Origin of the sequence: Roseivirga sp. (genome assembly GCF_049099775.1) — a bacterium.
In the GTDB taxonomy this organism is placed as follows: Bacteria; Bacteroidota; Bacteroidia; order Cytophagales; family Cyclobacteriaceae; genus Roseivirga.
Map to the genome: position 1 here is coordinate 1 of NZ_JAGDZM010000013.1, position 115,343 is coordinate 115,343.

The following is a 115,343-nucleotide window of genomic DNA, read 5'->3' on the forward strand; positions in this document are numbered from 1 at the left end:
ATTATCCTTCAGGCTTGTATCTGGTGTTTGTGCGCACTGCAGATGGTAAAGTAGTTCGTAAGAAATTTATCGTTCGTAGGTAGATTAGCCAATCCGAACTAGGCTGACAAAGATTCTTTAGTATTTTAAGTATTTGATATTGAGATGTTTACTCCATTTCAAAGAGCAGGTTCTGGTGAACAGATTTAAGCTCTTGGAAGGTTTTTGTGTTTTTTTGTGTCTCAGCGAGTTCCATTCCGGTTTGATAAACCTCAAGCGCCTCATCTTCCAATTCGAACGATTCTAATAGCTGCCCTGCCTGGTAATAAGTCGGAAGGTAGTCGGGGTGATCTTTTAAAAGGCCTTTGAAGATGTTCAATGATTCTTCGGGCTTAGCCTGTAAGTATTCACAAGCTAACCCATAGTAATTGAATGGATCTTTAGGGTCTTCTGCAATGTACTTTTTAAGTAAGTCTATTCGGACATCATTCATTCGGCTGAGTTCGTTTTTATTTACTTGATTATTGGCTATCTTCGGGCAAATTTAGGCATCAGCGCTGTTAGTTGTAAGTCATTTAGCGGTTTTATCTACACAATTCGAAACCAGTTTGGCCTACACTTAGTTAAAGAGGAAATATTTATCAAAACCAAAAGTAAGCATGAACATATTAGTTTGTATCACACATGTTCCTGATACTACTTCACGAATAGCATTTACCAACGATAACACTGAATTCGATAAGAATGGTGTTCAATTCATCATAGGCCCATATGATGATTATGCATTGGCTAGAGCTGTAGAGTTGAAAGAGCAGAACGGAGGAAAAATTACAGTTTTAAATGTAGGTGAAGCGGATAGTGATCCTACCATAAGAAAGGCATTGGCTATCGGTGCAGATGAAGCGGTTAGGGTAAATGCATTCCCTTCCGATTCGTTTTTTGTTGCCAACCAAATTGCTGCTATAGCGAAACAGGGGGAGTACGACCTAATATTGATGGGGCGTGAGTCTATCGATTTCAATGGAGGTATGGTACATGGTATGGTAGGCGAACTGCTTGGTTTACCATCATTCTCACCTGTAATGCAACTAGAAGTTGAAGGTAACTCAGCAAAAATCACAAGAGAGATTGAAGGAGGTAAGGAGAAATTAGAAGTTTCCCTTCCATTTGTAGCGGGATGTCAAGAACCGATTGCAGAATGGAAAATACCAAATATGAGAGGTATCATGTCTGCTAGAACTAAGCCACTTAATGTAGTTGAGCCTTCTGACAATGCTACACATAGCGAAATAGCCGCCTATGAATTGCCAGCTGCAAAAGGAGCTGTAAAAATGGTTGATGCTGATAATGTTGCAGAACTAGTTGATTTATTAAAGAACGAAGCTAAAGTAATCTAAGGAATATGTCTGTTTTAGTATTTATAGAAACCGAAGAAGGTAAAATCAAAAAATCATCTAGAGAAGCTGTTTCATATGGCGCGGCTTTAGGTGAAGTAACGGCATTGGCACTTGGTTCTGTGAGCGAAGAAGAATTGGCTACAGCAGGTGAAAACGGTGCTACCAAAGTGCTACATGTTTCAGATGAACGCTTAAATGCAGGTTTAATTCAGCCGTACGCTGAAGTACTTGCAGCTGCGGCGAATGCTTCTGGTGCAGAAATTATTGTTACGGCCAAATCATCTTTAGCAGATGCAGTAGTGGGTAGAGTAGCCGTTAAACTTGGAGCATCTCTAGTATCAAACGTTGTGGACTTGCCAGATACAAGCAATGGTTTTCAAGTAAAGAGAAGTATTTATACGGGTAAAGCATTTGCTAACGTAAACCTGACAACTGATAAGAAAGTATTAGCCATTAAGAAGAATGCTGTTGAAGTAAAAACTGACGGATCTGCTGCAAGTGTTGAAGCATTGTCAGTAAGTCTTGACGATGCATTGTTTGGCGCTACGATTACATCTACTGAAAAAGCAGAAGGTGATGTATTGCTTCCAGAAGCTGACATCGTTGTTTCTGGTGGTAGAGGACTTAAAGGCCCAGAGAATTGGGCTGTAATTGAAGATTTAGCCAAAACTTTAGGTGCTGCAACAGGATGTTCTAAACCCGTATCCGATATGGATTGGAGACCTCACCATGAGCACGTAGGTCAAACAGGTGTTAAAGTAAGCCCTACACTATACGTAGCGGTTGGTATCTCAGGTGCAATTCAGCACTTAGCGGGTGTCAATTCTTCTAAGTATATTGTGGTAATTAATAAAGACGAAGAAGCTCCATTCTTTAAAGCCGCAGATTATGGCATAGTTGGAGATGCTTTCGAAGTATTACCAAAATTAAACGAAGCGCTCAAAGCAGCATTGGCTTAGATTTTTTAGCATTGAATAAGGTAAAGATTGAAATCCTTGGGCTTTCCTCGAGCCAATCTCAAACTACTGGCTCTTTTGCATTAGTACTAGGAGAAGAAGAAGGTGAGAGAAGACTCCCGATTATCATCGGAATGTTTGAAGCTCAGGCGATTGCTCTGGAAATTGAAAAGATTACACCCAATAGACCTATGACACATGACTTGTTTAAGTCTTTTGCGCATGGGTTTAATTTTAGTGTAACAGAAATCATTATTTCCGACCTGAAAGAAGGTGTCTTTTTCGCTAAAGTGGTTTGTACTGATGGTTCAAAAACCATTGAAATTGATGCCAGGCCCTCCGATGCTATTGCCATCGGAATTCGTTTCGATGTACCTTTTTATACTTACGAGCAAGTCTTGTCTGAAGCTGGTATAATCCTTACTGACGAAGAAGAACTGTTAGAAGAAGACAGTAGCGATGAGCCAATTAAAGTTTCTAAACCAGGAGATAGACTCCAAGATTTTTCATTAGACAAACTGAATGAGATGCTAGATGCAGCACTGAACGGTGAGGATTATGAAAAAGCAGCGAAGATTAGAGACGAGATAAATAAAAGAAGTTAATTAAATCGAGGCCTTTGTTCATTTTATGGACAAAGGCTTTTTTATGCCCAAAAGACAATGGATATCATCAGAGCAATTATTGGTCTTTTAGTACTTGTAGGGATTGCTTATTTGCTATCAGGCAATAAGAAAGCTATTAGCTGGAGGCTTGTAGGTATTGGCATACTGATGCAAGTAATCATAGCACTATTAATTGCCGAAGTACCATTTGTTAAAAGTGCCTTCGATTTCATTAGCCGTGGCTTTGTATCCTTTTTAAGTTTTGCACTCAATGGTGCAGAGTTCCTTTATGGCGATTTATCTAAGAATAGCGATGCCGTAGAGGGTGTAGGGCATAGCCTTGGCTTTCTCTTTGTTTTTCAAGCATTGCCAACCGTTATTTTCTTTTCTGCGATTACCGCTGGCTTGTATTATTTGGGCATTCTACAAAAAATCGTTTATGTATTTGCTTGGGTTATGGCTAAAACTATGCGCCTTTCTGGTGCAGAGTCTATGTCGGCTGCAGGTAATATATTTTTGGGTCAAACTGAGGCACCGCTCTTGGTAAAGCCATTTATTGGCAAAATGACCAAGTCGGAATTACTCTGTTTAATGACCGGGGGAATGGCCACAATAGCCGGCTCAGTATTAGGTGCCTATGTTTCGTTTTTAGGTGGCGGTGACCCTGAACAACAAGCCAAGTTTGCTACATATTTACTCAGTGCTTCCATTATGAATGCACCTGCAGCCATTTTAATGGCAAAGATTTTCCTTCCTGAAGAGGAAGAAGTAAATGCAGAATTAAAAGTTCCAAAAGATCAGATAGGCGTCAATGTAATCGATGCACTGGCAGGAGGAGCTAGCGATGGTCTTAAGTTAGCCGCTAATATTGGCGCCATGCTGCTCGCATTTATTGCAGTAATCTATTCAGTGAACTGGGTGCTCGTAGATGGACTAGGAGAGTGGACTGGATTAAACGCTTATGTGGTACAAAGTACCGATGGTGTATTCGATGGCTTCAGTCTTCAATACATATTAGGACAAGGTTTTAGAGTTTTTGCCTTCGCGATGGGTGTAGACTGGTCTGAAACTTTGCAGGTGGGTAGCCTTATCGGACAGAAAACGGTAATCAACGAGTTTGTGGCCTATCTTAGTTTGGCTGAAATGAAAGAAGCTGGTGTTTTAAGCAGTAAAGCCATTATCATTTCTACTTACGCACTTTGTGGTTTCGCTAACTTTTCTTCAATCGCTATCCAAATAGGAGGAATTGGTAGTTTAGCACCATCAAGACAAGGTGACCTCTCTAAGCTAGGCATGCGGGCATTAATGGCGGCTACTTTGGCCACTATGATGACTGCAACAATTGCAGGCGCATTATTCGGGTAAACTCCTTATCCATATTGTAGAATACATTAAATTAGGATAACAAGTTTATGCGTCATGAAGAGGTTTTTGCCCTACTTAGTTCTCATATTTACGATTCTTGAAATTTCTCATGCACAGGAAAAGAAAGTTGTTTTTATTCTTTTAGATGGTATCCCTGCCGATGTTATTGAAAGTGTCGAGACGCCGATAATCGATGAAATCGCGAATTTAGGTGGTTATTCTAGGGCTTATGTTGGTGGCGAAAAGGGCGGATATTCTCAAACGCCAACTATTTCTGCACCAGGATATATGAATATGATTACTGGTGTTTGGGCAAATAAGCATAATGTCTGGGGAAATGGGGTGAAGGCACCAAATTATAATTATTTGAACGTCTTTAGAATAATTAAGAATGCTCAACCCGATAAGAAAACAGCCATATTTTCGACTTGGCTTGACAACCGAACGAAGTTGGTTGGGGAGTCGCTACCAGAAACTAACCAATTCAAATTTGACTATTCGTTTGATGGATTTGAGTTAGATACCATTACGTATCCACATGATTCTGAACGTGAGTATATCTATAATATCGATGAGCACGTAACGAAAGAAACTGCAAGATATATCAAATCAGAAGCTCCAGATTTGTCTTGGGTATATTTAGAATTTACCGATGATATGGGTCATAAATATGGAGATAGTCCTCAGATGATTGATGCCGTAAAGAAGGCTGACGCTCAAGTGGGTAGAATTTGGCAAGCGATTAAGTACCGTGAATCCGTTCATGACGAAGATTGGATGATCGTAATAACCACTGATCATGGTAGAACCGCCAAAGATGGTAAAGGACACGGAGGGCAGTCAGAAAGAGAACGCACCACTTGGATTGTGATGAATCAAGAAAACATCAATCCTAAATTTCATAATAACCCAGCCATTATCGATATCATGCCTAGTATACTGACCCATTTTAAAGTTGAACCAACAGATGACATTAAAAAGGAAATTGATGGCGTTTCACTTTTAGATAGAATCGCGGTAAGCGACTTGAATGCAAATTACGCTAACGGAAAATTGAACCTCGGTTGGGTTAATTACGGAGCCAATGAGGTTGAAATATTAATAAGTGACACGAATAACTTTAAAAGCAGGGGTAAGGATGAATACGAATTACTTGGAAGTATAAGATCTTCTCGTCAGTCTTTTTCTAAGGAGGTCAGTCTTCCTACAGGTACGTATAAGATCCTTATAAAAAGTCCCCTAAACTGGATAAATACCTGGCTAGTTATTGAATAGAAGTTTATTTAATGTCATCCGTGAAGTGACCACCATGCTTTCCTTTGGCGAACTTATCTTTGTTGAAGTTTGCCGAGTCACCTTTTGGGATGCTGAGACTACTCCAGTTTTCAGATTGCATTCTGCCCACATAGACGATTTGGCCAATGTGATAAGCATAATGTGCTAGTTGTCTAAGTGAAGCATCCATTATACTATGTGCTTGATTTCTGATGTATACTATGGTATCGAAGTTTTCTTCAGTAACACTATTTAATGCTGTAAAGAGGCATGTCCATCCTTCATTCCACTTTTGGATCAGTTCCTCTCTTGAATTGATCAAAGATTCGAATTCCTGATCACGGTTACGCCATTCTTTTTCGCCATCAGCGGTTAAGAAATCCGTCCATCGCGAGCGCATATTTCCTGATATATGATTGACTATAACGGCAATGGAATTACTTTCTTCATTATACTGGAAGAATAAAGTCTCATCCTTTATTTGCGAGAAGGTTTTTTCGCCAAGAGACTTGTAGTATTCGAATTGTTTTATGATGCTATTGAGGTCTGAAATGGGCATGAGAGGATGAATATTTACAACTTCAATTTAACTATTCTCTTTGGGAAAATTTCTTCAAAATAGCATTGCAAAATTCTTTAAAAACTCAGATTTGGCTTGAAACAACCATAGTTCAATGGGACCTTCTTCCTGAAGGTGAATAAAACAGAAAAGGAAACCTAAAGAGGTTTCCTTTTCTGTTCTTTCAATCATAATGGTCTTACCCCATTGCGATATCTTGCTTTGTGAAAGGGATTTTATAAACCCTTCTTCCGGTAGCCGCTGCTATAGCATTCGCTAATGCACCACCAGCAGGAGGGAGAGAAGGCTCACCTAAACCAGTAGGGTCATTTAAACTGTCAACAAAGTGAACATCTACCGTTGGCGCTTCGGAACTTCTAATCAATCTGAACTTATCAAAATTATCAGCTTGAGGTACACCATCAACGAAAGAGAAATCTCCATACATCGCATGGCCTAAACCATCTACCACACCACCTTGAATTTGATTAATGGCAGCTTCAGGGTTAACAACTATTCCACAATCAACGGCAACGGTCATATTTGTGATTTTAGGCTGACCATTGACGGTTTTTACATCAGCAACTTCCGCTACATAGGTGTTGTGAGAATAATAGCAGCTAAATCCTTTACTTACTCCAGCTTCAGGGTTCGACCATTTGCCTTTTTCAGCCGCTAGTTTAATTACTCCGATCATTTTTTCAGGTTCGTAATCAACCTTACCAACTGGATCGTTTTTAGCACGTTCCAGAACGTCGAGCCTTACTTGAACAGCATCCACATTCATTTCTTTTGCAAGTTCATCAAAGAAGCTTTGTTCAGCGATGGCCAAGAAATTTGTGATCGGTGCGCGCCAAGCGCCAGTCGTAATGTTACTATTTAGGTTATGAGATTCGATGGTATAGTTTTCAATTCCACCAGCTGGAAACCAATCTTGTCGAGTAGAATTTCCCATTTGAATGCCAGAACCCGTTAAATGGTAGCCTGTAATTTTACCATCCTTATATGCTGCTCTGAACTTATATTTCGAAGCTGGGCGATAAGTACCAGCAGTCATATCATCTTCTCGCGAAAACTGAACTTTCACGGGCTTTCTAATTTTATCCGATATGGCTGCAGCTTCTAATGCAAAGTCTCCATAGAGTCTTCTGCCAAATCCACCGCCCATTCTTGTCATTTCTACACTAACAGTTGCAGCTTCTCTTTTAAGTAATCCTGCTACACGATTGTGTGTCCAGTCAGGTGTTTGAACAGGTCCGGCCAACTCAATCTTGTCATCACTTACATTGGCAAAGAAATTCATAGGTTCCAATGTGTTGTGAGGAAGGAAAGGAGCTTCGTAAGTTCTTTCCAGTGTACCATCTGCACTTGCAAAAGCTTTCTTGATATTTCCGTCGGATCGTTTCATAGATTGACTATTCGAAACGTCGAGTAATCTATTCAGCTCTTTGTCGTGCTCATCTGTGTTTTCTAGTGGGGCAGATTTCTCCCAAGTGGCCTTAAGTGCTTTTTTACCTTTAAAAGCAGCCCAAGTATTTTTAGCAATTACAGCTACCTTTTCGCCTCTGACCTTTCTTTGATCATCTCGCTCATTGTCGTCAAATGTGATCACATCAATTACACCATTGACTTTTCTGGCTTCACTGTCATCTAATGATTTCAATTTTGTACCGAAAGCCTGTGGTCTTAAAACAGCGGCGTAAACCATGCCATCCGCTGTGTAGTCAACGCCAAAAAGTGGCTTACCTGTAACTATGTCATCCAAATCTACATTGGACTTACTGTTTCCAATAATTTTGAAATCTTTTGGATCTTTTAAGGCAACCTCTGAAGGAATTTCCTCAGTAACGGCTTTAGATGCCAATTCACCATAAGACATTTTCTTTCTACCGTTATAAACATAACCTGCTTCTGTGGTTAGGCTGGTTGCATCAACTCCCCATTCCTTAGCAGCGGTATTGACCATTAATTGACGTGCTGTAGCACCTGTCATACGAAGACTGGCCCAGCTGGCACGAATGGATTGACTACCTCCAGCGATTTGTCTCGAGAAAGAGGTGTTATTAAGACCTGCTTGTTTCACTATTACATCTTCCCAAGCTATGTCAAGTTCTTCTGCCACAATCATAGGCATTGAAGTTTTTACATTTTGACCAATTTCAGGGTTAGGCGACATTATTGTTACCTGACCATTATCAGCTATAGAAAGAAATGCATTTACCTCGAACCACTCTTTAGGAGGAAGTTTTTCAATGTCCATAGGGTTGCAGCCCCATGCAAACCCGATCATTAACCCGCCACCTGCAAGAGCAGATGTTTTAAGAAATGATCGTCTATCGATTTTTGTTTTTATTACCGTCATCGTATTAAATCATTAAAGGTTAAAGTTGTTCGGCTGCAGTGGCTATGGCAGCTTTAATTTTATTGTATGTTCCACAACGGCATAGATTGCCATTTGTAGCATCTTGAATGTCTTGGTATGAAGGGTTGGAATTCTTGTTTAAGAAAGCTGCCGCATTCATAATCTGTCCCGCTTGGCAATAACCACATTGTGGTACATCATGCTTTTTCCAAGCTTCTTGAAGTGGGTGATCTCCTTTTTCTGAAAGTCCCTCAATCGTTGTGATGTTATTTTCGCCTACGGCTGAAACAGGTATTTGGCAAGAACGAACTGCATTACCATTCAGGTGAACTGTACATGCACCACACTGACCAATGCCACAGCCAAATTTAGTACCCTTCATTTCTAGTTCATCGCGGAGGACCCACAGCATGGGCGTATCCGGATCGGCCTCAACAGATTTTTGCTGACCGTTTACTTTAATGTTATAAGATGCCATAATAGAGTTGATGATTTGAAATTAAGATAGGAGTTAATACGTCAAATTCATAGTTGCATTTTGCGAATGGCGTTGATGGTTAGGTTTCTTAGATGAACTACAAAGTTCGATAGACGAGCGTAAGACTTATTAGAATGAATTAAGCCATAGTAGAATAGCTCAAGAAAAACGTGAAATCATCAATTATTTATATCAGCAAGAATTTTTCAATTCAATTTTTTGAGCAACGCTATCAGAAAAATGCTATGTACACCAGAATGTGTCTAGACCCAAATTCATTTTATAAATTGATCATGATTTCACCTAAATCAGACATTATGAAACAACCTAAACTCCACTCAGGACTATGGGTAACTATACTACTATTAAGCGCTAGCTTATCTGTTAAGGCTCAGGATATTAACGAGTCAACTCTCAGGTCAACTTTAACCGAAATAATGAATGAGGCTGAAAGTTATGAGGAGTATAAAGTCATCAAAACATCAAAGCTTCGGAATTTTAAAACATCTATGATTGATAGTATTAATGCCTATCAACGACAGATAAAAAACTTGGCCTTAACCTCTGTCGAAACGCAAGCCGAACTTAAAATTCTCAAAAATGAGCTTGAATTAATCAAATCCAAACTAATCGAAAGCGAGTCATTAAATGCCGAGATTGGTTTCTTGGGAATGAGCTTTAATAAGCGATTTTATAGTGCGCTTGTTTGGTCCATAATTGCACTCCTGACAACAATTATAGTCGTGATTTACACAAGGATAAAACATGTCTGTCATGTGGTGAAGCGCGTGAAATCAGCCTATTCAAAAATTGTGGATGAATACAGAAATCAGCGTTTTCAGGCCACAGAAAAGCAAATGCTTTTAAAAAGGGAACTTCAAACTGCACTTAATCGATTAGAGTCGCTTGAGGCCGTAGAGAAATAAAGATAATCATTAGTAGTGTCGAAAGATACAATTGGCGTTGTATCAAAAAAGCCTATTCATACGGAATAGGCTTTTTTTTGAATTGATATATAAGTTAGAATTACTTCGGAGTCGGCCTACCTGCAAGTATTTCATCGTTTGCATACTCTTCAAACTTCACAAAGTTCTCATTAAATTTTACAGCCAACTTATTCGCTTCCATATCATAAGCCGCTTTATCTGCCCAAGTATTCTTAGGACTCAATAACTCCGTAGGTACATTAGGGCATTCATTTGGCATAGCCAATCCAAATACTTCATGCGTTGTAAAATTTATTTTGTCTAAATCGCCTTCAAGCGCAGCAGTAATCATTGCTCTTGTGTATTTAAGCTTCATTCTACTACCTGTTCCATAAGCTCCGCCAGACCATCCTGTGTTAATCAACCAAACATTAACGCCCGCTGCCTGCATCTTCTCTCCAAGCATTTCAGCATATTTAGTAGGGTGTAATGGCATAAATGGTGCTCCAAAACATGCCGAGAATGCGGAAACTGGTTCTGTAATTCCGGCTTCAGTTCCTGCTACTTTTGCCGTGTAACCAGAAATGAAGTGAAACATGGCTTGGCCCGGTGTTAGCTTTGAAATAGGAGGTAATACTCCTGAGGCATCACAAGTCAAAAAGAAAATGTTCTTAGGGTTTTCACCAACAGAAGGTTCTTGAATATTATCGATGTGATAAATAGGGTAAGATACACGCGTATTTTCGGTGATCTCTCCACTTTCATAATCAGGTTCGTTAGAATCACCTTTAAAAGTGATGTTTTCCAACAAAGCACCGGGTTTGATGGCTTTCCAGATGTCTGGTTCTTTTTCCTCTGTTAAATCAATCACCTTTGCGTAACATCCACCTTCAAAATTGAAGACAGTGTTTTCACTCGTCCAACCGTGCTCATCGTCTCCAATTAACCTTCTATTAGGGTCAGCCGATAGTGTAGTTTTACCTGTTCCTGATAAACCGAAAAAGATAGCCGTATCACCTTCTTTACCAACATTAGCAGAGCAGTGCATAGCTAAGGTGTCTTTTTGGTGAGGTAGGATAAAGTTGAGTGCAGAGAAAATACCTTTTTTCATTTCTCCAGTATAACCTGTGCCACCTACTAAGGCTATTTTTCTACCAAAGTTTAAGATGGCGAAATTATGTTGGCGTGTTCCATCTCGATCAGGTACAGCCATAAAGCTTGGAGCACATACTACTGTCCACTCTGGATCGAAGTTTTCAATTTCGCTTTCAGTCGGTCTTAAGAACATGTTGTAGCAGAACATATTCGACCAAGGGAATTCAGTAACAACACGAATGTTTGTTCTGTATTTTGGGTCGGCGCAAACATAAGAATCTCGTGCGTAAATTTCTTTTCCAGAAAGGTAATCCGTCACTTTTTCATACAGCGCATCAAATTTAGATGGCTCGAAAGGGATGTTTATGTTTCCCCACCAAACAGCATCTTTGGTAATATCATCTTTAACAATGAATCTATCTTTTGGCGAACGGCCTGTAAATTCACCAGTGTTTACCGTTATGGCTCCTGTACTCGTTTCCTGAACCATTCCCTTTTCTACAGAAATTTTGGTTAATTCAGAAGGAGTCAAATTCCAGTGCACTTTGGCATCTTTAATGCCCATTTCGCTTAGATTTGATTTCTTGGATTCTATTCCAGTTTCTAGCATAATTGTAATTCTTTTTGCTCTTTGTGAAAACGATTGCAAAAGTACAGAGAGGTAATTAAAAAACCGACAGAATCCTGCTGAAAAAGCAATATTTTGACACTTTTTTGACAAGTGGGATTTATACTCCGTAAATCACTTTTTGGTGGTATTTATCCTAATGCATTTGTAAAATGTTTTCACTCATGTTAGATTCAAAGGTTAATCTAAAACGAAAAAACTAAATATGTCGGATTTAACGTCTACAAAAGAGCCTGAATTGTTCGGGCACCCTAAAGGGCTTTTTTACTTGTTCTTTGCTGAACTGTGGGAACGCTTCAGTTTTTATGGAATGCGTGCATTGCTCACGCTATACATGGTGAACGAAATTTTTGAGGCCCTTGTCACACGGGATTTGGCTGCAGCCGCCGTTTATTCATCATATGGCTCTTTAGTCTATGCTTCTACTGTTGTAGGGGGTAGAGTATCTGATAAGCTATTAGGGTTTAGGAAGTCCATTCTTTTGGGCGGGGCTTTAATGGCGCTTGGTCACTTTGTTTTGGCTATAGAGAATGATATAGCTTTCTTTCTTGCATTGGCCTTTATCGTAGTAGGGAATGGTTTCTTTAAACCTAATATTTCAACCTTTGTAGGTGCCTTATATAAAGATGGTGATCAACGTAAAGATTCTGGGTTTACTATCTTCTATATGGGTATTAACATTGGAGGATTTGTTGCGCCATTGCTATGTGGCTGGCTTGGAAGAGAATATGGCTGGCATTATGGTTTTGGCCTAGCGGGTATCGGCATGTTGACCGGTTTGTTGGTATTCTGGAATGGAATGAAAAGCGGTGTTTTCCAAGATAAAGGACTTGCTCCTAAGCTCGAATCTTTGGAGAAGAAGGTTTTAGGAGTTAAGCAAAAAATATTAGTGCCAATCTTGTCTGTTTTGGCTGCACCGATAATAGCTTTAATGCTTTATTCTTATAAGGCTGTAGCAGGAGGAGAGTCCATTTTTGGGGATCAAAATGTAGTAAACATTATTTTTAAGGCTGTTGGTGTGTTCATATTAGGCTATATGGCTTTTATCATGTATAAATGCACGCCTTCAGAAAGAAAGAAACTTGGAGTAGCCCTACTTATTACTCTATTCATGACTGTATTTTGGGGGTTCCATGAACTCTCAGGAAGTGTCATAACCTTGTTTGCTGAGAGAAATGTTAATTTAAAGATCATTGATGCAGCACAGACGAATGCTTTGAATTCAATGTTTATCATTATCCTCTCAATCCCGATTTCTTTATTATGGACTTACCTAGCTAAGAAAAAACGAAACCCAAGAACCCCTTATAAATTTGGCCTTGGATTAGCGCTTGCTGGTATCTGTTTCTATGTTCTTTCTTTAAGTGGAGGTGCTGCTGATGATAATGGTATGGTGCCGTTCTCTTATCTTCTAATAATGTACTTCTTACTGTCTATTGGAGAGTTATTTATGTCTCCAGTTGGACTTTCAAAAATAACTGACCTTTCTCCGCAAAGGATTGTTGCTTTTATGATGGGCGTTTGGTTCTTGTCATCTGCATACGCTTTCCAAGTTGTTGGGTTTATAGGGAAAAAATTAGCGATCGAAAGTGATGACGCTAATGTAGGAGGCCTAGATTCTTTAGATACTTACATTGGTGGATTTGAGTTAATAGCTCAGTATGCATTAGGTGCAGCTGTTATTGTGCTTTTAGTTTCTCCTATTTTGAAGAAATGGATGCAAGAAGTACATTAAGAGTCTAGAATACATAAAAAAAGCCCATCCGATTGTCGGATGGGCTTTTTTTATGCTTTCTATATTGGTTTAAGCTCTTATTAACATGGCACCACTAGAGTAGCCACCACCAAAAACTGTTATGACAGCAGTTTCATCCTTTTTCATTTCTCTAAAGATCTGAGAATAACCTATCGAAGAGCTTGCAGCACCCGTATTTCCAAGTTCCACCATGTTGATCACCACTTTTTCTAATGGGAATTTTAAGGTTTCAGCAATAACATTGATGATTCTAATATTGGCTTGGTGAGGAATCAGATAATCAAGCTCATTAACTTTAAAGTTATTATCGGTGAGTATGTTTTGTGTCTTTTCTGACATGAATGTAATGGCATTGTAGAATACATCACGGCCATCGGGCATTTCAATACCGCCATTTAAAGGTTTTAGTGAAACACCCCCAGGTCCTCTGCCAATATGCGCGTGTCCCTCGGTGTTGATAGATAAAACTTCATGATCAGAAGTCGTTATTCTCTCTTTGGATACAAAAATGGCAGATGCACCATCTCCCCAAAGGTGTGCCGAAACTGGGTCATCTTCATTTACAAAAGCCCAATTATGTTCTGCATTAACCACCAAGGCTCTAGTGGCTTTACCAGTGGCAAAGTAACCTTCTACTATTTCCATGGCATTTAGAAACGAGCTACAGGCAGAAGAAATTGAGAAAACGATCGCTTTATCGATGTTATACTTTTGTTGAACCACATGAGCCAATGTACCTACTGTATCATATGGAGAGTATGTTGCGCCAATAATGAGGTCAACATCCTTAATGTCGTAGGGGAGGTCTTTTATGCCAGCTTCTACGGCATCAAGTGCCATAGTGTTAGTGTTTTCGTCTTTACCCGCTCTGACTCTAGTTTTAATCCCGGATTTACGTAGAATGGTGGCTTCATCCATGCCATTCTTGTCCAAGAAGTAGCTATTGTCTATGATTTCAGAGGGAAGATAATTCGATGCTTGGTTGATGTACATGTAATACTTCTAAGGTCAAAAAGATCTGCAAAAGAATGGCCAAAACTAGTCCGATTTCATTAATTCTCACTCTTAGAACTCGAAATATCTTTATGAAAGCTTCAAAACCCCTCAAATCCATGATTTTTAGGCGCTTTTTCGTTAATTTCATCAATACCAGAAATGCGTTTCGCTGATAGTTGGCGTCGGGCATTGAACTAAAATTATAAATATGAAATATTCATTCAAGAGAGGGCTCATGCTTATACTTGCCCTATTTTTTACAGTTTTTGCCTGTGATCAAGCAGGCGAAAAGTCAGACGAAGAGTTTTCAATTGACTTTGAAAAGTATACGCTCGATAATGGACTTGAGGTAGTGCTGCATAAAGATAGCTCTGACCCAATGGTGGCAGTAAGTGTACTATATCATGTAGGTTCAAATAGAGAGAAACCGGGTAAAACTGGATTTGCTCACTTCTTTGAACACATGCTTTTCCAAAATTCTGAAAATGTAGGTGCAGGGAATTTCATAAAGACTATGAACGACCTTGGTGGTTCGTTTAATGGTGGTACATGGACTGATGGGACGGTTTATTTTGAAACTGTACCTAGCGATGCGTTAGAGAAAGTGCTTTGGATGGAATCAGATAGAATGGGCTTTTTTATTAATACGGTTTCTGAATGGGGATTGGAAAATGAAAAGCAAGTTGTAAAAAATGAAAAACGCCAGGGGGTTGATAACAGACCTTATGGGCATAAAGAGTATGTTCAGTTAACGAACCTTTACCCTGAAGGTCATCCTTATAGTTGGGACGTTATTGGTAGTTTGGAAGATTTAGAAAACGCCACAATTGCTGACGTAAAGGAATTCTACGAAAAATGGTACGGCGTTAATAATGCGACACTTGTGATCGCTGGAGATATCGACGAAGCACAAGCCAAGGCTTATGTTGAAAAGTATTTCGGTGAATTAGAGCCAAGAGCTGAAGTTGAAACAATTAGCGCCATGCCAGCGGTATTGGAATCGAGTAAGCTCCTTTATCATGAAGATAAATTTGCCAACCTGCCAGATCTTCACATGATATGGCCAACTGTCGAGCGATTTCACCCTGATATGTGGGCGCTTGATTTACTAGGTCAAATTCTAACTGACGGTAAAAATTCACCACTCTATAAGGTGGTTGTTGAAGAAAAGAAATTAGCCCCAAGGGTTTCAACCTACAATAGTTCTAATGAAATAGCAGGTACTTTTAACTTATCGGCTCGGGCTTTTGATGGCGTTAATTTAAATGATTTGAAGGCTGCCTTTATGGAGGCATTTGAAAAATTTGAAAACGATGGGGTTTCTGAATCTGATTTGAATAGACTTAAAATAGGTTTAGAAACTAACCTTTATAACGGTGCGTCGAGCGTGTTTAACAAAGCTTTCCAAATGGCCGACTATAACACCTTTATTGGCGATCCTGGTTATTTTAAGGAAGATTTGGCCAATTCAATGAAACTGACAGAGGCTGATATTATGCGTGTTTATAACAAGTATATCAAAGGTCAGAATTTTCTTGCGACTAGCTTTGTGCCTGTAGGTCAAAAAGAACTTGTATTAGAAGGTTCAGAAAAGGCATCAGTAGTAGAAGAGGCTATTGTTCAAGGCGCGGAAAGTAATCTCGATCAATACGAAAAGGATGTTAAATTTGAAAAAACGGCCTCGAAAATTGATAGAAGTGAAGCGCCTCCATTAAATGGGGAATTGAGTTTCACTCCTCCATCAATTGCAAAAGATGAGTTGGCCAATGGCATGCAAGTTTACCACATCTATCAAGATGAATTACCTATGGCACAGTTTAGCATCCGGATAAAAGGAGGCATGTTCCTTGACGATCCAGCTAAGGTTGGCACATCAGCATTGCTAGACAATATGTTAATGGAAGGTACGGCTAATAGAACGCCAAGTGAGCTTGAAGAGGCCATCGGTCAGTTAGGAGCCAATGTGAACGTATTCACATCTAGAGAATACCTGACTATTTCTGGTAACAGTTTAGCTAAGAATTATGAAAAGGTTTTAGCGCTAGTAAAAGAGGTTATTATGGAGCCAAGATGGGATGCAGCGGAATTCGAGAGAATTAAGAGTTCTGCCTTAAATTCTATCCAGCAAAGCGACGCTAATCCGAATGCGATAGCTTCTCGTGTGTTCAATGAAGTACTTTATGGCAAGGATCACATCTTCGCTAATCCAGTTTCTGGTAATGCAGCTTCTGTAGCGAATATCACGCTAGATGATTTAAAAGCTTATTATGAAAGTAATTTCTCGCCTTCAATAGCCTCTTTCCACTTTGTTGGTGCTCTAGATAAAGAAGCTGTTGTTAGTTCTTTAGATATGTTCTCAGACTGGGAGGCTAAATCAGTAGATTTTCCTAAATACGAGATTAAGACTCGTGATGAAGGTTCAAGAATTTATTTTGTAGATTACCCTGAAGCGAAACAATCTGTTTTGAATATTGGGAGAGTGAGCATGGAGGGTGATAACAAAGACTATGCAGCAGCAACTATGGCCAACTATCGTTTAGGTGCTGGTTCAGGTTCAATTCTTTTTAGAAAATTGAGACTGGAGAAAGGCTATACCTATGGTGCTTATTCTAATTACGGTAGGCAATTGAACGGGACTACTTTTACTGCAGCATCTAGCGTTAGGTCTAACGTTACAAAAGAGTCTGTAAAGTTATTCAAAGAGATTCTTGATAATTATGGCAATGAATTCTCGGAAGAGGATATGGAAGCCACTAAAGCATCTATTTTGAGAAGCAATACACAATCTTATGAGACGCTGGGTAGTTTGGTAGGAATTCTTCAAAACATTTCGACTTACAACCTACCATTGGATTATGTTCAGAAAGATGAAGCAACACTGAAGTCAATGGACGTTAATGAAGCAAAGCGACTTATTGGTGAATACATGAATCCGGACGAGTTGATTTATGTTGTTGTGGGTGATGGTAAAACACAACTTAATAGGTTGAATAATTTGGGCCTTGGTAAACCGATTGTGGTGAATAAGGACAAGCAAAAACTTACTATAGATAAGTAATTAATAGTATTTCAATAAAGAGCTCCATTCTTGAGGATGGAGCTTTTTTTGTACAATAAATGAAAGTAAGTCGGCTTATTTAGCCATTACTTTTTTGACTATGCGTTGTAGTTCAGGCACAACTTGTTCTACAAACCAAGGGTTTTTCCGCATCCAGATCCCATTTCTAGGCGAGGGATGCACAAGCGGTAGGAATTCTGGTAAGTAGGTGTCGAACTTAGCAACTGTTTCTGTGAGTGTTTTCTCTTTTTTATCTCCCAAGTAGTATTGCTGAGCATAAAGGCCAATAAGAATTGTAAGTTCAACTCCTTCTAGGTGATCGAAGACCTGCTTGTGCCATTGGGGGGCACATTCTGGGCGAGGAGGAAGATCTCCTGATTTTCCTTTACCAGGATAGCAGAATCCCATCGGTACTATGCCAAAATAATCAGTATTGTAAAATTCCTTATCTGTTACGCCTAGCCAGTTTCTTAAGTTTTTTCCTGATGCATCATCCCATGGAATGCCTGAGTTATGAACTTTGGTGCCCGGTGCTTGACCTATGACTAGAATTTTAGACTTTTCACTTACCGAAACTACGGGATTCGGGGCATGTGCTAGTTTGTCAGCACAAATCTGGCATGCTTTAATTTCTTCTAAGATGGTTTGGAATGGTCTTCCCATGGCGTATAATCGTTATAAGGAATATGATTTCCGAATAGTTCGGTTTCTTCCATTAAACTTTTGCTTTTTTTAACTTAAAAAGCCTGAAGGAGAGCATGAAAATAATGAGCAGTAAGGTTGCTGCTATGTAGAATGTGATATTGCCAACTGCTCCATAGAGCCAGCCTCCCAGAATAAGTCCGAATATACTGGCTAAACTCCCCGCACTATTAGCGACGCCCTGTACAGCTCCTTGTTGTTCACTACCGGCATATTTTGCAACTAATGAAAGAAAAGAGGGCCACATTAGTCCATTTCCGAAGGCAAAGAAGATTAAAGAAAGGTACGTGATGAAAATATTCGTTGAACCTATCAGTAAAAAGTTAATCACTAGTAAAATGCTTCCGATAGAAATCAGCGTTTCTTCAGATGTTTTTTTAGAGACTAAACTGAGTACAGGTCCTTGCACTAAAATCATTAATCCACTCATGATAGAAAAGAAAATCCCCAGTTCGAAAGCTGTCCATTCTAATGTGTTTAAGGCATGCATTGGAAAAGATACATAGAAGAAGCTGAACCCAAGAAAGGTTAGAAAATAAATGACCAGCATAAAAGGGATGTTTTTCACCTTTAAAACAGATTTTAGTCCTTTATCTGGACAGTCATCTACTTCATAGCAATCCTTTTGCTCTGTTGCGAATAGCTTTCTAAGCTTAAATTGTTTCAACGATGGCTTTACCAGGTTCGCTTTCGTTTCTGGAAGCCTAAACCAAATCACATAAAGTGCGACCATTGAAATCAGAATAGCGGCACCAACGGGTAAAACTTCTTCGTATTTAGTAGACCCTAATACGCCAGCAATGGAAGGGCCGAGAATAAAACCCAAACTGGAAGACATGGCCATTTTACCAAAATTCGTTTTCCGGGTTTCTTCTGTAGAAACGTCAGATAAATAGGCATTGGCCACAGATACATTTCCACCTGTAATTCCATCCATTGCTCTTGCAAAAACCAATATCAATAAAGGAATGGTCAGCGTAAAACTACCGAGGGCTGAAGCTTCATATTGGGCTAAAATAGTTTTAGGTGCAAATAGTGCAATCATAAAAATGAACCACGCGATGAGTGTTCCTAATTGACTCAAAAACAGAATCCGTTTTCTACCGTACGTATCAGACCATTTGCCCATCAAGGGAGCGCCAAAAAACTGAAAGGCAGGGTATACCGCACCAACTAGACCATAAATGAATTCATTTCCGCCAAAATCATTAACCAAGAAAACGAGGAAAGGTAGGATGATGCTATAACCCAATGTCCCAATGAAGTTGACCATTAGGACAGGAGTTAAAGTAGGCTGTTTTTGGGTGTTCATTTATTAGGTAAAATTGGTTTTTCGTTTCAAAGCCTAATCAATTTAGGCTTTTATAAATGGGATGTAAGGGTAGATGACTTTTTTACCCTTATTGATCCGGTGCGTATTAAATAAAATCATAACAATATTGCCGATGTTCAATGTGAGATACATAAGAAGAAAGAACCTGAGTCCATCTTTTATTCCACCTGCCACTAAGTTGGGACTCACATTTCCACTGTCTTGAATACTGTCAAAAGCATAAGTCATCATGACTACCTGAGCTATAAAGCATAAAAATAAAAGGAGTGTTAGGGTAAATTGAAAGTTTAAAACACGTCTTCCTAAATCTTTTACTCCTTGTATTTTATCTTTTTTCTGAAACCAGAAGATCATCGGTATCAGTATACCCAAGACTGGAAAAATAAGGCCTGCCAGTGCTGAAATATTGAGACTTATCAGATAGCCATTGTTCTCTTCATAAGTCCAATCCGAAAACTCTTCAGGTGATACATCGAAAGCTAAGGCCAGTTTTCTCAGGGTATCTCCTCTGGGAATGGTTTCTCCTTTTTCAATACGTTGAATAGTTCGAAGGTTTAATCCAGAATTCTCCGCGAGTAACTCTTGAGAATATCCTTTCCGTTTTCTGAGTTCCGTAATTTTTTGCATTAATGAATCTTTACTCATGTCTGTTTAGTTTAATCTAATTCTTGGAATAAAGTTCAGTGACCAACGCTTTATTGGTTGCGGCATACTTATGACTTTGTTACGACATTTATGTCAAAATGGCTTTAGGGTGTCTTAAAGCCTGTTTTTACTATTGTTTTCTTTTGTTCGTTATAGCATTTTAAATTGTAGTAATCGAATGACACAGATATGTCTTTCAATTTCGTCCAAAATATTACCTTCGCAATTCGATGAGTGAATTGAACTTAATATATGGTGTCGATCTTGCAGGAACATTTGTGTTTGCTGTAAGTGGGTGGTTATTGGCTTCTAAGAAAAATTTAGATTTTTTTGGCGCTTCTGTTATCGCATTGGTCACAGCAATCGGTGGTGGTACAATCAGAGACTTACTCATCGGAAGCCGACCAGTTGGTTGGCTTCAAGATGTTAATTACTTAATTGTAATTGGCGCAGGTATACTAGCGGGGATGTTCTTCAAGAAAGGCTTTGAACGATTGCGCAAGACAATGTTTCTATTCGATTCTATTGGAATAGGGTTGTTTACCATACTCGGTATTCAGAAAACACTGGCAGTGGGTCTTTCACCAGTAGTGGCGCTCATTATGGGTACCATATCCGCTGTTTTCGGTGGTGTATTGCGAGATACTTTGGTAAATGAAATACCACTAATTTTCAGAAAAGAGATATATGCTACCGTCTGCCTGGCAGGAGGCGGGCTTTATCTACTGTTAGATACTATGGGCTTATCACCAGAACTACAGATGATTATCACGATCGCCTTCATCATTACTGTCAGGATTTTTGTTGTAGTCAAAAACCTGTCACTACCCTCAATCAAATAGAGAATTTACTCTCGGAATACAGCTTCCTTAGCATCAAACCATTCCGCATACATACTAGTATGGATTGCTTCAACTCTGTTTCTTTTCACCTTCAATGTTGGTGTTAATAAACCGTTATCGACCGACCAGTCTTCTTTCATAATCACACTCTTTGCTATTCTTTCATATTTTTCGAGTGATGGATTGAGACCTTCAATGGTTTCAGAGATAGATTTTTTTAATTCTTCGTCTGATTTAGCTTTTCCTAACTCTGATAATACAACTAAAGCTATTGGTTGAGGAATGCCGGTTCCAACAACGCAAATTTGATCTATATCCGTGTTCTTAAGTATTTCTAACTCAATTGGTGCAGGGCTAATGTATTTTCCTTTATCCGTTTTAAACTGATCTTTAATTCTTCCGGTAATGGAGAGGAAACCATCGTGATCAAATTCACCGATGTCACCGGTACGTAAAAAGCCATCATCCGAGAACATCTCAGCGGTTTTCTCTTTTTCCTTATAATAACCTTTCATCAGGCAATTACTATGAATTAGGATTTCACCTTCTTCGGATAATTTAGAAGTTACACCTGGAAGTGGTCTGCCTACGGTGCCGAACTTATTGGCGTTGGGTAGGTTGAAATGTGAGAGAATACAATCTTCTGTCATACCATAGGCCTGACATATTTCAATGTCGAGTTTCTGAAACCACTTTTGGAGGCTAATAGCGATAGGAGCGGCGCCTGAAAAGTTGGCAACTGAAGCCGATAGACCTAATTTTTGACGGATTTTCTTTTTTACTATGCCACCAATAATCGGTAAGCCAATAAGCCTGTCTAGCTTTTTCTGAGGCATTTTTTCTAGGAGCTTCTCTTGAAATTTCTGCCAAATTCTAGGAACGCCAAAGAAGGTATCGGGTTGTACTGAAGCCAAGTCTTCTCCGAAGGTATCCAGCGACTCTGGGAAACTTACGCTAGCACCACGGTAAATAGCTGACATTTCAATGCCAGCTCTCTCTGCGATGTGCGTCATCGGCAGATAAGAGAAGTATTTAGGTTGGTCGCGCATTGGAATAGCTTCAACCGCGGTATTGATCAACTGATTAAAAGCGCCAACGCTATGCATAACTCCTTTAGGATTACCTGTAGTACCAGAAGTATACATTATGGTCATGAGCTCTTCATGGTTTTGCGTAGGGCTTCCTTCCATAGGAGGGTTGCTTTTTACTAAATCTTCCCAGCTAAATCGCTCGTGAACATCATAGAGAGCTACGCCGATGATAGGTATATCTGGAATACCCGCTTTTTGTTGGTCGTAGTCATCGAGTTTACCAACAATGATTGCTTTCGACTCACTGTGCACCAGAATCTCATGGATTGATTCTGCACCTATTGAAGGGTAAATTGGGACTGATATGCATTCAGCCATCATAATGGCCAGATCAGACATAATCCAATGGGCACAATTTTTAGATAATAAGGCAATGTGATCACCTTTTTTAAAGCCCATGTCTTTTAGTGCATTGGCAACAATGCGTATTTCCTCGTCGGCTTGCTTGAATGTATATTCCTTAAAAACTCTGTTTAGCGGCTGTCTTAAGAATGTTTTATTGGGCGTGGTATTTACCCAATGGGCAAATGCCTCCAGTGGAGTATTAAATTTTGGCATTACTAGAATTGAATTTGGCTAGTAGAAAGATAAGGAAAAAGTTAATATGCTCCGTACCGCTAACTAAAGAATGTAACCAATAACGATGTTCGCTTATAACCGAGCGGCTTTGAAAGCCTTAAAATTAGTGTTGCAAAATGAAAGGCTTAGATGATTTGTCTAAGCCTGTCTTGGTAAGCATTTTCATTGAATATCTTCGTTCTCTATTTGGTATTCGTATTTAAAAAACCTTTTGCGTGGTTCACTCGAAATCCAATCATCGATTTTGTAAAAGTTTTTTCCAGCGTCTTCTGCTTTGAAAACCCTGAGTATATCTTCTGCCTGATTTTTAATGACGACAGAATCGTACTCATCGATTGATGGCTCTAGGTACGTGCTACCAATATCGGAACCCTCTTGAAAGAGTTTTATTTCATTTGGGGCTAACTGTAAAGTTTTATTCAAAAAACTGTTGTCGGAAGACACGAAGTCTATGGTAAGCGTTTCAGAAGTCAAATTTTCAATATTGGCTTCTATATCGGAAATTGGGTCACAACTTGTGAAAATTAGGACTAGTAATGCGAAGGGTAATAGATTTTTCATGGACGTATCATTTTAATTAAATAATAGCTAGGTTAAAAAACCCAACCTATTTTGAAATTCATGTCAAAATTAAATGTGAGGCCAGAGCTAGGACGATTTAAGGAATTGGAAGAACCAAACCATAGCCAACTATCATCTACAATACGCAAATTTGGGTCGAGATTGGGTACTGTAATATCTCTATAGCGAACTCCAATGCCGAAAAAAGCGTCCAAGACAAGTCTTTTAGAAAGATAGTGCTCGAACCCAATGCGAGGGGTAAGTGAAATAAACCTTTTTTCTACTTCAAGTTGTTGCGTAAAGAAATTTTCATCGAAAGAGTTATTGTCATCTGTATCTACTTCAACATCAAAAATTACTTCATGGTTTTTCCTTAAGTAAGAGAGGTTAATACTAGAGTAAAATCGCGTTTTTTGTTGATTTCGGAAGTATTGTTTGCCTTCGAGTTGAAGTCTGAAGCCTTCCGGTGACCGTGAGAATTCATTGTCCTTATCTATAAATTTATTGATCAATACCTGAACAGCGAATTTATCCTTTATCAGTCTTTGGTAACTTAATTCTATGCCCGGATTTACTCCGCCGATCAAGGTTAGCGGTGATATTGATATAATATTTGTCCTTTCTAACAATTCGGGCTCAATAGGGAAGTAGGCTTGATAAGTATTATTAGGGTTCGTAAAGTCTACATAAACTTTATTTGGGTAAGTGAATTGCTTTTTTACTATTTCGTCAACTATAAAACCTGCACCATAAGAAAGTATGTTTGCCCAGTAGTAGGCTGGTTTGAAAGATGAAATAGTAAGGTCCTTTTCATCATCCAGACTAGTAACTTTTACTTTTAATGGTTCTCTACCATTTTTAACAGGAACTAAAATGGCGTCGTTCGCACCTGCCTCAATGGTGTCGCCCTGAACTATGTATCTGGCTGATTCATTGCTTTTGAATTCGACACTACTATTCCGCGAGTTAAAAAGGGCGGTACAGGATGACGAGAATAGGAGGATTATGAGTAATCCAAATACTTGTTTCATAGTTGAATGTTTATGCAACAACATTGCAATTTATATAAGGAAACATATTAAACTACTTTTTAGTATCGAGTTAACAATAACTTAACCTTAAAAACGGTTGAGAATGATCAGAGAAATTGTGTATTTAAGATCTTCATCTGTATGCTACACCTAGCTTTTAACATTGACATTTGCTCTAATAATATTCTAAATTAGACCCGTCTTAAAACTGTCGGGTTACTGTCGTGTGCTAGGCGATAGATTTTAAACACTCTGATATTAATTTTAACCCAGTACAATTAACGTTTATGATATGGGAAGAAACACTTGGGATTTAAAACAACTTAAAAATTTGAGGTTAGCTCGTCACTGGTCTCAGGAAGAGCTAGCGGAGTCGAGTGGCTTAAGTACAAGAACTATACAAAGAATCGAGAGAGGGCATAAGGTAGATATTGGTTCGATTAAACTTTTAGCTAAATCGTTTAATGTAGAGGTGAATGATTTATTGGGTGGTGACACAGACGTATCTTTAGGGTCTTCTAATACGGGATTGAATTTCGTTAGCGCCCCAAAGAAAGTAGCCAGTTTTTATTTTGCACTTCTTTTTGCATTAATCACTATAACCTTAAAACTGTATAAGGTCAACCTTCAATTGAATGTGAACAGCAGCTTAAACTTTGCGATTTGGATAAAATTTATGATTTCTTTTGTTGCCGTAATCCTGCTTTTAGGATTTGTAGGAGAAAAGAGTTTGGGGCCTGGTGTAAGCCGAAGGTTTATTAATAAGGTTTTTAGGGGTCAATACTTATCGGAGACGCCACTTTTTTTGACTACATCTAGAAAATCAAGGGAAATCATAGATATAGCTATTATACTATTTCTTTCAGCAGTGATTATGTTCCTTTGAGAAGTTCAGCGTATCAAAAAAAAGGCCTGAATGTAAATTCAGGCCTTTTTTATTATTTCCACTTTAGGTTTTGTACCTAAACGATTCTTACATCATGCCTGGCATTCCACCACCGCCCATTGGAGGCATTGGCATTCCAGCACCACCTTCTTCAGCCTCTTCAGCTACAACACATTCAGTTGTTAATAGGAGAGATGCAATAGAAGCAGCGTTTTCTAGTGCTAAACGAGTCACTTTAGTTGGGTCAATAACACCAGCAGTGATCATGTTTTCGTACTTGTCTTCTCTAGCGTTGTATCCGTAATCGGCTTTTCCACCTTTTACTTCATTTACAACTACAGAACCTTCGCCACCGGCATTGCCTACGATTGTTCTTAGTGGAGCTTCTACAGCGATTCTAATGATGTTTACACCAGTAGCTTCGTCTTCGTTAGAAACTTCAACATTGTCTAGCGCAGCACTTGCTCTAATTAAAGCAACACCTCCACCTGCAACAACACCTTCTTGAACAGCAGCTCTAGTAGCGTGCAATGCATCGTCTACCCTGTCTTTCTTCTCTTTCATTTCTACTTCAGTTGCAGCACCTATGTAAAGGATAGCAACACCACCAGAAAGCTTAGCTAAACGCTCTTGAAGTTTTTCTTTATCGTAATCAGAAGTAGTGTTCTCGATTTGAGTTTGGATTTCCTTAACTCTTGCTTCGATGTTTGCAGCATCTCCGGCACCGTTCACTACAGTTGTATTGTCTTTGTCGATGTTCACTTTATCAGCAGTACCTAGGTACTCGATAGTAGCGTTTTCTAGTTTGTAACCTCTTTCTTCAGAAATTACAGTTCCACCAGTTAATACAGCGATATCTTCAAGCATTGCTTTTCTTCTGTCTCCGAAACCTGGAGCTTTTACAGCAGCAATTTTTAAAGAACCTCTGATTTTGTTTACCACTAGCGTAGCGAGTGCTTCGCCATCAACGTCTTCAGCAATAATTACTAATCCTTTACCACTCTGTGCCACTGGCTCAAGTACAGGAAGTAATTCTTTCATTGAAGAGATTTTCTTGTCGTAGATAAGGATGTAAGGGTTTTCCATTTCTACTTCCATTTTCTCTGTGTTTGTCACAAAGTACGGAGAAAGGTAACCTCTGTCGAACTGCATACCTTCTACAGTTTTTACTTCAGTTTCAGTACCTCTAGCTTCTTCAACAGTAATCACACCATCTTTACCTACTTTATCCATAGCATCAGAAATCATTTTACCGATTTCAGCGTCATTGTTAGCAGAGATAGTTCCTACTTGCTCTATTTCTTTAGAGTCTTTGATTGGTTTTGATTGGCCTTTAAGGTCATTGACAACAGCAGTTACAGCTTTGTCAATTCCTCTTTTAAGATCCATTGGGTTAGCACCAGCTGCTACGTTTTTGATTCCAGCACCATAGATAGCTTGCGCTAAAACAGTTGCAGTAGTAGTACCATCACCAGCATCGTCAGCAGTTTTAGAAGCTACTTCTTTTACTAGTTGTGCACCCATATTTTCGATTGGCTCAGAAAGCTCAATTTCTTTTGCTACAGAAACACCATCTTTAGTTACGGTAGGGGCACCGAATTTTTTGTCGATGATTACGTTTCTACCCTTAGGGCCTAGGGTTACTTTTACAGCATCAGCTAATGTATCAACGCCTTTTTTCAGTTGATCTCTGGCGTCATTGTTAAAGAATAATTCTTTAGCCATTTCTTTATCGTTTTAAATTTTGATTAAAAATTAAGAATTGATGATTGCGAAAAGGTCAGACTCTTTCATGATTAAGTAGTCACTTCCTTCTACAGATAGTTCAGTACCAGCGTACTTACCGTATAATACAGTATCGCCAACTTTAACGGTCATCGGTTCGTCTTTTTTGCCGTTTCCAGCAGCTACAATAATTCCTCTTTGAGGCTTTTCTTTTGCAGTGTCAGGAATGATAATACCAGAGGCAGTTTTTTCTTCAGCAGCTGCAGGTTCTACTAAAACTCTGTCAGCTAATGGAGTAATGTTTACTTTTGACATTTTTACTTATGATTTAAGGTTTTGATTTATCAAAATATAATTGACAAGCTTACAGTTTACGTGCCAATCGGAATTCAGGAATTTTTGTCAGTAATTCTATATGTCTGTCTGTCAGTTTGTGTCTTTTCTTCAGAAAAGAACCGTAAAACTGTCAGCAAAAGGCAATAAAAAAGCCTTCTGTTAATTCAGAAGGCTTTCCACTAAAGCTTTTTATTACTACTTATTTCGTAGTATCTGCCGGTAAAGGTGCAATACTTGTTTGGGTAGTGTCTGCTATGGCAGGAACCGGAGTTGGTAAAGACTGTTGTGCGGCGTCAATGTTTGGATTAGACTGTGCTTTGTTTCCATCTTTTAAAGCCATGCTAGACGCAAGACTTAAAACAATTAGAACAATTACGAATACCCAAGTAGTTTTTTCGAGTAAATCACCGGTTTTCTTAACGCCTATGATTTGCTGAGCGCCACCACCGCCGAATTGGCTTGATAAACCTCCACCTTTGGAATTTTGCATTAAAACGACCAAAACTAGTAGAACTGCTACTATGATCGCGAGTATTATGAATAACTGAAACATTCTATTTAGACTTTATCTCCTCAATTTGGGCTGCAAAGTAAGCGCTTTTTTCAGGAAACTTCAAACGAAGGTTTTCATAAATATTAATCGCTCTTTTAGACTTCCCTTGCTTAATCATCAATTTGGCCAAAGTTTCGGTCTCAAAATGATCTACACCTTTGATTACTTTGCTGGCTAAATCCTCTTGACTCTTGAAGCTTTCATTGTCTCTAATCTTCTGTCTGTCCAGTTGAGGCTCGTTTTTTATGAATTTTTCAATGATCTCGACTTGATTTGCAGTTGCCTTAGAAATAGTGACGGGCTTATGTTCTTGAGGTTTTTCTTCTTCGAAAGGTACACCTGATAATAAGGCTTCAATTCTTCTTTTTGTCGCTCTTATTTCATCAAGGTCACTATCACTTTCTTTGCTTTCTGGTGCTGAAACTAGCTTTTCCCCCTCAATTTCTGGCTTTACGTTAGCAAGCTCTTCTTTTTTCTCTTCTACTTTTGGCCTTGTGTCTGTTTTTTTCAACTTCTCAATCGGTTTTTCTTCTTTAACCGAATCTTCAACGACGGGAACTTCAGGTTCTTGTCTTTTTTCAGGAAAGACATATTCACCTTCTATGATTGTTTTTAAATGAGAGCGATTTGCGGAATAGATCGCTGCCTTTTTTATGAATGCATCTGTTTTTGGGTGCTCACGGTCTTTTAGCGCCTTGGCGATGACTACGTACAAGCTTTGAAAATAGGGGTACTTCTTACGGTATTCATTTAGCGCCCTTATGTCATTATCGGTGACTTGGGATGGGTCTAATAATAAGGTGCTAAAGCGTTCTCGATCCACTATTTAAAATTAAGTGCGACTAAATTATGAGTTAAATTACCACTGGGCAACAGAGGCTTGAAAAATATCGAAGTATAATTGCTCAAAAATTTCTTCTACAAGATCATCTTCAACTGCATTTAAGGTAGTCGAAGAGGGATCATAATCTGCAAAGAAAGCGAATGATTGCTGTAAGTTCGCGTTTTCGTCTTTTGTATTAGTAAAAAGTAACTGTACACTGATGGTCAAACGCATTAAACCGGTACCATCTGCCTGTGTGCTACTTCCTGAAGAGCTAATTGCCTGTGGCCTTACCGTATAATTGGCAATTTCACCTTCAAATTGCAAGTCTCCTTGTCGCTGAACGAGCTCTAATTTAGTCCTTCTTTGAAAATAGTCTTTTAAGCCTTCAGTAAACGTATTGCTTAAGTTTGGTGGTCCGCCTCCAGATTCATTAATAAAGTTTGAGATGGAGAGTGTCTTCGTTTGCGTGTAATCAATTGAAGCTCCATCAAGCGAATAAATGCCACAACTGGTGACAAGTAAAAGTAAGGCAAGAAGGCTGTTCAGCTTAGTCGATTTCATACTGCTTAATCTTTCTATAAAGTGTACGTTCCGATATCCCCAAATCTTGTGCCGCGTATTTCCTTTTATTGTTATTTTTTCTTAATGCCTTAATAATCAGTTCTTTTTCTTTCTCTTCTATTGAAAGGGATTCGTCTTCTTCGTGCACAATATCATGTACATTGTCGTAATTGTAATCATCCGCTTCAGTGGCTGCTGGTTGAATATAAATGGGTTCACTGAAGTCTCCTGCAGGTGTTTCTTTACTTAATAATTGCTCATCATCAAGGTTTCTGAATAGGTTAGGGTTATCACTAATCGCGCTTTTATCGATAGACCCTGTTTCTGCCATATCATGAACTAATTTTTTCAAATCATTCATGTCTTTCTTCATATCGAAAAGGACTTTATACAACAAGTCTCTTTCACTTAAGTTCTCAGAATTTTCAGACTGACCTCCTTTGTAAAGGGCTGGAAGGCTAGTGTTGTTCTGTGGTAAATATTTTGTAAGTGTATCAGCACTAATTATTCTGTCCATTTCCAAGGCAGAAATCTGCTCTACGAGGTTTTTTAGTTGCCTAATATTTCCTGGAAAACGATAACGTAGCAAAATCTCTTTAGCTGGATCATCTAGTTTAATGCTCTCTACTCTATACTTTTCAGCAAAATCTGAAGAAAATTTCCTAAACAATAAATCAATGTCTTGACCTCTTTCTCTAAGTGGTGGAACGAAAATAGGTACGGTGCTTAGTCTGTAATAAAGGTCTTCCCTAAATTTACCACGCTCTACGGCTTCTGATAGATTTACATTTGTAGCCGCAACTACTCGCACATCTGTTTTGAGCACTTTTGAGGAGCCTACTTTTATGAATTCCCCATTTTCTAAGACCCTGAGAAGGCGTGCCTGTGTTTGCACGGGCATTTCACCGATTTCATCCAGGAAAATTGTACCGCCGTTCGTACCTTCGAAATAACCCTTTCGTGCTTCATAGGCACCTGTAAACGATCCTTTTTCATGGCCAAACAATTCAGAGTCGATAGTACCTTCTGGTATAGCGCCACAGTTTATGGCGATGAATTTCCCATGTTTTCTTGGACTCAACTGGTGAATGATTTTGGAAAAAGATTCCTTACCACTACCACTTTCTCCTGTAATAAGTACAGTCATGTCAGTAGGGGCAACTTGAGCCGCTACTTGAATGGCATGGTTTAATTTTTGACTTGTGCCAATTATTCCAAAGCGTTGTTTTATACTGAGTAATTCGTTGTTATTCAAATCGTTGTCTTTTAAGATACTGCGCTACCAAATAGCGTTGCTGTGGTGCAATCTTCAATCAGCACGTTTACATAATCACCTTTTTTGTGTTCGCCTTTTGGAAAAATAACGACTTTATTGGCTGAGTTTCTTCCTTGTAGTTGATCTTCTGATCGCTTAGAAGTACCTTCTATTAGTACCTTCTGAATTTGACCTAAATCCAGTTTGTTTCGTTCTAAAGAAGTGGCTTGTTGTTTATTGATGACTTCTTGCAGTCTTCGTTTCTTTACTTCAAGAGGAATATCATCTTCATATTTCTTGGCTGCTAATGTGCCTGGTCTTTCTGAATAGAAAAACATGTATGAGAAGTCATACTTTACATAATCCATCAGCGTTAAAGTGTCCTGATGCTCTTCTTCAGTTTCTGAACAAAAGCCCGTAATCATGTCTGATGAAATACCACAGGTTTCACCGAGAATTTCTCTAATGGCATCAACTCTATTGATATACCATTCACGGGTGTAGGTTCTATTCATCAGGTCTAGCACCCTTGAATTTCCACTTTGAGCTGGTAAATGGATGTATTTGCAGATGTTCTCATACTTTTTCATGGTATAGAGCACCTCATTAGTAATGTCTTTCGGATGGGAAGTGGAGAATCGAACTCTTAAATCAGGAGATACTTGTGCCACCATTTCTAATAGGTTTGCAAAATTGATTACCTGAACTTCTTCACCTTGTTTTTCTTTCTTTTCGAGCCAAGCTTTATTGTTTTCGTCTGATGACCACTTATAGGAATCAACGTTTTGACCTAGTAAAGTGACTTCACGATAACCTTTGTCGAAAAGGTCTTGTGCCTCGTTTACGATGGAGTGTGGGTCTCTGCTTCTTTCTCTACCTCTTGTAAAAGGCACTACACAGAAAGAACACATGTTGTCGCAACCGCGCATAATGGACACGAATGCTGAAACACCATTTGAATTTAGCCTTACCGGAGCGATATCGGCGTAGGTTTCTTCCCTAGAAAGGAATGTGTTTACTGCTTTCAAACCATCTTCAGCAGATTCTACCAGTTTTGGTAAGTCTCTATAAGCATCTGGCCCAACTACAACATCGACTATTTTCTCTTCATCAAGAAGCTTTTCTTTGAGCCTTTCCGCCATGCAACCAAGTACCCCAATCGTCATTTCAGGCTTCTTTTTCTTGACTTTATTGAATTGACTTAGGCGTCTTCGCACCGTTTGCTCTGCTTTTTCGCGTATTGAGCACGTATTTAGAAAAACCACATCGGCACTTTCAAAATCTGCAGTTGTATCGTAGCCATTGTCTTTCATAATAGAAGAGACAATCTCACTGTCGGCAAAATTCATTTGACAACCATAGCTTTCGATATATAGCTTTTTGGTTTTGCCAGTATTCTCGTTAGCCGTAGTTTTTACCGTTTCGGAAGCGTCTTCGCTATTTCTATCAACAATGTCTATATCCTGAATGATATTCTCCATGAACCTATCTTCTCAAAAATCGAGGGGCAAATATAGTGCATTTACTGCTAAAACGTGACAGATTGGCAGTCTTTCAGTAAGCTATTTTTGAATTTCTTGAACCAAGTTTATTCGAAAACGGGCCTCATGAAGTTCCGCTCATAGCTAATGATGCATTTGGTTTTAAGGGCATAAGCGTAAGCGTCTTGGCAAGCTTCATCGTTCATGCTATCAGTCCTATATTTTTCATAGGCCGCTAAAGAAGGAAATGTAAAAAGCGCCAATGCAACATTATTCGCTCCTTCTGAGGGTAAGAAGTATCCGTTATGGTTACCTCCAAATTTGTTTACTAATGGAATCCATTGTTTCGCGTATTCCTCGAACTCATCGGTTTTATAAGGATCGATAATGTATCTAACGTAGCAGGTAATCATATTTCATTTAATTCGTTAAGTGTTCAATTAAGGCAAATCAAGTATAAAGATTCTTACCTCGTTTGCAGAAAATTAGATTTGGCTTTATGTTCAGGCATCAATTTATGAAGCTCAAGGAAAACCAAAAACAACACTTGATTCTAGTGCTACTTATTTTAGCGGCCATGTTTATGTGGAATACACCTTTGGTTTATCCCATTAAGTTATTTGTGGTAATGCTTCATGAAATGAGTCATGGAATCATGGCGGAGGTTTTTGGTGGAGATATAGTCAATATTCAAATTGATTATCGGATTGGAGGATATTGTAAATACACCGTACCAAGCTCGTTTTTTGCGCAAATAATGATCGCCAGCGCCGGCTATTTAGGCAGTCTCTTTTGGGGACTCATGATTATTTTAGCCGCAGTTCGAACTAAGAAAGACAAATACATCTCGCTCACTATCGGTTTGGTACTGCTAGTCTTAAGCTGGTTTGTAATCAAAACAGGAGAAACGTTCGGTATAATTGTTACCATAGGTTTTTCACTTTTTATGCTGCTTTCGTTCAGGTTTCTTTCCAATAAATTTCACGACTACTTTCTCAAGTTTATTGGTCTGATCAGTTGCTTATATGTAGTCTTAGATATAAAGAATGACCTTATTGATAGAAGGGGTGTTGGGAGTGATGCTGATGCTATTTCTGAAATGATAGGAGTGCCGGCTGTTGCGATCGGGGTGTTTTGGTTGGTCTTGGCTTTAGTAGCAATTTTCTACACATTGAAATACGCCTATAGGAAGGCCAATAGCTAATTAGTAAGGTCTAATTCTTTGATTATCTTTGACCAACAATTCATTCATCAGACTATGTTTAAAAAAGCAGTTAACACATTGTTCGCTTGTCTCATTATTGCAGGCTTATCCTTTACAAATTCTTGTGATTCCATGGGTTCTTCTAGCTCATCTTCAGATACTACTTTTCTTGAAAGCGGTGTAAAGTACGTTTATTTGGAACGTGGAGACGGACCTGAAGTAGATTCTCTGAAAAGAGTTACCACTCACATTAATCTTATGGTAGGCACGGATACCGTTTGGTCGACTCGTGAACCAGGAGGAGATGTTTTTAAATTCTTCGCGAAGAAAACATCTTTAATCGACGGTTTCGACGAAGCTGTAATGTACGCGAAACAAGGTGATCGCCTTTCTATAATCGTTCCACCGGAGCTTGGTTATAAAGATCAGCCTAATGGACCTATTCCAGCTAATTCAACACTTCATTTCGATATAGCTTTCTTGGAAGTGGAAGACCCTAAAATTTTCCTTTCGGAAGAATTATTACCTGTTTATCAAGATAGTGGTATTGAAGGTATGTTAGCCCACTATAAAACTTTGAATGCCGATTCCTCGAAGTTTTACTTAGAAATGGAAGAGTGGTATAAGGTGAGCAATACGATATACAGAACTGGAGAGTTCAACGATGGTATCGCACTTTGGGATTATGTACTCGAAGAAGTAGGAGATTTGAGAGGCTACTACCTTAAGGCACAAGCCCACCAGAATTTAGGTGATATCAATGATGCTATTACTTGCCTTGAAGAAGGAATAGAGGTAGCCAGTGATACTACTGGAATGGGATTTGTCCAGTCTTACCTAGCGCAACTGAACAACTTAAAATAAACAGGCTTAGTTTATTGAAAGATTTTAAACCCATGGTGTAGTCATCATGGGTTTTTTATTGGTTAGTAGATGTTAATGAGTGATTTCGGAGGTTGAAACATTCATAGTTTCTAGTAATTGCATAATTGCCGATGCCTTAATCATGCACTCCTCATATTCTTTTTCAGGAATAGAATCATAAGTGATTGCACCTCCCACTTGAAAGGAGTAAAGCATGTTTTTTAAGTCTAAAAACAAGCTTCTAATAATCACGTTGAAATCGAAATCGCCAGAGGGACTAATAAAACCTGCGGCACCTGAAAACATCCCACGACGTACATTTTCATACTTGTCTATCAACTCCATGACTTTGATTTTTGGTGCTCCTGTCATGCTGCCCATTGGAAACGCATTTTGTATCACTTCCATCCAGGTTTTATCGGGGTGCTTTTGTGAAGAAATCGTTGAGATCATCTGATGGACTTGCTCAAAACTATAGATCCCAAAAATCTCTTCCACTTTAACCGATCCTATGGTTGAGGTTCTCGAAAGGTCGTTTCGCACAAGGTCCACGATCATCATGTTTTCGGCCAATTCCTTTTCGTCATTTCGCAATTGATGCTTTAGTTGCTGATCTTCTTGAGCTGTCTTCCCTCGTTTTATAGTTCCTTTTATAGGTTGAGAAACAATGGTGTTATAACTCTTTTTTATGAAACGTTCGGGAGAAGCACAGAGTAGGTATTGATTAGCATACTTCTGAAATGCTGAAAATGGTTTGGGTGAAATGCTATTAAGCTTTAAATAAGCTTCAACCGGGTCTGCGCTGAGGATTTCGCCGTAATGCTCTTGGCAGTAATTGATTTCATAAATATCACCCACCTCAATATGGTTTCGCAACTTCTCAACTGTATCCAAATATTCTTGCTTGCTTGTAGAGGCAATGGACTGTCCGAAATGGCTTTCCTTTTTAATGGCCATTCGGTTCAGAATAGATTCAAATACAGACTTTGGATGATCTGATACAATTTCGACCTTATCACTATGGAAGTATATTAGGTGTAAGGGTTCAAAAAAGCATGCTTCGGGAAACGAGATTCGCGCCGGCTTTATGCTTGAAAGTTGTTCAAGCTCATTTTTTAAATCGTATCCTAAAAAACCAAAGAGCCATGAAGGATTTGCTTTGTGAAATTCAAAAAGCTCGTCGAATGTGTTGGTTTTTCTTGAAGTGAAAATTCTTTTAGCGCCTATGGCCAATACGGTAGGAAAGCCACCATGCGGATAAGCGATGTTGTTGCCATTTAAAAAACTGAAATACTCGTATTCATTAGCCCAATGCAAAGCATTTTCGAGCTTGAGTTCAGTTTTGTCAATGATTAAATTCGCTTCCATTAAGTGTGCAAATATATCTTATTCAAGACGGCATAAAAAAAGGAACCGATAGGTTCCTTTTAATGCTTTGTGTTCGAATATGTTATTCCATGCTCGAGCTAGTCGAGGCCTCAATATCGAAGCCGATAGTCACTGTATTGTATACGAACCTGTCTTTTGCTTTATCAGCAACTGAAGACTCATCTTGGTATTTAATTCCCCAAAGAGATCTGTCGATATTGAATTTTGCTTGAGCTTTTAATCCATTATCAGACAATTCTACGTGGGCAGGAATTGTAATGTTTAAGCTCGTTCCTCTAATAATCAAGTTACCGGAAATGAAATGCGTAGGGTTTTCAACTAATATTTCGCTGAGTTTCGCCGGTGTATTATCAGACTGATATTCATCTTTGTCAGCATCTAAAGATGCCGCACTAAAAGCACTAACAGCAGTTACTTCAAATTTTGCTTCTGGGAAATTTTCAGCGTCAAAAAACTCAGGTGATTTTAAGTGACCTTCGAGTTTAGCAGCACCGCCTTTACCAGCCATATCTAGGTTTACAATAGAATTGATATCAATTACGATCGATCCAGCTACTAATTCATCGCCTTTTACACTGATCTCACCAGAAGAGATGCCAATTGTACCATTATGTCTACCACCTGTTTTACTTCCAATCCATGTTACTTGAGAATTTTCAGTGTTTACAGCTAAAGTAACTGCACTTTCAGATGAAGCAACTTCTTGAGCTTCAGAAGTTTCTACTGTGCCTCCTTTAGGGCCACATGCCCATGCGGTGCTTAATAAAACAGCAAGTGCGAATGTTAATTTGTAATTTTTCATTTTAGTCAATTATTTGATTTTTTGTCGTTTCTTTAGTTGTGCAATCACAGAACGTTTGAACGTATCTTTTGTTTGGTTGCAGCATAGAAACTATACCAACGGTAAAAAAGTTCATGTATGTACATATAAATTTAAAATGGCGATAATTAAAAAAGTAAAAGGCATCGAGCCTCAAATTGATAGTACCTGTTGGTTAGCTGAAAATTCTACGGTGATTGGTGATGTTAAAATGGCTGAAAATTGTAGTCTATGGTACAATGCGGTAGTTCGAGGCGATGTGTGCTCCATAGAAATGGGCGAAAATTGCAACATTCAAGATGGGGCAGTTATTCATGGAACCCTTAATATGTCGAAAACCGTCTTAGGCAATAATGTATCAATTGGCCATAATGCCATAGTTCACGGTGCGATTATCGAAGATAATGTACTTGTTGGCATGGGAGCCATTGTGCTAGATAATGTTACCATTAAAAAAGGCTCTCTAATTGCCGCCGGTTCAGTTGTATTGGCCAATACCGTAGTAGAGGAGAATTCTCTGTATGCGGGCACTCCAGCAAAAAGAATTAAGACAATTGACGAAAAACTGAAACAAGTGATCGACAAGACACCTGAGCATTATAAAATGTATGCCACTTGGATAACTGACTAACTCATTTTCGGTCAAATTTCATAACTTAATCAGATGATCAGTAAACCTAATTCCAACGAGTATAATCCATTCTATCAGCCTTACATTGATCGACTAACTTCCGACGAAATAGTGCCTATTCTAAAAGAGGAACTGAGATCAACGGAAGCATTTTTTAATGGTCTATCAGAGGAACAGGGCGACTATCGATATGCAGCAGGCAAATGGTCGGTTAAAGAGGTTTTGAATCATATTAATGATATAGAGAGAATTTTCACCTACCGAGCAATGTGTATTGCGAGAGGTGAAACTCAATCTCTTCCAGGAATGGATCAAGATGTTTATCAAGAAAATAGTGGCGCTACTTCCAGAACTTTAGCTTCGTTAGTCGAAGAGTTTGTGGCATTAAGAAAAGCATCAATTCTATTATTCGATCATATGACCGAAGCCGATGGTTTGAAAATAGGAGAGGCCAGTGGTTCAAAAGTATCAGTACGTGCCTTAGCGGCCCTTACGGCGGGTCATTCAGCACATCATGTAAAGGTAATTCAAGAAAAATATTTATAATGTTTATCGTAGATCCGCATAGAGAATACGCCAAAGAGACAGAATCTAGAGTCGTCATCAGGTTTCAAGACTGCGACCCTTTAAAGCACTTGAACAATGCTAAATACTTCGACTATTTTTTCAATGCAAGAGAAGACCAAGTTCCGGGCTTGTATGGTGTTGAAATTTCAGATTTAATTAGGTCGCAAGAAGCTTATTGGGTGGTTTATAATCACCACATTGCTTACTTAAAACCAGCTAACCTTGGTGAGTGGGTAAAAATTGTAACTCGACTGATTTGGTTTGATGAAAATACTATAGTAGTAGAATACCTAATGCTGGATGAGTATAAGAGTCATTTGAAAACAGTGATGTGGAGTACTTTGAAATATGTCGGTATGAATACCAGTAGAACAACAAGTCATTCTGACGAGGTGAAGGCCTATTTGAATGCTATGCTTTACACGGGTGCGGACTACGATCCAACCTTATTTAATGAAAGAGTTGATAGATTGAAAAAAGAAGTTCAAATTAACGTTTAAACTGAACAGCTTAACACGAGTATTATGGAAACAAATAGTGGATTTGACCCGGCCGAGATTCAGAAAATGAAAGCCGAAATAGGATCAGATCAGTCTTATGTAGTTATAGAATCAGAAGATAATTCAGACGATTTCATGAATTTTTACTTCATTGGCAAACACGAGGGAAAAGAAGTGATTTACGATGCAGCACTCTACACGCTGAGACTACAACACAGTAGTGAGATTCACGAAATGGCCGAGCACAAAGTGGCTCAAAAATTCCCTGAATTTAAGAAGATTTCTTACGAAGAAGACGAAAACGGAGACATCGAGCCGCTTGATGATTTAGAGGAAGAAATTGGCTTATACCTAACCGAAGTAATGGATGAACTTGAAGAAGAAGACGCCATTAAGGTTAGCGAGCATATTGACGTTGATGAGCATATCGACTTTGGTATTGGCTTAGATGTAGGCTTGAACCTTGAAAAGGTAACACAAGAAAGTATTGAGAAATTCATCAAAGACTTTAACGCAGGTACAGTCAAACTTGACGAGACCCTTTATTCATTTCAGTTTGACCACGACGAGGACTGAAAAGCTTAATTGCCTAATTAATGAATTAAAAAGCCGTGCTAATGCCTTAGCATGGCTTTTTGTATTAGGCCCTCAGTAAAGAAGCCATCATGCTCCTGCTGACCATTCTCTTTACTATTATTTTCGGCGCTTATGTACAGAAAACATCAGCTATACTATTGGCTGACCTTACTAATCGGTAAATGTACAGGATATGCCTAATAACCACCGCAGCTGCCAAATTATATGAACAAAGAGATTGCAAAATGAAAACAACTTGATCAGTTTTGGCTTTTAGTATAAAAGCCGCTATGCTCAAGATTGCTTGGTCTGAAATTTATGCACACTCATTGCCCGACAAACATCGGTTCCCAATGGAAAAATACAACCTGCTTCCCGAGCAGCTGCTTTATGAAGGCACCATATCATCCGATAATTTTTTTGAACCAACACCACTCCCGGAATCCGAAATTATACGAACTCATGATCAGGGGTATTGGACTAAACTAAAGCAGCAAAGACTCACACGACAAGAGGAGAGGAAAACGGGATTTCCCTTGTCTGAAGCGCTTGTAAATAGGGAAATCATTATCATGAATGGCACAGTTCAATCTGCCAAATTTGCGCTTGATCACGAGGTTAGTTTCAATATTGCCGGCGGTACACATCATGCTTTTACAGATCGGGGAGAAGGGTTTTGCCTTTTAAATGATATTGCCATTGCAGCAAACCACCTTCTAGATAATGGACTGGCGCAAAAAGTATTGGTAGTTGATTTGGATGTTCATCAAGGAAACGGAACTGCTGAAATATTTTCTAAGGAAAACCGTGTTTTTACGTTTAGTATGCACGGTGCCTCGAATTATCCTATGCATAAAGAAACCTCTGATTTAGACATCGGCCTTGCCGATGGTACTGATGACAATACCTATCTAAATTTACTTGATAAACATTTGAAGGGAGTATTTGCTCATGTTGAACCGGACTTTATCTTTTTTCAATCTGGTGTAGATGTATTGGCAACAGATAAACTAGGGAGGTTAGGGATGACAATTGAAGGTTGCAAGGCACGTGATCGGAAAGTACTTGAATTGTGTAAGCAAAACGATGTCCCAGTGGCCGTTAGTATGGGAGGTGGGTATTCAGAGCGAATTGCTCATATCGTTGAGTCACATGCAAATACTTATCGTTTAGCCCAAGAAATCTTCTTTTGATAACGTCACTTCGATTTTATCACTCAGCTTAGTCAATCATTTTAATTATCTTGCACGGTATTTTTTCAAATCATGGTGTTAAGCCTTGAAAGCGATATTACTAGTGAACAAAAGTAACCTGATGAAATTTCAAATTATTAGAATGGTACTGTCTATCAGTACTTTCTTATTGCTCTCCATATCAACGACATTTGCCCAAGAAACATCTCACGTGGTACTGGATAGCCTTAATTCTTCTTATGACGAGCATTCTCCAATGCTTAGTCCTGATGGACAGAGACTCTATTTTACGCGTGCAGGGCACCCAGCAAATATTGGCGGAGTTTTGGATCAAGGAGACATCTGGTATGCTGAAAAGTCTGGCAATGGATGGTCTAGACCAATTCATGCGGGGTCTGTATTAAATCATCCTGGTTTGAACGGTGTTGTTGGTTTTAGTGCCGATGGTAATAGGATGTATACATTGAATTATTTCGATAGTGAAGCTAGAGCGGGTAGTAAATTGAAGAATGGAATTTCAGTTGCTCAAATGAGTGGAGGCGATTGGCTGAAGCCTGAATTGTTACCTATAAAGTTTTTCTCAAACACTTCATCTCACATCAGCGCCACTATATCAAGGGATGAGAAAGTGTTGATTATGTCGATTATTTCATACAATACTGAAGGGAATGAGGATCTGTACTATTCCTTAAAAGGTGAGAATAATGACTGGAGTCAGCCAAAGACTTTAGGGACGTCTATTAATACTTTTGCTGAGGAATGGACCCCGTATTTAGGCTCGGATAATAAGACCTTATATTTTACTTCGAACGGTCATGAGGGCTTCGGTAGCAGAGATATTTTTGTAAGCGAAAAACAGGGTAATTCTTGGGAGTCATGGTCGACGCCTAAGAATTTGGGAAATGCTATCAATACTAAAGGAGTGGAGCAAGGTTATAGCATTCCTTTCAGTGGAACTATGGCTTATTTTTCTTCAACTCAAAATAGTGAGGGCTTTGGTGACTTATTTGGTTTTCCTATTGACAAGGAAGAGCCAACCATTATAGAAGTGCCTGTAGTGGATGAGCCTACTCCACAACCTGAACCAGCCACATTGATTGATACGGTTCGCGTACCAGTCCCGAATATTGATATAGTATTTATGGTCATGGATCAACGCAGCTTAAATGATATTGATGGCGAAGTGACATTGGCATATGGTGGAGCGACTCGAAGAGTAGCAGCTGATGAATATACTGCTGTCGGGCAGAAAAGAGTACTCAAAGTAAGCTTTAAACCGGGTACTGAAGTAAATATAACTGTGCAAGCACCTGGTTTCTTGAATTTTGAAAGACAGTTCACTGTAAATAAAGGTACTGCTGGTATTCAAGAGCTCTTTCTTGTTGCTGAAGAAGTAGGTACAAAGGTGAAAATTGAGAATGTGCTTTTTAGACGAGCAAGCGCCGAATTTGCAGATGAAGAAACCGCACAAAAACAGATTGATGAGCTAATAGGTCTAATGAATGCAAACCCTGGTATGGCCATACGCTTGGAAGGTCATACAGATAACCGCGGTGATGCTAAACTATCGAAAGATCTCTCTGAAGAAAGGGTGAAAACGGTAAGAGATTATATGATCTCAAAGGGAATTTCAGGTAGTCGAATTGAGTTCATAGGCTATGGTGGAGAGAGACCTTTAAATAATACGAATTCAGTGGCTGCTAGGGAGGTCAATCGACGCGTTGAGTTTGTAATTATTAAGTAATTACTCAATCCGGATTTTCATAGTGATCGAGCATGCTTGCGGTGATTCTTGCCGGGCGAAACGACTTCGCATCTAGCATGCACCACCACGTACTCGCTTGAACGACTAGTTCATTAGTATCTTCATTCGTAATCCTTACAAAACGATTAGATTTTGGTCCCTTAAACTCATTAACGTGAGTTTGTATCAATAACTTATCGCCCAGTAAAGCTGGTTTCTTATACTCTATAAAGTGGTTTAAAACCACCCAAACAAAATCTACTAACCATTCCTTTTTGGCGGCTTTTTCCCAATGACCTTTAGCTATATCTTGAACCCACTGTAAATATTGAACATTGTTCACATGGTTTAGATCGTCTAAATGTTCTTGTAAAACGACAAGTCTTTGTTCAAAAATCTGGGGTTCGGCCATAAGTGTTTTATTGAATTTGATTCAGGCTAGTATATAATCGTACGTTCTTCTTTTTTGATTACTAGTCCATTTGAATAAGTAGTTTTCTTAATCCAGTTACCAATTTCATCATATTCATAATAGGTTTTGAATCGATCGACATAGGTGCCGCTTGAAGTTCTTTTTTCATATTCTACTAGGTCGTTATATAAAAAGACTTCTTTGAACCTAGAGCGCACTTTGGTAGTGTCTCCATTAAAGAAAAAGCCTCTAACAACCAATTTCAATGAGTCATGCTCAATGGTTACATGTTGCTCATTAGATAGTCCATTTAGATTGAAGAAAGTCTCTTTTTGAACAGTAGAATCAGGAAAATAGGAGAAGGTAGTTTCTGATGCCAAATGGTTTTCATGATACTTTAGCGTCTTGGTTTTTCTGTTTTGAAAATCATAGGAATGTTTGAAATAAGTGGAATCTAGGGGTGTATACTTGTTACTGCCTTCTTTTCTCGATTGACCCGCTGCATCGTAATATCGATCGGAAATCAGGTCATAAGAATCATTGTATTTATACAGCCAAAACTTGGTCAGTTGATCTTTACCACGATATTCTTCTTTGGAGGTGACTTGAAACTTGTCGTTGTACTTAATCACAATTTGGGAGTGAATGCGATCGCCAAGACGGTATACAGTTTCTATGGCTAGTTTCTGTTCATCATCGTAAGTGTAGTCCAGTTTTTTGATTTTTTCTTTGTACTCGAAACGCTCTTGACGCACAATTCGTCCATATTTATCATAGCGGTTTGATTTCAGAATATCTTTATTTTTGATAAAATCTATATGATCAAGTACGTCGTCTTTAAAGAAATAATGTAATACGACATTATCTGCTACCAATGTGCCTGAGGATTTATCGTATTCGTATTTCTGTACAAAGTATTCAGAAGGGGAGTTCTGCAATAGGGTATCTATTTCTAATGTCTCAATCAGTTCGGAATGAAAACTAGGTAACCTACTTTGGGCATTAAGAAGGTTTAAAGATGAAAGTAGTATGATGCCGATGAGACAGCGCATGCTCTAAAATAAGCAAAATCATGCGCTATCTGTGAGTTCATTATTAATCTTCTGATTAGAAATAAAAGGAATGTTGATTAATAACCCATAGCGGTATCATCACCTCGAGGGTCAGCGCCACCTTCTAATTGGCCGTTGGCTAGTACTAATACGGCATCAACTCGGCCAATAGTGCCTACTTTTCTCAGCTGATGGCCCATGTTCATAAGAGACTGCATTTTAATACTATCAAGGGCTTTAGCTTCTAATTGAATTACATCGGGTAGCCACTGATGATGGAATCTTGGTGATTCGACCGCTTGCTGCATGGTCATGTCAAAATCAATCACATTAATTATCGTCTGAAAGACAGATGTAATAATAGTTGAACCACCCGGAGTGCCTACAACCATAAATAACTCACCGTCTTTTGTGACGATTGTCGGAGTCATTGAGCTTAACATTCTTTTTCCTGGTAAAATGGCATTTGCTTCTCCTCCTACAAGACCATAACTATTCGGTACGCCAGGCTTTACACTAAAGTCATCCATTTCATTATTTAAAAGGAAACCAGCACCGCCAACAAAGACTTTACTTCCCATTCCACCGTTCAGTGTTGTTGTAACGGAAACGGCGTTTCCCCATTGGTCCACTACGGATAGGTGAGTCGTTTCTTTACTTTCATTGGGGGCTGGAGCACCTGCGCTTACTTCGCTACTTAGTGTGGCCTTTTCGCTATTGAAATTGCCCATTCTATCATTTGAGTATGATTTTTCAATCAAACCTTGTTGAGGTACATCCACAAAATCAGGGTCGCCGAGGTGTTGAGCACGGTCTGCGTATGCTCGTCTTTCCGCTTCCACAATCAAGTGGATCGCCTCCTGACTATGAAAACCCATTTCAGATAGCTTGAATGGTTCAACCGCATTGAAAAGTTGTGCTAAAGCGATACCGCCACTAGAGGGTGGGGGCATAGAAATAAATTCATACCCTCTGTATTCACCCGTTACGGGAGTTCTCCAAACAGCTTCGTATTGAGCTAAGTCTTCGGAAGAAATCATGCCATTGCCGCGTTCCATTTCTTCTACAATGAGCCTCGCGGTTTCTCCTTTATAGAAGCCATCACGTCCTTTTTCTTTAATTAGGGTTAAAGTAGCTGCTAGCTCAGTTATGCTTACCGTATCACCCGCTTTCCAATTTCCATTTTCAGACAGAAAAAAGTATGGCCTTACTGTATTGTATTCTAAAAACGCCCTACGGTTGGCATTTAATCCTCTGGCTTCCCTTTCCGTCAGAGCCCAGCCATTAGCGGCTAGGTCAATAGCAGGCTGTACCAAGGCAGCCCAGTCTAGTTTGCCGTATTTTTTGTGAGCAGCTTCTAATCCTGCAACAGTTCCGGGAACTCCAGCAGCAAGATGTCCTCTGGTGCTGGCTCTTGGAATTACCTCTCCGTTTTCATCGAGATACATATCTCTGCCACCAGCCATTGGCGCTCTTTCTCTGTAATCTAGCGCATCAATGTCGCCATTGGCCATACGACTTATCATAAAGCCGCCGCCGCCAATATTTCCGGCGCCAGGGTAAACAACTGCCAATGCGAATTGTGTGGCAATCGCCGCATCAATGGCGTTACCGCCTTGTTCCATTATTTGCTTGCCTACCTCTGAAGCAAGCGGATGAGCAGATACCACCATGGCTTTATCTGTAATTAAACCTCTGTTTTCTAAAGAGATTTCTACTGGTTGCTCACAAGCGAAAAGTGAGATGGTAATCAACAAAGTGAATAACTTTTTCATGGGGGTATCTGCTTTAATTATAGCTTATTTCTGTCCGATGGTAGTTTCGAATAGTTTGTAAATCCTTTTGTATTCGTCTGTCCAACTGGAAGGTGTTGTAAAACCATGGTTTTCTACGGGATAAAGCGCCATTTCCCAATTGTCTTTGCCGAGCTCGATTAATTTTTGCGCTAGACGAACTACGTCCTGGAAATGAACATTTGTATCGACCATACCGTGTGCAATTAATAGGTTACCTTCTAGGCCTTCGGCAAAGTAAATAGGGGAGCTTCGTTTATAAGCGATTGGGTCTTCTACCGGCGTATTTAGAATGTTAGAAGTATAGCCATGGTTATAATGCGCCCAATCCGTTACCGACCTTAATGCAGCTCCTGAATTGATGATGTCTGGGTGTTGGAACATGGCAAAGAGCGTGATAAATCCGCCATAAGAACCTCCATACATACCAATTCGTCCTGCCTCCACATTATGCTCTTTCATAAGGTATCTAGCACCATCAATTTGATCGGAAAGGTCTTTTCCACCCATGTGTCTGTATATACCTGTTCTCCAATCTCGGCCATAGCCTGCGCTCGCACGATAGTCAATGTCGAGTACGGTATAGCCTTGAGCCATTAACATGTTATTGAACATATATTCTCTCTGATAACTACTCCACCAGTAATGAACATTTTGTAGGTAACCTGCACCGTGTACAAAGATGACACCTGCACCATTCGGATTCTTTGGTTTATAAAGCCTAGCATGAACATTAGCTCCATCCTCAGCCTTGAAGGTCACTATTTCTGCTTCATGCCAATCGTATTGTTTAAAACCATCTTGCTGACTCTCGGTAATTTGTACACGATCTGCACCTGCTTTATTGGGTTGTACGAAGAGTTCGTAAGGCTTATCGATGTAAGAGTATCTTATGGCAAGTGTTTTTTCATCTGGCGAAAGCGTTACACTATTGTCACCATCTACACTTGTGATTTGAGTCATTTTACCACCCTTTATCGGCATACTATAGAAGTGTTTTATGCCAGGGTGTTTTTTATTTGCCGTAAAATACCATTTAGAGCCGTCGTTGGATATGAAAGGACTGTAAACTTCGAAGTTACCTTCAGTTATTTGTTTTTTAGAACCCGTTTTGAAGTCATAAAGGTATAGATGGGCATATCCCGAGCTTTCTGATTGGAAGTATAAAGTTTCGCTTTTTGGTAAAAAACCAAGCACTTGTCCTCCTAAGCGCCCAATCCATGCTTCGTCACGCTGTCTATCAACAGTTTCTAAATCACCAGATTCTGGTAGAAGTCTCATAACCCAGCGATCCTTATGATCGTGAGAAGAAAAAGTCACTACAGCATATTTGCCATCTTCAGACCAAACTACTCTACGGCCTGCGCTTACTTTTCGTGGTTTCTTCTCAAACTCTCTATCAGGGTAATCTTTAACGTAATCCGGTAAGTCCGTGATACCTGGTAACTGCTCAGAATCAAGCATGTATAAAGAATCGCCCGACACATTATAGATGCCTATTTCATTATAACTCTGTTCTCCACCAACTTTACTTCGTGCTCTAATATCTGTAGTGTAACCAGATTGTGTTACATAGTTGGGAACAATCGTGTTTTTAGCCGGTTTTTTAGCCGTATGAAAAACGTTAAATGTTACATAGTTTCCGTCAGGAGATAATTGAATGTTTTGTATGTTTTTAAGTTTAATACTACTTCTTCTATCCCCAGCGGCTTGCACTTGACTGCTGAAACTTGCTCCTCTAAATCTATTTCGATTTCTAGGTCTTGTGCGTTGATCTTTTAAAATAGATGAAGTTTCTATCTGATCGTCACGAAGCCAAGCGTCTTGTTCTTTATTGCCCGAAGAATTATTGCCTGAAAAACGAGGGCGCGCTTCATTGTTATTATTGCTTTCAATGGAAAAGTTTGTGAGCTGCTTCATCAAACCTGTTTTCAGGTTGATAGAAAAGAGATTATTATCTGAAATGAAGGTGATCACATCATCACTATGAAAGTTGGGGCTAGATTCACGGGCATTGGTTCCTGTAATCTGAGTTTCTTTTTTGTTTTTCACCTCCATCATGTAGATGTCGCCGCCTTTTGCATAGATGATCTTTGATTTGGTCTTGTTATAAGCATAACGTGAAGGCCAGCCTTCGCTTCGGTCGTCATCTTTAGAGAAAGTACCTCCAGATTTACCTACTTTGAAAGTGCTAGAAGATTCCTCATCCTTATTTCTCCATGTAAAGAAGATGTTTTTACTGTCTTTAGACCAACTTATATTTGATGGCGAGGTACCTACAAATTTTGCTTGATCTTGCATTATTTCTTCGACCGTCAGATCTGTCAAAGGTTTTGTTTGGGCGTAAGAAAATGTTACCCAAATAATGGCTGAAATTGATAAGAGAATTTTGCGCATAATTTTCTAAATGGTTTATTCAAACATAACTAAAAATGAAAGGAGTTAAACAGCAATTGGTATGGATGGTTTTTTCTCCATTTGGGAATTTCTTCTGGGCTTTGGGACTTAAGCCAAACAAAACAATCATACCTATCCTTCTTTAAGTGCATAAAAGGCACTTTCCAACTTTAGATCAGGTTTGGTATACTTTAAGCAGTGTATCAGAAAATGATCAGGGGTTTCCGATATAGCTTATTAATTGTTGAAGATGAATTGACTACGCGAAGGTTGCTCACCTATTTGCTTGAACCGTATTACCATGTGCACTGTGCAGGAAATGGTAAGGAGGCAAAAAAGTGGTTAAACGCTGGAAATAAAGCTGATTTGATTATTACCGATATTGAAATGCCGATAATGAATGGTCTGGAATTTATTAAGCTGATGGAATCTAAACCTCGTTATCGAAAAATTCCAGTTATGGTAATGTCTAGCCTGAGTACAAGTTCCAAAGAATTTAAATTGATTGCTGACAGGGTGAAGGTGTTTCTGAAGAAGCCTATTGAACCCAAGATATTATTTTGGCGTATAGAACAGCTGCTTGCCGAAAAAGTCACTTTATAACTCTTCTTCCATCTCTTTTATATATCTGTAAATACTAGACTTTCCGATGTCGAGTTTATCGGCAACTTTCAAGACATTGTTATCATACTTACTTAAGAAGTGTCTTATAATTTTGAACGTATAATCTCTCAAAGTCATTTCTTCGAATAGAAATTGCCCTTCTTTTTGTAATGAATTAAAGGTAATGTCTTCATCTAGGATGGTATTATCATCGCACATAACGGCTGCCAATTCTACCACTGATTTTAATTCCCGCACATTACCTGGGAAAGAGTATTTCAATAATTTGTTCTGTGCCTCTTTGCTGAGCTTAACCTTGCTCATTTTATTCTCCTTAGAAAAGCTTGATAGGAAATGCTCAGCAATCAAAAGCGTGTCTTTATCTCTTTCTCTAAGGGGAGGTAGTTCAACGGGAATCCCAAGGAGTCTATAATAGAGATCTTCTCTAAAATTACCGGCTTTTACCTCTTCTGCAAGGTTTCTATGTGTTGCAACAATTACTCGTGTTTCGAATTTCACCACTTCATTACCACCAATTCTGGTGATTTCCCGCTCTTGTAAAGCCCTGAGTAGTTTTGCTTGTAAATTGATATCCATTTCACCAATCTCGTCTAGGAAGATGGTGCCACCATCAGCTTCTTCAAACTTACCTTTTCTACGTGCTACGGCACCTGTAAATGCTCCTTTTTCATGACCGAAAAGCTCGCTTTCAATTAAGTTTTCAGGAATTGCAGCAATGTTCACTGCAACGAAAGGTTTTTTCTTCCTATCCGAATTATAGTGAATCGATTTAGCAACCACCTCTTTTCCGGTACCTGTTTCACCAGTAATAGAAACGGTGATGTTAGTTTTTACCGCCTTAGTGAGAAGTTTGAAAATTCGCTGGATCGCAGCACTTTCACCAATTATACTATTATCGAATTCATATTTCTGACCAATCTCTTCTTTCAATACAGATATTTCTTCCTTTAAAGAATCCTGTTTTTTAGCATTATTAAGTGTATTGAGGAGCCGGTCTTTGGTTTCGTTGTCTTTAGTGATATAATCGTATGCACCGTATTTTAGTAATTCTACGGCTGTATTGATGCTTTCTTGAGAAGAAACGACAATTACATGAATGTCAGGATTATACGCTTTAATCTTTTTTAAAATCTGCTCACCTGTTGTATCTGGGAGAGAATAATCGAGGGTAATTATTGACGGGTTTTCATGGAGGTGATCAATGCAATCTTTACCATTGGTGAAAGTCTTTACAACATGATCTGGGTTTAATTCAGCTACATACTGTACCAGTTTTAAATAAACGGGGTCATCTTCTACGACAAATATTTTTACCGGATCAGGTATATATTCCATGTATCACAATTGATTAAGTAGGGTGAAGATATTAATTATTAAATCGTAATAAAAGCAGTTCTAGAGAAGCCTCAAAAGCATTTTTCTTAATTTCATCTCAACAGAATAACTATGTCTTTGAAAAGTCTCACTTCTAAGGATTTAATACAGTTCGTAAATACACGAAAGGGCGAACAAAAGCTAGGTGAAAATATCCATACGCTGGCATATGGCGATCTTAACGAATTGGATACGCTGAAGGAAAATGGTGCTCGATTTTGTCTGCTAGGAATTCCAGAGTCTATCGGAGTTAGAGGTAATTTAGGAAACCAAGGCACTGAATTAGCTTGGCCGGCATTCTTGACTTCTTTTTTAAATGTTCAAGGCAACCGATTTTTATCTGGCGATTCATTTGTCGTTTTGGGTCAGGTTGATGTAGAAGATCTACGAGATGAGTTGACACTTTTCAATTCAACGCCTGCAGAAGTCGCTCAAAAAGCACGTAAGCTATGCGAAGCTGTTGATGAGCGCGTTACACCGATAATTTCAAGTGTGATCAAGGCAGGATTGATTCCGATCGTTATCGGGGGAGGGCATAATAATGCTTATCCACTTTTAAAGGGTGTGGCCAAGGCCTTAAATACAACAGCAGGAATTAATGCCATTAATTTAGATGCCCATGCGGACTTTAGAAGCTTAGAGGGTAGGCATAGTGGGAATGGGTTCTCTTATGCCAAGAATGAAGGGTTCTTAAATCGATACTTTGCTTTTGGCCTTCACCAATCTTACAATAGCGAAAACATCCTGTCTGCTATGGATCAAGATAGAGATGTCGCTTATTCATTTTTTGAGGATATTTCCAACTTTGATGTGGCTTTAAAAGAGGCATTAGCCTTTGTAGATGATAAAGAGACTCCTGTAGGTATTGAACTTGATATGGACGCGATAAAATCAATGCCAAGCAGTGCCATTTCTCCATCAGGTGTCACATTAGAACAAGCAAGGGCTTATGTCAGAGAATGTGCTTCACAATTGAATGTTGCTTACTTACACTTGCCAGAAGCGGCCCCATCCAATTCAGCTGAAAATGGATTTGTAGGTAAGGCATTAAGTTATTTGGTGACGGACTTCGCTAAATCTAGCTTATAAAAGAAAAGGTCAGACACATAGTGACTGACCTTTAATGCTTACTTCTTTTTCGATTAATCTTCGTTGATTACGATCTTTTCAATCTTATCACCTTGTCTGATATCATCGACAATATCAACACCGTCGACTACTTTACCAAAACAAGTGTGGTTTCTGTCTAAGTGCGCAGTGTTATTACGGCTATGACAAATAAAGAACTGAGACCCGCCAGTATTTCTACCTGCATGTGCCATAGAAAGCACGCCTCTGTCGTGAAATTGGTTGTCGCCATCTAGTTCACAGTCGATTGAGTAACCAGGACCACCACTACCGATACCATCAGGGCAGCCACCTTGAATTACAAAGTCAGGAAGAACTCTGTGAAAGTTCAAACCATCGTAAAAGCCTTTTTTAGAAAGGTCGACAAAATTTTTAACCGTGTTTGGAGCGTCGTTTTCGTAAAACTCCACTTTCATCACGCCTTTTTCAGTATGGATTTCTGCTGTCATTATATTTTTCTGTTATTTGACGCAAAAGTAAACTTTTCCACTAGATGTTCAGACTTTCTAAGCGACAGAAGATTAAACTAATGAACTTTTATCCGCCTTACGTGGGTGCAGGCATTCGTGTAAAACATATCAGCGACGACTTTTTGCGTGCTGAAATAGAAATGAAACTGAGGTGGTGGAATAAGAATTTAGTAGGCACTCATTTTGGTGGATCACTTATGTCTATGTCCGATCCTTTCTATATGCTGCTATTACTTCAAAAGCTCGGCAGGGAATATATCGTTTGGGATAAGGCCAGTTCGATAAAGTTTAAAAGGGCAGAGAAGGGTAAAGTGACTTGTGTATTTGAAATTACGGAAGATCTCGTCGCCAATATAAAGTCAGAGGTAGAAACAGTTGGTAAAAAAGACTACGTTCTTCCACTTCAGATTACTAATGAGGAGGGTAAAGTCGTTTGTGAACTAGAGAAAACGATCTACGTGCGTAAAAAGTAATTACTTTTTGAAGTGGTAAAGGAAGATGAATTCTCCGGTAAATGCCGGCTTCGGATTGTCCTTGATTTCAAGCTTCACGTTAAGCTGGCATTTTGTGATACCTCTAAGATCAGCTAAAGAGCTTAGTTTAACCCTTAATCTTACTTCTTGGTTTACCTTAACTGGCTGATTGAATTTTAACTTCTCAATGCCATAGTTGATCATCATTTTAATATTGTTGATCTCGGCAATTTGTTCCCATAAATAAGGCAGTAAAGACAGGGTGAGATAACCGTGCGCTATGGTGCTGCCAAAGCCACCTTCTTTGGTTGCTCTTTCAGAATCAATATGTATCCATTGATGATCAATTGTTGCATCAGCGAAAGCACCAATGCGTTCTTGGTCAATTTTCAAGTATTCTGAAACGCCGAGTTCTTGACCAATATACTGCTCAAATTCAGCATGACTATGGATAATTACTTTTGCCATTCTTACAACAATTACTGTTCAACAGTCTTCTAAGATAATTTTTAATCAAGAAAATGGCTAAAAATTAATGGTCAATTGATGACCTTTCTTAATCACGCTCAAATCCTTGTCTCCAAAATTAGAACAAGTAATCCCTAATAACCTAACCCCTGATGGAAATAGATTCCAATCAATTTGCTCTAATAATCCAAAAGTGATTTCTATCAGTTGGTCAAATGTTCTAATTTCTTCCGTAACTGATTGGCTTCTTGTGATTTGACTAAAGTCTTTGAATTTAACTTTTAGGGTAAGCGTTTTTCCAAATTTTTTTGATTTTTCTAAGCGTGTCAGTACCGTTTTAGCGATAGGTTCAAGCGCCAGCTTCATATCGACCACTTCAATCAAGTCGTAATCGAAAGTGTTTTCAGCCCCCAATGATTTACGAATCCTATTTGGGTTTACTGGTCTGTTGTCGTTGCCTCTTACTATTTCGTAATAAAAGCCTCCTGATTTGCCAAAATGAGTAATTAAAGTCTCTTTATCCCACTTTTTTAAGTCTGCACCAGTATTTATACCAAGCGCTTTCATTTTTTCAGCAGTTACTTTGCCTACACCAAAGAACTTTTCTATAGGCAGCTGTTCTAAAAATACCGTTGTCTTTTCAGGCCCAACAAGCGTAATGCCATCGGGTTTATTGTAGTCGCTTGCAATTTTTGCAATGAATTTGTTGGTTGAGATTCCAGCTGAGGCCGTTAGTCCTGTTTTGGCTTTTATGTCGTTTCTGATGGATTTGGCAATCATAGTGGCAGATTCCATCCCCTTTTTATTTTGAGTGACATCTAAATAGGCCTCGTCTAAAGACAAGGGCTCTATAAGGTCGGTGTAGGTTTGAAAAACCTCGTGTATCTGATTGGAGATTTCTTTATATCGATCGAATCGTGGTTTTACAAATACAATATTGGGGCATTTATGATAAGCCAAAGAAGAGGGCATGGCCGATCTTACACCAAATTTTCGAGCCTCGTAACTTGCGGCGGCAACAACACCTCTTTCTTTGCTGCCACCCACGGCAACAGGTTTACCCTTCAGTTCGGGATTATCGGCCTGTTCTACTGACGCGTAAAACGCATCCATATCAATATGAATTATTTTGCGTTGGGTACTCAAGGATTTTTTAATTCAGGATATCGAAATTCGTATTAATTACGGAACTTAGTTTTTCAAACTTAAAGGAATTTGTATAGTTGTTTAAGTATGTACGGAATACTAGGGTAATAACACGTTTTTCTGCGTAAATCATTAGGAGTGGTATGGATAAGAAAAAGAAGATTTTTGTGGTGGTAGCTATTCTCTTCATTTTAGCTACGATTATAGTAGGTTATGATATTTCTAGAAAAACTTCTTTTCCTGGCTCGAAGAAATATCTCAAAGAATCAATAGCGCCCTCTGAAGAAGTTGAAAAAGATTCGGTTAATGTGGAAACAAAGTGATTTGTTTTTGACTTTATACATGCAAAGATAGACTCGTGGGAAAAGCAGGAAAGAAAGTAAATCTAGAGGAAGTTGACATGGAAAGGATGGAGGATATGACCACTCCAAACCCCGGTACTATCGCTTTTCCACACACTGTGGGTGGAGCCATGATAAAGCCCGAAGACAAGGGTAAAATTAAAGGCTTAGCTGTTTCTGCAATGTATGAGCAGACGGAAATGGATATGAAACAAATCTATGACCAGATGCAGCTTTTGGCACAACAGGCCAAGACTATCCAAGATCGCATAGATGTTTCGGAGAGAATTTATCAGGCCCAGATGAACTTTCAGCCCTTAATTAGTAAAACCTATCATTTGTATGAAATGGAGGATGGCGGAGATACGCTATCCATGATTGGACCAAAAGAATGGGGAAGATCAAAGCCATTTAAGCGTTTTATTGCCACCGTAAAATTGCTTTCAGATCATACTTGGGATATCCTTGAAAAAGGTGACGATACTATCTAAAAGAATCGATCAGTATTTATAAGGTTTTGAATGCGTGCTTATTGAAATAAGCCGTTGATCTGATAATTCACCTTTTCTAGCATGAAAGCATAGTCTTCAACATTGGCTACAAAATCCAAATCATTCACATCAATTACCAAAAGCTTCCCCAGGTTGTAATTGGCAATCCATTCTTCGTAGTGCTCATTAAGGTTTTTTAGGTATTCTATTCTAATCAGTTCCTCATATTCTCTACCGCGCTTCTGGATGTTGGCCACCAATTTTGGAATATCGGCTTTTAAATAAATCAAAAGATCGGGGGCTTTTACATGCTTAATCATAGACTTGAATAACTCTAAATAGTTATTGTAGTCTCGCTCAGCGATAAACCCTGACTTGTAAAGGTTGGCGGCAAAAATATAGCAGTCTTCATAAATGGTTCTGTCCTGAATGGTACCATTCCCATTGGAGTTTCTTATTTGAGCCACTTGATTGAACCGGCTGTTCAAGAAGTATACTTGCAAATGGAATGACCAACGCTTCATGTCCTCATAAAAATCCTTTAAGTAAGGGTTGTCCTCGACAGATTCTAACTGAACATCCCAATTGAATTGTTTGCCCAATTTCTTTGCAAAAGTTGTTTTACCTGATCCTATGTTTCCCGCTATGGCTACGTGCATTCTAATTTCTTTGAACTACGAAGTTATGCAAGGTCGAGGGACTTTGGCGTGGATTTAAATAAAAAAAGATCTGCAAGACAGACCTTTTTTTGGTAACACCAATAAATATGATTTGATAAGAATCGAGATCAATTTAGTTATCTAATTTCTCCTAATAATAACCTAAAGATTAATAAACTGTTATGTTACTAAAATTTAGCCCTTAGTGATACAATAGCATTGAACCCCGGCGCGCTTATGCCCGAAGAATATGTGCGGTAGTGGGTATCAAGAATATTTTCGAGATTGAGGTTTACCGAGAACCGATCATTGATTTGGTAAGAATTGTTAAGGTTTAGCGTGGACCAAGGTAGTGCACCATCGCTTGTATAAAATTGAGGTTTATTTTGCTCTGAAGGGGCTAAATCCTCGAAATCAACTCCGCCACTGTACCTCACAATCAGGCTAGATCTAAATTTCTTTTGGGTTAAAGTGATGCTAGTTTCTCCAAAAAGAGGTGTGACATGCCTCAGCGGTAGGTTTTCAATGGTATCTTCTCCATCAGTATAGGTGAAACTGCTTTTCAACGTGATATTTTCGTACAACTGGGCGGATATATTTAGGCTAATTCCCCAAATAAAGGCTTCCCCAACATTTACTTCAGCAAATACATTGCTAAGCGTTCCGTCATATTGAATTTGACTATTTCCATCGAATGTAAAAGGCCTTCGGACCAATGCATCTCTTAAAAAGGAGTAATAATTCACGAAATCAATTTTCAGCTCAGAGTCAAAAGTTCTGCTTATGCCGTATTCAATATTATAACTCGTTTCCGGCTTGAGGTCAGGGTTGGGTACCACCACTGCGCCTGGTTCAGAGTCGAAGACTTTACCCGCATCATCTACATTTGGTGCTCTAAAACCGCTAGAAAGCAATGCATTCAGCTTCCACCCCGGTTTTGGAAGATAAACAAGACCAATATTTCCGGTGAGTCCTCCATTTTTAAGGTTTATTTCATCAAATGGAAAGTCAAAAAAGGTGTCGTCAACAAATTGAGCATTCAGCGAGGTATAGCTATATCTTAGGCCAGTAGAAAGGATTAGTGTCTCATTCAAATGGTTTTTGGTACTGATATAAGCTGCTAGCGTATTGAAGCTGCTACCACCGTCTGGGTATCGGGTACTTGTAGGAGAAACGTCGCCGGAGACAATGTTTGTTTCTTGGGCACTGGATTCCACATCGTTTAAAACGGCCTCTAAACCGTAATAAAGTTCGCCGGTAAATCCATAAGATTTTTCAAAGTCCACATTAAAAGAGAGCACATCTACGGATTCTCTTCTAGACCTTAATAAGTCGCTCCCGAAACGCCGCTCATTTCTGCTTTCTGTAACACGCTGCAAGGCAGTTGTCATTTTTAATTGATCGAAGAGCTTAGTAGGGTAGAAGAATCGAGATTGTAGGGAATGCATTTGCCATTCTTGCGGACCATAGTACCATTCCGCATTGGTTAAGCTTCCATTGGTTCTGTCCGTGAGCCTATCGTAGCGTGGTACATCGGAAGAGGTGGAGTGGTGTAGCGAATAAGTGAAGTCGGAAAACGACCCCATGCGCCATCTAAACTTCTGAAGAAAATTCCATTGATCGTAGCCTGAATTTACCAGTAAGTTTACATCGTCGTTTTGGATCACCTGATCTTCTCCTGCGATGCGCGCTACGTATTCTAGTCTTTTTCCAAAGTCAGGAAATTCATCAGTTCTATTGCTGCCGGTCCTTAAATCATCAAAATTATTATACGTTACACTGGTGAAGGAGGCGAATTTTGGAAGGTTTAGTTGTAATTGAATGTTGCTTGTTAAGGCGTTTGCCGCCGAAGCGTATCGTGTAAATCCTTCCCCTTGGATAGTGGCCCCTTCGGGAGAAAACTCCGGATTTTTGGAATGAAAATCCATGACGCCACCTAGGGCATCGCTGCCATAAATAACTGAACTTGGTCCAAAAACCACTTCTGCTTCTTGCAGGTTGTTAGGGTCTAGGGTAATGACATTCTGTAAGTTACCGCTCCGGAAAATGGCATTGTTCATTCTGACGCCATCCACTACGATTAAAACAGAATTGGCCGAGAAGCCCCTTATAATCGGGCTACCACCTCCTAATTGACTCTTTTGGATAAACACCTGCCCATTCATGCTTAAGAGATCAGCAGCAGTGGCTGGTTCGGCTTGCGCAATCTCTAAGGCCTTAAATTCTGTAATGCGCTGAGGAATTTCGCGTTTGTTTTGTTCCCATTTATTTGCTGAAATCACTACATCGCCCATTTGAATAACTTCTTCCGTAAGCCTAACAATGTAGTTCAACCGAGATAAGGCGCTATACTTTATTTCTTTGGGACGAAAGGAGGGGTGACGAATTAGTAGAGTGCCGTCTTCAGAAAAACCAGCTAGAGAAGCCTGTCCAGCGCCGTTAGTTATGGCTGCACGATCGGTACCCACTTCTTGAATTGTGGCCTGTTCTACCGGACGATTGTCCATTTCGTTTACCACAGAGACCATCTGTGCGAACCCATCAAAACTTACAAACAGCAGGCCGGCAACCATCAACTTCTTTATCCAACGTAACATTCCGAATTTTTCTGACTGAATTTTGGGTGATTATATGGTGTCTACAGTTAAATTTTATTGATTGCGCTCAATATACCTCATAATATGCCACGAGTAGCGTCAAATTATAAACGACCGCCTTTTTTTTATGTCAATGGACACTTGGAGACCATAATCCCGAGCGTGACGCGAAAGATTAAGGATTTGTCTTATCAAAGAGAAAAAATCGATACGCCCGATGATGATTTTCTAAATCTTGATTGGATAAGAAAGGGTCATGAAAGATTAATAGTTATTTCCCATGGTTTAGAGGGCGGATCGGATAGACATTATGTAACTGGAATGGCCAAATTATTCCGAGATAATGGCTGGGATGTGCTGGCTTGGAACAATAGAAGCTGTAATGGCGAAATGAACAAACAGCGTATTCTATATCATCATGCGGCTAGTTATGACTTAAGAACCGTAGTCGACCATGCTTTAGAAAAATACGACTACCAAGAGGTTTGCATGGTAGGTTTCAGTTTGGGCGGCGGACAAACACTGAGGTATCTAGGGGAAGAGTCTGAATTTGGTTTGCCTGATCGGGTAAAAAAGGGGATGGTAATATCAGTGCCTTGTTCTTTGCCTGAAAGTGTGGACACTTTGGGTTTGAAGGGGAATGCAGTGTATGAGAAGCGATTCCTTAAAAAGTTGAAGCTTAAAATTGCCGCTAAGGCAGCTCAGTATAATGATATAGACATCTCTGGCTTGGATGATGTGAGCACTTTGGAAGTTTTTGACGAGAAATATTCCGCACCGCTGCATGGTTTCAAGAGTAGATCTGAATTTTATGTGTACTGTAATCCATTTCCGTACATCTCTAAAATCACAAGGGACATAATGATTCTGAATGCCATCAATGACCCATTGCTAATTGGCAATTGTTATCCGTATGATTTGGCCAATGAGATGCCTAATTTATACCTAGAAACACCAGAACGCGGAGGACATGTGGGTTTTGCGCAAGCAGGAGAGAAGTTTACTTATGCTGAACGTAGAACCCTAGAGTTTTTTGAGGGTAGCACTTTTAGGATAATAGAGGACTAGAATTTAGCACGGAAGAGCACGGGTAAATGATCAGATACCCAGAGCCCATTACTTCGTCTATCGTCAATATGGCTTAAGCTGATACCTGCTGCATTTCGGAAGAAAATGTAGTCAATTCTATCTTCTAGTTTGGCGGAAGTATCGAAACCACTAAATGTGCCTATGGGTCCGTAGAATGGCTTTTGACTAGCGGTAAAGCCATCCGCCATATGAGTTAGTATGTTTTGAATGGGCTGACTGTCCGGTATTGCATTAAAATCACCAGAAAGGATTACGGGCGCTTTATCTTCGGTTAATACTTTGATTTGTTCAATAATCAAGGCTGCTGATTTTTCTCGGGCAACCTTACCTCTATGGTCGAAATGGGTATTAAAAAACCAAAAAGTGACCTTTGAGTCTTTGAATTGAAACTGACCATAGGTGCAAATTCGTGGTAAAGCGGCGTCCCAATCTTTGCTAACCTTACCTGGTGTTTCTGATAGCCAAAATGTACCCTGTTTTAGTACATTAAGTTGCTCTGTGTTATAGAAAATGGGACTGAATTCGCCTTTGTCTTTTCCATCATCTCTACCCACACCAATGTATTTGTATGCGCCAGACTTTTGACTTATAAATTCTACCTGTTCCAGTAAGCCTTCTTGCACACCAAAAACCAAGGGTTCATAATGATTGATTAATTCAACAACCTCGTTTTTTCTTACATCCCATTTATTCTCTCCATCATTGGAGTTGTTATACCGGATGTTGTAAGACATGAAGGTGTGAACCTGTGCCAAGGCAGATTCGTGAATGGAAATGGTGCATAAGATCAGCAGTGACAGGAAGAGCTTCTTCATATCACAATATATCGAATTTGGAATTTCAACTGAACCGATTTAGAACCTTTTAATCACAAGGTCACTAACCGTATCGCCTATGGCTAAAGAGGAGGTAGCCGCTGGTGAAGGGGCGTTACATACGTTAATGGCATGTTTTGCCTCTATTATCGAGAAATCGTCTAATAAGCCGCCCGTTCTATCACAGGCTTGGGCACGAACTCCGGCACCACCATCTACTAAATCTTGTTCCTGAATTTCGGGTATAAGCTTTTGCAGCGCTTTGGTAAATGCAGCTTTCGAAAACGAGCGATACATTTCGCCAAAACCAGTTTTCCAGTATTTCAAGGCGACTTTTTGAAAGCCTGGCCACATTAAGGATTCTGCTAGTTCACCTAGATGAATTTGGGACTTTTTATAGCCTTCACGTCTAAAAGCCAATACTGCATTCGGACCTGCTTCAATGCCGCCATTGATCATTCGTGTGTAATGAACGCCCAAAAAAGGGAAGTTTGGGTCGGGTACTGGGTAAATCAAATGTTTGACCAAATACTCCTTTTTAGGTACCAATTTGAAGTATTCACCTCGGAAAGGAATGATTTTTAAATCGACATTATCGGATGTCATTTTTGCCAATCGATCGGAATAAAGGCCACCGCAATTGACCACTAACTTGGTTTCAATTGACCGATTGCTCGTCTCCACTACTGAGTGGCTGCTCGACTCACTAACGCCAACAACTTTCTCATTTAAGAAAATCTCACCACCAGCTGCTCTAATCTTGTCGGCATACTTTTCGGCAACGGCTACATAGTCAATAATACCAGTATATGGGACTTTTACTGCGGCAATTCCATTAACGTGGGGTTCAATTTCCTTTAGTTCCTCAATGCTGATCTTCTCAATTTTATCGAGTCCATTTTCTAGGCCTCGATTGTAAAGATTATCTAGAAGCGGGCGCTGAAAATCGTCTGTAGCCACCACCACTTTTCCGCATAGGTCATAAGGAATCTCTTCCTTATTGCAGAAATCGAGCAGCATATTGTATCCATTGATACAGTTGAGCGCTTTCAGACTTCCTGGCTTGTAATAAAGGCCTGAATGAATCACACCACTATTATTGCCAGTTTGATGCTTGCAAAGTCGATCTTCTTTCTCGATCAATGCAAGTTTCAGCTTGGGATTTTTCACCAAGCTTTGGTAGGCCGTTGCAAGGCCCACAATACCACCTCCGGCAATAACAATGTCGTACTTCATTAATTAAAATGGTAAGTCATCAGATTCATCTGACTTTAACCAATCTGGTTCGTCATTTGACGCGGGAGGAGGAGGCGTTCCACCTGCTGGTGCGCTTGCTTGAGGCGCGGCTTGTCCTTGGTCTGCGGTAATTCTCCAAGCTTGCAGCGAAGTAAAGTATTTGTCAACACCTTGAGGGTCGGTCCATTTTCTTCCTTTAAGGTTAAAGCTCACATTTACCGCTTGTCCTTCAGAAAAACTGTCTAACTGATCGCATTTATCCTGAATACACTCGAATTTGATCAATTCTGGGTATTGTGGATTATCTGCATATTCAACCACAAATTCTCTTTTTCTAAAAGATCCGCTTACCTGTTGGGTAGGGAATATTTTTTCGACTTTCGCTTTGATTTCCATTGACTAAAAATTTGCTCAAAACAATTGAATTATGAGGGAAGATGCAAGCTGCGGTGTAATAGAATAGCACAATAATTAAACATTTCTCAATTGCATTTGTCATAAGACCGATCAAATGGAATAATTGATTGATAAACACGTTTGAGAAATAGAAAATATGGCCATATTTGAAGTTCGACATTTAGATTCTACAAGGAAACTGAGGAATTGAAAAGACTAATACTACTTATATTTCTGATTACGGGTGCATTGAATCTAAATGCACAAGTAACCACCGAAGGGAAAGACTTTTGGCTCGGTTTTATGCAAAACTTCGATCCGGGAGCCCCGTCATCTCTAGAAATCTTTCTGACCAGCAAGGAAAGAGCGGAAGTAGAGATCTTCATTTATACTGATTCAAGAACATTAAACATTACCGTTGAACCGGGGGTGACTCACCGTGAAGTAATTGCGCTGCAAACAGATAACAGGTATGCTGCCTCAGGTTCTGGCACAATCCAAGCAAGAGCCATTCGTGTTAGCTCTGATGTTGATATTAGCGTTTATGCCCTCAATAGTAGAAGCCGAAGTGCTGATGCAGCGGTAGTGCTCCCAGTAAATACCTTAGGAAATCAATATTACGTTTCGGCGTATTGGGAGGAGTATCCAGCAGGAGATACTTTCAACAATAACAACAATGGAGAACAAGACAGTCCTTCGTCATTTTTAATTGTAGCCACGGCAGATGATACCCAGCTCAAAATCACACCTTCTGTCGATGCACGAGGTTTTAATGCCGGAGAAACATTCGATCTCACTTTAAATCAAGGCGATGTCTATCAGGTACAAGCGGATGGAGACCTTACAGGTACCTTGATAGAACTAAGTAATGACAATACCGGCGATTGTAAGAATTTCGCGGTATTCGGAGGTAATCAATGGGGTAGAGTAACAGGTGGAGATGACTGTCAGTCAGGTTCGGATTTAGGAGGATTTGCAGCCGATCATTTGTATGAACAGATGTTTCCAGTTACGACATGGGGTGAAAACTACATTGCCGCTCCATACGAATTAAGAACAGCCTATGTACTTCAGATAACTGCCGCAGAAGACGATACACGAATTGTAATCGGTGGCGATATCGTGAACCTTGATGCGGGTATGACGGAGAGAAGACTAGAGACTGATGTGGTTGGAATATTTGCCGATAAACCGATTCAGGTAGCCCAATTTAGTCAAGCACTAAGTTGTGATAATAACACAAGTGCAGGGCCAGGTGATCCTTTTATGATCATGTTGAGTCCAAATGAACAAAAATTGACGCAGGTAACCTTTAATGCGTTGACAGCCAATGTGATCGATAATTATTTTGTAACTGTAATAACAGAAAGTGCAGAAGTGAATAATATCACGCTCAATGGTACTAATATACCAGCAGCAGATTTTATCAGTGTGCCGGGTACAGGCTTTTCTTACGCCAATGTGGACATAAACATCGGAGAAGATTATACCTTGATTTCTGAGGCGGGATTCATCGCCTATATCTATGGTTTCGGAAATATTGAATCCTTCGGTTATGCTGCCGGAGCTTCGTTAGAAAACTTAGATCTTTTAATCTTAGGTGAAGATCCGGAGATCAGTACAATCGATACGGAAGCCTGTGTAAATAATGAGGTAGACTTTAGACTTGATTTTGAAGTTCCGGTAGGTGAAGATCCTCGCTTTGACACTTTCGAGTGGGACTTTGGTGATGGCAGTCTTGTTGAAATGGGGCAAGATGTAACGCATACTTATCTAGCACCGGGAGAATATATCATTATGGTTAGAGCCTCAGAGGGTGGTGCTTGCGGTAGCTCAGAAACGGTTTTAAAGACTATTACTGTAATAGATAACTTTGTCGATGTCATCAATGGCCCTAGTTCAGTATGTCCAGATGTAACAGACATTGAATATATCGTCGATGGTTTTGTGGATCAGACTTACGTTTGGGAGATTCAAGGCGGTACACTTACGCGAACTTCCGATGAAAACAGGGTTTTAGTTGACTGGGGTGCGGCAAGGGATGATGCTTTCTTAAAAGTTGTAGGGATTAATGAATTAGGTTGTGAGACGGATACGCTGACACTAGATGTGATTATTAACAAGCGACTTGAACCAGCCTTGCCACAAAGCAATGGTTTTACAGCAGGAGAAGTGTGTTTTACAGATTTTAATGAAGTAACCTATTTTACACCACAAACCAACGGATCGGAATACGAGTGGTTTATTGATGGTGGTGTTATCCTTACCGATAACAGTTTGAATGAAATTAGAGTGAGATGGCCAGGCCCTGGAACTGGAAGAATTTGGTATCGAGAATTTAACCCACTTATTTCCGATTGCGAAGGTTTTTCAGATGTACTAGACGTTACCATTTACACGGAAATCATTTCGACACCTACAATTACCAACACCCTTTGTAATGGCGATGCTAACGGAACAATAAGTCTTACCCTTTCGGGAGGAAAACCAGGGAATTATAGTGTTGCTTGGAGTAATGGAATGAGCGGTCAAGACATTATGGGGCTAGCTGCTGGAGAATATGTGGCGACTATTTCTGATGCCCTAGGTTGTATCATCACCGAAACGTATACGGTAACTGAGCCTGATGTTTTGGCTGTAGCAGATAATCAGCTTATTGATGTCAGATGTTTTCAAGAATCAAATGGAAGTGCAACAATCTTTCTAACAGGAGGAACCACTTTTGCCAATGGCAATTATTCCTACTCATGGACTGGCCCGAATGGTTTTTCAGCCTCTTCCAATACCGGTGTTATCAATGGTTTAAGAGCAGGTAATTATTCAGTAGATATTGTTGATGCCAATGGTTGTGAAACCTCAACCACATTTGTCATCAATGAGCCCGCTCTATTAGAGCCAGACTTAGAGACTTTGATCAATGAACCCATCTGTCCTCAAGCTTCGAATGGTACGGCCTTTATAGATGCAAAAGGAGGTACGCCAGATTATCAATTCTTCTGGAGTAATAATAGTTCTGTCGACGATCCAAACGCATCGAATTTAAGCAAGGGAAATTATACCGTAAGAATAGTAGATGCTAATGGTTGTGAGACATCCCTTTCAATTGAGGTAGAAGAACGCTTCCCAAGAATTTTTATTCCAACAGCATTTAGTCCGAATAATGACAATACCAACGATGTTTTTGCACCGGTCACTGATTGTGCAATTCGGTTCTCAATGCAAATTTATAACAAGTGGGGTGCCGTTATTTATTCCACGGAAGACGTAAATAGTGGCTGGGATGGCACTTTTGAAGGCCAAGATGCACCTTCCGGTAAATATTCATATGTCATATTCTATGCAGGAACACTAAATGATGTGGCTTTTGAAGAAACTTACAGGGGCTCTCTGAAGTTACTTCGATAGTATTTCGCTCATTGTTCCGTTCTAAGGTTCTAGAGTTAGTTTAGTTGTTGTAAACAAGAAGTTGCGCTAAGCAACCTTAGTAGTTTGTCACTTGAATAAATTCTTTTACATACCGAAATCTGTTTTTCGGCTCCAGTTAATCTGTTGCTTCATTTTGCTTTGTATTACCTCGGTTCAAGGGCAGGTCAATACAGTTGGTAAAGATTTTTGGTTAGGATTTACAGAAAACGAATTTATCCCAGGCCACTCTCTTGAAATATGGATTAACGCCGAAGAAAGAGCCAATGTGACTATTCTAAATCCGGGTGGTGATTTCCTAAATCAAAAAGTGGTACAACCTGGTAGAAATAGCCTAGTGATTCTTCCTAGTGAATTAATGGCTTCACTTGCCGGTAAAAATGATTTTGGAATACACGTTACTTCCGATACCGACATCTCCGTATACGCCATGAACAAACGTTCGGCAAGTATAGATGCTACCGCTGTATTGCCTACTGACGCTTTAGATACCGAATATTACGCCATTGCTCATGTAAAGACCGATACGATAAGCAATGACGCAGGCGAATCAAACATTGTTATTGTAGCCACAGAGAATGCGACTGAAATTATAGTCGTTCCTTCTGTAGATACATCTGAAGGATGGCTAGCAGGGGAGACACAGACCTTCACCTTAGATGCAGGCGAAACATATCATGTAAAATCTGTAGATGACTTAACAGGTACACTAGTTCGTTCCATCGTAGGATCTGATAGAATTTGTAAGAAGATTGCGGTTTTTTCAGGTAATAAATCGACCAATGTGGGGGATTGTGGCCCTACAAAAGATCACTTGATGGAACAAATGCCACCTGTTTCAGCATGGGGTAGAGAATTTCTTTACGTACCATTTCAAAGTAGAAGTGGAGGCGATTTATTTAAAGTATTAGCCGGTACCGATGGTACAAGAGTCAATATTGAAGGAATTGGTACTATTGATTTAGATGCTGGAGAATATCATGTCATTGAAACTTTAGAAGGCATAAGAACCATTTCTTCAAATGAGCCAATAAGTATGGCCCAGTTTAGTAGAAGCCAAGCCTGTGACGGAATACCTTCAGACCCCTTCATGATTGTATTAGCACCCACAGCACAAGGGATTAATGAAGTAAATTTTAGTGCCCTGCCTACATTTAGGTCGACTACACATTATATGACCCTTGTCACTACCAGCGATAATCTTCGAAACATCGTTTTTGATGGCGTCGATATTACGAGCGAATTTACCATCAAAGGAAATGCAGCATATGCCAATTTGGTTTATCAGCAAGGAAACCACAGACTGACCGCCGAAAATGGAGTGCTTCCTTATTTGTACTCCTTTGGAGAGGAAGAATCCTTTGGCTATTTGGCTGGTTCGAGTCTGGGGAACTTAGATTTAGTTCAGATAGCCGAAAGCCTCGAAATTGAGAATGACAATCAAGTTTGTGTGAACCTACCGACCAATTTTGCTGCCTTATTTGATGTCATTCCAGGACAAGATCCTGTTTTCGATACGTTCCAATGGGATTTTGGTGATGGTACGCTAGGGTTGGAGCAAAATGCAGTTCATACCTATACGCAAGCAGGAGAATATGAGATTGCATTAACCGCCTCAAGTGGACGCAGTCTCTGTAATAATGCGGTAACCATTACAAAAATGATCACTGTTAGAGAATTAGCAATTAACGAATTTGTTGGTCCTTTATCAGTTTGCCCAGAAGTCACCGATATTATTTATAGCGTAGATGGACCAGCGGGTAACACTTATGAATGGTTTATTGAAGGCGGAACCATTACTTCCGGAGGTAATTCTGGCAGCATTACTGTAGACTGGGGCATAGCCAATGACAGCGCATTCATAAAAGTACTGCCGATCAACCTCGATCAGTGTAATACAGACACACTTTCTTTCGATGTTAAGATAAATACGGCATTGGAACCAGCATTACCAATGAGCGATGGAAACGATCCGAATGGTATCTGTTTTGGTGATTTTGATAATGTAACCTATTCCGTTAACCAAACAGCGGGATCTGAATATGAGTGGTTTGTAGATAGTCATGGAGAAATAATAGGAAGCAATCTTGGTAATTCAGTCAATATCCGATGGTCAGGCCCAGGAATTGGTCGCGTTTGGTATCGAGAATTTAACCCCCTGATCTCGAGTTGTGAAGGCTTTTCCGAGCAGCTTGTTGTCACCATACACGAACCAATTGTGGCCACCCCAACCATATCAGATGTTTTATGCCATGGCGAATCCAACGGAACCATCACCTTAGATATTTCTGGAGGGCAACCGGGAGATTACAAGGTGATTTGGGATAATGGAATGACGGGTGTAAGCATAGGCGATTTACCCATCGGCACATATGTAGCCACAATCACCGATGAGATCGGCTGTGAATTAGTTCAGTCCTTTGAAGTAAATCAACCCGAGGTTTTAGAAATTATCGACGCAGAATCAAATTCGACCTTGTGTTTTCAAGACAATACCGGAATAGCTGAAATAATGGCAGTTGGTGGTGTGCCGTTTCCCGATGGAGAATACAGGTACTTGTGGGAAGGCAATGGTACTATTAGGACAACTGATACCAGGCAAATAAGCGGTTTGCGAGGAGGTACATATACCGTAACTGTGATGGATGCCAACAATTGTGAAGTAAGTACAAGTGTTACCATCGATCAACCACCACTACTTGAGGCAGATTTAGCCACGCTATTGAACCCAGCCGTATGTCCTCAAGAAACCAATGGAACGGCTTTTATAGGCGCCAAAGGAGGCACCCCAAATTACCAGTTCTTTTGGAGTAATAACCCGAGTGTGGATGATCAAAGCACCTCTGGACTAGGTAAAGGGAGCTATACTGTCAGAATAGTGGATGCCAATGGTTGTGAAGCCTCTTTGAATGTAAACGTCGCAGAGAGGTTTCCAAAAGTGGTTTTACCGAATGCCTTTAGCCCAAACAACGATGGGGTGAATGATACTTTTAATGCCGTTACCGATTGTACCTTACCTTATTCCATGCAAGTCTATAATAAATGGGGTACAATTGTTTTTTCCAGTAATGATATTGGCTCAGGTTGGGATGGTCGTTTTGAAGGCCAAGAAGCACCTGCCGGTCTTTATTCTTACATCGTTTTCTATTCCGTTTCAATCAACGACAAGACATTTGAAGAAACCTACCGTGGTACCTTCAAGTTAATCCGATAATCTACTTCACTTTTCTGGCGCATTCACTAATTTGGACCTTAGTCTAACATTACAAAGTTGTCGCTTACAGTATATAAATCATCTGCCGGTTCTGGAAAGACTTTTACCCTTGTAAAAGAATACCTAAAGTTGGTGCTGCTTTCCCCAAGAGACTTTAGAAATATCTTGGCGATTACTTTTACCAATAAGGCTACTGAGGAAATGAAACGTCGGATACTCGCTTCGCTTTTAGCCATCGCTGAAGGGAAAGAGGAGGCCATGTTTGATACTTTAAAAGTAGAATTAGCCGACGAACTAGATGAAAAAGGCATTCAAGCTAGAGCAAACGAGGCTTATGAGCTAATCATTCATAATTACGGACGTTTCGAAATATCAACCATCGATAGTTTCTTCTCCAAAGTACTCAGATCGTTTGCCCGCGAGCTCGACTTACCGATGAGTTATGAATTGGAAATGAATACCAGTTTAGCCTTAAATGAGTCCATAGATCAATTATTCAGGAGTTTAGACGATAACAAGCAAGTTAGAGATTGGTTAGTGTCATTTGCCAATGAGCAAATGGAGAATGATAAGTCTTGGAATGTCGATCAGAACATGGCCAAGTTGGGAAAAAGCCTTTTTTCTGAAGCCTTTCAAGCCGGTTTTAAGACCGTCGATCTCGATTTAGACAAACTCAAGAAAATGATCGTCACCATGGTGAAAACGGTCAAAACCTATGAGAATGAATTAAAAGGCTATGGCAATGAGGCCTTAGACCTTATTTCAGCAAGTGGACTTACCGTTGCAGACTTCAAAGGCGGATCAAGAAGCGTAGCGAATACCTTTAAGAAGATAGCCTCAGGAAATTTCGAGCTATCGGCAACATTTTTAAAGGCCGTAAACGGAGAAGATACTTGGTACACCAAAACATCGGATAAGGCAGATCAAATTGAAGAATTCGTTTCAGGGCGATTTGGTGATGTGGCAAGGGGTATAGTTCAGTATATAGACGAGTATCAGGTGGAATACAATACCGCAAGAACACTTGTAAAGAACATGTTTTCTTACGGCCTTTTGGAAGAACTTAATAAGCACTTGAAAAACTATAGAGATGAACATAATGTGATGCTTATCTCAGACAATAACCTCATCCTAAGAGATATTCTAGATCAAGCCGATGCTCCGTTTATATTCGAAAAACTAGGGAGCTATTTCAAGCATATCATGATAGACGAGTTTCAGGATACCTCCAATTTCCAATGGAGTAACCTAAAGCCGCTGGTTATTAATGCCCTTTCAGAAGATAATAATGTACTCATCGTTGGCGATGTAAAACAATCAATTTACCGGTTTAGAGGGGGGAATATGAACTTGCTCTTATCTGAATTAGAATATGATCTTGGTGCTTTTTTTACTGCATTATCCAATCAGAACCTTAAGGACAATTACCGAAGCTTAAAACAAGTAGTAGCCTTCAATAATCAGGTATTCGACCAGTTGCCCGCCCTAATAGGAGCACATGAAAACATAACTGATGCTGAGGTTTTTGAAAAAGCTTACCATGAGCATCAACAAACAGCAAAGGGCAAAGCGGGTGGCTATGTTCGGGTGCGTTTCTATGAGAAAAATGAAAACCCTTGGAAGGAAGCCGCTTTAAACGATCTAGTTAAAACGATTAAGGAGAATCAAGCACAAGGCTTCGAACTGAGCGATATGCTCATACTAGTCAACGCTAATGGTGAAATTCCTAGCATTGCCAATGCTTTACTGAGTGAACATATCACCTTTATCAACGGGGAATCACTTAAAATCACACAGAGCAAGCTGGTTCAGTTTGTCTTAGAAGTATTCAGGTATCTGCAATCAGATTTTGATGAAATACTTTTGATGAATTTAATTACGCTGTATCATCAATTAAGCGCTGAAGATCACCAGGCAGTATTCTTAAGAGGAAAAAACAACCGAATGACGCTAGCAGAAGCCGGTTTCCCGAAATCCTTTTTAGAACAAAAACACCACCTAAAACAACAGTCGCTATTCGATTTAGTTAGTGAAGTATTGCTGATTTTCAATTTCACAGACCACGGCGATGTTTATATACAGCAGTTCCTCGATGTCGTTTTGGAACAAACCCAAAAAGGAATCAATGCCATCAATACCTTTATGGAATGGTGGGACAATGAAGGCCATGAAACTACCGTTTCAGCAAACGAAAAGAATAATGCAGTGCGCATTATGTCTATTCACAAGTCAAAAGGATTGGAAGCACCGATTGTTTTCATTCCTTTCACCCATTGGAGTATTATTCCACCCGTGCGACATCAGTTCTGGACGACCGATTTACCAGAAGTTTATCAATCCTTAAAATTCGTACCACTCGATTATTCCAAGCGATCATTAGCCAATTCTCATTTTGCTGATGAATTTCATAAAGAATCAGCAGCGTTCGCCTTGGACGTACTCAATAAAACCTATGTAGCCTTTACTCGGCCGAAGGAGAAGCTATATATCGGCGCGCCAAATGGGGCATCTAAATCAAAGAATCCATCGCTATCCTCCATTCAATCATTGCTTTGGAAGTTAATGCCAAATACCGAAGCAAAAGAGCTAGCAAATTCCGAATACATCGACTTCGAATTTGGCGAAAGTGGTGCTAAAATTGGAAACAGTGAAGTCAGCGCAAAAACGGAAACCGTTAAAGTATACCCCGCCTCATCCTACCTTCAAAAGTTGACGATTAGAAATGATTCTGATCGGTTTTTCATGTTGCAAGAAGGAGATAGCGCTCAAAACATCACTATAGGCAATCAAGTCCATGAGGTTTTATCAGCCATACATACCCAAGATGATTTGGAAATGGTTTTGAAACAGATGCAACAAGCTGGAGAGTTAGATGATAAGGCGGTTAAAGAAGTGTCGATTCGCATAGAAAAGCTCTTTTCAGACCCTGAAATAGCCCCTTGGTTTTCTGATGGCTATGAAGTGCTCAATGAGAAGGAAATCTGGTTTGAAGACAGAATTCACAAACCAGATAGACTCTTAACACAAGGCACAAAAGCCATTGTGATCGACTATAAAAAAGAAAAAGAATCAGATGCACATCATGAGCAAGTACGTCGATATATGCGCGCAATGAAGGCCTTGGGTTATGATCAAGTTGAAGGTCATTTAATATATGTGGAACCTGTAATTGTACGTGTGGTCACCGAGCAAAACGGTTCACCTCAAATGACAATGTTTTAAAATGACACGAAGTTAAATGGAGACTTTTCATCAGGCAGTAGTAGAGCAAATTGACCCAAATGACCTTCGGGACTTAAAGTCGTGCTGCTATGTGTTTCCAACCAAACGTGGAGGTGTCTTTTTTAAACGTGCTTTATTAGATCGCTTTGGAAGTCAAGATTTTATTCTACCCACTATTCTGAGTATTGAAGATTTAGTGCAAGAAATGACCCGATTGACGATAACAGATGAATTGACGCTGTTATTCAATCTTTTTAAAGTCTATCAGAAACGCGACAAAGATTTAACCTTCGATAAGTTTTATGCCTGGGGAAAGGTAATTCTAAAAGACTACGACGAAATAGATCGTTACTTAGCCAATGCCAAGAAGATCTATTCTGCCCTCCAAGATATTAAGGAAATTGACCATGTATTTGGTTATAACGATGAGCTAAGAGACATCATAGAACGGTTTAGAACGCTAACTGAGAAGCAAGAAAAGACGAAACTACTCACAGAGTTTTTAAAGATTTGGAAGGAGGTCGGTAGCGTCTATAGCGAATACCAAGACGTATTGCTTCAGGAAGAAAAAGCCTATGGTGGTATGCTTTACCGGTCTTTAGCCGAAGTACTGAAACACGAAAACTTCGATCATAAGTACAGTCATTATCACATCTGCGGTTTCAATGCGCTGTCTAAAGCGGAAGAAGTAATTTTCGATGTATTGGTGAAAGCCAAAATTGGTACGCTGTATTGGGATGTTGACCATTATTACTTGAATGAGTACATAGAAGAGGCAGGTGATTTTGTAAGGGCTTATGCTAAGAAATGGCCAGAATCGGTTTGGATTAATGCAGATTCATTGCGTCAACCGAAGAAAGTGACCGTTCATGCCGTGCCGCAATTAATGGGGCAGGCACATTTAGCTGCCGATCTTATGTCGGAGGTTGTGGCTCTAGGCGGAAAGCCGGAAGAATCAGCAATTGTACTCGCGGATGAAAAGCTGTTGCTGCCATTGCTATACGCTATTCCACTATCCGATCAGCACGTAAATGTGACAATGGGATACCCCATGAAGTCTACCGTAGTGTATGATTTTGCCCTTTCTTACTTGGAACTTATTCGTCGGGCAAAAGTCACATCAGGAGATACCGTTTTTCATGTTTACGACTTAAGGCCTTTTCTTTCCAATGCCTACACTTCCATTTTTCATGAAGGTATCTATGATGATCTCAATCACTGGTTTGTCCAAGAGAAGAAAAATAAAGTAAGCCTTTCGGCACTTCTAGAACGCATAAAGTCGCCAGAATTAAAAGCCTTACTCAGCGTAAAGCAAGAATGGTCAATGATTAGCGAAGGCTTTAAAACCTATCTGACATCGGTTTTCTATCACTTCAAATCATCAGAGCAGGGTGTCGCCGATCGTGAGTTTATTTACTTTTTCCTCAAGTCTTTAAATCAGTTTAACGATTACCTGAAGAATAGAGAGGGGTTTTCTATACGGCTGATCAAGAAGATTATTCAAGAGCATTTTAGGTCGCTGAAAATTCCTTTTGAAGGCGAACCGGTGAAAGGCTTCCAGATTATGGGTTTTCTAGAAACCCGAACGCTGGATTTTAAGAACGTGATTATTCTTTCTACCAATGAAGGTAAAATTCCGGCAGGCCGAAGCTTGAATTCATACATACCTTATGGCTTAAGGAAGGTATTTGAATTGCCAACTTTTGAAGAGCAAGATGCCATCTATGCCTATCACTTCAAAAGACTTATGCAGCGTGCCGAAAACATTCACTATGTCTACGACAATACCGTAGCGGCCGACTCTTCAGGTGAAGTCAGTCGTTTTGTTTTACAGCAATTACGACGATATAAATCATTACCAAATTATCTGGTAAAAGAGAAGCTCTACGAAGGTATTATCCCGCCACAAGAAGAGAAAAATGAAATCTCAATCGCTAAGAATGCGGCGGTTATGGACATGCTAGATCGGTATGTTGCAGGAAACGAAGAAGGTAAATTTCTTTCTCCAACATCGTTAACGACATACATTACCTGTCCGCTCAAGTTCTATTTTCAATATGTAGCGCGGTATAGCGAACAAGATCAAGTGGAAGAAGACATCGATGCACGGAACCTTGGAATTGTCGTGCACGAAGTATTGGAGAAACTCTATACGCCGCATTTAGACAGAGAAATCGACAGCAGTCAGATTAAGCTCTTGAAAGGCTTAGTTGAAAAGCAGTTGATTGTTTCGCTTGAAGAAAACAAGATCATTCAACCCAATCAGACCTTGACCGGGCGAGATTTGGTGACCAAAAAGGTGATGGAGCAAATGGTGCACAAAGTCCTTGATCTAGATATCCGATTGGCACCTTTTAAAATGGTTGGTTTGGAAAAGAGCGATTATCGATACCAAGTATCGCTGCCTTCAGGTCAAAAAGCAGATATCGGGGGTACCATCGACCGCATGGATGAAAAAGACGGCGTGACCCAAATAATTGATTATAAAACTGGTAAAGTAACGCTAGCTCCCCGAACCAGTCTAAAGTTACCTGCTGATGAATACATAAACACATATTTCGAAAAACCAGCCTTGAAATCGGGGTTTCAAGGGTATTTATATGCGCTTTTAACGCGCGGGCATGTTGCTGAACAAGTTCGAATTGGCATTCTCAGCATGCGTCACTTGAGCCAAGGAACGCAGTGGCTTAGGGCTGGTAATACTGTTTCGGAAGATGTTATTTCCGCTTTTGATAGTCAACTCAAAGAGATGGTGCAAGAAATCTATAACCCTGAGGTTGCATTTACTCAAACCGAAGATGTAGCGCAATGCGAGTACTGTGCTTTCAATAGAGTGTGCAGGCGGGTATAAGTTTTGGGTGAGCAACAAGTCTGTTACTTGCTTTCTATTTCCTGAAAGAGGGGCTAACTTCCTTAAAAACTAATCACTCATACCATGCACATCAATCCGACCACCGAGCAACAACAGCAATTCATGGAAATGCCTGACCTAGGCCCAGTATTCATGATCAATATGCTCAAGTTTAAGACGGATGGACTTCCGAAATACCAAGCTTATATGAAAGCCGTTGCTCCACTAATTGCTGAAGTTGGGGCAGAATTAGTTTGGTCGGGACAACCTCTAGGAGTGTTGATCGGGCCAACGGACGAAACCCTTTGGAATGCAGTTTTGATTGTAAAATATCCGAATAAAATGGCTTTAGCGCAATTGGGAGGCCACCCAGATTATCCTGGGCACTTAAGAACGGATGCACTGGCCGATTCCCGGCTTATCGCGACGACCGAACTCTCGCTTTTATAAAAAAATCCGCCATAATGTCTTGTCAATGGCGGATTTAGATTTTTTATCAGTGACGATACTTATCGCCTTACATCAATCTTAACGGATTCAGTTTTATACTTATCGAACCAAGTCAGTATTGCAGCTACTTTACCGATTAGGTTACTCGGTCTAGCCGCAATGCCATGATAAGCGCCTGGAATTCTCACCATTGCCGTTTCAACGCCTTGCAATTTCAGGGCTGAATAATATTGCTCCGATTCATGGATGGGCGTTCTCAAATCAGATTCACCCGTCAAAAGCATCGTTGGCGTAGTGACATTCCCGACCAAAGAAATAGGAGAGTGCTTCATATACTTTTCAGGGTCTTCCCAAGGCTTTTTGTCGAACCAATAACGAGTCGCAAAGGCCGACATATCAGCATAAAGTGCCCAACTATACCAGTTGATTACAGGTTTAGCGACTACAGCAGCTTTAAAACGGTCAGTTTTACCAATGATCCATGAGGTTAACACACCACCGCCAGAGCCACCAGTAACGAAAAGCTGATTTTCATCTACGTAACCTTTTTTAATCACCTCATCTACGCCTGACATCAGGTCGTCATAATCTTTACTTGGATAGTTTTTATCTATCTGGTTTCCAAAGTCATAGCCATAGCTGGTACTACCACGCGGATTGGTGTACAGGACTACATAGCCAGCTGCAGCCATCAGTTGAATTTCACCTGAGAAAACAGGGCCGTAGCTTGAAAAAGGACCGCCATGAATCTCTAGAATCAGTGGATACTTCTTGTTCGGATCGAAATCTGCTGGTTTAACAATCCAACCATGGATATCTAAACCATCGGCAGATGATTTATACCAAATCTCTTCAACACTGCCCAACTGCTTATAATCCAGCAGGTCTTCGTTCACTTTTGTGATTCTTCTGTTGTTGCCTTTGTTACCCACCCCGAGTTCAGAAGGCTCATACGTTTCAGCCCAAGTGTAGGCATAGTTGCCATTGTCAGCGATAGAATAAGCACCAGAAGTATAAGGTCTGCCCAGAGAAACTCCACCCAAACCATCAGTAATTTCTGTTACTTTTCCCTTGGTGGTGATGTAGCCAATCTTCGTATGTGCTTTATCGGTGTATTGGAAATAAAGCCCTTTGCCATCGGCCGACCAAGTGATATTTCCTACGTCACGATCTAGGTCGCCAGAAACGAGTTTACTGTTTGAACCATCAATGTCTGCGATATAAAGCCTACTGATTTGATAGCCTCTGTATTTATCGTCGAAGCCTAAATAAGCCATTTGCTTACCGTCAGGAGAAATGGTTGGGTTACCGTCTGGTCCATACCGATCGGTCAGTTTCGTAAGCGTTCCGGTAGATAAACTGATGGAATAGATATCGGAATCTGTACCTTCTAATTCTCTGTCTTCGCGCATATTGGCACTGAAGTAAAGGTGCTGACCATCTTTGCCCCAAACGGCTCCACCATGATTGAAAGGCGCATCTGTTAACTGTCTTGGTGTGCCGCCAGAAACTGGTACGGTAAAAAGCTGCTGATTACCTTGAGGTAACTCACCAACACCATCTTGTCTCCAACTTAGGTCATCGACGTATTTTGGTGGTGCGTTCCATTTGGCGCCTTTTGGTGCCGCTGGCATTCTAATAGGAGAGGGCTTGGCTTTTGGTACAAACATATTGAAAGCCAAGTGTCTATCATCCGGTGACCAAGTAATGCTGGAGGGCGACTTTTCTGAGTTCACCAATACCATTTCTTCGCCAGAATCCATCCAACGCAGATAGATTTCCGATTTACCCGACTTATTCGAAGCATAAACAATCTTCTGACCGTCGTGAGACCATTTGGGAGATCGATCGTTTTGCTCTCCTGTAGTCAAAGGACGATTTGATGACCCGTCAAAACTCGCGATCCATAGGTTAGAAAGATTTCTGTCCGTCATTACATCCTTAAAATTTCGTACATAGATAACTTTTTGCCCGTCGGGAGAAATCTGAGGATCAGATACATATTCCAAATTGAAAATATCGAGCATTTCCAATTGGTTGGAGACTTGCCCAAATAGGCCGACCGATGAAAAGAGTAGGCAGCCAAATACTAGTCGCTTAAAAGCATTCATAAGGGTTGATGGTTGATGAGGTAAGAAAGATAGTCAAATGAGTTGAGAGAGGGAAGGAGAGATTCTATGGAGATGAGCTTTGCATATGTCTCAACTATGAAAATACAGGTTCATATCCTCATCAAAAAGAGGTTAGTTGGAACATAGTCTCTGAATACTAAGTACAACAAGTCGCCGGAATAGCTCTTGTTAACCTCGTCAATACTTGCGAAGTGAAGTTGTTTGTATTTCTTAGATAATTATCCTGTAATGGGACGTGTTGCCGGATACTTACAATCAAATGGATCAAGGCAAAGAAGCTCATCTCCTGAGTGATTACAAAAATATATGAAGTGGACTAAATCGTCTTTTGAACCTATCCAAATGTCATTATTCCCTTCAAGCCTGTAGTCTTGGTTACCTTTTTGATCTTTAACAATAATGCCATTTTCCAGTAAACTGTATATATTATCGCCGAGCCTCACTGGCATATTATTGTCATTTTCATTCCATTTAAAGAATCGTCTTTCAATAAACATTTCCTTAGGTTTGGTCAAATGTAATACTGATCTGGTAACTTGAATTCAATAATTTTAGCAAAGCCTATTTTGTTCTTCCCTTCATGTATGTGCCATTCTCTACCAGGTTTGAGGAATTTTTCGAGCTCCTGATATAAAAGGAATCTAACTGTCACTTTGTATGTTTCCCCCGGTAAAATGATTTTAGGTTCTTCAAATTGAATATCACCGATATAAGCCTTCTCTATGCTACCTTCGTCGTTGTAGTTAAACACGTGATCAGGGCGATATCCACTAAAAATGCCTGTTGACCTTCCTCCTTCATTCTTGTGATGCAGTCTTAATTCAGCACTTACTTTAATCAAATTAGTAGTGCCATCAGAGTCAAGGTCAGTGGTGCTTTTATAAGTATATTTATTGTATGCCATGACATCAAATACCTTAGATTGCCCAGTATTCAACCAACGCTTGTATATAAGTCTTCCGTTTAAATAAAGGTATAGTTCGTTATTATCAGTTATTTCCTTAGTGAACATCTTAACTAAATTCTATTGTTCTAATTATTCAATAAATCAGCAAAAACACCAGATCCGCAATCAAAAGCACTTGAAGCACAAACACCAAAGTGCTCATCTTTATGTTAAATCGGTATCGGATAAAAAAGACTAAAAGTGCCAATAAGGGTAACACTAGTCCCGAAACTATTCTTAACGAATAAGTATGTTCATCTCCAATTCTTGGGACCTTATACCAGTTCACCTCTTGGAATATTCGTGAGACGGAATAGGCGACGAAATCCTGTGGTTTTACAAGGTTGGTAAAGGCTTCTTTTACCGGAAAAGTATGTTTGGTCGTCTCAATTTGATAGGAGTAATGGAAGTTGCCTGCCGCATTATTATAGTCTTCACGAGATTTATTAATACTGACTATTTCATTCATTTCAACTTTGCCTGGAAGCGCTAAATCAACTAAAATCACCAAGGCTAGGAGGGTGAAAATTCCTGTTATGGTTAATTGAAGTTTATTCTGGTTTTTAGTCATTTGCTACTTTATAATCTCTTTTTCCACAAGAGATACTCTTTTAAGAGTTCTGGAGCTTCTTCTGTAAGCGTTTGCCAATTGGAAGTAATTAGCTCACTGAGTTCGGCTGCTAACTTAGGAGAATTGATCCAAAAGGTTTCTTCTGACATTAATACGACTTTGAGTAAATCACCACAATAATAGTCACCCTCTGCAAGAATATTGATGCTGAGTTCTTCAAGTGCTAAAGGGATTAAAAATTTCAAGCCGTTATTCTGGCTTATCATTATCCTTAAATCTTCAATTTTAAATTCATTGAGAGGTGTTTTTCATCTCTATTCCAATACTTAGCAATAAAGCATCATATTGTTCATTATCTTTTTCTTTGATTTTATCTAAAATGAATTTTGCTGTTTTTTTCATTTCAGGAATATCTATAGGGGTCATACTTCTTTCAAACAACCCTTCCAAATGCGAGAATTCATTATTGATTCTATCTGTCATTGTTGAAGCTTGTCTATTGTTTCCAAAAAACTTTGTGAGTTTTTCGATATCCTTACTAGCATTAGGATATTTGTAATATAGAAAAGCTTCTAAAAATTTTCGCGCGTTATTTCCGAAGTTATAATATAAATTGTGTTGATTTTCATCTTCAGCATCTACAATCGAACACTTGTAAATTTGATGGAAAAGAAAATTAAACTCTGTTACATAATCTTTCAAATAACTAGGCATTATATTAATCTTGCTGATTTCATTTTCCCTAGAAATTAGAAAGTAGCTACACTGATTTTTATTCAAAGCACTTGGCAGTCGTTTCAAGTATTTCAGGAAATCAAGACTGTGCGTAGAAATGAATATTTGCTCAAATTCATGTTTTGAAAAGATTTCGGCGTTAATTAGGCTGTAAACAAAAAATATATGATTACTATCCAAACTTGAAATTGGGTCATCAATCCAAATAATTGGTTTACTACCTTTCGTTTCGACATCTTCAAGCTTTGCCATAAAATAACAAAACGCAATAAGACTACTTTCGCCCTCACTTAGATGATGGGCTTTGATACCATTTCGAACAATTTCAAATTTTATTTTTTTACTTCCAAAATCATCGGTTTCTTCTAAAGCTTGTAGTGATAGAAAGTCGTGTCCGAAAAAATTATTGAGATACTCATTTACTTTTAATGCCCCTTTTTCTTCGTCCTTCATCAAACTTTCTTTATCCTCAATTTGAGAAATCAGCTGTTTGATTTTTTCCTCTACAACTTGTTTGTTTTGTGTTTCAACATCAGAAGCCGCTTTCAAAGATTGAATGTTTGCTGTTATAAAGCCATATTGAATGTTGGTTGTAAAGTCACTGACTTCCCTTAATCTCAATAATCTTTTCGCTTTTGTTTGTTCTGAACCTAAAGAATTACTGTATTCGTTTGCTTGTGTTCTGAGGGTTTCAAACGATGTCCAATAATCTTCAAGTTGTTGACTATAATCTGTGATATCATTATAGATTTTTGGATTGAGCAAATCATCTTTACGATCCTGAAGTTTTTCTATGACTATATTTAATTCAATTTTTAAGTTATTAATAGTGTGTTGCCTATTTGTGATCAAAGTGTCCAAGACTGAATGAAACTTTGAATAAAACATATTTTTGTTTATTTGAAGCTCTGAGTCAATATTCTGAATTGAATTTTTGGTTTCAGAAATTAATAAATCAATTTTCTTTTCTAATTTTTCAGATTCTTTATCAAAATGGCTATCTAGTTCTTTCCATCTCTCTTGTGATATATGGTTTCCACAAAATGAACATTGTTCATATTTATCTTTGTGTAGTTGACGACCTTCTTTCACCCAACGATTGAGAATAGCATCTTTTAAAAGCTCATCAATTTTATCGGAACTGCTGATTGGCTTTGTTATAAGTTCTTTTGCCTTTAAATTAAGTGTTTCTATATACAAATTTGGTTTCGATATTTCTGGAATATCCGGATTTGCTCTCTCTTGGAGCAAATTAAGTTTTTGGGTTACTTCATCATCAGTTAAGGGCTGAAAAGAGGCTTCTAAAACAGTTTCAATGTCTTTTTTTAACTTGTTAATATTGTAGTTTTGGTCACCATATTTCTCAGATTTATACTTTATTCCGTTAGGGTTGTTAGTTGCTTTAGAACTTAATTGGTCGCTCAAAGATTTATTTGCTTTTTGAAATGCTTGCAATGCAGTTTTAGCCATTTCAGAAGCATTTTTTAATTCAAGATAAAATCCTGACGCATCGATTTCTTCCTCGATGTTTTCTTTTTTACCTAATTCGTTTTTTAGTTCTTGAATTTCAGATTCTATTGTAGCATTACCGCCAATTATTGCAAATGGTGCAATGCCTTCATCTGGATTTACGATAAAACGAAGATTCGCTTTAACAAAGTCTTCGTTAAAAACTCTGATTTTTTTCCCATGTTCAGTTAAATTGTTAGGTGTGCTATCTGCAACACCTGTGATATTGACTTCAAATTGAGGGTTCTCATACTTGTCGGATAAGTTGCCAGTTTCTAGTGCTCTAACAATACGCGAAAGAGTAGTTTTTCCCGAGTAATTTCTCCCATAAAAAATATTGATTGGTTTAAAGAGAACAACATTATTTCCTTTATCGCGAATGGTTGAATTCCAATCAAAATTTTGAAATACGGCAAGGTTATTTATCCTCTTAAACTTTTTGATCATCTATTTTATATCGTTCTAGTCACATTGCCACAGCCTTGTGTATCAGTCAACACTATGCATGATACATTTTCGCTAATTATTTTTTATGATTTCTAGCCAATCCTGACCTACTATCAGCACATTTTTTTCTTTTAGAAAAGCACAGGGAATAAAAAGGGTTGTGTGTTTATCTTTCTTTAAGAAAAGAAAATATCGGTATAATCACAAGTGACTGGGTCCGATAGGTAAGGTCGGGTGATAGGAGGTAAGGAACTCATCCGAAACCCTATGGTTAGCCTCATTGCTAACTAATTCCCCTCCATCTTTCCATAGAAAATGATTAATCCGTACTTTTCGGCGTCATGGAAAAATCAGTTTGTCAAGAGGAGACCTATAATGCCTTATACCATGAGCATTTTCAGTCTGTTCGAAACTATGTCTACTACAAATGTGGTGATATGGATCAGGCACAGGACATAGCACAGGAAAGCTTTATTAGGCTATGGCAAAAGTGTGCTGAGGTCATCTTTGAAAAGGTAATCGGTTTTGTCCATACGGTCGCCAATCGACTCTTTCTAGATAAAGTGAGATCAGATAAAGTTTCTCTCAAATTCGAGAAGAATCAAATGCCCCAACAGAATACAGAAGACCCTTTCTATCAATTAAGAACAAAAGAATTTCAGTCCCAGATAGAACAAGCTATTTCCGAATTACCTGAAGGTCAGCGCGAAGTGTTTTTACTCAATAGAGTAGATAAACATACTTATAAGGAGATTGCCACCATGTTGGGAGTAAGCCAAACCGCTATAGAAAAGCGCATGACCAAGGCATTGATCAAGCTAAAAGACAAGATCGAAGAATTTAAAAGTTATAATATTTAAGAAGGGGGTTGGGTAAACTAAACGCCCTCTCGTTTTATAAGCAGTGAGCAAGCAACTTGAAAATAAAGAATTTATTGCCCGATGGCTGAGTGGCGACTTGAGCGAGGAAGAGAAAGCATCTGTCAATGAAACTGAACTCCAAAACCTCAAGACGGTATTGGATGATGTCGATAATTGGTCTCTACCCAAGGCCGACACCCACGAAAGTCTTAAAGCCCTCAAGGGTCAATTGGTACGGCCAAAGCCAGCGGCTAAAGTGATCAGCTTTAGGCCGTTGCTGCGTTATGCTGCTACCATTGCCCTCATTGCCGCCGCATGGTTTATCTACGACACCACTATCAGCGATGGCATGGTAAACCTGAAAACAGGTTTAGCAGCTACCTTGGCCCATGAGTTACCCGATGGTTCTGATATCACCCTTGGGGCCGTTACCGAAGTAAACTATTCGGAAGAATCTTGGAATGAGGCACGGACCTTAGACCTTGACGGTCAGGCCTATTTCGATGTGGAAAAAGGCGCCACATTTACCGTTGAAACACCATTGGGCAATGTGAAAGTGCTTGGTACCGAATTCGATGTCCAGAATTTAGATGATTTGTTCGCCGTCAACTGTTTTGAAGGCAGCGTAGCCGTTACTTTTAACGACCAAAGAGAAGTATTAAAACCTGGAGAAGGCCTCTTATATGAGGGTGGTGCTTTGAGGAAAGTTGAATTCAACGACGCATCACCAACTTGGACAGCAGGCATGAGCGTTTACGATGCAGTCAGTCTTGTAACGGTGGTGGAAGACCTTAAGCGTTACTACAATGTCGAAATTGACCTGCCCACTGAAAATGCCGACAAAGTGTTTGATGGTAGCTTTTCACACGGCAATCTCGAAAGCGCCTTGCGTTCTATTTTCTTGACATTAGAAATAGACTATACCTTAAGTGAAGACGGAAAAGTTATCTTTGAATAAATTTCGTTTTACGGCAAGCATGGCGAACAAATCAAATCTGATTGTCATTTTATTGATGATTTTAGGGTTGAGTTTACTACCCTTGAAAACGCGTGCCCAATCTGGTAAAACGTTAGTTCAGGTATTTAAAACCTTAGAAGCAAAGCACGATATTGTGTTTTCGTACAACCCAAAGCTGCTTGCCCCATTAAAGTTTCAACTGGCCGATCTTAACCAAACCCTAGAGGGCACATTGCAAGCCATGAGTGCTGCATTGCCCTTAAAGTTTGAAAGAAACAATGAAAAGGGCGTATTAGTGATCCCGATTCGCTCAACTTTAACATTTACCGTAAACGATGCCGAAGGAGAAATCCCCTTGGACTTGGTCTATGTTCAGCTGAATAGCGAACAACCAAAATATTTACTAAGAAAAGAAGGTGCCTTTCAATTAGGACAGACCTTTCCGACCGATTCACTTACCATTAACTCATCCTTTTATCAACCCTACAAAACCACAGTGGGCAATGTTGTGCAAAGCAAAGGAAAGGTGAAGCTAACATCAAACACCACAGATTTAGGTGACGTGATGGTACTTTCTTACCTCACTTCAGGAGTCAATTCTGTACTAGGCGATCATCGAATAGAAGTAGACATGTCGCAATTGAGCTTGATAGCGGGAGAAACCGATGGCGATATCTTTCAAGTACTACAAGCCATACCCGGTATTCGTTCACCGAACGGAAAGCCCGGAAGCCTTAACCTTAGAGGTGCACCATTTGATCAAAATCTGCTTTTGTTCGATAACATACCAATCTATCATTCAGGCCACTTTTTTGGTACATTTTCGCCCTATAATCCTGCCATTGTTGACAAAATGAGCGTTTTTAGGGGTGGTTTGCCCGTAGATAGGGGCGGGCGAGTTGGTGGCGTTATCGATATCCGATCTATTGAACAGGTACCCGATTCGTTATCCGGCGGATTGATGATAAATACGGTATCCACAGGCTTTGATGTAAAGGCACCCATCGTAAAAAATAAGCTAGGCATTATGCTTTCAGCACGTACAAAACTGCCCGGAGAGAACCTTCCGCCAAAACTGGATGCCTACTACGATTTAAATTTCCAAGGAAGTAGAATTGCCACTACTTCATTAGTGGGGCCGCTTGATTTAAGAAACTTAGAGGTCGGTTTTAGCGACCTGAATGGAAAACTGCTTTTCGAGCCGAACGCTCACCATAGTTTCAACCTAAGTTTTCTGAACATCGACAATGATTTTGGCTATGAACTAGTTTCGCCTAATCGAGATGTCGTGGAAACAGAACAAAACACGCTCGACAATTGGGGGCTGACTTTCGAGTGGAAAGGTGAACTATCAGAAAGACTGAAAATTAGGTCGAGAATTACCTCATCATCCTTTCGGTTAAACGAAACCAGAAACCAATTTCAGCAAGGGCAATCAAGGGCCAGTTCGTCTGAGTTTGTCAAAAACGGAATAGACGATAGAAGAGCCGATGTCAGTCTAAACTATCAATTGAATGCAACTACCGATCTAGATTTAGGTTACGAATATTCGCATCATAAAGTCACTTTTGATGATAGGATTGAAGGAGATAATCCACAACAACTCGACAGACGGAATGGATCGGGAGATATTAATTCCCTCTATTTCAGCCTTAATAATCAGTTTAATCAGAAGCTGATCGTCAATGCTGGGCTCAGAATGAATTATTTCTCTATGGATAATCAACGATTCCTCGCCCCAAGGGTATTTGTGACGTATCTAGCCTCCAAATCTTTCTTCCTGAAGGCATCTGCTAGTGGTTCATATCAATACGTAAGACAAAACTTTGCCGACGATTTCGATGACTTTAGAATAGAGAATCAATTTTGGACACTTGCCGATGAAAATATACCAGCACTTACTGGGAGCCTTTATATGCTCGGCGGTTTGCTCGATCATGGGAGCTGGTTGTTCGATTTAGAATTTTATACCAAGGAAGTGCAGAATGTAATTCGTCCCTCAGGGGCTGGAATAGAGAATTCGCTAGGCGATTTATATGTATCGGGCTTAGATTTATTAGTCAAGAAACGTTGGACGGGTTTAGAAACTTGGATTAGTTATTCCCTCAGTCACGCAGAAGAGTCTTTCGTTACGGAACGCAATCCACCCGGCCAGCGAGAGCCAAATCGACTCCGCCAAGATGCGTTTTTCGACCAAAGACATGTGTTGAGTTTTAAGATGATTGCACCAATTCAGCGGTGGAATCTATCCGTTTCTTGGTCTTTAATGACGGGTTTGCCGGTTTACTTAGCTGACGCGGATGACATAAGAGATGATCAGGATTTTCGAGACTATAATGTGAGTTATAGAGGCAATTTCCCAGTTCAACATCAGATGGATCTTTCGGCTTCTTACCGATTTACGAAACCATCGGCCAAATGGAAGGGTGTTTTAGGTATGTCCATTTTAAATGTTTACAACAGACAAAACATCATTAATGCCTTTCAGGAAAATGTAGACGTTGTGCATCCGATCCGATATGGTTTGGGTATTTCGCCAAATCTTCAGCTTCGCGTTACCTTCTAACCAATCGTTTCGGAAGCACTTCCATCAGTTCTTTCCATAATTTCTTATCTTCCTAAACCAACCAACCTTAAACCATGGATAGAAGAGAATGGATGAAACGCGGTGGTGCCTTTGGCGCCTTGTCACTTTTAGGCACCCAAAACCTTATTTCAACCCTAACAGCAAGCGAAAAAGAGCAGTTTAATCCGAGAGCCCTAGACCTTCCCGTTCAACTCAATTTTAACGAGAATCCCTTTGGACCTTCAAGTAAAGTTCGAGAAGCCATGATTGAAGGTTTCGATATTGGTTGTCGCTATCCAGACCCGTATTCTAAGGAGTTAATGGATATGATTGTAGAGAAAGAAGGCGTTTCTGGCGATCATATTGTCATTACTGGAGGGTCTACAGAAGGCTTAAAAGTTACGGGACTTACTTTCGCCAATAATGGGGGCGAAATCATCGCCGCTCGGCCTACTTTCCTAGCCATGATGACTTATGCCAAGCAATGGGGTGCCACGGTTAATTGGGTTGACCTTGATGATCAGCTCACACATGACGTGGATGAAATGGAAAGAAGGATATCATCGAAGACTAAGTTGATTTTCTTATGCAATCCCAACAACCCAACTTCAACTTTACTCTCCAAAGAAAAACTCACTGATTTCTGTACATCAGCTTCCAAAAAGACCATTGTTTTTAGCGATGAAGCATATTATGACTTTATAGAAGACAAGCAGTATCCGTCTATGGTATCTCTGGTTAAAAAAGGGGAGAATGTGATCGTTTCTAGAACCTTCTCGAAAGTTTATGGCTTAGCTGGACTTCGAATTGGTTACTTAATTGCCAAACCGGAAATAGCGAATAAAATCAGAGAAAATGTGGTGGCTTATACGAATATAATTGCACTGAAAGCGGCCGCTGCTGCCATGAAAGACAAAGAGTTCTATGATTTTAGCTTGAACAAGGTTCAGGAAGGCAAGCAGATTATGTATGGCGCTATGGACACGCTCAAACTAGAATACATTAAGTCGAGCACCAATTTTATATTCTTTAAATCGGGTAGGCCAATTGAATCTTTTAACAAGCAAATGCGGGATGAAGGCGTGTTGGTCGGTAGAGCATTTCCGCCTTACACAGATTGGTGTAGAATAAGTACAGGCACCATTGAGGAGGTGCTATACTTCGCACAAAAACTAAAGAAAGTACTGGGCTAAATGCCAAAGCACTTTCAAATACCCAATAGGTCTTTCTTGCTTACAGTACGCATTATTTGTATGTTCAGGAGACCTTAAACTAAGTCATTTCATGTCTAAAATATCTTCTCGTGCTAGCGCATGCCTTGTTTTTACTTTAGCAGTGCTTTTCTCTGCCTGTTCCACCGATTATGAAGAACCCGAGATTTCACTTGAAGACTATCAGGTAGAAGAAGGGTTTGCACTGGAAGTAATGGCCTCCGAACCATTTCTAGAAGCACCAGTATCCATTGATTTTGATAATAAAGGAAGAATCTGGACAGCAGAAATGCGCGGTTATATGCAAACACTCACAGGTGAAAGCGAAGATATGCCGAATGGAGTGATTTCTATTCTAGAAGATAAAGATGGCGACGGTACTGTGGATCATTCCAAAGTCTTTTTGGATAGCCTTGTATTGCCAAGAGCTATTGCCCATGTTTATGGAGGTTTGCTTTATGCCGAACCGCCAAACCTTTGGTTTGTAGAAATAGAGGATGATAAACCCGGTAAGAAAATACTTGTAGACTCTTTATATGCCGACGAAGGTAATGTGGAGCATCAGCCTAACGGTTTAATGATGAACGTTGATAATTGGATCTATAACGCGCGTTCTCATTTCAGGTATAAAAGGGAAAACGGTGTTTGGCTGAAAGAACCGACTTCTTTCAGGGGGCAGTGGGGGATTACAAAAGACAACTTCGGACGACTTTACTATAACAATAATTCTACCCAGATTATGGGCGACTATGCCTTGCCCAATGTGTTGATTAGCAACCAATACTACCAACCGAAGGATGGGATTGGAAAGGTATTGACCAGTAATCAGCGGGTATATCCGTTACATGCTACTTTAGTGAATAGAGGCTATCAGAAAGGAGTGCTCGATGCCGATAGTATGTTGGTTAATGTAACTTCATCTTGCGGACCACTAGTTTATAGAGGGGGACAATTTCCTGCTGATTATGTACAAAATGCCTTTGTTTGCGCGCCAGAGGTCAATTTGATTAAACGGAACTTGTTAACTTTTGCTGGCCCGAAAACCACTGCCGAACAAGCCTATACCGACCGTGAATTTATCGCTTCGACTGATGAAGGTTTTAGACCTGTCAATCTATTTGGAGGCCCAGATGGCGGTATGTATGTGGTGGATATGCATCGGGGAATCATTCAGCATGGAGCATACATGACGTCTTATCTTAGAGAACGACTAGCCGAAAGCGGCATGGATAAAATGGTCGGGATGGGTAGAATACTCAGGGTTAGTCATAAGGAAACTGGGCTTTCAGCGATTCCAGATCTAGTAAATGCAAACACAGATGAGTTGGTAAACTTACTCAACCATGAAAACGGTTGGGTTAGAGATAGAGCACAACAATTATTAATTCACAATGGAGATCAGAAAGCGTCGGAAAACCTTAAACAATTAATTAAGGAGTCAGCCAAACAAGAGACCATCATACATGCCTTATATGCACTGGAAGGACTTAAAGCATTGGACGGAGAAACGCTTTTAGCTACTGCGGGCAATAATTCCCCAGAAGTGGTGGCGCACAGCTTAATGCTGTTAAGAAACCCAGCCTACACGAATGACAAGGTAGCAGAAGCAGAGTTACTCAATGAACTAATGGCCAGAAAGGACCCAACTATTGATTTCTACCTGATCTCATTTTTCGGAGAATGGATCCAGCGATACGGTAATAACATCATGGCTTTATCAGTTGGCTTAACTAAAAACTACTCTGAACAATACTATCAAGATGCCCTAATTAGTGGTCTTTCGGGCAAAGAAATTGACTTTAAAAGTGCGCTTAAGGAGTCAGAATCACCTCAAATAAAAAGTGTTCTTAGCCAATTAGATAACGTCATTGAAGACCAGGCATCTAATAAAAAGTTTTGGATTTACGAGCAAGCCTCATTGCCGCTTGATGATAGAACGCATGGGCTTCAGCTCTATAGAAATACATGTGCCGCTTGCCATGGTGGCAATGGGCAAGGCGTGGACGGTTTGGCGCCACCACTCGATAATTCTGAGTATATCAAAGGATCGGCCCAAAGGTTAGCACTGGTACTCTTGCATGGTATGAAAGGTCCACTAACTGTAAATGGAAAGCGCTATGAAATGAATGCTCAGATGCCCGGATTACTGAATAACCCGGAATTCACTGATCAAGATATCGTAGACCTGATGACATATCTTAGTAATGCATTTGGTACGTCTGCCAGAGGTTCTAATGTAGATATGATTAAAGAACTTAGAACAGTGAAGCCCAAAGCCGGTGCCTATACCGAAGATGAATTAAACAGCTTAATCAATGACCAATAAATTCCCCTTTTTAATCGCACTAATTGCCCTTGTCGCATTTTCATGTCAAAGTGCTGACGATGGTTGGAAAAAACTGATCGTTGATGATGGTATTTCAGGCTGGAAAGTGCTTGGCGGTCAGGGGCTTTATAATGTTGAGAATGGAGAAGTAATTGGGACAACTAAAGGGACTTCAAACACTTTTTTAGCTACTGAAGTGCCCTACGAAAATTTCATTTTAGAACTAGAAGTCTTGGTCGATCCGAAGATGAACTCTGGTATTCAATTTCGAAGCAATCAGAATGCAAAAGGTGCAGTAAATGGCTATCAAGCCGAAATTGACCCTTCCGAAAGAGCATGGAGTGGCGGACTTTATGATGAATCTAGAAGAGGTTGGTTATATCCCTTGACATTGAACGAATCCGGCCGAAAAGCTTTCAAAAACAACCAATGGAATAAGTACAGAATAGAGGCCTATCAGAACAATGTCCAAATTTGGGTAAATAATGTAATGACCACCCATTTTCAAGACTCAATGGCCACCACAGGTTTTATTGCGCTGCAAGTTCATGGTGTAGGCACTTCAGAAGAAGAAGGCTTACAGGTGAAATGGCGTAATATCCGTTTAAAAGAACAAATAGAATTGAAGGACTTGAGTGAACCATTACAAGGCGTTCAACTCATCAATTTGAGTCAGTCCCAAACAGGCGGCTGACATACAAAGCATAGCGTTGATAAGGCAAATGGTTACCGTTCATGTAACTCTCAGCATTTTGCCTAAACCTTTACGATCTTAAGGTATCAAACCATTTTATCAACCATTAAGCTATGCATATTAAAAATCCTCAAAGCCTTCTTTTTAGGCGCTATGTGATGCTGATATTCTCAGCACTGCTCATAACAGTCTGTTCATACGGACAAAAAATCGACTTTAGTCAAATGGAATCAATGAAACCACGAAATATCGGCCCTGCCGCTATGAGTGGCCGTATCACTTCCATTGATGTCGTAAGAAATAACCCTGAAATTATTTATGCCGGTTCTGCTTCTGGTGGACTTTGGAAGTCTGAAAGTGGTGGAATAGCCTGGGAACCAATCTTCGACGATAACCTAGCCCTTTCTGTAGGAGCTGTGGCTGTTTCACAAAAGAACCCAGATGTAGTTTGGGTAGGCACAGGAGAAGGAAACCCAAGAAATAGTTTAACAGGCGGATATGGTGTATACCGAAGTCTCGATGCTGGTAAAACTTGGAAGTTGATGGGCCTTGAAAAAACAAGAAACGTTCACCGAATCATCATTCATCCAGACGATCCTAACACTGTCTATATCGGTGCTATTGGTTCTCCATGGGGAGATCATGAAGAAAGAGGTGTTTATAAGACGACCGATGGCGGCGAAACTTGGAATAAGATTCTCTATGTAGATCAAATGACAGGTGTCGGCGACATGGTTATGGACCCATCTAACCCTGATAAAATCTTGGTAAACATGTGGCAACATAGAAGAAAACCATGGTTTTTTACTTCGGGTGGGCCAAGCTCTGGGCTTTATATTACCGTAAATGGTGGTAAAAACTGGACAAAACAGTCGGCAGAAGAGAACGGATTACCAGTTGGTGATTTAGGTAGAATGGGATTGGCTTTTGCTACAAACAACCCTAACCGTGTTTATGCGATCATTGAGTCTAAGAAAAATGCGCTTTATCGCTCTGAAAACGGAGGTGTCAACTGGACAATGGTCAACGATAAATCTGATATTGGGAACAGACCTTTCTATTACTTTGATATTTATGTAGACCCGAAAAATGAGAATAGACTTTACAGCATTTTTACTAATGTAAATGTGAGTGAAGACGGTGGTAAATCCTTTTCAGGGCTTATCGGTAGAGGTTTAATCCACGTCGATAATCATGCCCTTTACATTAACCCTGACAATCCAAAATACATGATTCTGGGTAATGACGGCGGTATGGCCATTACCCGCGATATGGGTAAAACTTGGCAGTTTGTAGAGAACCTTGCATTGGGTCAGTACTATCACATCAATGTAGATAATGAAGTGCCATATAATGTTTATGGTGGTTTACAAGACAATGGAAGTTGGACAGGCCCAGCTTATTCTTGGACACGCGGCGGCCTGAGAAATGATTATTATCATTCAATTGGCGGTGGCGATGGCTTTGATGTAGTACCCGATCCCGATGATTCAAGGTTTGGTTACTCAATGTCGCAGCAAGGCAATGTGAATAGATATGACAAAGTTACTGGCCGATCTAAAACAGTAAAGCCTATCCATCCTGATCCGAATGTTAGACTTAGGTTTAACTGGAATGCGGCTATCGCCCAAGATCCATTTGATAACAATACCATTTACTTCGGTAGTCAGTTTGTTCATAAGAGTACGGATAAAGGTGGTAGCTATGATGTGATTTCTCCAGACTTGACAACAAATGATCCTGAAAAACAAAAGCAACACCTCAGTGGAGGTATTACGATTGATGCCACAGGTGCAGAAAATTATACTACCATTTTAGCTATTGAGCCTAGTCCGACGGAAAGAGGCGTGATTTGGGCTGGTACTGACGATGGTAATGTTCAAGTGACTAGAGATGGAGGAAGCAACTGGACTAACGTTTCTAAAAACATTAAGGGTATACCTGCAGGCAGTTGGGTAGCACAAATCAAAGCTTCAAAATATAATAATGGAGAAGCAGTAGCTGTGATTAACAATTACAGAAGATTTGATTTTGAGCCTTATTTAATGAGAACCAAGAATTACGGTAAGTCTTGGGAGAACCTAGCAAGCGGTAAAGATATTTTCGGTTATGCACTATCGTTCATTCAAGATCCTGTTGAGCCGAACTTAATGTTTTTCGGTACTGAACATGGACTTTATGTTACAATAGACGGTGCAAAGAACTGGACAAAATTTAATAATGGCTACCCTAGTGTTTCCACCATGGATTTAGTAATCCAAGAACGTGAAAGCGATTTAGTGATCGGTACGTTTGGTAGAGCTATTTGGGTGCTAGATGATATCAAGCCATTAAGAGTATTAGCGAAAAAGGGACAAGACAAAGTGAAATCCGATGCCATTAGCATTGTTCCACCAAATATCGCTTACATCACAAGTTCCAGAGCAGCTAGCGGTCCTGCAAATCCAGGTAATGCTACTTTCGAAGGTACAAACAGACCTTCAGGTTCTGCCATCATTAAGTTCTTTGCCAAGAAACCTAACACCCCACAAAGGAGTGGAGGGCCTGGGAATAATGCTGAAACCATAGCCAATAGAAGAGCGGCTTTAGCACGCGCTGAAGGCGGTGGAGGTGGCGGCAGATTTGCCGCTGCTGGCGGTCGAGGTGGCAGAGGTGGCCGAGGTGGAGCTGGTGCTCGAGGACCTCAGGCTCAGATTGAAATCTCTGACCTAAATGGAAATGTAGTAAGGAAAATATCTACTTCTGTGAATGATGGACTCAATCAAGCTGCATGGAGATTTGATGAAGATCCACCATCCGATACTGAACAACCAGCTTTACCAGCTGGGATTCCTGCTCGATTTGCTAGAAACTTCAGGGCTAGTGGTGCGCCAATTTTACCAGGTACTTATAATGTAAAAGTATCGGTAGGTGATCAAAGCGAATCAAGTCAGATAGTGGTGAAAATGGATCCAAGAGCGGAAGTACCAATGGAGATATTAGTCGCAAGAAGAGATATGATTCGTACGGCCAATAAAATGGTAAATGAGTCTACAAAAATGAGTTCCAAAATTACTGCCGACATGCAAACTGTAGATAAGGTAATTGCAGCACTCCAAGGCAAAAGAGGACGGGATGTAGCAGCCTTAAGAACAAAAACTACGGCAGTGAAAGAAGAAATGCAAGGACTAGCGAAGCTAATCGGTGCAGGAGGTGGATTCAGAAGAGGTGGAGATCCGAATGATCCAACACCACTTAGAACGCGCGCCTTTGGCTTGACTAGAAGCATCAGCGGCTCTTATGATATGCCAGGCAGAACGCAAGAAATGCTTATGAAGCAATTCCAAGATCAAATGGATGAATTGAAAACTAAAATGGATGCTTGGTATGCTGAAAATTGGGATGCATTCTTAGCAGAAGTGAAAAAAGTAGACTTCTCACCAATCGGAAACTAGTATAAACAGCTGTTAGTTGTTATCGAACCACCCTGAATATTCCTGTGCTTTGGAATGGGGTGGTTTTTTTATTCAAGTAAAGTAGATTACAACGGCTCCTAAGGCAGTCATGAAAAGAATAAACTGACGAAAGAGCTTATCGTTAATCCGTTTTAGCAGTTTGATACCAACAAAAAGCCCCAGAAAAATTGCAGGAATGGCTATAGCGCTTACTTGTATGGTTTCATAGGTAATCGTCTTCCAACTGAAGACATGAAAAGGGATTTTGAAAAGATTGATGATCAGAAAAAGCCAAGCCGTTGTTCCTATAAAGGCATTCTTCGGTAGCTGCATGGCTAAAAAGAAAATGTTTGCGAATGAACCAGCCAAATTGCCCACCATTGTAGTGAAACCTGCTGTTAGTCCCATGATTCCCGCAAAGCCAATATGCTTAGGTACATTTTTAGATTTTCTGCGGTCCCACCAGAACATAAAAACCACGGAAACGAAAATGACTAAAGCCATGCTTTTCCTAAAGCTTTCTTCTGATAGTTGATCGCCAATCCACGTGCCTAAGACGACACCTATCATCATAAAAGGCAGTAAGCGAATCAAATATTTCCATTGGGCATGTCTATGGTAATAGATGACAGCAAAAATGTCGCCCACTACTAACATGGGTAGCAAAATACCTGTAGAAGCTTTGGCGCCATAAACAAGGGCCAATAAGGCCACAATAATAATGCTGATTCCCTTAATACCTGATTTTGACAGGCCAACGATAAAGGAAGCGCCTACTACTGCCAACCAATCTAATACAGTTAAATCTGAAAGCACGATGCCAAGATAAAACTATCTCTTAGAATAAGATCAGTTATAGGCCTGAGGAATTACCCTAGCCTTAGTTCCTTTTTCAAAGGCATAGGCCATTTTCAATAATCTATCTTCACTAAAAGGCTTTCCAATAAAAGTTAATCCCCTTGGCTGACCTGATGCGATATAGCCCATTGGAACCGTAAGGCAAGGATAATGCGCTGCGGCGGCAAAGCCTGCTCCAAAATTATTTATGGATAGCACCATATCTAATTGCTGTTCTTTCATAGGTCCTTCAAAGTATTTTATACCAGTTTCACGAAGGTTTTCTCTGAGCGTTATAAGATCATCTCCCGCAGTTGTTTCATTTATTACTCCTTCAAATAAACCTTGACCGTAAGGCATAGCCTTCGCGCTGTCCGTTCTATTAAAAGCCACTAAGTCATCCATAGATTTAAACGGAATATTGTCAGAAGCATATTCGGCTAGGTAGTGAACCATATCTTCTTTCATATCTGCATTTAATAAATTCGTAAAGCCACCTAATCGGGTTCTTTCAAATTCAAATTCGACCATAATGCCACCCATGGCAGCAATTTTTTCAACATTGAGTTTATATAGCGAGTCGCGCAAGTAGCTTTTGATTACACCGAACCTTACACCTTCCAAGCTTCCTTGCGTAGCTTCTTCCCAATACTTTTTTTGCTGAGGGCTGTTTTGTGTAGCGGCATCTTTTGGATCTTTACCCGTCATTGCTGAAAGTAGAATTGCGTTGTCGATTACATTCTTTGTCATTGGACCTGGGGTGTCGAGAGTGCTAGATAGTGGCACAATACCACCACGACTTAACAGCCCAACCGTTGGCTTAAGGCCAACTAGCGAATTTGAGCTAGAAGGAGAAAGGATAGACCCTGAGGTTTCTGTGCCTACAGCCACAGGAGCATAGTTAGCGGCAATAGTCGAGCCACTACCTGAGCTTGAACCTCCTGTATCAAATTCTTTCGGACCGTACGGATTTAAGGTCTGGCCACCCGCTGTGCTAAAGCCATTTGGGCAACCGGAACAGTAGAAATTCGCCCATTCGCTAAGATTCGCCTTACCGAGAATAAGCCCGCCACTGGCTTTTATTTTAGCTGTTATGAAGGCGTCTGGGGCATTATTATCCTTCAAAGCAAAACTACCTGCTGTGGTTGGCAATTCATCCGTACCAATATTGTCTTTCAAGATGACAGGGATACCATAAATTGGGTGATCATTGTCTGATCGGTTTTTGTCCTTTAAACGTGCCTCTTTCACCAAATTAGGGTTTATTGAAATCATGTTATTGAGTGCCTTGTCCTTGTCGTTTTCGAACTGAACAATTCTGTAGAGGTACCATTGGGCTATTTTCTCATAAGTTAATTTACCTTCTTGCACCGATTGTTGCAGGCTTGGAATATCCTTTTCTAAGATTAGTGGCTTCAATGCTAAATATTCTTCAGCTGAGAAATACGCGATCTGGTTAGCCACAGCCGCCCACATATCATTTCTATCCTTATATGTTGACTGAACACGCTTATACCGCATTCTTGATGAACGATGTTCCGCATTAGCCGCTATAACATCAGCTTCATCGTAAGGAACCCATGGTTCTATTAGGGTTTTAGGTTCACCTGGGCCACAGGCGTAAACAAAGATCAGAAGGAGAAGAATACTTTTTTTCATAAACAGGTTTGTCATCGAAGTCAATGTGATGGCATATTACATCATGTCGATCTCTCTTCAAACTTGAATTATGAAAACGGTTATTACATCTGACAATTGATTTAGCTAATTCTGGCGGTCTAATTAATCATTAGACAAAATAGACTGTGTTCCTGCAAAATCATTTGGGTTGACTTTCTTAAGGTTACCACCAAAGTTTTCATTGATCAAATCAATCAATTGATTCGTTATCAATGCATTTCCGCGCGGGTTGAGGTTTAGACCATCGGCTGAAAAGATACCAAACCTGCCTAAAACGGGAAGAAAAGGTGCTCCATCGAGAAGTTCGCCATCCGCTGCTAAGTCGAGAAAATTATTCAAGCCGCTAAATAGCACATCAAAATAGGCGTTGATATCAAATAATACGAGGTCACTATTAGATTGGGCGACCACGCTGGCGATAGCCTGGTTATAGATCTCAATTTGAGCCTCGATTTGCTCAATATCTTCAATTTTGAGGTAATCTTGTTCAGTCAAAGCGTTGCTTGGCAAATACCCTTTTGTCTGCGCTAAATAAGATTCATTTCTATAAAAAATAATCTCATCCCTAAGCATTTGCCTGACTCTCGGTATCGCTTCTCCTTGATAAAATACATCTGGTAGATCGTTATCTTCTACTAAAACACCCCAGGTAAAAGGAGAGTCCAAGTCGAAATGGATACCAATTCTTCTTTCGGCGAAAGGGATCTGTGGGTTGGCCAAGTAGTAGTCTATTTGTTTCTGGTTAAATTCTAAAGAAGCAGTTCTTGTTTCTGCGTAGGTGCTTGTAGGAGTGCAGGCTGTATTTAAAGTATTTGGGACACACAAGAATGGCGTAATGTCATAATTTGATTTATTGAAGAAAGGGTAATTCAGGAAGTCTGGGATATTAAATACAACTCCTTTTGCATTGGTATTGCTTGCTAAAAGTGCGTCCGTCATTTCAAGGAGTTTTTGCTCAAAAACTGTAGGATCAAGTACATCTTGATAGACAGATTGTGCTAGGTTAGTACTGTTGTTTTCGCCTTCAGCACCGTTGAAAGCATAGCCCATTAGGCCTTCTAACCCTAAGTCGATAACAAAGAAGGAGGGTGCCTCATCGATTATTTCGTCAAGAATAGAGGTGCTACCAGTGTTGAGGTAATCGGCGATATACGGGTTCTCGGATCGATTACTTTCGGTATAATCTAAAAGCTGAGCCTTTGGGAATGAAAAGTTTCTGAGTGAATCGTTTAGAGGTGTATAACTATGTGGTTCTCCGGGAATTGGCCTTTGGAAAAATGCTGTATCTGCGCTTGAAGGGTATTGAATTTTATAGGGGCCAATATCTCCATTAAAATCACTATTCTCGTAAATGTTATACCCGATTTGATTATCACTACTTGCAGAGAAGTCCGTTGATAGGTCATTTCCGAGAAAGTTATTGATGAATATTTGTGGTATTGAGCGCAAGGAAGTTTGCGGTACTAAAACACCATCAGTAATACCGCTGAATGCTGATGATCCAATAAACACAATATTAGATAAATCGGCATTTTCAAATGTTGGTTGCGCCTCATCAGGAACTACAGGGAATTCATAATTGCATGAATTGATTATAAGACACAAAAATGCAAGGAGAAAGAATCTCCCTACATAATTGGGTATGTGTGTGTATATGGTTTTTTTAGCGTAGCCCATAAGTAAATGATATGTAGTAATAGGAAGTGATTTCAGGACTTCCGAAACTATTGAACTGCTGATTGTTTAATACATTATTGCCTCCAATACGAAGTTTGGAATTCATTTTAGGGAGACTGTAAGTCATTTGAAAATCTAGTGTGTTAAAGCCAGGTACGGTACCATCGGCAAAAGAACTTTCCCATTCAAAAGCAGATCGATAACGCCAAGATATTTGTGCACCAAGTCGCTCACTCATTTTATCATTGCCTAGTGTCATATTGAGCTTAAATGGAGGTGTGTTAAAGCCGGGCGTTAAGGGGTCGTCGTTTTGCTGAAGGATATTAGCGAACGTCATATTTATGGCAAAATTCGTTCCCTGATCACTCGTAACGTCATAAACAAGTTCTAAGCCTTGGGTAATGATGGCACTTTCTGCATTATCGCTTACAAAGAAACGCGTACTACTTCCGGGGTTATTGGCTTGTTCCAAGGCAAGCTGAATATCTTCCGTAGGACTGGTTCTAGGTTTTACGACGCGCGTAGTACCGATGAAATTTCTGTAATGATTGATATAATAAACAACTTCAAACAGTCTTTTACCTTCTATTAGTGCGCGATAGCCAAATTCTAGACTTGTAATGCGTTCAGGTTTTATTCCTCTAAACTTATCATCGCGAACGATGCCGTTTTGTAGAATGTCTAGGTTTTCCAACCTAATGGTATTGATATTGAGAGGGCCATCGCCAAATCGTATATCATCGTTCGAAACATCTTGTACCGTATTATTAAAGTTATCTAATGCACTAATGAGAAATGCATTCCCCTGAAGGTTATATTGATCAACCACTGGCTCTAGGCCGCCAACTAAAGTAAGGTCTCCAATATTCTGGTTGAAGAATTGCTCTCGTACGTTTGGTATGCGTAGGCCTGTTTGAATGGAACCCCTAAAGAAAGTATTAGGCTTTAATTCCTTTACTAAAGAAAGGCGCTGCGTACTCACTACATTGAAATTTTCATTCTTATCTACTCTTCCTGATATAGTGGCTTCTAGTTGATTATTTATGATTCTTGTGGCCTCTACAAATAAACCAGCTTCGAAATTGGTTACGTCATTACCGATCGAGTCTGTAAAGATGGTGCCATTCGATTCTGGATCGTATAATCGGGCATTGACACCCATTTCCAAACTTTTGAAAAAGCCTTTGCCAACAGAAAGATCAGCACTAGATTCGAAATGATACAGCTTAGAATGATCGAAGATTTTTGCCCCAAAATCTGGGTCTTGTGAGTTGATAATAACTTGTCGGAGAGAATCAAATTCTGGGGTGCCAGATTCAAAGCGGTTTAAAAAAGTGCCTCTCGGAAAAGCCGTGTCTGCTGTTCTACGGGCTGCTGTAATTCCTCTGCCAGCTCTGTTTAATAAAAAGAACTGGTTGAACCAATCTTCATTCGGTTTTGCGGCTTCTACGATACTTTCTCCTAGTTTACCTACATTGAAACTATTGCCAGAATTTTGTCCAGTTGTATAAGCGCGTATTTTGAACTTTTCATTTACCACTTCTAATTTATGCTGATATATGGTGAAGTCTCTTAGCGCTATTCTATCATCCCCGGTGATCATGGCCGATGCCTTGCCGTAATATGATGCTGCTACAAGTTCAGTTTTAGGAGATAGTTTTACATGAAGGGCCCCATTGAATTTTATGTTCTCCACACCGTAGTTGACGAGTTCTCCTTCCTGATAACCTTGACGTGTTACTTGATAAACCGTATCTCTATCTGAGGGTATGGGTAAGTTAGAATCGGCAGTATCAATGCCATTGAAAGATCTTGGTAAAAGCATTGTAGCTGCACGATCATCGCCATAGACATTTACGCCATTAATACCTTGGTTCCTTAAAGAGTGTACTGTCTCGAAAGGGCTACCTGGGCCTATATTGCTAAAATTGTCGGCGACGAAATCTACTCCGGATAGTCGCGAACCATTTACCTTAAAGGCAATTTTATCATTTAGCGCTTTGGCGTATCGAACGGAAATGTCGTGGATAAAATCGTTACCGATTGAAAAGAATTGAGAATCAAACTGTTCAGATGCTATTGTCGCACCTTTTGCAGTAAAACTTAGTCCTTGGTAATCAAATGGGTTTTTGGTTGTCATTAAAAGCACTCCATTGAAGGCGCCCGGGCCATATTTGGAAGTAGTAGGGCCAGGGATCAATTCCAATAATTCAACATCTAAGCTATTTGGTCCTACAATATTTGCCAGTGAAAAGCCTAGCCCTGGTGCTTGCGTGTCCATACCATCCGTAAACTGTTTAAACCTGAGGTTAGTCGTAGAATTGAAGCCTCTAGCATTAACAGAGTTTATGATAATGCTCTGCGTTGCCACATCAACTCCTTTTAAGTTGATGACAGCATCATAGAAATTAAAAGACGCCGTATTCTTAATATCAGAAATGTCTAATTTCTCAATTTGGATTGGTGATTTTAATTCTTCCACCGTTACTTTTTCCGCCGAAACTACAAAGTCCTCGAGTTTTATCGCTTCAGGTTTTAGTTCGATGATGAGGTTTGTTTTTGGGTTCTCTATTTTGACTTTCTTGGATATATATCCAACTGCGGTTATCTCTAATTCTACAGGGAAGACTTTCATTGCCAAAAAGAATTCACCTTTCTCATTGGCAGAAACCCCAAAAGAGGTTCTCTTATAGGCTTGACCAACTAGTTTGAGGTTGGCAAAGGCAATGGGCTTACTCGTTTTTTCTTGAACAATTTTCCCAGCAATAGTTTGGGAGCGTGCAGCTTGGTTGGCTAAAAAAAGAAAAAGTAAACCGAATAATAGTTTTAAGCGATTAAGGTTGAAGGTCACTCAGCTAGTATTTGGTTGAAGCAGTAATTCTACTTTGTATTGACCATATAACGACTTTGGTTATTAAAGAAACAGCGCACGCTCTTGATATTCAACTGCAAAAAGACTGTAATAGTGAAAGTATATGGCTTGTGAAGCCGAATTGGTGAAGTTTAACCAACCCTTTTTAAAACAAAAAAAGCCTTAGATTTCTCTAAGGCTTTAAGCGGAACGGACGGGACTCGAACCCGCGACCTCCTGCGTGACAGGCAGGCATTCTAACCAGCTGAACTACCGCTCCAAAATGTCTTTTTATTTCCCTTTCGTTTAAGGTGATGCAAAAGTAATATGCTTAGTTTGATTTGCAAGCTTCATCCTAAACTTTTTGTGCCATTTTTAATCAAATTTTTCAACCTTGAGCTCATCCGTTTTGTAAGCCCCTTGTAATAAGACATTTAATAAATGCTATTGCCTAAGCTTGAAAATCACTGTATACAACCGGTGGCTTATTTCTAGTTCTTTCAGTTTGCCGTTTTCAAAAGTGTGCAGTTCTTTCTTGCCATCATGTTCAAAGTAAAAACTCTTCTTTTCGTTATTCACTATATCTAGCATAGTGCCAGTGGCCAATGCATAGGTTTGTTGTTTACCAACTGGCGTTTCAAAGTAATAGTAATCTGCTCCAACAACACCCTCTTTTGCAAGGGAAGAGGTTTTACCATCTTTATTGATGGTGTATTTTCCGTCTTTAAATACGGTATGCACTGAAGACTTTAAATGACCATTGGTGTGAGACGTAGCTTCACCGATTATCAGTTTGTTATCCATGTAAGTAGATTCACTCTCGAAATCTACAGTAATCTTGACAAGCATATGCGCCTCTATGTGGGTTTTGACGGAGATTTTAGTGCTTTCATCATTTACCTCTCTTGAAACGGACATTTCACCTACTTTATGACCGCGTATAAACGCATCGTAGGTGAGGTTTTGAGCTTGGCTGAAAAAGCTAAGACTCAAGAAAAGTACATAGCAATTGACTTGTACCAATAGTTTAAACATCTTTAAAGACACTGAAGTTTTTAATCTCATGGACTACAATATACTCGAGAAAGAAAGTGAAACCAAAGGTAGCTTCTATATTGAAGAGAATGGAACTGTTCTTGCTGAAATGACTTACTCTAAGGCTGGAGCGGAACGAATCATAATCGATCATACCGAAGTAAGCGATGCGTTGAGGGGTAAGGGTGCAGGAGTAAAGCTAGTGGAGTATGCCGTTGAGTTTGTTAGGCAAAAAGGAATCAAATTACTTCCATTGTGTCCATTTGCTAAGGCTACGCTTCTACGTCATCCGGAATGGAAAGATGTTTGGTAAATTCTTAAGCAATAAAAAAGCAGAAACGTTGACGCCTCTGCTTATTTGATCTTTTTCGTTGATTTAGCATCACCAGGTGGAGGTTTTCATATCTCTAGTTGCCTTCAAAATATCCCTTCTACTGACTTGGCCTACTAATTTCCCATTCACATCGACAACAGGAAAACGTCTGAAATGCGTTCTTAAAAATTTGGAAGCCACATCCAGAACATCAGCGGTGATTGGAACAGTAGAAACACCCGCGCTCATGTAATTCGATACATTAATACGTCCATGTGGGAGGTTATGATACGCTTCGTCTACTAAAATTTTTAAACAATCAATCTCTGAGAGTATTCCTAGTATTCGGCCATCGTTGTCTACTACCGGTGCTCCCGAAATCTTGAGCTCTAGAAAAGTGTCCATCGCATCAGCAATACTCTGATTAGGACTAAAAGTGATAACGTCTGATGTCATATAGTCTGTAACCGGGCGGTACTGGTGGACTGTTTTGGTAGGTTCTGCTGCTTTTACGCCTGTAAAGTTCATTGAGAAAAAGTTAAGTTTAAAAAAGTGATGAAAGGGAATAGAAATTACGGATAATTATATAAAATGACAAATAATAAACTGGTTATCTGTAAAATATTAGAATAATAAATGGCTGATGTTTATAGGAAATCGCTCGACCTGTTGTAGTACTTGATCTTCTCGTTGAGCATTTTAAAATCAAGTTTACCCTGTACATCTTTTAAGTGATCTAAAACAGCCAAACCTTTATTGATCTGTTTATCAACGCTTTTTACTTTACTAACCAAGTATATCAAGCTTCGTTGTTTTCCTGGTGTAAGTGCATGAAAATACTTACTGCCAACATCATCTTGATCTAATAATACCAATAGGCTTTCTGGAATTGGGATTCCATATTCTGAGGTGTCTTTTTCAATTGCAACTTCAACTCTATCGCCAATATCTAAATTGAGTTTTGTTCGGTTCGTTTTATTGACCAAAATGTAGCTTCCATTATCGATCGGCATCAAGGCGCAAAAAACAGTGATCGATCCGTTCAGAACACACTTGACGCGTCTGTGATTTTCGCTAGACATCTTTTTAGTGATCTCTTGATTTACTGGTAAATGGTAGCCCCATATATTCCAGTCAAAGTGTTCTAGCGTGGTTTCGAATTTCAGCATCTTATAATTCGAAATTAGTAACAATTGCTAAATAACTGACCATAGGATGATGATAAGCAAGATTAGTTTCTGTGATTACTATCGAATTTAGCCTATTATAGTGTTAATTTACCTTTACGTTAAGGTTAAACCCCTCGCTTTAGTGTTCTATAGCAAACCCACAAAAACTAAATCTATATGAAAAAATCATTACGAATATTTTTAGGACTCACGCTCATGACATTAGTGAGTTCTGGAGTTGCATTTGCGCAAGTAACCACCTCATCTATGAGTGGTACTATTTCCGATGATAATGGAGACCCTTTGCCTGGTGCCACTGTTATGGCTGTTCACCAACCGACAGGTACAAAATATGGTGTCATTACTAGGTCTAATGGCCGATACAATATTCCTAATGTTAGAATTGGCGGGCCTTACAAAGTTGAGGCCTCCTTTGTTGGGTTTGAGACACAAACTAAACAAGGCTTTATGCTAACACTCGGCAAAAATCAAATCATCAACTTTGAAATGAAAGAAAGTGCTACAACGTTAGAGGATGTTGTAGTAACAGCAGGTAGTTCTGAAATAAACCCAGAAAGAACCGGGGCAGCGACTGCTATTTCAAATGATCAATTGATTAAAATCCCTACGATTAGTCGATCGGCAGCAGATATCTACAAAATCACACCTTCGGCAGATGGAAACTCTTTTGGTGGAAGAAACGATCAGTTCAACAACTTCTCACTTGATGGTTCGATTTTCAATAACCCTTTCGGACTAGATGCAGCCACACCAGGAGGGCAGTCTAATGCGCAACCCATTTCATTAGATGCTATAGATCAGATTCAAGTGTCTTTGGCACCGTATGATGTAACTCAGGCTGGTTTTACGGGAGCGGCCGTAAATGCAGTGACTAAAAGTGGTACGAATGAATTTAAAGGAACGGCTTTTGCCTTTTATAGAAATCAAGATTTAACGGGTAGCAAAGTAAGTGGGGAAGAAATATTTGTGCCGGACCTCAGGCAGGTTCAAGCTGGTTTTAGTGTAGGTGGGCCAATAATTAAAGATAAGCTCTTCTTCTTTGCGAACTTTGAATTAGAAAGAAGGGAAGATTTAGGTTCTAATTTTGTAGCTGCCAGACCTGGTCTTACAGGAGATAATGTTTCTCGTATTTCAGCTGCTGATTTAGACGCTGTGAGTAGTGTTTTAAGTTCTAGATATGGTTATGAAACAAGAGCTTATGAAGGTTATACGCACAATACAAATAACCAAAAAGGTATTCTGAAATTAGACTGGAATATCAACGAAAAGCATACGCTAACAGCAACCTATAACTTTTTAGATGCTTTTAGAGAACAAAATGCTCACCCTTTTGCCTTAGGCCGAAGAGGTCCAGATGCGGTAACTTTGCAGTTCTTCAATTCTGGATACAGAATAAACAATAAGATTCATTCAGGAATAGTAGAATTAAGGTCTTTACTAAGCAGTAAGTACTCCAATAAATTACAAATTGGCTTCACCAAGTTTACGGATACAAGAGATCCGTTTAGCGATCCTTTTCCGGTTATTAATATTCTTCAGACGGGTTTAAGAGGGATAATTGCCGGGCATGAGCCATTTTCGATTAATAATAATCTCGATCAAAGTGTATTCCAGTTTACTGATAATTTTGAAATCTATACTGGCGACCACACGATAACTATTGGTACGTCATTCGAAAAATTTCAATTCGACAACTCATTTAATCTAGGCGTTTATGAGCCGTTTGGAGTTCCGTATCCGGGCGGTACTTTCGGAAATGGATTTGCGAGCGTAGCAGACTTTTTAGCCTTTGTAAATGCAGGAAGTTTAGATCCAATTGTAGATCATGCTAGAACAACGTTTACTGATAACAACGCGAACAATACTTGGGCACTAGCTGAAACCAATGTTGGACAATTGGCCCTTTACGTTCAAGATAAATGGGCATTGAACGATCGAATGACTCTAACTTATGGGTTGCGTGTAGACAAACCCCTTTACTTTGATACTGACGAAAAAATACAAGAGAACATTGAAAGAAAAGGTGGTCTTTTAGATCCAGCCAACGGTATTTTCGCAGGTTCTTATGCACCAAGTGTAATCTATTACAACGAGAATAATGAGGAAGTACAGTTCGACCATACCGAACTACCAACTAATAAGCCTTTGTTCTCACCGAGAGTTGGTTTCAATTGGGACGTAAACGGAGACCAGACTTTCCAATTGAGAGGTGGTAGTGGTCTATTTACTGGTAGGTTCCCGTTTGTATGGTTAGGCAACCAAGTAGCTAACCCAGACTTCTTCTTTTATACTGTAACTGACCCAGACTTTCAATTTCCACAAGTTTGGAGAACAAATATCGGTTATGATAGGACTTTTGGTGATGGTTGGTTTGTTACAACAGACTTGATATACACTAAGGACATCAATGCCATGATGGTAAGAAACTTCGGACTAAGAACACCAACAGGGTTCTTATCGGGAGTTGACAACAGAGCATTCTACTTACCGACTGATAAGTCAGTCGATCCATTTGGCGGAATAGGTCAGAATGCGTATGTGTTTACAAGCCAAAACGCTGGCAGAAGCATAAATTTGACAGTTGAAGTAAAAAAGAAATTTAATAATGGCATATACGCCACATTTGGATACAACTACTTAGATGCTAAGGATATAAGTTCAATTGAGGCTGAAATATCAGGCGATGCGTTTGAAAGGAACGCGGCAGTAAACAACGTAAATACCGCGACACTGAGCCCTTCACTTTATGGTAATAAGCATCGTTTTGTGGCAACAGCAAATAAAGCCTTTGAATATGGTGGAAAGTGGAAAACAACCATTTCACTTTTCGCTGAGTATGCTCAAGGTGGAAGATATAGCTATACATACGCTGGCGACGCGAATGGTGACGGTTCTGTTGTTAATGATCTGATCTATGTACCCAGAGCTGATGAGCTATTTGACTATACTTTCGTAGGAGATGCTATTCTACAGGGAATTCAAAGATCGGCGTTCAATAATTTTATAAACCAAGACCCTTATTTAAGTAGCAGGAGAGGTCAATATGCAGAAAGAAACGCTGCACTTAGCCCTTGGTATGGTCGCTGGGATATGAGGGTTTTACAAGATTTAAGCATTGCCAACGGCAAAACAATCCAATTTTCTTTAGACGTGCTCAATGTGGGTAATCTGATTAATTCAGATTGGGGGGTAAGACAAAACCCGTTAAGTGTTCAACCAATCGCCATTAGTGTTAACCAGAGCACTTTAGAACCAACTTACACATTTGTAACCAACCAAAGAGATACATTTGTAGATGACTTTAGTCTACTTTCAAGGTGGCAGGTACAATTAGGTCTACGTTATATTTTCTAGGCTAAAAGTTGTTTAGAATAGGTATTATCTAAAAGGGAGGTCATAGGCCTCTCTTTTTCTGTATAAATAAAGTCATGTATCCTTTACGCATTCCCTTAGTGTGTTAACTTTGTATGAGGTTTTAAAAAAGAAATTCATAACATGGTATTCTATCATGTTTTTGATTAGGTAGAAAGGAGGTGTCATGGCCTCCTTTCTTATTTTAACCCATTCATAAAGCTTCTCTTGAATTTCCACCGATAAGTATTTATATCGCTTTAAATTATATACCATGAAGTATACCAAATCACTTACCTTTTGTGTTCTACTGTTTTTTTGCCTGAGCTATACCATGGCCCAGTCATATTTCCCTCCTAGAAATCAATGGGAAACAAAAGAGGCATCATCACTAGGTGTAAATGCCGAAGTTTTAGCGGAAGCTGTAGCCTATGCAGAAGCCAATGAATATTCTGGATCAAAAGATTCTAGAATTGCATCGTTAATTGGCTTTAGAAGTGAACCTTACCATGAAATTTTAGGACCTATGAGAGAAAGAGGAGGTCCTGCTGGTGTGATTTTAAAAGGTGGATATATCGTAGCGCAGTGGGGTGATGTAAACCGTGTGGATATGACACACAGTGTGACCAAAAGCTACCTATCTACTACCGCTGGACTTGCCATAGACAAAGGATTGATCAGAAGTACAACTGATAAAGTAGCCGACTACGTTTGGGATGGTACTTACGATGGTGAACATAATAGCAAAGTGACATGGCACACCCTGTTAAATCAATCTTCAGCCTGGTCAGGAGAACTATTTGGTCTACAAGATTGGGCGGATAGACCCCCAAGAAGCGGTGGTTTAGATGATTGGCGTTTCAAAAAACCAGTTGAACCCGGTACGGTTATGGAGTACAACGATGTACGCGTTAATGTTTTAGCCTATTCACTTTTACAAGTTTGGAGAAAGCCACTGCCGCAAGTGTTAAAAGAACATATTATGGATCCAATTGGTGCATCTACTACTTGGCGATGGTATGGCTACGAAAATTCTTGGGTAAATGTAGATGGCGTGAAAATGCAATCTGTCACAGGTGGAGGGCATTCAGGAGGAGGTGTTTTTATTAGCGCTATGGATCATGCTCGATTTGGTTTACTTTTTCTGAATGATGGTAACTGGAATGGGAAGCAGCTGATTTCAAAAGAATGGGTGGAAAAGGTTCAAGTTTCATCAGAGGCCAATCAGAGCTACGGCTACCTTTGGTGGTTAAATAAAGGCAGAAGAAAGTGGGAAGGCGTAGAAGATGAATCTATTTATTACGCAGCAGGATTTGGTGGTAATTTTATAGTAGTAGATAAGCAGAACGATCTTGTAATCGTGACCCGATGGCTAGAGCCTAATAAGATAGGGGAGATGGTAAAGCGAGTAAGAGCAGCGATGTAATTGATTACCGTCTTGGGTAGTTTTTAAGCCTATCCAGTAAGTGCTCTAACCCATTCAGTTTTATTTCATAAATTGTAGAAAGCTGCATGCCGAGCTTGCCAGGAGGAAATCCTTTTCCGGCAAACCATTCAAGATAAGATATCGGGAGATCGCAAAGCGTTCTCCCTTTGTATTTACCAAAAGGCATTTTTACAACTACCAGTTGTTTAAGAATCTCTCCGTTTGCTTTAGCTTCCATTCAAGTCAAAAATAGAAATCTTGATGAAGCTATTCTAATCTAAGTTGCTGAACAGGATTTTCTTTGGCAGAAACGAAAGACCTATAGCCAATAGCTAGCCCTACAATAGCCAATAAAATGAGTACTGGCCATACATAATTAGCTTGAAGAATTTCTTTATGATAAGCATAGACAATATCTAAAATAACATTGATGACAAAGTGACCAAGAACAAGCCCCAGAACACTAGCTATTGCAAGCATATAAAGCACTTCTTTATTAATTAAGATTAGAATTTGACCTAAAGGAGCACCTAATACTTTACGAATACCAAATTCCTTAAGGCGTCGTTGAATATTGAGGCAAACCATGGTATAAAGCCCTAAAGTGGATATTAAAAGCGTAATTAAAGCAACAAAACCATTGATGCTTACCATGATTTTATTCGTTTCTTTTATAGCCCCGAGTACATCTGCCTGAGGGAATCCTAAAAAAAGCCGCTCTGGAAATAATTTATTCCAAGCACTTCTCACGGTGACCAGCGCAACCTCTACATCTTGATTTTTAATAAATGCATTGATATGGGTAAATTCAGTGGATTTTGCTGCGAAAATTACTGTAGGTTGAATTTTATTATCCAACATAATAGGCTTCAGATTAAAATCATCTACTATACCGATAACCCTAAACCTTTGATCGTTTAACAGAATCCATTGATTCAGAATATCACCTTCGACTCCATCTGCAAACATGTTATTGACCAACACGTGTTGCTCATTTGCGCCTTCATTCTCACCATAAAACTCCCCTTGAGCTAATCGTACGCCTAAACTTTCTAAATAACCTTTACCCACTCGAAGTGTAGCCACATCATAAGGCATTCCTAAATGATCGATAGTCTGGTTCTTACTACTGAATCCAATTGGATCGACGGTGCCTGTAACTTGGTCTACAAAAGGAATGGCCTCTAATTCAGCTTTCAGGGGTTCAAACTGATCATGCCCTTCGATTGGAATGTTAATAGCCTGATGAACTACATAACCACGATCCAAGGTTTTTTGATAAGCCGCGTTTTCAACGAAAACTATCAATGAGAATACATTATATATGCAAACCATCAGTTGAAAAGTCAGTAATACTTTCATGAAAAGATTCTTTTTAGAAAATCGAACCTTGTTTTTTAGAATTTCATTTGACTTGAATTTACTTACATAAAAAGCAGGATATATACCCGCTAAAAAACCAGTTATAATCCATAAAGTAGTCATTAGGCCGATAAATGGAAGCAAACTTACCCGACTGAATTCCACTATTTCAAATGGAAACATGGCATTGTAGGCCTTCGATAAAAAATGAGTAATGACTACTGAGAGGCAAAGCGCAATAAGAATTTGAAAAAGACTTTCCGTCATAAACTGAATTCGCAGATCGCGATTCCGTCCTCCAAGTACTTTTCGCATGCCGATCTCTTTAAGTCGGCGTTGGGAAATGGCTATGCTACTATTGATGAAATTGAAGATCGCTAAAAGCAAGACTGCAATGGCTGAAGAAAGCGTGCCTAGAACCGATGCTGGGTGTAAATAACTGACGAAGCTAGATTTCTCAATACTGTTTTCGTACGCTGGCCATGCCAGTATCGAGTCCACTTGATAGCCTGAGATTTCTTGTCCCTTATTTACACTGTTTTGATGAGCTATATAATTCGAAATAGCTTCGGTAAAAGTACTTATATCTAGTGTTTTAGTATAAATGAAAGTACCATCAATCCAGTTGGACCAATCATTTTTTTCTAGGTTATTAATGTTCATATACTGTTCAAAAGGCACCAGAAGATTAAATCGAAAACTTATGTTTTCGGGGTAGTCTTTCAAAAGGCCGACCACCTTTAAAGTGAGGCTTTTCTGGTCGTCTATAGGTATTTTTAAGACTTTCCCTATGGCTTGATCTTCGCCAAAGTACTTAATGGCGAGTTCTTTTGTTAAATAGGTCTCATTGAGCGTATTGAATTTTAAAGCTTGACCATTGACATCTTCAAGTTTGAAAAATGACAGAAACTCATCGTCAATAAAACTGATTGATTCTCGAAATTTTAAATCTCCGAGTTTAACAGTAGCCTGTTCTTGCTGATATTTTAAACCATAAACTTCTGGGAAGTCTTTTGTAATAGCTTCGGATAGGGGAAGTGGAGTAGTCCCTTGAATTCTTCGACTACTTGTATCAATTACACTGTTGATTTTATACAAGTATTGTGCCTCTGAGAAAACCTTGTTGAAATCGCGATTGTACTGCACGTTAAAGTAGGCGATAGTGCACAATGAAAAGGCTAGTGCAATTGATAAAAGGTTAATACCGACAAAGACCTTGTTTCTGCCGAGTGTTCTAATTGAAGTAAGGATGTAATTTGACCACATAATTTTTGAGTTTTCTCAAATGTGGTTCTTAGGCCATATAATAGCGTCCGAATTGATAAGTTAGGACATGTTATCAGACTCCATTAAGCTCTTTTTATAGGTACCTGGCGTACTCCCTTCCAGTTTTTTGAATATGCTATTGAATGTGCTTTTAGAATTAAAACCTGATTCTAAAGCAATGCCTAGTATCGTATAATGAGCAAATTTCTGGTCATTTAGCATGTTTTTAAACTCCTGAACTCTGTATTGATTAACAAACGTGAAGAAGTTAATTCCCAGCTGTTCATTAATAACCTGAGAGAGTTCATGCTTGCCCAATCCCGTCTGATTGGCTAAAGTTTCAAGGCTTAACTGCGTATCTAAATACGGTTTAGCCAGAGTCATATGATCAGTGACCTTAGATAGTATTTCGCTGGAAGTAGACTGGTCTAATTTAGAATTTTGATACTTCTGTTCGGTAACTTTTAAAGAAGCTGAACCGTCCGAGACCTTAGGTTGACTTATGAAAATACTAGTTTGCTTTAAACCAAAGAAGCCAATTATGCCGATGTTGATCGTGATCATAAAAGCTACAGATTTGAACGATGTTGTAAAATCGATCCATTGAAAAGAACCGGACCAAATAATAGCAAAACTGAACCAAAAGCCAACTAAAGAAAGTATAATCCAGTTTCTAAGCCACGCCATATCTACGCCATTTAGGTTAGAAAATTCCCCTTCAATCTTTTGCTTGTGCTTGAATAGTAAATAGAGACTCAAGCAGGGGTAAATTAGACTGAAAAATGCCATAATCATTCCGTAATATTTGAGTTGGAATGCCGATATGCCTGACATCATGATAAAACCCTCATCTACCTTTAACATCTGATCATCAGTTAGGTTAAAGTAGAAATAGAGCATTGATCCGCCAATAAAAGCAAAGGGAATGAAGTGTGCCAAATACCTCTTTAACCTAAACTTTTCATTTTTCACTAAGGCGCAAACATAAAAGTAAAGCAGGGGGGCGGCGGCTAAAGGCAGCACCATAGCAACGAGCTGTATCGCTTCAAAACTTCTGCTGGAATAATTAAAGTCATAGTAAAATGAAAACAACATAAGCGCACTAATACTGAGCCAACTGACTAGTATATAATCGTGGGATGAATTTTCTCGCTTAGTGAAAATGAGAAGAGACAAAAACCCTGAGAGAAAAATGCCTATATAAAAAACCGCGTTCATATTTTCAATTCAAAATATACGCCATTGTCCCCGACGATTAAAATCAATAGATGCTGTCGTTAAAAAAAAAGAATTAATCACACCATTTCTTGAGTTCTTGGCATTAGATAGAGTTCTTATAGACTTACTTGACCTAAATGAAGAACGCAGGCATTTGAGGAGGGTGTCAGTTTGGTTTAGCGCACACCAAATAAATTAACTTATGAATCGTAAAGATTTTTGTGAATTAGAGTGAAAGGCTTGTGATATAGTCAGTTAATGAATTATGGGTTTTTAGAATTCTATTGATTTACCTAATTTCATTGTCCAAAATTTTTTAAACTATGCCACAAACTAACATTCAACGATCGAAGCATATCAATGCATCAGCTGAGAAAATCTTCTCAATTCTTAACGATTTTAATCACTGGTCAGCATGGTCACCATGGTTAATCATGGAACCGGGTGTAAAAGTGACCATTCGAGAGGATGCAAAATATTATGAATGGAAAGGAAAGAGAACCGGTGAAGGAAATATGGCGGTTACTAAAGAAGTGGCCAATGAATCTATTGATTATGACTTAGAGTTTCTGACACCATGGAAATCACAGTCTAAAGTAAGATTTGAAATTAAGCCTGAAGCTGAAGGGTGTAAGGTGACTTGGTACATGGATGGCAGTTTACCTTTTTTCATGTTTTGGATGAAGAAGATGATGGAAGCTTTTGTAGGAATGGACTATGAAAGAGGGCTCAATCTGTTAAAAGAATATGTCGAAGACGGTGCTATAAAATCTAAACTTGAATTTAAAGGAGAGTCCAACTATCCTGGCACAAAATATATCGGTGTTAATTCTACATGTACTATGGAGAAAATTGGTGACCAAATGGGAGCTGATTTCGGGAAATTACATGCTTATAAATCGGCCAATGAAGGTACAGCCTTTGGGGATGTATTCTGCATTTATCATAAGTGGGATATGGTAAAACGTCAAGTATCTTATACCGCTTGCTTAGGTGTAGATAAAGCTGTTAATGGTGAAGCTGGATTCGTCAGTGGAGAAGTACCTGCTACGAAAGTCTATGTATTACGTCACATTGGGCCTTATGAGCACTTAGGTAATGCTTGGAGTACACTAGAATCGATGAAACGAGGCAAAGAATTCAAGCACGTTAAAGGAATTCATCCTTTCGAACATTATGTCAATGATCCACAAGAGGTATCTCCCGAAGAATTAATCACAGACATACATTTCGCTATCAAGTAAACTTAGAAAGTAGCTTGTTGAATTTGCCCAATCAATTGAAATAAAGTCAACTCGGCAAGCTTTGCATCATATCGTGCTTGTATCAAGTTGATACGGGCATTGAGTAAATTGCTCTGTGCTGTACGAAAATCGATGGAGGTGACTCTCCCCAATTTGAATTGTTCTTGTGTCCGCTCAAAATTAAGCTGATTGGTTTTTAGATTGTTTACTTGAGCTCTTACGTTGAAAGCTCGATTTTCATAATCGGCCCAAGCGTTTTCAAAGTTCAGGTTAATTTGTTCTGTTGTTTGCTTTAGAAGAAGTTCCTGTGAATCTCTATTAACTCGCGTGTTTTTGATCGCTGTTTGAGACGATCCGCCATCAAAAAGGCTCCACGAAAGATTTGCTCCATAGGAAACACCTCTTGTGGTACTGGAAATCAAGAATGAGGCAGGGTTGTTATTACCCAAACGATAGTTATAAGCACCATTTAGACTTAAAGTTGGTAGAAACCGTGATTTATTGATTTGCTCATCATATTCACTAATCAGAATCCCAGAACGGGCTAGTGCAAGCTGCACATTACCGTTAGAAAGTGCTTCTTCAAGCGTTTCTCGTTGAAGATTATTCTGGAATAGGAGTGTTGTATCAACATCATATTCATCACCAATGCTGTTGGCCAATACCAGATTTAAGTTACGCTTCGCATTGCCGAGCGTTTGTACCGCATTCAAAAAGTTGATGCTGTCATTATTGATGTCAACCTCGGCATTCGATACATCTAACCTTGTGTTTCGCCCATATTCAAAACCATAGCTTGTTCTCACTAGGCGTTCTTTGGATATCTCAAGTGTCTCTTTTAAGCTTTCCACTTGCAACTGATTCCTTGCTACGTCATAATAGGCATTGAACAAGTTGAATAAAGTAGTCTCTAAAGTAGCTTTCGCATTGAGCTGAGCAATATTCAGGTTTTCTTTATTTCGTTCGAGGTTATATTTTCTGTTAAAACCATCGAAGAGCACGTAGTTCAAATTTAGATTCGCCGTTCTGTTGTCAGATTTAGCACCACTAACATCAGTTGGGTCTCCGCTTCGAAATACTGCCGTAATACTCTCGCTATTGTAGGTTACCCCAGCTGTACCATTCAAGGTTGGTAAGTATCCTGAGTTCAGAATACTGGTATTGTTCTCAGCGATTTTGATGTCATTCTTCGACAAACGAATATCAAAATTGTTCTCCATTACTAGCCTGATGGCTTCCGCTTTTGAAAGAGATTGCTGCGCCTCTAAATGAAGGCTAAGGCCTAAGCATAGGCAAAAAATAATAAAGCTCTTCTTAATCATGAACTTCGGTTTTTAATTCGATAATGGCTCTTTCTACTTGTTCCTTAGGTACTTTTTCACCGCTTGCTAGCCATTTAGCGCCTACCTTTAAATTGTTCGCTAGTGATAAATAGATCGGCAAAATAACCAAAGTCAACACTGTGGCTACCCCAATACCATAGGCTATTGATATGGCCATTGGAATGAGGAATTGGGCTTGTCTACTGGTCTCGAAGATTAGCGGAGCAAGTCCCGCGATTGTGGTTAGCGACGTTAAGAAGATTGCTCTAAAACGCGACTTAGAGGCTTCATACAAAGCCACATCGAAGGTCATGCCATCTTGAAGGTAGCTATTGAACTTGCCGATCAAGACCAGTCCATCATTCACCATAATTCCGATCAGGGCGATAATGCCTAACCATGAAAGTATGTTTATCGGGAACCCATGAATGTAATGTCCCCAAACAACCCCAATTAAGCTCAATGGAATTAAAAGCAATAATAGGAGGGGTTGATCATAAGATCTGAAGGTAAAAGCAATTGTCATGTAAATGAGAATAATCACCACAGGAACAACTGTATTCACAGAGGCGAGTAATTTGTTTTGTTCTCTCTTTTGTCCATCGAACAGTGCCGTAACAGATGGGTATTGCGATAGTATAGCGGGCATTACATTCTCCTTAATATCGGCAAGTATATCTGGTGCACTTTCTGACGGGTCGGATAAATCCGCCAAGATTTGAACCTCTCTTCGTCCATTTAAATGGTTTATAGAAATATCACCACGCTCAATACTATAATTGGCTATTTCAGCAAATGGTACTCGCGTACCATCAGGTGTAGCGATCTTCATTTCATCAAGTCTAGTAAGGCTAGACCGATTTTCTTCATCATATCGTACCCATACGCGAATCTCATCTTGTCCTCGCTGGAAACGTTGTGCTTGAAACCCAAAGAAACCGTTTCGTACTTGAGACATTACATCTTGCGTGTTTAAGCCAATTAAATAGGCCTTTTCTTTCAATACAATATTGATCTCCTTGATCCCTAACGGGTCATTATCGGTAATGTCTTTAAGTAATGCATTGTTCTGCATTGTGGTTTTCAATTCAGCTTTGGCCGCCTTCAGCTCTTGAATATTACTTCCTAAAAGCGAAATTGAAATAGGGCTGCCTCCAAAGTTTCTACCGCCGCCATAAGTCAGCGCTTCTACACCATAGACCGGCCCCATGGATTGACGGATGGCATTACCAATATCTGTCGATGGAAAGTCTCTAAGCTCCCCTGGAAGTAAATTTATGCTCAATGAACCATTTCCAGTCCCTGGGCCAAGTCGTTTGATCACATTTTGAATCACTTGGCGATTATCGGTCTGCCTAGCTGTAAAATCGTCATTAACAGCCCAAGCCTTCGATTCTATTACCGTAAGAATTGAGTCAGTGATGTTGACACTTGTGCCTTCTGGCATTTTCAAGGTGATGCTCACCTGATCACTGGCAATTTGTGGGAAGAAAGTGGTTCTAACCATGCCGCCACCAATCGCACCTATAGTCAGTATTAGTATAGAAAATGCTATTGCTAAGGTTAGAAAGCGATTTTTTAAGGCAAAACGCAAGAACTTAGCATAGATTCGATCTCGAAGGACACTGATTATTTTATCGCCGAATTTATTGACCTCTCTTAATTTGCTAAAGACTCTGTTTAATCCGCCTACTTTCTTCTTCGGGTTCTCTTTAGTTAATGCTTTTGAATGGGCAATGTGTGCTGGTAAAATGATGAGTGCTTCGACTAAAGAAACAGATAGAGTCAATATTACAACTACTGATACTTCACCGAAAAACTCGCCAATTCTTCCGTCTAAGAAAAGGAAGGTACTAAAGGCCAATAAGGTGGTTAGTATGGCAGAAACAATAGGCGGGACAACTTCCATCGTACCATCTATAGCCGCTTGTACTCTGTTTTTTCCTTTCTCATAATGCTGATAAATGTTCTCGGCGATTACAATTCCATCGTCTACCAGAATTCCGATCACGATGATCATTCCGAATAGTGAGAGAATGTTAATGGTTACAGACAAACCAGGCGCAAAGATGAACATGCCTAAAAAGGCAACTGGAATACCTATGGCCACCCAAAAGGCCAGCCTTGTGTTCAAGAATAGAGATAAGAATATCAGTACCAAGGCAACGCCCATACCTGCATTCTCTATCAGTAACCAAGTTCTTTGTGAAAGACTTATAGATGTATCATTTACAATATCTAATCGAGCATTGGTGTATCGCTGATTAAACTCTTCTGCATAATTTCGAACGTTTTCTGCTGTTGAAAGCAAATCTTCATCATTGGTATTGCTGATGCTGATGTTTACTGAAACTTCGCCATTAAAAAAGCTAGCGTTCGGGCTTTCAGCAAAACGATCGCGAACGTCGGCAATATCTTTAAGGCGAATTACATTACCAGAAGGATCTGCTCTAACAATTAAAAAATCTAGTTCATTCGCTAGATATGATCGAGTGTTTGCTCTAATCAAGTATTCTTCAATATCAGTTTTAATATTACCACCAGATACTAATATGTTCTCTCTGGCTACAGTTTGTGCTACTTCCTGAAATGTGAGGTTGAAAGCGAGTAAGTCTTTCTCACGAACGGCAATCTCAATTTCCTCAGCAGGGTATCCGCTGATGGCCACCTGAGAAATACCTTCTATACCTCTTAAATCGTTTTCAATCTCACGGGCAATTGCTTTTAGCGT

93 protein-coding genes and 1 tRNA gene (1 of these 94 running past the window's edge) are annotated in these 115,343 nt (G+C 39.6%); 40 read left to right on the forward strand and 54 right to left on the reverse strand.

The genetic code is table 11. The features are described 5' to 3' along the window. Positions 1–148: 148 nt before the first annotated feature. Positions 149–472 carry a tetratricopeptide repeat protein gene (locus JXQ92_RS17160; RefSeq protein ID WP_421987873.1) on the reverse strand — a complete coding sequence of 108 codons (324 nt, stop codon included), beginning with the start codon at positions 470–472 and terminating at the stop codon, positions 149–151. 166 nt (positions 473–638) lie between these two features. Here JXQ92_RS17160 and JXQ92_RS17165 point away from each other — a divergent pair, with 166 nt between their 5' ends. The 5 genes from JXQ92_RS17165 to JXQ92_RS17185 are packed head-to-tail and all read left to right on the forward strand — an operon-like array spanning position 639 to position 5,577. Then, a complete protein-coding gene (locus tag JXQ92_RS17165) occupies positions 639–1,376 on the forward strand; it encodes an electron transfer flavoprotein subunit beta/FixA family protein (protein WP_421987874.1) in 738 nt (245 codons plus the stop codon). A 5-nt stretch (positions 1,377–1,381) separates the two neighbouring features. Next, entirely contained in the window at positions 1,382–2,335 is a 954-nt protein-coding gene (locus tag JXQ92_RS17170; RefSeq protein WP_421987875.1) for an electron transfer flavoprotein subunit alpha/FixB family protein, read from the forward strand. Between the two features lie 11 nt (positions 2,336–2,346). Then, positions 2,347–2,937: a bifunctional nuclease domain-containing protein gene (locus JXQ92_RS17175; protein WP_421987876.1), complete on the forward strand. Its 591-nt coding sequence runs from the start codon at positions 2,347–2,349 to the stop codon at positions 2,935–2,937. Between the two features lie 57 nt (positions 2,938–2,994). Next, positions 2,995–4,302: a NupC/NupG family nucleoside CNT transporter gene (locus tag JXQ92_RS17180; RefSeq protein WP_421987877.1), complete on the forward strand. Its 1,308-nt coding sequence runs from the start codon at positions 2,995–2,997 to the stop codon at positions 4,300–4,302. 54 nt (positions 4,303–4,356) lie between these two features. Further along, positions 4,357–5,577 carry an alkaline phosphatase family protein gene (locus JXQ92_RS17185; RefSeq protein ID WP_421987878.1) on the forward strand — a complete coding sequence of 407 codons (1,221 nt, stop codon included), beginning with the start codon at positions 4,357–4,359 and terminating at the stop codon, positions 5,575–5,577. 4 nt (positions 5,578–5,581) lie between these two features. Here the strand turns inward: JXQ92_RS17185 and JXQ92_RS17190 are convergent, their stop codons facing one another. The 3 genes from JXQ92_RS17190 to JXQ92_RS17200 all read right to left on the reverse strand — a co-directional run bounded on the left by JXQ92_RS17190 (position 5,582) and on the right by JXQ92_RS17200 (position 8,976). Next, positions 5,582–6,136: a DUF1572 family protein gene (locus tag JXQ92_RS17190; protein ID WP_421987879.1), complete on the reverse strand. Its 555-nt coding sequence runs from the start codon at positions 6,134–6,136 to the stop codon at positions 5,582–5,584. Between the two features lie 199 nt (positions 6,137–6,335). Beyond that, a complete protein-coding gene (locus JXQ92_RS17195) occupies positions 6,336–8,498 on the reverse strand; it encodes a molybdopterin cofactor-binding domain-containing protein (RefSeq protein ID WP_421987880.1) in 2,163 nt (720 codons plus the stop codon). Positions 8,499–8,517: 19 nt separating this feature from the next. Then, positions 8,518–8,976 (reverse strand): (2Fe-2S)-binding protein, encoded by a 459-nt coding sequence (locus JXQ92_RS17200; protein ID WP_421987881.1) that lies wholly within the window; start codon positions 8,974–8,976, stop codon positions 8,518–8,520. Between the two features lie 317 nt (positions 8,977–9,293). Between JXQ92_RS17200 and JXQ92_RS17205 the strand changes: the two genes are divergently transcribed. Further along, positions 9,294–9,902, forward strand: a complete 609-nt coding sequence (locus JXQ92_RS17205; RefSeq protein ID WP_421987882.1) for a hypothetical protein — start codon at positions 9,294–9,296, stop codon at positions 9,900–9,902. A gap of 100 nt (positions 9,903–10,002) precedes the next feature. Here the strand turns inward: JXQ92_RS17205 and pckA are convergent, their stop codons facing one another. Further along, positions 10,003–11,607 carry a phosphoenolpyruvate carboxykinase (ATP) gene (pckA, locus tag JXQ92_RS17210; protein ID WP_421987883.1) on the reverse strand — a complete coding sequence of 535 codons (1,605 nt, stop codon included), beginning with the start codon at positions 11,605–11,607 and terminating at the stop codon, positions 10,003–10,005. Between the two features lie 223 nt (positions 11,608–11,830). On the opposite strand from pckA, the gene JXQ92_RS17215 reads away from it, so the two are divergent. Next, entirely contained in the window at positions 11,831–13,360 is a 1,530-nt protein-coding gene (locus tag JXQ92_RS17215; protein ID WP_421987884.1) for a peptide MFS transporter, read from the forward strand. A 69-nt stretch (positions 13,361–13,429) separates the two neighbouring features. On the opposite strand, the gene JXQ92_RS17220 is transcribed toward JXQ92_RS17215, so the two are convergent. Then, positions 13,430–14,374 (reverse strand): 3-oxoacyl-ACP synthase III family protein, encoded by a 945-nt coding sequence (locus tag JXQ92_RS17220; protein WP_421987885.1) that lies wholly within the window; start codon positions 14,372–14,374, stop codon positions 13,430–13,432. Between the two features lie 211 nt (positions 14,375–14,585). Here JXQ92_RS17220 and JXQ92_RS17225 point away from each other — a divergent pair, with 211 nt between their 5' ends. Next, positions 14,586–17,435: a M16 family metallopeptidase gene (locus JXQ92_RS17225; RefSeq protein ID WP_421987886.1), complete on the forward strand. Its 2,850-nt coding sequence runs from the start codon at positions 14,586–14,588 to the stop codon at positions 17,433–17,435. A 75-nt stretch (positions 17,436–17,510) separates the two neighbouring features. Here the strand turns inward: JXQ92_RS17225 and JXQ92_RS17230 are convergent, their stop codons facing one another. The 3 genes from JXQ92_RS17230 to JXQ92_RS17240 all read right to left on the reverse strand — a co-directional run bounded on the left by JXQ92_RS17230 (position 17,511) and on the right by JXQ92_RS17240 (position 20,115). Beyond that, on the reverse strand, positions 17,511–18,098 hold the full coding sequence (locus JXQ92_RS17230) for a uracil-DNA glycosylase family protein (protein WP_421987887.1): 588 nt from the start codon (positions 18,096–18,098) through the stop codon (positions 17,511–17,513). Positions 18,099–18,150: 52 nt separating this feature from the next. Further along, a complete protein-coding gene (locus JXQ92_RS17235; RefSeq protein WP_421987888.1) occupies positions 18,151–19,410 on the reverse strand; it encodes an MFS transporter in 1,260 nt (419 codons plus the stop codon). A gap of 81 nt (positions 19,411–19,491) precedes the next feature. Next, a complete protein-coding gene (locus JXQ92_RS17240; protein WP_421987889.1) occupies positions 19,492–20,115 on the reverse strand; it encodes a DUF4870 domain-containing protein in 624 nt (207 codons plus the stop codon). Positions 20,116–20,345: 230 nt separating this feature from the next. Between JXQ92_RS17240 and JXQ92_RS17245 the strand changes: the two genes are divergently transcribed. Beyond that, complete coding sequence (locus tag JXQ92_RS17245) at positions 20,346–20,957, forward strand: trimeric intracellular cation channel family protein (RefSeq protein WP_421987890.1); 612 nt, start codon at positions 20,346–20,348, stop codon at positions 20,955–20,957. Between the two features lie 5 nt (positions 20,958–20,962). On the opposite strand, the gene JXQ92_RS17250 is transcribed toward JXQ92_RS17245, so the two are convergent. The 3 genes from JXQ92_RS17250 to JXQ92_RS17260 all read right to left on the reverse strand — a co-directional run bounded on the left by JXQ92_RS17250 (position 20,963) and on the right by JXQ92_RS17260 (position 24,219). Beyond that, complete coding sequence (locus tag JXQ92_RS17250) at positions 20,963–22,606, reverse strand: AMP-binding protein (protein ID WP_421987891.1); 1,644 nt, start codon at positions 22,604–22,606, stop codon at positions 20,963–20,965. 183 nt (positions 22,607–22,789) lie between these two features. Further along, a complete protein-coding gene (locus JXQ92_RS17255) occupies positions 22,790–23,188 on the reverse strand; it encodes a hypothetical protein (protein ID WP_421987892.1) in 399 nt (132 codons plus the stop codon). 32 nt (positions 23,189–23,220) lie between these two features. After that, entirely contained in the window at positions 23,221–24,219 is a 999-nt protein-coding gene (locus tag JXQ92_RS17260; RefSeq protein WP_421987893.1) for a hypothetical protein, read from the reverse strand. Between the two features lie 292 nt (positions 24,220–24,511). Between JXQ92_RS17260 and JXQ92_RS17265 the strand changes: the two genes are divergently transcribed. Continuing rightward, entirely contained in the window at positions 24,512–25,105 is a 594-nt protein-coding gene (locus JXQ92_RS17265) for a helix-turn-helix domain-containing protein (protein WP_421987894.1), read from the forward strand. Between the two features lie 87 nt (positions 25,106–25,192). Here the strand turns inward: JXQ92_RS17265 and groL are convergent, their stop codons facing one another. The 8 genes from groL to JXQ92_RS17305 form a co-directional block, all read right to left on the reverse strand. Next, positions 25,193–26,830: a chaperonin GroEL gene (gene groL, locus JXQ92_RS17270; RefSeq protein WP_421987895.1), complete on the reverse strand. Its 1,638-nt coding sequence runs from the start codon at positions 26,828–26,830 to the stop codon at positions 25,193–25,195. Between the two features lie 30 nt (positions 26,831–26,860). After that, positions 26,861–27,145, reverse strand: coding sequence for a co-chaperone GroES (locus JXQ92_RS17275; protein WP_421987896.1), 285 nt, complete (start codon positions 27,143–27,145; stop codon positions 26,861–26,863). Between the two features lie 220 nt (positions 27,146–27,365). Next, positions 27,366–27,719, reverse strand: coding sequence for a preprotein translocase subunit SecG (gene secG / locus JXQ92_RS17280; RefSeq protein ID WP_421987897.1), 354 nt, complete (start codon positions 27,717–27,719; stop codon positions 27,366–27,368). 1 nt (position 27,720) lies between these two features. Then, on the reverse strand, positions 27,721–28,542 hold the full coding sequence (locus JXQ92_RS17285; RefSeq protein WP_421987898.1) for a hypothetical protein: 822 nt from the start codon (positions 28,540–28,542) through the stop codon (positions 27,721–27,723). Positions 28,543–28,578: 36 nt separating this feature from the next. Then, positions 28,579–29,106, reverse strand: a complete 528-nt coding sequence (gene lptE / locus JXQ92_RS17290) for an LPS assembly lipoprotein LptE (protein ID WP_421987899.1) — start codon at positions 29,104–29,106, stop codon at positions 28,579–28,581. Then, a complete protein-coding gene (locus JXQ92_RS17295) occupies positions 29,093–30,361 on the reverse strand; it encodes a sigma-54 interaction domain-containing protein (protein WP_421987900.1) in 1,269 nt (422 codons plus the stop codon). Before JXQ92_RS17295 ends, lptE begins: the two co-directional genes overlap by 14 nt. An 11-nt stretch (positions 30,362–30,372) precedes the next feature. Next, on the reverse strand, positions 30,373–31,842 hold the full coding sequence (gene miaB, locus JXQ92_RS17300; protein WP_421987901.1) for a tRNA (N6-isopentenyl adenosine(37)-C2)-methylthiotransferase MiaB: 1,470 nt from the start codon (positions 31,840–31,842) through the stop codon (positions 30,373–30,375). A gap of 107 nt (positions 31,843–31,949) precedes the next feature. Continuing rightward, the gene (locus JXQ92_RS17305; RefSeq protein WP_421987902.1) at positions 31,950–32,255 is read right to left on the reverse strand and encodes an NIPSNAP family protein; all 306 of its coding nucleotides are present in this window, start codon (positions 32,253–32,255) and stop codon (positions 31,950–31,952) included. Positions 32,256–32,359: 104 nt separating this feature from the next. Between JXQ92_RS17305 and JXQ92_RS17310 the strand changes: the two genes are divergently transcribed. Together JXQ92_RS17310 and JXQ92_RS17315 are read left to right on the forward strand one after the other, a co-directional pair. Then, positions 32,360–33,046: a M50 family metallopeptidase gene (locus JXQ92_RS17310; RefSeq protein WP_421987903.1), complete on the forward strand. Its 687-nt coding sequence runs from the start codon at positions 32,360–32,362 to the stop codon at positions 33,044–33,046. 54 nt (positions 33,047–33,100) lie between these two features. Next, positions 33,101–33,910 carry an FKBP-type peptidyl-prolyl cis-trans isomerase gene (locus JXQ92_RS17315; RefSeq protein WP_421987904.1) on the forward strand — a complete coding sequence of 270 codons (810 nt, stop codon included), beginning with the start codon at positions 33,101–33,103 and terminating at the stop codon, positions 33,908–33,910. 72 nt (positions 33,911–33,982) lie between these two features. Here JXQ92_RS17315 and JXQ92_RS17320 read toward each other — a convergent pair whose 3' ends face one another. Together JXQ92_RS17320 and JXQ92_RS17325 are read right to left on the reverse strand one after the other, a co-directional pair. Then, positions 33,983–35,278, reverse strand: coding sequence for an anthranilate synthase component I family protein (locus JXQ92_RS17320; protein ID WP_421987905.1), 1,296 nt, complete (start codon positions 35,276–35,278; stop codon positions 33,983–33,985). A gap of 82 nt (positions 35,279–35,360) precedes the next feature. Next, positions 35,361–36,101: a YceI family protein gene (locus JXQ92_RS17325; RefSeq protein WP_421987906.1), complete on the reverse strand. Its 741-nt coding sequence runs from the start codon at positions 36,099–36,101 to the stop codon at positions 35,361–35,363. A 136-nt stretch (positions 36,102–36,237) separates the two neighbouring features. Between JXQ92_RS17325 and JXQ92_RS17330 the strand changes: the two genes are divergently transcribed. The 6 genes from JXQ92_RS17330 (at position 36,238) to JXQ92_RS17355 (ending at position 41,330) form a co-directional block, all read left to right on the forward strand. Further along, positions 36,238–36,750 carry a gamma carbonic anhydrase family protein gene (locus tag JXQ92_RS17330; RefSeq protein WP_421987907.1) on the forward strand — a complete coding sequence of 171 codons (513 nt, stop codon included), beginning with the start codon at positions 36,238–36,240 and terminating at the stop codon, positions 36,748–36,750. Between the two features lie 33 nt (positions 36,751–36,783). Next, positions 36,784–37,296, forward strand: coding sequence for a DinB family protein (locus JXQ92_RS17335; RefSeq protein WP_421987908.1), 513 nt, complete (start codon positions 36,784–36,786; stop codon positions 37,294–37,296). Continuing rightward, positions 37,296–37,817, forward strand: coding sequence for an acyl-CoA thioesterase (locus JXQ92_RS17340; protein WP_421987909.1), 522 nt, complete (start codon positions 37,296–37,298; stop codon positions 37,815–37,817). Before JXQ92_RS17335 ends, JXQ92_RS17340 begins: the two co-directional genes overlap by 1 nt. 24 nt (positions 37,818–37,841) lie before the next feature. Then, complete coding sequence (locus tag JXQ92_RS17345; protein ID WP_421987910.1) at positions 37,842–38,393, forward strand: hypothetical protein; 552 nt, start codon at positions 37,842–37,844, stop codon at positions 38,391–38,393. A 290-nt stretch (positions 38,394–38,683) separates the two neighbouring features. Continuing rightward, positions 38,684–39,586: a histone deacetylase gene (locus JXQ92_RS17350; protein ID WP_421988153.1), complete on the forward strand. Its 903-nt coding sequence runs from the start codon at positions 38,684–38,686 to the stop codon at positions 39,584–39,586. Positions 39,587–39,707: 121 nt separating this feature from the next. After that, a complete protein-coding gene (locus tag JXQ92_RS17355; protein ID WP_421987911.1) occupies positions 39,708–41,330 on the forward strand; it encodes an OmpA family protein in 1,623 nt (540 codons plus the stop codon). A 4-nt stretch (positions 41,331–41,334) separates the two neighbouring features. Here JXQ92_RS17355 and JXQ92_RS17360 read toward each other — a convergent pair whose 3' ends face one another. From JXQ92_RS17360 to JXQ92_RS17375, 4 genes are all read right to left on the reverse strand, one after another. Beyond that, on the reverse strand, positions 41,335–41,742 hold the full coding sequence (locus JXQ92_RS17360) for an acyl-CoA thioesterase (protein WP_421987912.1): 408 nt from the start codon (positions 41,740–41,742) through the stop codon (positions 41,335–41,337). Positions 41,743–41,768: 26 nt separating this feature from the next. Then, positions 41,769–42,794: a hypothetical protein gene (locus JXQ92_RS17365; protein WP_421987913.1), complete on the reverse strand. Its 1,026-nt coding sequence runs from the start codon at positions 42,792–42,794 to the stop codon at positions 41,769–41,771. A 77-nt stretch (positions 42,795–42,871) separates the two neighbouring features. Further along, positions 42,872–44,569: a gamma-glutamyltransferase gene (gene ggt / locus JXQ92_RS17370; protein WP_421987914.1), complete on the reverse strand. Its 1,698-nt coding sequence runs from the start codon at positions 44,567–44,569 to the stop codon at positions 42,872–42,874. Between the two features lie 24 nt (positions 44,570–44,593). Further along, positions 44,594–46,984 carry a prolyl oligopeptidase family serine peptidase gene (locus JXQ92_RS17375; protein WP_421987915.1) on the reverse strand — a complete coding sequence of 797 codons (2,391 nt, stop codon included), beginning with the start codon at positions 46,982–46,984 and terminating at the stop codon, positions 44,594–44,596. 210 nt (positions 46,985–47,194) lie between these two features. Between JXQ92_RS17375 and JXQ92_RS17380 the strand changes: the two genes are divergently transcribed. Continuing rightward, on the forward strand, positions 47,195–47,587 hold the full coding sequence (locus tag JXQ92_RS17380; protein WP_421987916.1) for a response regulator: 393 nt from the start codon (positions 47,195–47,197) through the stop codon (positions 47,585–47,587). Here the strand turns inward: JXQ92_RS17380 and JXQ92_RS17385 are convergent. After that, the gene (locus tag JXQ92_RS17385; protein ID WP_421987917.1) at positions 47,582–48,943 is read right to left on the reverse strand and encodes a sigma-54-dependent transcriptional regulator; all 1,362 of its coding nucleotides are present in this window, start codon (positions 48,941–48,943) and stop codon (positions 47,582–47,584) included. The genes JXQ92_RS17380 and JXQ92_RS17385 overlap by 6 nt on opposite strands. A 111-nt stretch (positions 48,944–49,054) precedes the next feature. Between JXQ92_RS17385 and JXQ92_RS17390 the strand changes: the two genes are divergently transcribed. Continuing rightward, the gene (locus tag JXQ92_RS17390) at positions 49,055–50,071 is read left to right on the forward strand and encodes a formimidoylglutamase (protein ID WP_421987918.1); all 1,017 of its coding nucleotides are present in this window, start codon (positions 49,055–49,057) and stop codon (positions 50,069–50,071) included. Positions 50,072–50,124: 53 nt separating this feature from the next. Here the strand turns inward: JXQ92_RS17390 and JXQ92_RS17395 are convergent, their stop codons facing one another. Further along, positions 50,125–50,562, reverse strand: a complete 438-nt coding sequence (locus tag JXQ92_RS17395) for a peptidylprolyl isomerase (RefSeq protein ID WP_421988154.1) — start codon at positions 50,560–50,562, stop codon at positions 50,125–50,127. 77 nt (positions 50,563–50,639) lie between these two features. On the opposite strand from JXQ92_RS17395, the gene JXQ92_RS17400 reads away from it, so the two are divergent. After that, positions 50,640–51,053 carry a DUF4442 domain-containing protein gene (locus JXQ92_RS17400; protein WP_421987919.1) on the forward strand — a complete coding sequence of 138 codons (414 nt, stop codon included), beginning with the start codon at positions 50,640–50,642 and terminating at the stop codon, positions 51,051–51,053. Here JXQ92_RS17400 and JXQ92_RS17405 read toward each other — a convergent pair whose 3' ends face one another. Both JXQ92_RS17405 and dinB read right to left on the reverse strand, forming a co-directional pair. Next, positions 51,054–51,521: a MaoC family dehydratase gene (locus JXQ92_RS17405; RefSeq protein WP_421987920.1), complete on the reverse strand. Its 468-nt coding sequence runs from the start codon at positions 51,519–51,521 to the stop codon at positions 51,054–51,056. Between the two features lie 57 nt (positions 51,522–51,578). After that, entirely contained in the window at positions 51,579–52,667 is a 1,089-nt protein-coding gene (gene dinB, locus JXQ92_RS17410) for a DNA polymerase IV (protein ID WP_421987921.1), read from the reverse strand. A gap of 143 nt (positions 52,668–52,810) precedes the next feature. Between dinB and JXQ92_RS17415 the strand changes: the two genes are divergently transcribed. Together JXQ92_RS17415 and JXQ92_RS17420 are read left to right on the forward strand one after the other, a co-directional pair. Further along, entirely contained in the window at positions 52,811–52,990 is a 180-nt protein-coding gene (locus JXQ92_RS17415; protein ID WP_421987922.1) for a hypothetical protein, read from the forward strand. A gap of 35 nt (positions 52,991–53,025) precedes the next feature. Continuing rightward, entirely contained in the window at positions 53,026–53,499 is a 474-nt protein-coding gene (locus JXQ92_RS17420; protein ID WP_421987923.1) for a DUF2452 domain-containing protein, read from the forward strand. A 38-nt stretch (positions 53,500–53,537) separates the two neighbouring features. On the opposite strand, the gene JXQ92_RS17425 is transcribed toward JXQ92_RS17420, so the two are convergent. Together JXQ92_RS17425 and JXQ92_RS17430 are read right to left on the reverse strand one after the other, a co-directional pair. Next, positions 53,538–54,158: a deoxynucleoside kinase gene (locus JXQ92_RS17425; RefSeq protein WP_421987924.1), complete on the reverse strand. Its 621-nt coding sequence runs from the start codon at positions 54,156–54,158 to the stop codon at positions 53,538–53,540. Positions 54,159–54,346: 188 nt separating this feature from the next. Beyond that, positions 54,347–56,755, reverse strand: coding sequence for a TonB-dependent receptor (locus JXQ92_RS17430; RefSeq protein ID WP_421987925.1), 2,409 nt, complete (start codon positions 56,753–56,755; stop codon positions 54,347–54,349). A 162-nt stretch (positions 56,756–56,917) separates the two neighbouring features. On the opposite strand from JXQ92_RS17430, the gene JXQ92_RS17435 reads away from it, so the two are divergent. Next, positions 56,918–57,823 carry a YheT family hydrolase gene (locus JXQ92_RS17435; protein ID WP_421987926.1) on the forward strand — a complete coding sequence of 302 codons (906 nt, stop codon included), beginning with the start codon at positions 56,918–56,920 and terminating at the stop codon, positions 57,821–57,823. Here JXQ92_RS17435 and JXQ92_RS17440 read toward each other — a convergent pair. The 3 genes from JXQ92_RS17440 to JXQ92_RS17450 are packed head-to-tail and all read right to left on the reverse strand — an operon-like array spanning position 57,820 to position 60,291. Beyond that, complete coding sequence (locus JXQ92_RS17440; RefSeq protein ID WP_421987927.1) at positions 57,820–58,659, reverse strand: endonuclease/exonuclease/phosphatase family protein; 840 nt, start codon at positions 58,657–58,659, stop codon at positions 57,820–57,822. The two genes, JXQ92_RS17435 and JXQ92_RS17440, sit on opposite strands and share 4 nt — an antisense overlap. A 39-nt stretch (positions 58,660–58,698) precedes the next feature. After that, the gene (gene lhgO, locus JXQ92_RS17445) at positions 58,699–59,895 is read right to left on the reverse strand and encodes an L-2-hydroxyglutarate oxidase (protein WP_421987928.1); all 1,197 of its coding nucleotides are present in this window, start codon (positions 59,893–59,895) and stop codon (positions 58,699–58,701) included. Between the two features lie 3 nt (positions 59,896–59,898). Further along, the gene (locus tag JXQ92_RS17450) at positions 59,899–60,291 is read right to left on the reverse strand and encodes a DUF3127 domain-containing protein (protein ID WP_421987929.1); all 393 of its coding nucleotides are present in this window, start codon (positions 60,289–60,291) and stop codon (positions 59,899–59,901) included. Between the two features lie 207 nt (positions 60,292–60,498). Between JXQ92_RS17450 and JXQ92_RS17455 the strand changes: the two genes are divergently transcribed. The 5 genes from JXQ92_RS17455 (at position 60,499) to JXQ92_RS17475 (ending at position 73,451) form a co-directional block, all read left to right on the forward strand. Next, the gene (locus JXQ92_RS17455; RefSeq protein ID WP_421987930.1) at positions 60,499–63,696 is read left to right on the forward strand and encodes a gliding motility-associated C-terminal domain-containing protein; all 3,198 of its coding nucleotides are present in this window, start codon (positions 60,499–60,501) and stop codon (positions 63,694–63,696) included. Positions 63,697–63,850: 154 nt separating this feature from the next. Further along, positions 63,851–66,928 carry a gliding motility-associated C-terminal domain-containing protein gene (locus JXQ92_RS17460; RefSeq protein WP_421987931.1) on the forward strand — a complete coding sequence of 1,026 codons (3,078 nt, stop codon included), beginning with the start codon at positions 63,851–63,853 and terminating at the stop codon, positions 66,926–66,928. A 57-nt stretch (positions 66,929–66,985) separates the two neighbouring features. Then, entirely contained in the window at positions 66,986–70,150 is a 3,165-nt protein-coding gene (locus JXQ92_RS17465) for a UvrD-helicase domain-containing protein (protein WP_421987932.1), read from the forward strand. 16 nt (positions 70,151–70,166) lie between these two features. Next, positions 70,167–73,001 carry a PD-(D/E)XK nuclease family protein gene (locus tag JXQ92_RS17470; RefSeq protein WP_421987933.1) on the forward strand — a complete coding sequence of 945 codons (2,835 nt, stop codon included), beginning with the start codon at positions 70,167–70,169 and terminating at the stop codon, positions 72,999–73,001. An 84-nt stretch (positions 73,002–73,085) separates the two neighbouring features. Continuing rightward, positions 73,086–73,451 carry a hypothetical protein gene (locus JXQ92_RS17475; RefSeq protein WP_421987934.1) on the forward strand — a complete coding sequence of 122 codons (366 nt, stop codon included), beginning with the start codon at positions 73,086–73,088 and terminating at the stop codon, positions 73,449–73,451. Between the two features lie 59 nt (positions 73,452–73,510). Here the strand turns inward: JXQ92_RS17475 and JXQ92_RS17480 are convergent, their stop codons facing one another. From JXQ92_RS17480 to JXQ92_RS17505, 6 genes are all read right to left on the reverse strand, one after another. Beyond that, positions 73,511–75,562, reverse strand: a complete 2,052-nt coding sequence (locus JXQ92_RS17480) for a S9 family peptidase (RefSeq protein WP_421987935.1) — start codon at positions 75,560–75,562, stop codon at positions 73,511–73,513. A gap of 239 nt (positions 75,563–75,801) precedes the next feature. Then, on the reverse strand, positions 75,802–76,080 hold the full coding sequence (locus JXQ92_RS17485) for a hypothetical protein (RefSeq protein ID WP_421987936.1): 279 nt from the start codon (positions 76,078–76,080) through the stop codon (positions 75,802–75,804). A 14-nt stretch (positions 76,081–76,094) separates the two neighbouring features. After that, positions 76,095–76,595, reverse strand: a complete 501-nt coding sequence (locus tag JXQ92_RS17490; RefSeq protein ID WP_421987937.1) for a hypothetical protein — start codon at positions 76,593–76,595, stop codon at positions 76,095–76,097. Positions 76,596–76,623: 28 nt separating this feature from the next. Continuing rightward, positions 76,624–77,100, reverse strand: coding sequence for a hypothetical protein (locus JXQ92_RS17495; protein WP_421987938.1), 477 nt, complete (start codon positions 77,098–77,100; stop codon positions 76,624–76,626). Positions 77,101–77,108: 8 nt separating this feature from the next. Beyond that, complete coding sequence (locus JXQ92_RS17500) at positions 77,109–77,345, reverse strand: contact-dependent growth inhibition system immunity protein (RefSeq protein ID WP_421987939.1); 237 nt, start codon at positions 77,343–77,345, stop codon at positions 77,109–77,111. Between the two features lie 46 nt (positions 77,346–77,391). After that, positions 77,392–79,791 carry an AAA family ATPase gene (locus tag JXQ92_RS17505; protein WP_421987940.1) on the reverse strand — a complete coding sequence of 800 codons (2,400 nt, stop codon included), beginning with the start codon at positions 79,789–79,791 and terminating at the stop codon, positions 77,392–77,394. 341 nt (positions 79,792–80,132) lie between these two features. On the opposite strand from JXQ92_RS17505, the gene JXQ92_RS17510 reads away from it, so the two are divergent. The 7 genes from JXQ92_RS17510 to JXQ92_RS17540 all read left to right on the forward strand — a co-directional run bounded on the left by JXQ92_RS17510 (position 80,133) and on the right by JXQ92_RS17540 (position 91,840). Then, entirely contained in the window at positions 80,133–80,651 is a 519-nt protein-coding gene (locus tag JXQ92_RS17510; protein WP_421987941.1) for an RNA polymerase sigma factor, read from the forward strand. A gap of 43 nt (positions 80,652–80,694) precedes the next feature. Further along, a complete protein-coding gene (locus JXQ92_RS17515) occupies positions 80,695–81,609 on the forward strand; it encodes a FecR family protein (RefSeq protein ID WP_421987942.1) in 915 nt (304 codons plus the stop codon). Between the two features lie 19 nt (positions 81,610–81,628). Then, the gene (locus JXQ92_RS17520) at positions 81,629–84,175 is read left to right on the forward strand and encodes a TonB-dependent receptor plug domain-containing protein (RefSeq protein ID WP_421987943.1); all 2,547 of its coding nucleotides are present in this window, start codon (positions 81,629–81,631) and stop codon (positions 84,173–84,175) included. A 74-nt stretch (positions 84,176–84,249) separates the two neighbouring features. Then, positions 84,250–85,368, forward strand: coding sequence for a pyridoxal phosphate-dependent aminotransferase (locus JXQ92_RS17525; RefSeq protein WP_421987944.1), 1,119 nt, complete (start codon positions 84,250–84,252; stop codon positions 85,366–85,368). Positions 85,369–85,459: 91 nt separating this feature from the next. Then, positions 85,460–87,712 carry a DUF7133 domain-containing protein gene (locus JXQ92_RS17530; RefSeq protein WP_421987945.1) on the forward strand — a complete coding sequence of 751 codons (2,253 nt, stop codon included), beginning with the start codon at positions 85,460–85,462 and terminating at the stop codon, positions 87,710–87,712. Further along, positions 87,702–88,406: a 3-keto-disaccharide hydrolase gene (locus JXQ92_RS17535; protein WP_421987946.1), complete on the forward strand. Its 705-nt coding sequence runs from the start codon at positions 87,702–87,704 to the stop codon at positions 88,404–88,406. Before JXQ92_RS17530 ends, JXQ92_RS17535 begins: the two co-directional genes overlap by 11 nt. Positions 88,407–88,639: 233 nt before the next feature. Next, positions 88,640–91,840, forward strand: coding sequence for a WD40/YVTN/BNR-like repeat-containing protein (locus JXQ92_RS17540; protein WP_421987947.1), 3,201 nt, complete (start codon positions 88,640–88,642; stop codon positions 91,838–91,840). A gap of 72 nt (positions 91,841–91,912) precedes the next feature. Here the strand turns inward: JXQ92_RS17540 and JXQ92_RS17545 are convergent, their stop codons facing one another. The 6 genes from JXQ92_RS17545 to JXQ92_RS17570 form a co-directional block, all read right to left on the reverse strand. After that, positions 91,913–92,656 carry a sulfite exporter TauE/SafE family protein gene (locus tag JXQ92_RS17545; RefSeq protein WP_421987948.1) on the reverse strand — a complete coding sequence of 248 codons (744 nt, stop codon included), beginning with the start codon at positions 92,654–92,656 and terminating at the stop codon, positions 91,913–91,915. 33 nt (positions 92,657–92,689) lie between these two features. After that, positions 92,690–94,336 (reverse strand): amidase family protein, encoded by a 1,647-nt coding sequence (locus JXQ92_RS17550; RefSeq protein ID WP_421987949.1) that lies wholly within the window; start codon positions 94,334–94,336, stop codon positions 92,690–92,692. 123 nt (positions 94,337–94,459) lie between these two features. Beyond that, positions 94,460–96,034, reverse strand: a complete 1,575-nt coding sequence (locus JXQ92_RS17555) for a hypothetical protein (RefSeq protein ID WP_421987950.1) — start codon at positions 96,032–96,034, stop codon at positions 94,460–94,462. Further along, positions 96,021–98,885: a TonB-dependent receptor gene (locus JXQ92_RS17560; protein WP_421987951.1), complete on the reverse strand. Its 2,865-nt coding sequence runs from the start codon at positions 98,883–98,885 to the stop codon at positions 96,021–96,023. The genes JXQ92_RS17555 and JXQ92_RS17560 overlap by 14 nt, the downstream gene beginning before the upstream one ends. 206 nt (positions 98,886–99,091) lie before the next feature. Next, positions 99,092–99,165, reverse strand: a tRNA-Asp gene (locus JXQ92_RS17565). Positions 99,166–99,329: 164 nt separating this feature from the next. Continuing rightward, positions 99,330–99,920, reverse strand: a complete 591-nt coding sequence (locus tag JXQ92_RS17570) for a DUF6134 family protein (RefSeq protein WP_421987952.1) — start codon at positions 99,918–99,920, stop codon at positions 99,330–99,332. 28 nt (positions 99,921–99,948) lie between these two features. Here JXQ92_RS17570 and JXQ92_RS17575 point away from each other — a divergent pair, with 28 nt between their 5' ends. Continuing rightward, entirely contained in the window at positions 99,949–100,233 is a 285-nt protein-coding gene (locus JXQ92_RS17575) for a GNAT family N-acetyltransferase (RefSeq protein WP_421987953.1), read from the forward strand. 69 nt (positions 100,234–100,302) lie between these two features. Here the strand turns inward: JXQ92_RS17575 and JXQ92_RS17580 are convergent, their stop codons facing one another. Together JXQ92_RS17580 and JXQ92_RS17585 are read right to left on the reverse strand one after the other, a co-directional pair. After that, entirely contained in the window at positions 100,303–100,761 is a 459-nt protein-coding gene (locus JXQ92_RS17580; protein ID WP_421987954.1) for a CBS domain-containing protein, read from the reverse strand. Between the two features lie 119 nt (positions 100,762–100,880). After that, positions 100,881–101,402 carry a DUF1905 domain-containing protein gene (locus JXQ92_RS17585; protein WP_421987955.1) on the reverse strand — a complete coding sequence of 174 codons (522 nt, stop codon included), beginning with the start codon at positions 101,400–101,402 and terminating at the stop codon, positions 100,881–100,883. Positions 101,403–101,579: 177 nt separating this feature from the next. On the opposite strand from JXQ92_RS17585, the gene JXQ92_RS17590 reads away from it, so the two are divergent. Next, positions 101,580–104,777, forward strand: coding sequence for a TonB-dependent receptor (locus JXQ92_RS17590; RefSeq protein ID WP_421987956.1), 3,198 nt, complete (start codon positions 101,580–101,582; stop codon positions 104,775–104,777). A gap of 271 nt (positions 104,778–105,048) precedes the next feature. Continuing rightward, positions 105,049–106,200, forward strand: a complete 1,152-nt coding sequence (locus tag JXQ92_RS17595) for a serine hydrolase domain-containing protein (protein ID WP_421987957.1) — start codon at positions 105,049–105,051, stop codon at positions 106,198–106,200. 4 nt (positions 106,201–106,204) lie between these two features. On the opposite strand, the gene JXQ92_RS17600 is transcribed toward JXQ92_RS17595, so the two are convergent. From JXQ92_RS17600 to JXQ92_RS17610, 3 genes are read right to left on the reverse strand one after another with little or no spacing between them, the layout of a single operon-like run. Continuing rightward, positions 106,205–106,438, reverse strand: coding sequence for a DUF3820 family protein (locus JXQ92_RS17600; protein ID WP_421987958.1), 234 nt, complete (start codon positions 106,436–106,438; stop codon positions 106,205–106,207). A 29-nt stretch (positions 106,439–106,467) separates the two neighbouring features. Continuing rightward, entirely contained in the window at positions 106,468–108,828 is a 2,361-nt protein-coding gene (locus JXQ92_RS17605; protein WP_421987959.1) for an ABC transporter permease, read from the reverse strand. 60 nt (positions 108,829–108,888) lie between these two features. Next, positions 108,889–110,046, reverse strand: a complete 1,158-nt coding sequence (locus tag JXQ92_RS17610; RefSeq protein WP_421987960.1) for a helix-turn-helix domain-containing protein — start codon at positions 110,044–110,046, stop codon at positions 108,889–108,891. Positions 110,047–110,369: 323 nt separating this feature from the next. Between JXQ92_RS17610 and JXQ92_RS17615 the strand changes: the two genes are divergently transcribed. Continuing rightward, complete coding sequence (locus JXQ92_RS17615) at positions 110,370–111,290, forward strand: SRPBCC family protein (RefSeq protein ID WP_421987961.1); 921 nt, start codon at positions 110,370–110,372, stop codon at positions 111,288–111,290. A 2-nt stretch (positions 111,291–111,292) separates the two neighbouring features. Here the strand turns inward: JXQ92_RS17615 and JXQ92_RS17620 are convergent, their stop codons facing one another. Further along, the gene (locus JXQ92_RS17620) at positions 111,293–112,612 is read right to left on the reverse strand and encodes a TolC family protein (RefSeq protein ID WP_421987962.1); all 1,320 of its coding nucleotides are present in this window, start codon (positions 112,610–112,612) and stop codon (positions 111,293–111,295) included. Beyond that, positions 112,605–115,343, reverse strand: partial view of an efflux RND transporter permease subunit gene (locus JXQ92_RS17625; RefSeq protein ID WP_421987963.1) — the 3' portion only. 450 nt of this gene lie beyond the right edge of the window; only the last 2,739 of its 3,189 coding nucleotides appear in the window; its start codon lies beyond the right edge, outside the window; it ends in the stop codon at positions 112,605–112,607. The genes JXQ92_RS17620 and JXQ92_RS17625 overlap by 8 nt, the downstream gene beginning before the upstream one ends.

Excerpts from the sequence above, each read along its gene's own strand:
- JXQ92_RS17160 (WP_421987873.1), bottom strand. The coding sequence starts at position 472 with ATGAATGATGTCCGAATAGACTTACTTAAAAAGTACATTGCAGAAGAC.
- JXQ92_RS17165 (WP_421987874.1), top strand. The coding sequence starts at position 639 with ATGAACATATTAGTTTGTATCACACATGTTCCTGATACTACTTCACGA.
- JXQ92_RS17170 (WP_421987875.1), top strand. The coding sequence starts at position 1,382 with ATGTCTGTTTTAGTATTTATAGAAACCGAAGAAGGTAAAATCAAAAAA.
- JXQ92_RS17180 (WP_421987877.1), top strand. The coding sequence starts at position 2,995 with ATGGATATCATCAGAGCAATTATTGGTCTTTTAGTACTTGTAGGGATT.
- JXQ92_RS17185 (WP_421987878.1), top strand. The coding sequence starts at position 4,357 with ATGAAGAGGTTTTTGCCCTACTTAGTTCTCATATTTACGATTCTTGAA.
- JXQ92_RS17190 (WP_421987879.1), bottom strand. The coding sequence starts at position 6,136 with ATGCCCATTTCAGACCTCAATAGCATCATAAAACAATTCGAATACTAC.
- JXQ92_RS17195 (WP_421987880.1), bottom strand. The coding sequence starts at position 8,498 with ATGACGGTAATAAAAACAAAAATCGATAGACGATCATTTCTTAAAACA.
- JXQ92_RS17200 (WP_421987881.1), bottom strand. The coding sequence starts at position 8,976 with ATGGCATCTTATAACATTAAAGTAAACGGTCAGCAAAAATCTGTTGAG.
- JXQ92_RS17205 (WP_421987882.1), top strand. The coding sequence starts at position 9,294 with ATGAAACAACCTAAACTCCACTCAGGACTATGGGTAACTATACTACTA.
- pckA (WP_421987883.1), bottom strand. The coding sequence starts at position 11,607 with ATGCTAGAAACTGGAATAGAATCCAAGAAATCAAATCTAAGCGAAATG.
- JXQ92_RS17215 (WP_421987884.1), top strand. The coding sequence starts at position 11,831 with ATGTCGGATTTAACGTCTACAAAAGAGCCTGAATTGTTCGGGCACCCT.
- JXQ92_RS17220 (WP_421987885.1), bottom strand. The coding sequence starts at position 14,374 with ATGTACATCAACCAAGCATCGAATTATCTTCCCTCTGAAATCATAGAC.
- JXQ92_RS17225 (WP_421987886.1), top strand. The coding sequence starts at position 14,586 with ATGAAATATTCATTCAAGAGAGGGCTCATGCTTATACTTGCCCTATTT.
- JXQ92_RS17230 (WP_421987887.1), bottom strand. The coding sequence starts at position 18,098 with ATGGGAAGACCATTCCAAACCATCTTAGAAGAAATTAAAGCATGCCAG.
- JXQ92_RS17235 (WP_421987888.1), bottom strand. The coding sequence starts at position 19,410 with ATGGTCAACTTCATTGGGACATTGGGTTATAGCATCATCCTACCTTTC.
- JXQ92_RS17240 (WP_421987889.1), bottom strand. The coding sequence starts at position 20,115 with ATGAGTAAAGATTCATTAATGCAAAAAATTACGGAACTCAGAAAACGG.
- JXQ92_RS17245 (WP_421987890.1), top strand. The coding sequence starts at position 20,346 with ATGAGTGAATTGAACTTAATATATGGTGTCGATCTTGCAGGAACATTT.
- JXQ92_RS17250 (WP_421987891.1), bottom strand. The coding sequence starts at position 22,606 with ATGCCAAAATTTAATACTCCACTGGAGGCATTTGCCCATTGGGTAAAT.
- JXQ92_RS17255 (WP_421987892.1), bottom strand. The coding sequence starts at position 23,188 with ATGAAAAATCTATTACCCTTCGCATTACTAGTCCTAATTTTCACAAGT.
- JXQ92_RS17260 (WP_421987893.1), bottom strand. The coding sequence starts at position 24,219 with ATGAAACAAGTATTTGGATTACTCATAATCCTCCTATTCTCGTCATCC.
- JXQ92_RS17265 (WP_421987894.1), top strand. The coding sequence starts at position 24,512 with ATGGGAAGAAACACTTGGGATTTAAAACAACTTAAAAATTTGAGGTTA.
- groL (WP_421987895.1), bottom strand. The coding sequence starts at position 26,830 with ATGGCTAAAGAATTATTCTTTAACAATGACGCCAGAGATCAACTGAAA.
- JXQ92_RS17275 (WP_421987896.1), bottom strand. The coding sequence starts at position 27,145 with ATGTCAAAAGTAAACATTACTCCATTAGCTGACAGAGTTTTAGTAGAA.
- secG (WP_421987897.1), bottom strand. The coding sequence starts at position 27,719 with ATGTTTCAGTTATTCATAATACTCGCGATCATAGTAGCAGTTCTACTA.
- lptE (WP_421987899.1), bottom strand. The coding sequence starts at position 29,106 with ATGAAATCGACTAAGCTGAACAGCCTTCTTGCCTTACTTTTACTTGTC.
- miaB (WP_421987901.1), bottom strand. The coding sequence starts at position 31,842 with ATGGAGAATATCATTCAGGATATAGACATTGTTGATAGAAATAGCGAA.
- JXQ92_RS17305 (WP_421987902.1), bottom strand. The coding sequence starts at position 32,255 with ATGATTACCTGCTACGTTAGATACATTATCGATCCTTATAAAACCGAT.
- JXQ92_RS17310 (WP_421987903.1), top strand. The coding sequence starts at position 32,360 with ATGAAGCTCAAGGAAAACCAAAAACAACACTTGATTCTAGTGCTACTT.
- JXQ92_RS17315 (WP_421987904.1), top strand. The coding sequence starts at position 33,101 with ATGTTTAAAAAAGCAGTTAACACATTGTTCGCTTGTCTCATTATTGCA.
- JXQ92_RS17320 (WP_421987905.1), bottom strand. The coding sequence starts at position 35,278 with ATGGAAGCGAATTTAATCATTGACAAAACTGAACTCAAGCTCGAAAAT.
- JXQ92_RS17325 (WP_421987906.1), bottom strand. The coding sequence starts at position 36,101 with ATGAAAAATTACAAATTAACATTCGCACTTGCTGTTTTATTAAGCACC.
- JXQ92_RS17330 (WP_421987907.1), top strand. The coding sequence starts at position 36,238 with ATGGCGATAATTAAAAAAGTAAAAGGCATCGAGCCTCAAATTGATAGT.
- JXQ92_RS17335 (WP_421987908.1), top strand. The coding sequence starts at position 36,784 with ATGATCAGTAAACCTAATTCCAACGAGTATAATCCATTCTATCAGCCT.
- JXQ92_RS17340 (WP_421987909.1), top strand. The coding sequence starts at position 37,296 with ATGTTTATCGTAGATCCGCATAGAGAATACGCCAAAGAGACAGAATCT.
- JXQ92_RS17345 (WP_421987910.1), top strand. The coding sequence starts at position 37,842 with ATGGAAACAAATAGTGGATTTGACCCGGCCGAGATTCAGAAAATGAAA.
- JXQ92_RS17350 (WP_421988153.1), top strand. The coding sequence starts at position 38,684 with ATGCTCAAGATTGCTTGGTCTGAAATTTATGCACACTCATTGCCCGAC.
- JXQ92_RS17355 (WP_421987911.1), top strand. The coding sequence starts at position 39,708 with ATGAAATTTCAAATTATTAGAATGGTACTGTCTATCAGTACTTTCTTA.
- JXQ92_RS17360 (WP_421987912.1), bottom strand. The coding sequence starts at position 41,742 with ATGGCCGAACCCCAGATTTTTGAACAAAGACTTGTCGTTTTACAAGAA.
- JXQ92_RS17365 (WP_421987913.1), bottom strand. The coding sequence starts at position 42,794 with ATGCGCTGTCTCATCGGCATCATACTACTTTCATCTTTAAACCTTCTT.
- ggt (WP_421987914.1), bottom strand. The coding sequence starts at position 44,569 with ATGAAAAAGTTATTCACTTTGTTGATTACCATCTCACTTTTCGCTTGT.
- JXQ92_RS17375 (WP_421987915.1), bottom strand. The coding sequence starts at position 46,984 with ATGCGCAAAATTCTCTTATCAATTTCAGCCATTATTTGGGTAACATTT.
- JXQ92_RS17380 (WP_421987916.1), top strand. The coding sequence starts at position 47,195 with ATGATCAGGGGTTTCCGATATAGCTTATTAATTGTTGAAGATGAATTG.
- JXQ92_RS17385 (WP_421987917.1), bottom strand. The coding sequence starts at position 48,943 with ATGGAATATATACCTGATCCGGTAAAAATATTTGTCGTAGAAGATGAC.
- JXQ92_RS17390 (WP_421987918.1), top strand. The coding sequence starts at position 49,055 with ATGTCTTTGAAAAGTCTCACTTCTAAGGATTTAATACAGTTCGTAAAT.
- JXQ92_RS17400 (WP_421987919.1), top strand. The coding sequence starts at position 50,640 with ATGAACTTTTATCCGCCTTACGTGGGTGCAGGCATTCGTGTAAAACAT.
- JXQ92_RS17405 (WP_421987920.1), bottom strand. The coding sequence starts at position 51,521 with ATGGCAAAAGTAATTATCCATAGTCATGCTGAATTTGAGCAGTATATT.
- JXQ92_RS17415 (WP_421987922.1), top strand. The coding sequence starts at position 52,811 with ATGGATAAGAAAAAGAAGATTTTTGTGGTGGTAGCTATTCTCTTCATT.
- JXQ92_RS17425 (WP_421987924.1), bottom strand. The coding sequence starts at position 54,158 with ATGCACGTAGCCATAGCGGGAAACATAGGATCAGGTAAAACAACTTTT.
- JXQ92_RS17430 (WP_421987925.1), bottom strand. The coding sequence starts at position 56,755 with ATGTTACGTTGGATAAAGAAGTTGATGGTTGCCGGCCTGCTGTTTGTA.
- JXQ92_RS17440 (WP_421987927.1), bottom strand. The coding sequence starts at position 58,659 with ATGAAGAAGCTCTTCCTGTCACTGCTGATCTTATGCACCATTTCCATT.
- lhgO (WP_421987928.1), bottom strand. The coding sequence starts at position 59,895 with ATGAAGTACGACATTGTTATTGCCGGAGGTGGTATTGTGGGCCTTGCA.
- JXQ92_RS17450 (WP_421987929.1), bottom strand. The coding sequence starts at position 60,291 with ATGGAAATCAAAGCGAAAGTCGAAAAAATATTCCCTACCCAACAGGTA.
- JXQ92_RS17470 (WP_421987933.1), top strand. The coding sequence starts at position 70,167 with ATGGAGACTTTTCATCAGGCAGTAGTAGAGCAAATTGACCCAAATGAC.
- JXQ92_RS17475 (WP_421987934.1), top strand. The coding sequence starts at position 73,086 with ATGCACATCAATCCGACCACCGAGCAACAACAGCAATTCATGGAAATG.
- JXQ92_RS17480 (WP_421987935.1), bottom strand. The coding sequence starts at position 75,562 with ATGAATGCTTTTAAGCGACTAGTATTTGGCTGCCTACTCTTTTCATCG.
- JXQ92_RS17485 (WP_421987936.1), bottom strand. The coding sequence starts at position 76,080 with ATGTTTATTGAAAGACGATTCTTTAAATGGAATGAAAATGACAATAAT.
- JXQ92_RS17490 (WP_421987937.1), bottom strand. The coding sequence starts at position 76,595 with ATGTTCACTAAGGAAATAACTGATAATAACGAACTATACCTTTATTTA.
- JXQ92_RS17495 (WP_421987938.1), bottom strand. The coding sequence starts at position 77,100 with ATGACTAAAAACCAGAATAAACTTCAATTAACCATAACAGGAATTTTC.
- JXQ92_RS17505 (WP_421987940.1), bottom strand. The coding sequence starts at position 79,791 with ATGATCAAAAAGTTTAAGAGGATAAATAACCTTGCCGTATTTCAAAAT.
- JXQ92_RS17510 (WP_421987941.1), top strand. The coding sequence starts at position 80,133 with ATGGAAAAATCAGTTTGTCAAGAGGAGACCTATAATGCCTTATACCAT.
- JXQ92_RS17520 (WP_421987943.1), top strand. The coding sequence starts at position 81,629 with ATGGCGAACAAATCAAATCTGATTGTCATTTTATTGATGATTTTAGGG.
- JXQ92_RS17525 (WP_421987944.1), top strand. The coding sequence starts at position 84,250 with ATGGATAGAAGAGAATGGATGAAACGCGGTGGTGCCTTTGGCGCCTTG.
- JXQ92_RS17530 (WP_421987945.1), top strand. The coding sequence starts at position 85,460 with ATGTCTAAAATATCTTCTCGTGCTAGCGCATGCCTTGTTTTTACTTTA.
- JXQ92_RS17535 (WP_421987946.1), top strand. The coding sequence starts at position 87,702 with ATGACCAATAAATTCCCCTTTTTAATCGCACTAATTGCCCTTGTCGCA.
- JXQ92_RS17540 (WP_421987947.1), top strand. The coding sequence starts at position 88,640 with ATGAAACCACGAAATATCGGCCCTGCCGCTATGAGTGGCCGTATCACT.
- JXQ92_RS17550 (WP_421987949.1), bottom strand. The coding sequence starts at position 94,336 with ATGAAAAAAAGTATTCTTCTCCTTCTGATCTTTGTTTACGCCTGTGGC.
- JXQ92_RS17555 (WP_421987950.1), bottom strand. The coding sequence starts at position 96,034 with ATGGGCTACGCTAAAAAAACCATATACACACACATACCCAATTATGTA.
- JXQ92_RS17570 (WP_421987952.1), bottom strand. The coding sequence starts at position 99,920 with ATGTTTAAACTATTGGTACAAGTCAATTGCTATGTACTTTTCTTGAGT.
- JXQ92_RS17575 (WP_421987953.1), top strand. The coding sequence starts at position 99,949 with ATGGACTACAATATACTCGAGAAAGAAAGTGAAACCAAAGGTAGCTTC.
- JXQ92_RS17580 (WP_421987954.1), bottom strand. The coding sequence starts at position 100,761 with ATGAACTTTACAGGCGTAAAAGCAGCAGAACCTACCAAAACAGTCCAC.
- JXQ92_RS17585 (WP_421987955.1), bottom strand. The coding sequence starts at position 101,402 with ATGCTGAAATTCGAAACCACGCTAGAACACTTTGACTGGAATATATGG.
- JXQ92_RS17590 (WP_421987956.1), top strand. The coding sequence starts at position 101,580 with ATGAAAAAATCATTACGAATATTTTTAGGACTCACGCTCATGACATTA.
- JXQ92_RS17595 (WP_421987957.1), top strand. The coding sequence starts at position 105,049 with ATGAAGTATACCAAATCACTTACCTTTTGTGTTCTACTGTTTTTTTGC.
- JXQ92_RS17600 (WP_421987958.1), bottom strand. The coding sequence starts at position 106,438 with ATGGAAGCTAAAGCAAACGGAGAGATTCTTAAACAACTGGTAGTTGTA.
- JXQ92_RS17605 (WP_421987959.1), bottom strand. The coding sequence starts at position 108,828 with ATGTGGTCAAATTACATCCTTACTTCAATTAGAACACTCGGCAGAAAC.
- JXQ92_RS17610 (WP_421987960.1), bottom strand. The coding sequence starts at position 110,046 with ATGAACGCGGTTTTTTATATAGGCATTTTTCTCTCAGGGTTTTTGTCT.
- JXQ92_RS17615 (WP_421987961.1), top strand. The coding sequence starts at position 110,370 with ATGCCACAAACTAACATTCAACGATCGAAGCATATCAATGCATCAGCT.
- JXQ92_RS17620 (WP_421987962.1), bottom strand. The coding sequence starts at position 112,612 with ATGATTAAGAAGAGCTTTATTATTTTTTGCCTATGCTTAGGCCTTAGC.